This is a genomic window from Temperatibacter marinus, assembly GCF_031598375.1.
Taxonomy (GTDB): domain Bacteria; phylum Pseudomonadota; class Alphaproteobacteria; order Sphingomonadales; family Kordiimonadaceae; genus Temperatibacter; species Temperatibacter marinus.
On the sequence record NZ_CP123872.1, the window covers coordinates 1,378,892 to 1,492,696 of the forward strand.

At 44.7% G+C, this 113,805-nt stretch carries 112 protein-coding genes, 2 tRNA genes, 1 other RNA gene and 1 riboswitch (2 of these 116 only partly in view); of the genes, 64 read left to right on the forward strand and 51 right to left on the reverse strand.

Annotation, left to right across the window (positions count from 1 at the left end; translation table 11 throughout):
• Together QGN29_RS06155 and QGN29_RS06160 are read left to right on the forward strand one after the other, a co-directional pair.
• Positions 1-616, forward strand: partial view of a site-specific tyrosine recombinase XerD gene (locus QGN29_RS06155; RefSeq protein WP_310799820.1) — the 3' portion only. 299 nt of this gene lie to the left of the window's left edge; 616 of the gene's 915 nt are visible here — the last part of the coding sequence; its start codon lies beyond the left edge, outside the window; its stop codon occupies positions 614-616.
• Between the two features lie 128 nt (positions 617-744).
• Positions 745-1,695, forward strand: coding sequence for an acetyl-CoA carboxylase carboxyltransferase subunit alpha (locus tag QGN29_RS06160; protein WP_375164687.1), 951 nt, complete (start codon positions 745-747; stop codon positions 1,693-1,695).
• Positions 1,696-1,727: 32 nt separating this feature from the next.
• Here the strand turns inward: QGN29_RS06160 and QGN29_RS06165 are convergent, their stop codons facing one another.
• Positions 1,728-3,140, reverse strand: a complete 1,413-nt coding sequence (locus QGN29_RS06165) for an MATE family efflux transporter (protein WP_310799822.1) — start codon at positions 3,138-3,140, stop codon at positions 1,728-1,730.
• Between the two features lie 106 nt (positions 3,141-3,246).
• Between QGN29_RS06165 and QGN29_RS06170 the strand changes: the two genes are divergently transcribed.
• From QGN29_RS06170 to QGN29_RS06180, 3 genes are read left to right on the forward strand one after another with little or no spacing between them, the layout of a single operon-like run.
• Positions 3,247-4,998: an OPT family oligopeptide transporter gene (locus QGN29_RS06170; RefSeq protein ID WP_310799823.1), complete on the forward strand. Its 1,752-nt coding sequence runs from the start codon at positions 3,247-3,249 to the stop codon at positions 4,996-4,998.
• An 11-nt stretch (positions 4,999-5,009) separates the two neighbouring features.
• Positions 5,010-5,546 (forward strand): hypothetical protein, encoded by a 537-nt coding sequence (locus QGN29_RS06175; RefSeq protein ID WP_310799824.1) that lies wholly within the window; start codon positions 5,010-5,012, stop codon positions 5,544-5,546.
• A 3-nt stretch (positions 5,547-5,549) separates the two neighbouring features.
• Positions 5,550-6,815, forward strand: a complete 1,266-nt coding sequence (locus QGN29_RS06180; RefSeq protein ID WP_310799825.1) for a Xaa-Pro dipeptidase — start codon at positions 5,550-5,552, stop codon at positions 6,813-6,815.
• A 32-nt stretch (positions 6,816-6,847) separates the two neighbouring features.
• On the opposite strand, the gene QGN29_RS06185 is transcribed toward QGN29_RS06180, so the two are convergent.
• Positions 6,848-8,155 (reverse strand): NADH:flavin oxidoreductase/NADH oxidase family protein, encoded by a 1,308-nt coding sequence (locus QGN29_RS06185; protein WP_310799826.1) that lies wholly within the window; start codon positions 8,153-8,155, stop codon positions 6,848-6,850.
• 108 nt (positions 8,156-8,263) lie between these two features.
• Positions 8,264-9,772, reverse strand: a complete 1,509-nt coding sequence (locus QGN29_RS06190; protein ID WP_510805599.1) for an MFS transporter — start codon at positions 9,770-9,772, stop codon at positions 8,264-8,266.
• 13 nt (positions 9,773-9,785) lie between these two features.
• Between QGN29_RS06190 and QGN29_RS14525 the strand changes: the two genes are divergently transcribed.
• On the forward strand, positions 9,786-9,848 hold the full coding sequence (locus QGN29_RS14525) for a hypothetical protein (protein WP_510805600.1): 63 nt from the start codon (positions 9,786-9,788) through the stop codon (positions 9,846-9,848).
• Between the two features lie 47 nt (positions 9,849-9,895).
• On the opposite strand, the gene nhaC is transcribed toward QGN29_RS14525, so the two are convergent.
• The 3 genes from nhaC to fsa form a co-directional block, all read right to left on the reverse strand.
• Positions 9,896-11,389, reverse strand: a complete 1,494-nt coding sequence (gene nhaC / locus QGN29_RS06195) for a Na+/H+ antiporter NhaC (protein WP_310799828.1) — start codon at positions 11,387-11,389, stop codon at positions 9,896-9,898.
• Between the two features lie 80 nt (positions 11,390-11,469).
• Positions 11,470-11,856 (reverse strand): nuclear transport factor 2 family protein, encoded by a 387-nt coding sequence (locus QGN29_RS06200; protein WP_310799829.1) that lies wholly within the window; start codon positions 11,854-11,856, stop codon positions 11,470-11,472.
• Between the two features lie 154 nt (positions 11,857-12,010).
• A complete protein-coding gene (gene fsa, locus QGN29_RS06205; RefSeq protein WP_310799830.1) occupies positions 12,011-12,664 on the reverse strand; it encodes a fructose-6-phosphate aldolase in 654 nt (217 codons plus the stop codon).
• A gap of 157 nt (positions 12,665-12,821) precedes the next feature.
• On the opposite strand from fsa, the gene QGN29_RS06210 reads away from it, so the two are divergent.
• Positions 12,822-15,050, forward strand: a complete 2,229-nt coding sequence (locus QGN29_RS06210; RefSeq protein WP_310799831.1) for a primosomal protein N' — start codon at positions 12,822-12,824, stop codon at positions 15,048-15,050.
• On the opposite strand, the gene QGN29_RS06215 is transcribed toward QGN29_RS06210, so the two are convergent.
• Both QGN29_RS06215 and QGN29_RS06220 read right to left on the reverse strand, forming a co-directional pair.
• The gene (locus tag QGN29_RS06215; protein ID WP_310799832.1) at positions 15,051-15,536 is read right to left on the reverse strand and encodes a PAS domain-containing protein; all 486 of its coding nucleotides are present in this window, start codon (positions 15,534-15,536) and stop codon (positions 15,051-15,053) included. It abuts the gene before it with no gap.
• A gap of 170 nt (positions 15,537-15,706) precedes the next feature.
• Positions 15,707-16,642 (reverse strand): class I SAM-dependent methyltransferase, encoded by a 936-nt coding sequence (locus tag QGN29_RS06220; RefSeq protein ID WP_310799833.1) that lies wholly within the window; start codon positions 16,640-16,642, stop codon positions 15,707-15,709.
• Between the two features lie 98 nt (positions 16,643-16,740).
• Between QGN29_RS06220 and map the strand changes: the two genes are divergently transcribed.
• Genes map through QGN29_RS06240 form a run of 4 tightly spaced genes read left to right on the forward strand, consistent with a single transcriptional unit; the run spans position 16,741 to position 20,959 of the window.
• Positions 16,741-17,481 (forward strand): type I methionyl aminopeptidase, encoded by a 741-nt coding sequence (gene map, locus QGN29_RS06225; RefSeq protein WP_310799834.1) that lies wholly within the window; start codon positions 16,741-16,743, stop codon positions 17,479-17,481.
• Positions 17,482-17,508: 27 nt separating this feature from the next.
• Entirely contained in the window at positions 17,509-18,390 is an 882-nt protein-coding gene (locus QGN29_RS06230) for a glycine--tRNA ligase subunit alpha (protein ID WP_375164649.1), read from the forward strand.
• Positions 18,390-20,420, forward strand: a complete 2,031-nt coding sequence (glyS, locus tag QGN29_RS06235; protein ID WP_310799835.1) for a glycine--tRNA ligase subunit beta — start codon at positions 18,390-18,392, stop codon at positions 20,418-20,420. The genes QGN29_RS06230 and glyS overlap by 1 nt, the downstream gene beginning before the upstream one ends.
• Positions 20,420-20,959 carry a nucleoside/nucleotide kinase family protein gene (locus tag QGN29_RS06240; protein ID WP_310799836.1) on the forward strand — a complete coding sequence of 180 codons (540 nt, stop codon included), beginning with the start codon at positions 20,420-20,422 and terminating at the stop codon, positions 20,957-20,959. The genes glyS and QGN29_RS06240 overlap by 1 nt, the downstream gene beginning before the upstream one ends.
• On the opposite strand, the gene QGN29_RS06245 is transcribed toward QGN29_RS06240, so the two are convergent.
• The 4 genes from QGN29_RS06245 to ftsE are packed head-to-tail and all read right to left on the reverse strand — an operon-like array spanning position 20,956 to position 24,174.
• Positions 20,956-21,960 carry a DUF2125 domain-containing protein gene (locus QGN29_RS06245; protein ID WP_310799837.1) on the reverse strand — a complete coding sequence of 335 codons (1,005 nt, stop codon included), beginning with the start codon at positions 21,958-21,960 and terminating at the stop codon, positions 20,956-20,958. The two genes, QGN29_RS06240 and QGN29_RS06245, sit on opposite strands and share 4 nt — an antisense overlap.
• Positions 21,961-21,972: 12 nt before the next feature.
• Positions 21,973-22,575 carry a YdcF family protein gene (locus QGN29_RS06250; protein ID WP_310799838.1) on the reverse strand — a complete coding sequence of 201 codons (603 nt, stop codon included), beginning with the start codon at positions 22,573-22,575 and terminating at the stop codon, positions 21,973-21,975.
• Positions 22,576-22,583: 8 nt separating this feature from the next.
• Positions 22,584-23,462 (reverse strand): cell division protein FtsX, encoded by an 879-nt coding sequence (locus QGN29_RS06255; RefSeq protein ID WP_310799839.1) that lies wholly within the window; start codon positions 23,460-23,462, stop codon positions 22,584-22,586.
• A gap of 1 nt (position 23,463) precedes the next feature.
• The gene (ftsE, locus tag QGN29_RS06260; protein WP_310799840.1) at positions 23,464-24,174 is read right to left on the reverse strand and encodes a cell division ATP-binding protein FtsE; all 711 of its coding nucleotides are present in this window, start codon (positions 24,172-24,174) and stop codon (positions 23,464-23,466) included.
• Between the two features lie 238 nt (positions 24,175-24,412).
• Here ftsE and QGN29_RS06265 point away from each other — a divergent pair, with 238 nt between their 5' ends.
• A complete protein-coding gene (locus tag QGN29_RS06265) occupies positions 24,413-25,579 on the forward strand; it encodes a zinc-ribbon domain-containing protein (protein WP_310799841.1) in 1,167 nt (388 codons plus the stop codon).
• A 4-nt stretch (positions 25,580-25,583) separates the two neighbouring features.
• The gene (locus tag QGN29_RS06270) at positions 25,584-26,144 is read left to right on the forward strand and encodes a phosphoribosyltransferase (RefSeq protein WP_310799842.1); all 561 of its coding nucleotides are present in this window, start codon (positions 25,584-25,586) and stop codon (positions 26,142-26,144) included.
• A gap of 31 nt (positions 26,145-26,175) precedes the next feature.
• Here QGN29_RS06270 and QGN29_RS06275 read toward each other — a convergent pair whose 3' ends face one another.
• The 9 genes from QGN29_RS06275 to QGN29_RS06315 form a co-directional block, all read right to left on the reverse strand.
• Positions 26,176-27,714: a PQQ-dependent sugar dehydrogenase gene (locus QGN29_RS06275; RefSeq protein ID WP_310799843.1), complete on the reverse strand. Its 1,539-nt coding sequence runs from the start codon at positions 27,712-27,714 to the stop codon at positions 26,176-26,178.
• Between the two features lie 41 nt (positions 27,715-27,755).
• Positions 27,756-28,487, reverse strand: coding sequence for an ABC transporter ATP-binding protein (locus tag QGN29_RS06280; protein ID WP_310799844.1), 732 nt, complete (start codon positions 28,485-28,487; stop codon positions 27,756-27,758).
• Positions 28,487-29,470 carry a FecCD family ABC transporter permease gene (locus QGN29_RS06285; RefSeq protein WP_310799845.1) on the reverse strand — a complete coding sequence of 328 codons (984 nt, stop codon included), beginning with the start codon at positions 29,468-29,470 and terminating at the stop codon, positions 28,487-28,489. Before QGN29_RS06285 ends, QGN29_RS06280 begins: the two co-directional genes overlap by 1 nt.
• Positions 29,467-30,348, reverse strand: coding sequence for an ABC transporter substrate-binding protein (locus QGN29_RS06290; protein WP_310799846.1), 882 nt, complete (start codon positions 30,346-30,348; stop codon positions 29,467-29,469). The genes QGN29_RS06285 and QGN29_RS06290 overlap by 4 nt, the downstream gene beginning before the upstream one ends.
• Positions 30,336-31,256 (reverse strand): ABC transporter substrate-binding protein, encoded by a 921-nt coding sequence (locus QGN29_RS06295; RefSeq protein WP_310799847.1) that lies wholly within the window; start codon positions 31,254-31,256, stop codon positions 30,336-30,338. The genes QGN29_RS06290 and QGN29_RS06295 overlap by 13 nt, the downstream gene beginning before the upstream one ends.
• Positions 31,257-31,284: 28 nt before the next feature.
• Entirely contained in the window at positions 31,285-33,159 is a 1,875-nt protein-coding gene (locus QGN29_RS06300; RefSeq protein WP_310799848.1) for a TonB-dependent receptor plug domain-containing protein, read from the reverse strand.
• Between the two features lie 113 nt (positions 33,160-33,272).
• A riboswitch (cobalamin riboswitch) is annotated at positions 33,273-33,456 on the reverse strand.
• Between the two features lie 10 nt (positions 33,457-33,466).
• Positions 33,467-34,858 (reverse strand): serine hydrolase domain-containing protein, encoded by a 1,392-nt coding sequence (locus QGN29_RS06305; RefSeq protein ID WP_310799849.1) that lies wholly within the window; start codon positions 34,856-34,858, stop codon positions 33,467-33,469.
• Positions 34,859-34,881: 23 nt separating this feature from the next.
• Positions 34,882-35,736: an S-formylglutathione hydrolase gene (fghA, locus tag QGN29_RS06310; protein ID WP_310799850.1), complete on the reverse strand. Its 855-nt coding sequence runs from the start codon at positions 35,734-35,736 to the stop codon at positions 34,882-34,884.
• Between the two features lie 11 nt (positions 35,737-35,747).
• Positions 35,748-36,851 (reverse strand): S-(hydroxymethyl)glutathione dehydrogenase/class III alcohol dehydrogenase, encoded by a 1,104-nt coding sequence (locus QGN29_RS06315; protein WP_310799851.1) that lies wholly within the window; start codon positions 36,849-36,851, stop codon positions 35,748-35,750.
• A gap of 144 nt (positions 36,852-36,995) precedes the next feature.
• Between QGN29_RS06315 and QGN29_RS06320 the strand changes: the two genes are divergently transcribed.
• Complete coding sequence (locus QGN29_RS06320) at positions 36,996-37,301, forward strand: metalloregulator ArsR/SmtB family transcription factor (RefSeq protein ID WP_310799852.1); 306 nt, start codon at positions 36,996-36,998, stop codon at positions 37,299-37,301.
• On the forward strand, positions 37,291-37,968 hold the full coding sequence (locus tag QGN29_RS06325) for an SdpI family protein (protein ID WP_310799853.1): 678 nt from the start codon (positions 37,291-37,293) through the stop codon (positions 37,966-37,968). Before QGN29_RS06320 ends, QGN29_RS06325 begins: the two co-directional genes overlap by 11 nt.
• 71 nt (positions 37,969-38,039) lie before the next feature.
• Here the strand turns inward: QGN29_RS06325 and QGN29_RS06330 are convergent, their stop codons facing one another.
• Positions 38,040-38,666 (reverse strand): HNH endonuclease, encoded by a 627-nt coding sequence (locus QGN29_RS06330; RefSeq protein WP_310799854.1) that lies wholly within the window; start codon positions 38,664-38,666, stop codon positions 38,040-38,042.
• 177 nt (positions 38,667-38,843) lie between these two features.
• On the opposite strand from QGN29_RS06330, the gene gluQRS reads away from it, so the two are divergent.
• The gene (gluQRS, locus tag QGN29_RS06335) at positions 38,844-39,668 is read left to right on the forward strand and encodes a tRNA glutamyl-Q(34) synthetase GluQRS (RefSeq protein ID WP_310799855.1); all 825 of its coding nucleotides are present in this window, start codon (positions 38,844-38,846) and stop codon (positions 39,666-39,668) included.
• Here the strand turns inward: gluQRS and QGN29_RS06340 are convergent.
• Positions 39,665-40,732: a hypothetical protein gene (locus QGN29_RS06340; protein ID WP_310799856.1), complete on the reverse strand. Its 1,068-nt coding sequence runs from the start codon at positions 40,730-40,732 to the stop codon at positions 39,665-39,667. The genes gluQRS and QGN29_RS06340 overlap by 4 nt on opposite strands.
• 191 nt (positions 40,733-40,923) lie before the next feature.
• Here QGN29_RS06340 and QGN29_RS06345 point away from each other — a divergent pair, with 191 nt between their 5' ends.
• From QGN29_RS06345 to QGN29_RS06370, 6 genes are all read left to right on the forward strand, one after another.
• A complete protein-coding gene (locus QGN29_RS06345; RefSeq protein ID WP_310799857.1) occupies positions 40,924-41,121 on the forward strand; it encodes an HIG1 domain-containing protein in 198 nt (65 codons plus the stop codon).
• Positions 41,121-41,705, forward strand: coding sequence for a cob(I)yrinic acid a,c-diamide adenosyltransferase (locus QGN29_RS06350; RefSeq protein ID WP_310799858.1), 585 nt, complete (start codon positions 41,121-41,123; stop codon positions 41,703-41,705). The genes QGN29_RS06345 and QGN29_RS06350 overlap by 1 nt, the downstream gene beginning before the upstream one ends.
• A 176-nt stretch (positions 41,706-41,881) precedes the next feature.
• The gene (locus QGN29_RS06355; protein WP_310799859.1) at positions 41,882-42,628 is read left to right on the forward strand and encodes an electron transfer flavoprotein subunit beta/FixA family protein; all 747 of its coding nucleotides are present in this window, start codon (positions 41,882-41,884) and stop codon (positions 42,626-42,628) included.
• Positions 42,628-43,554: an electron transfer flavoprotein subunit alpha/FixB family protein gene (locus QGN29_RS06360; RefSeq protein ID WP_310799860.1), complete on the forward strand. Its 927-nt coding sequence runs from the start codon at positions 42,628-42,630 to the stop codon at positions 43,552-43,554. Before QGN29_RS06355 ends, QGN29_RS06360 begins: the two co-directional genes overlap by 1 nt.
• Before the next feature lie 88 nt (positions 43,555-43,642).
• Positions 43,643-44,515 (forward strand): 3-hydroxybutyryl-CoA dehydrogenase, encoded by an 873-nt coding sequence (locus tag QGN29_RS06365; protein ID WP_310799861.1) that lies wholly within the window; start codon positions 43,643-43,645, stop codon positions 44,513-44,515.
• A gap of 192 nt (positions 44,516-44,707) precedes the next feature.
• The gene (locus QGN29_RS06370) at positions 44,708-45,394 is read left to right on the forward strand and encodes a glutathione S-transferase (protein WP_310799862.1); all 687 of its coding nucleotides are present in this window, start codon (positions 44,708-44,710) and stop codon (positions 45,392-45,394) included.
• Positions 45,395-45,418: 24 nt separating this feature from the next.
• Here QGN29_RS06370 and QGN29_RS06375 read toward each other — a convergent pair whose 3' ends face one another.
• Positions 45,419-46,003, reverse strand: a complete 585-nt coding sequence (locus QGN29_RS06375; RefSeq protein WP_310799863.1) for a TlpA family protein disulfide reductase — start codon at positions 46,001-46,003, stop codon at positions 45,419-45,421.
• Positions 46,004-46,030: 27 nt separating this feature from the next.
• Here QGN29_RS06375 and argH point away from each other — a divergent pair, with 27 nt between their 5' ends.
• From argH to QGN29_RS06390, 4 genes are all read left to right on the forward strand, one after another.
• Positions 46,031-47,470 (forward strand): argininosuccinate lyase, encoded by a 1,440-nt coding sequence (argH, locus tag QGN29_RS06380; RefSeq protein WP_310799864.1) that lies wholly within the window; start codon positions 46,031-46,033, stop codon positions 47,468-47,470.
• Positions 47,471-47,514: 44 nt separating this feature from the next.
• On the forward strand, positions 47,515-47,631 hold the full coding sequence (gene lptM, locus QGN29_RS14480; protein WP_375164652.1) for an LPS translocon maturation chaperone LptM: 117 nt from the start codon (positions 47,515-47,517) through the stop codon (positions 47,629-47,631).
• Positions 47,632-47,643: 12 nt separating this feature from the next.
• The gene (gene lysA, locus QGN29_RS06385) at positions 47,644-48,918 is read left to right on the forward strand and encodes a diaminopimelate decarboxylase (RefSeq protein WP_310799865.1); all 1,275 of its coding nucleotides are present in this window, start codon (positions 47,644-47,646) and stop codon (positions 48,916-48,918) included.
• A gap of 85 nt (positions 48,919-49,003) precedes the next feature.
• Positions 49,004-50,167 carry a GGDEF domain-containing protein gene (locus tag QGN29_RS06390; protein WP_310799866.1) on the forward strand — a complete coding sequence of 388 codons (1,164 nt, stop codon included), beginning with the start codon at positions 49,004-49,006 and terminating at the stop codon, positions 50,165-50,167.
• 28 nt (positions 50,168-50,195) lie between these two features.
• Here QGN29_RS06390 and yghU read toward each other — a convergent pair whose 3' ends face one another.
• Together yghU and rimO are read right to left on the reverse strand one after the other, a co-directional pair.
• Complete coding sequence (gene yghU, locus QGN29_RS06395) at positions 50,196-51,071, reverse strand: glutathione-dependent disulfide-bond oxidoreductase (RefSeq protein ID WP_310799867.1); 876 nt, start codon at positions 51,069-51,071, stop codon at positions 50,196-50,198.
• Positions 51,072-51,206: 135 nt separating this feature from the next.
• Complete coding sequence (rimO, locus tag QGN29_RS06400) at positions 51,207-52,577, reverse strand: 30S ribosomal protein S12 methylthiotransferase RimO (RefSeq protein WP_310799868.1); 1,371 nt, start codon at positions 52,575-52,577, stop codon at positions 51,207-51,209.
• Between the two features lie 345 nt (positions 52,578-52,922).
• Between rimO and QGN29_RS06405 the strand changes: the two genes are divergently transcribed.
• The 4 genes from QGN29_RS06405 (at position 52,923) to QGN29_RS06420 (ending at position 56,268) form a co-directional block, all read left to right on the forward strand.
• On the forward strand, positions 52,923-53,795 hold the full coding sequence (locus QGN29_RS06405) for an AraC family transcriptional regulator (RefSeq protein ID WP_310799869.1): 873 nt from the start codon (positions 52,923-52,925) through the stop codon (positions 53,793-53,795).
• Between the two features lie 188 nt (positions 53,796-53,983).
• Positions 53,984-55,156 (forward strand): MerR family transcriptional regulator, encoded by a 1,173-nt coding sequence (locus QGN29_RS06410; RefSeq protein WP_310799870.1) that lies wholly within the window; start codon positions 53,984-53,986, stop codon positions 55,154-55,156.
• Between the two features lie 72 nt (positions 55,157-55,228).
• Positions 55,229-55,768: a RidA family protein gene (locus QGN29_RS06415; protein WP_310799871.1), complete on the forward strand. Its 540-nt coding sequence runs from the start codon at positions 55,229-55,231 to the stop codon at positions 55,766-55,768.
• Between the two features lie 14 nt (positions 55,769-55,782).
• A complete protein-coding gene (locus QGN29_RS06420) occupies positions 55,783-56,268 on the forward strand; it encodes a GNAT family N-acetyltransferase (protein ID WP_310799872.1) in 486 nt (161 codons plus the stop codon).
• Positions 56,269-56,277: 9 nt separating this feature from the next.
• Here QGN29_RS06420 and QGN29_RS06425 read toward each other — a convergent pair whose 3' ends face one another.
• The 5 genes from QGN29_RS06425 to tkt form a co-directional block, all read right to left on the reverse strand.
• Positions 56,278-57,573: a M24 family metallopeptidase gene (locus QGN29_RS06425; protein WP_310799873.1), complete on the reverse strand. Its 1,296-nt coding sequence runs from the start codon at positions 57,571-57,573 to the stop codon at positions 56,278-56,280.
• A 95-nt stretch (positions 57,574-57,668) separates the two neighbouring features.
• Entirely contained in the window at positions 57,669-58,832 is a 1,164-nt protein-coding gene (locus QGN29_RS06430; RefSeq protein ID WP_310799874.1) for a phosphoglycerate kinase, read from the reverse strand.
• Positions 58,833-58,842: 10 nt separating this feature from the next.
• Positions 58,843-60,165, reverse strand: coding sequence for a methyl-accepting chemotaxis protein (locus QGN29_RS06435; RefSeq protein ID WP_310799875.1), 1,323 nt, complete (start codon positions 60,163-60,165; stop codon positions 58,843-58,845).
• 145 nt (positions 60,166-60,310) lie between these two features.
• Positions 60,311-61,318 (reverse strand): type I glyceraldehyde-3-phosphate dehydrogenase, encoded by a 1,008-nt coding sequence (gene gap / locus QGN29_RS06440; protein WP_310799876.1) that lies wholly within the window; start codon positions 61,316-61,318, stop codon positions 60,311-60,313.
• 96 nt (positions 61,319-61,414) lie between these two features.
• Entirely contained in the window at positions 61,415-63,415 is a 2,001-nt protein-coding gene (gene tkt / locus QGN29_RS06445) for a transketolase (protein WP_310799877.1), read from the reverse strand.
• Between the two features lie 246 nt (positions 63,416-63,661).
• Here tkt and QGN29_RS06450 point away from each other — a divergent pair, with 246 nt between their 5' ends.
• Both QGN29_RS06450 and QGN29_RS06455 read left to right on the forward strand, forming a co-directional pair.
• A complete protein-coding gene (locus QGN29_RS06450) occupies positions 63,662-63,991 on the forward strand; it encodes a hypothetical protein (protein WP_310799878.1) in 330 nt (109 codons plus the stop codon).
• 30 nt (positions 63,992-64,021) lie between these two features.
• Positions 64,022-64,330: a cell division protein ZapA gene (locus QGN29_RS06455; RefSeq protein ID WP_310799879.1), complete on the forward strand. Its 309-nt coding sequence runs from the start codon at positions 64,022-64,024 to the stop codon at positions 64,328-64,330.
• A gap of 84 nt (positions 64,331-64,414) precedes the next feature.
• On the opposite strand, the gene QGN29_RS06460 is transcribed toward QGN29_RS06455, so the two are convergent.
• The gene (locus QGN29_RS06460; protein WP_310799880.1) at positions 64,415-64,741 is read right to left on the reverse strand and encodes a hypothetical protein; all 327 of its coding nucleotides are present in this window, start codon (positions 64,739-64,741) and stop codon (positions 64,415-64,417) included.
• 193 nt (positions 64,742-64,934) lie between these two features.
• Between QGN29_RS06460 and ssrS the strand changes: the two genes are divergently transcribed.
• From ssrS to QGN29_RS06470, 3 genes are all read left to right on the forward strand, one after another.
• A non-coding RNA gene (ssrS, locus tag QGN29_RS14520) (6S RNA) lies at positions 64,935-65,098 on the forward strand.
• A 20-nt stretch (positions 65,099-65,118) separates the two neighbouring features.
• Positions 65,119-65,685, forward strand: a complete 567-nt coding sequence (locus tag QGN29_RS06465) for a 5-formyltetrahydrofolate cyclo-ligase (protein WP_310799881.1) — start codon at positions 65,119-65,121, stop codon at positions 65,683-65,685.
• Between the two features lie 59 nt (positions 65,686-65,744).
• Positions 65,745-66,557 carry a TIGR00282 family metallophosphoesterase gene (locus QGN29_RS06470; RefSeq protein ID WP_310799882.1) on the forward strand — a complete coding sequence of 271 codons (813 nt, stop codon included), beginning with the start codon at positions 65,745-65,747 and terminating at the stop codon, positions 66,555-66,557.
• A gap of 7 nt (positions 66,558-66,564) precedes the next feature.
• Here QGN29_RS06470 and QGN29_RS06475 read toward each other — a convergent pair whose 3' ends face one another.
• The 5 genes from QGN29_RS06475 to metX all read right to left on the reverse strand — a co-directional run bounded on the left by QGN29_RS06475 (position 66,565) and on the right by metX (position 72,767).
• On the reverse strand, positions 66,565-67,941 hold the full coding sequence (locus QGN29_RS06475) for a pyridoxal phosphate-dependent decarboxylase family protein (RefSeq protein WP_310799883.1): 1,377 nt from the start codon (positions 67,939-67,941) through the stop codon (positions 66,565-66,567).
• Positions 67,942-67,989: 48 nt separating this feature from the next.
• Positions 67,990-69,906, reverse strand: a complete 1,917-nt coding sequence (locus QGN29_RS06480) for an ATP-binding protein (RefSeq protein WP_310799884.1) — start codon at positions 69,904-69,906, stop codon at positions 67,990-67,992.
• Complete coding sequence (locus QGN29_RS06485; RefSeq protein WP_310799885.1) at positions 69,906-70,883, reverse strand: ABC transporter substrate-binding protein; 978 nt, start codon at positions 70,881-70,883, stop codon at positions 69,906-69,908. The genes QGN29_RS06480 and QGN29_RS06485 overlap by 1 nt, the downstream gene beginning before the upstream one ends.
• A gap of 119 nt (positions 70,884-71,002) precedes the next feature.
• Complete coding sequence (metW, locus tag QGN29_RS06490; protein WP_310799886.1) at positions 71,003-71,617, reverse strand: methionine biosynthesis protein MetW; 615 nt, start codon at positions 71,615-71,617, stop codon at positions 71,003-71,005.
• The gene (gene metX, locus QGN29_RS06495) at positions 71,607-72,767 is read right to left on the reverse strand and encodes a homoserine O-acetyltransferase MetX (RefSeq protein WP_310799887.1); all 1,161 of its coding nucleotides are present in this window, start codon (positions 72,765-72,767) and stop codon (positions 71,607-71,609) included. Before metX ends, metW begins: the two co-directional genes overlap by 11 nt.
• A 111-nt stretch (positions 72,768-72,878) precedes the next feature.
• On the opposite strand from metX, the gene hisC reads away from it, so the two are divergent.
• Both hisC and QGN29_RS06505 read left to right on the forward strand, forming a co-directional pair.
• A complete protein-coding gene (hisC, locus tag QGN29_RS06500; protein ID WP_375164654.1) occupies positions 72,879-73,976 on the forward strand; it encodes a histidinol-phosphate transaminase in 1,098 nt (365 codons plus the stop codon).
• The gene (locus tag QGN29_RS06505; protein ID WP_310799889.1) at positions 73,969-74,913 is read left to right on the forward strand and encodes a prephenate/arogenate dehydrogenase family protein; all 945 of its coding nucleotides are present in this window, start codon (positions 73,969-73,971) and stop codon (positions 74,911-74,913) included. The genes hisC and QGN29_RS06505 overlap by 8 nt, the downstream gene beginning before the upstream one ends.
• A gap of 54 nt (positions 74,914-74,967) precedes the next feature.
• Here QGN29_RS06505 and QGN29_RS06510 read toward each other — a convergent pair whose 3' ends face one another.
• On the reverse strand, positions 74,968-75,492 hold the full coding sequence (locus QGN29_RS06510; RefSeq protein WP_310799890.1) for a hypothetical protein: 525 nt from the start codon (positions 75,490-75,492) through the stop codon (positions 74,968-74,970).
• A gap of 45 nt (positions 75,493-75,537) precedes the next feature.
• On the reverse strand, positions 75,538-76,026 hold the full coding sequence (locus QGN29_RS06515) for a hypothetical protein (protein WP_310799891.1): 489 nt from the start codon (positions 76,024-76,026) through the stop codon (positions 75,538-75,540).
• A gap of 259 nt (positions 76,027-76,285) precedes the next feature.
• Between QGN29_RS06515 and QGN29_RS06520 the strand changes: the two genes are divergently transcribed.
• Positions 76,286-78,625: a DUF305 domain-containing protein gene (locus QGN29_RS06520; RefSeq protein ID WP_375164688.1), complete on the forward strand. Its 2,340-nt coding sequence runs from the start codon at positions 76,286-76,288 to the stop codon at positions 78,623-78,625.
• Between the two features lie 91 nt (positions 78,626-78,716).
• Here QGN29_RS06520 and ggt read toward each other — a convergent pair whose 3' ends face one another.
• Positions 78,717-80,441, reverse strand: a complete 1,725-nt coding sequence (gene ggt / locus QGN29_RS06525; protein ID WP_375164689.1) for a gamma-glutamyltransferase — start codon at positions 80,439-80,441, stop codon at positions 78,717-78,719.
• A gap of 374 nt (positions 80,442-80,815) precedes the next feature.
• Between ggt and QGN29_RS06530 the strand changes: the two genes are divergently transcribed.
• Complete coding sequence (locus QGN29_RS06530; RefSeq protein WP_310799894.1) at positions 80,816-81,358, forward strand: lysozyme; 543 nt, start codon at positions 80,816-80,818, stop codon at positions 81,356-81,358.
• Positions 81,359-81,501: 143 nt separating this feature from the next.
• Positions 81,502-83,133 carry an amidase family protein gene (locus QGN29_RS06535; protein WP_310799895.1) on the forward strand — a complete coding sequence of 544 codons (1,632 nt, stop codon included), beginning with the start codon at positions 81,502-81,504 and terminating at the stop codon, positions 83,131-83,133.
• 61 nt (positions 83,134-83,194) lie between these two features.
• On the opposite strand, the gene QGN29_RS06540 is transcribed toward QGN29_RS06535, so the two are convergent.
• The gene (locus tag QGN29_RS06540) at positions 83,195-84,001 is read right to left on the reverse strand and encodes a CPBP family intramembrane glutamic endopeptidase (RefSeq protein ID WP_310799896.1); all 807 of its coding nucleotides are present in this window, start codon (positions 83,999-84,001) and stop codon (positions 83,195-83,197) included.
• 204 nt (positions 84,002-84,205) lie between these two features.
• Between QGN29_RS06540 and QGN29_RS06545 the strand changes: the two genes are divergently transcribed.
• Positions 84,206-84,814, forward strand: a complete 609-nt coding sequence (locus QGN29_RS06545; protein WP_310799897.1) for a TetR/AcrR family transcriptional regulator — start codon at positions 84,206-84,208, stop codon at positions 84,812-84,814.
• Positions 84,815-85,046: 232 nt separating this feature from the next.
• On the opposite strand, the gene QGN29_RS06550 is transcribed toward QGN29_RS06545, so the two are convergent.
• Positions 85,047-85,121: transfer RNA gene (locus tag QGN29_RS06550), tRNA-Thr, on the reverse strand.
• A gap of 194 nt (positions 85,122-85,315) precedes the next feature.
• Here QGN29_RS06550 and QGN29_RS06555 point away from each other — a divergent pair.
• Complete coding sequence (locus tag QGN29_RS06555; RefSeq protein ID WP_310799898.1) at positions 85,316-85,462, forward strand: hypothetical protein; 147 nt, start codon at positions 85,316-85,318, stop codon at positions 85,460-85,462.
• Positions 85,463-85,487: 25 nt separating this feature from the next.
• Here the strand turns inward: QGN29_RS06555 and QGN29_RS06560 are convergent, their stop codons facing one another.
• Positions 85,488-86,684 carry an acyltransferase family protein gene (locus QGN29_RS06560; protein ID WP_310799899.1) on the reverse strand — a complete coding sequence of 399 codons (1,197 nt, stop codon included), beginning with the start codon at positions 86,682-86,684 and terminating at the stop codon, positions 85,488-85,490.
• 174 nt (positions 86,685-86,858) lie between these two features.
• On the opposite strand from QGN29_RS06560, the gene dcd reads away from it, so the two are divergent.
• The 13 genes from dcd to QGN29_RS06625 all read left to right on the forward strand — a co-directional run bounded on the left by dcd (position 86,859) and on the right by QGN29_RS06625 (position 95,933).
• A complete protein-coding gene (dcd, locus tag QGN29_RS06565) occupies positions 86,859-87,410 on the forward strand; it encodes a dCTP deaminase (protein ID WP_310799900.1) in 552 nt (183 codons plus the stop codon).
• A gap of 117 nt (positions 87,411-87,527) precedes the next feature.
• On the forward strand, positions 87,528-88,808 hold the full coding sequence (gene murA, locus QGN29_RS06570) for a UDP-N-acetylglucosamine 1-carboxyvinyltransferase (protein ID WP_310799901.1): 1,281 nt from the start codon (positions 87,528-87,530) through the stop codon (positions 88,806-88,808).
• Positions 88,809-88,892: 84 nt separating this feature from the next.
• The gene (locus tag QGN29_RS06575; RefSeq protein WP_310799902.1) at positions 88,893-89,357 is read left to right on the forward strand and encodes a DUF2948 family protein; all 465 of its coding nucleotides are present in this window, start codon (positions 88,893-88,895) and stop codon (positions 89,355-89,357) included.
• Positions 89,358-89,362: 5 nt separating this feature from the next.
• Complete coding sequence (hisG, locus tag QGN29_RS06580) at positions 89,363-90,058, forward strand: ATP phosphoribosyltransferase (protein ID WP_310799903.1); 696 nt, start codon at positions 89,363-89,365, stop codon at positions 90,056-90,058.
• 1 nt (position 90,059) lies between these two features.
• Positions 90,060-91,364, forward strand: a complete 1,305-nt coding sequence (hisD, locus tag QGN29_RS06585; protein WP_310799904.1) for a histidinol dehydrogenase — start codon at positions 90,060-90,062, stop codon at positions 91,362-91,364.
• Positions 91,365-91,426: 62 nt separating this feature from the next.
• Positions 91,427-91,861: a UPF0262 family protein gene (locus QGN29_RS06590; protein WP_375164690.1), complete on the forward strand. Its 435-nt coding sequence runs from the start codon at positions 91,427-91,429 to the stop codon at positions 91,859-91,861.
• 7 nt (positions 91,862-91,868) lie between these two features.
• Positions 91,869-92,294, forward strand: coding sequence for an arsenate-mycothiol transferase ArsC (locus tag QGN29_RS06595; protein ID WP_310799906.1), 426 nt, complete (start codon positions 91,869-91,871; stop codon positions 92,292-92,294).
• Between the two features lie 170 nt (positions 92,295-92,464).
• A complete protein-coding gene (infA, locus tag QGN29_RS06600; RefSeq protein WP_310799907.1) occupies positions 92,465-92,683 on the forward strand; it encodes a translation initiation factor IF-1 in 219 nt (72 codons plus the stop codon).
• Between the two features lie 10 nt (positions 92,684-92,693).
• Positions 92,694-93,272, forward strand: coding sequence for a Maf family protein (locus QGN29_RS06605; protein ID WP_310799908.1), 579 nt, complete (start codon positions 92,694-92,696; stop codon positions 93,270-93,272).
• Positions 93,265-94,662, forward strand: coding sequence for a ribonuclease E/G (locus tag QGN29_RS06610; protein WP_310799909.1), 1,398 nt, complete (start codon positions 93,265-93,267; stop codon positions 94,660-94,662). The genes QGN29_RS06605 and QGN29_RS06610 overlap by 8 nt, the downstream gene beginning before the upstream one ends.
• Positions 94,663-94,687: 25 nt before the next feature.
• On the forward strand, positions 94,688-94,897 hold the full coding sequence (locus QGN29_RS06615; RefSeq protein ID WP_310799910.1) for a DNA gyrase inhibitor YacG: 210 nt from the start codon (positions 94,688-94,690) through the stop codon (positions 94,895-94,897).
• Positions 94,898-94,906: 9 nt separating this feature from the next.
• The gene (locus QGN29_RS06620; protein ID WP_310799911.1) at positions 94,907-95,746 is read left to right on the forward strand and encodes a CvfB family protein; all 840 of its coding nucleotides are present in this window, start codon (positions 94,907-94,909) and stop codon (positions 95,744-95,746) included.
• A 112-nt stretch (positions 95,747-95,858) separates the two neighbouring features.
• Positions 95,859-95,933 (forward strand) — tRNA-Phe (locus QGN29_RS06625).
• Between the two features lie 225 nt (positions 95,934-96,158).
• Here the strand turns inward: QGN29_RS06625 and QGN29_RS06630 are convergent.
• Both QGN29_RS06630 and QGN29_RS06635 read right to left on the reverse strand, forming a co-directional pair.
• Positions 96,159-96,764, reverse strand: a complete 606-nt coding sequence (locus tag QGN29_RS06630; RefSeq protein ID WP_310799912.1) for a hypothetical protein — start codon at positions 96,762-96,764, stop codon at positions 96,159-96,161.
• A complete protein-coding gene (locus tag QGN29_RS06635; RefSeq protein WP_310799913.1) occupies positions 96,761-97,111 on the reverse strand; it encodes a PadR family transcriptional regulator in 351 nt (116 codons plus the stop codon). The genes QGN29_RS06630 and QGN29_RS06635 overlap by 4 nt, the downstream gene beginning before the upstream one ends.
• Positions 97,112-97,263: 152 nt before the next feature.
• On the opposite strand from QGN29_RS06635, the gene QGN29_RS06640 reads away from it, so the two are divergent.
• A complete protein-coding gene (locus tag QGN29_RS06640) occupies positions 97,264-98,682 on the forward strand; it encodes an alpha/beta hydrolase family protein (RefSeq protein WP_310799914.1) in 1,419 nt (472 codons plus the stop codon).
• 217 nt (positions 98,683-98,899) lie between these two features.
• Here QGN29_RS06640 and QGN29_RS06645 read toward each other — a convergent pair whose 3' ends face one another.
• Entirely contained in the window at positions 98,900-100,042 is a 1,143-nt protein-coding gene (locus QGN29_RS06645; protein WP_310799915.1) for an aspartyl/asparaginyl beta-hydroxylase domain-containing protein, read from the reverse strand.
• 319 nt (positions 100,043-100,361) lie between these two features.
• Between QGN29_RS06645 and QGN29_RS06650 the strand changes: the two genes are divergently transcribed.
• The 3 genes from QGN29_RS06650 to QGN29_RS06660 all read left to right on the forward strand — a co-directional run bounded on the left by QGN29_RS06650 (position 100,362) and on the right by QGN29_RS06660 (position 102,492).
• A complete protein-coding gene (locus tag QGN29_RS06650; protein WP_310799916.1) occupies positions 100,362-100,913 on the forward strand; it encodes a PadR family transcriptional regulator in 552 nt (183 codons plus the stop codon).
• 16 nt (positions 100,914-100,929) lie between these two features.
• Positions 100,930-101,880, forward strand: a complete 951-nt coding sequence (locus QGN29_RS06655; protein ID WP_310799917.1) for a hypothetical protein — start codon at positions 100,930-100,932, stop codon at positions 101,878-101,880.
• Positions 101,881-102,039: 159 nt separating this feature from the next.
• Positions 102,040-102,492, forward strand: coding sequence for a PAS domain-containing protein (locus QGN29_RS06660; protein ID WP_310799918.1), 453 nt, complete (start codon positions 102,040-102,042; stop codon positions 102,490-102,492).
• A 22-nt stretch (positions 102,493-102,514) separates the two neighbouring features.
• Here the strand turns inward: QGN29_RS06660 and QGN29_RS06665 are convergent, their stop codons facing one another.
• The 3 genes from QGN29_RS06665 to QGN29_RS06675 form a co-directional block, all read right to left on the reverse strand.
• A complete protein-coding gene (locus tag QGN29_RS06665) occupies positions 102,515-102,883 on the reverse strand; it encodes a YbaN family protein (RefSeq protein WP_310799919.1) in 369 nt (122 codons plus the stop codon).
• A gap of 49 nt (positions 102,884-102,932) precedes the next feature.
• Positions 102,933-104,669, reverse strand: coding sequence for an ATP-binding protein (locus tag QGN29_RS06670; protein WP_310799920.1), 1,737 nt, complete (start codon positions 104,667-104,669; stop codon positions 102,933-102,935).
• A 116-nt stretch (positions 104,670-104,785) separates the two neighbouring features.
• Positions 104,786-105,931: a sensor histidine kinase gene (locus QGN29_RS06675; RefSeq protein ID WP_310799921.1), complete on the reverse strand. Its 1,146-nt coding sequence runs from the start codon at positions 105,929-105,931 to the stop codon at positions 104,786-104,788.
• 384 nt (positions 105,932-106,315) lie between these two features.
• Here QGN29_RS06675 and QGN29_RS06680 point away from each other — a divergent pair, with 384 nt between their 5' ends.
• From QGN29_RS06680 to QGN29_RS06690, 3 genes are all read left to right on the forward strand, one after another.
• Positions 106,316-107,425, forward strand: a complete 1,110-nt coding sequence (locus tag QGN29_RS06680; RefSeq protein ID WP_445800655.1) for a Gfo/Idh/MocA family protein — start codon at positions 106,316-106,318, stop codon at positions 107,423-107,425.
• Between the two features lie 10 nt (positions 107,426-107,435).
• Positions 107,436-108,488 (forward strand): sugar phosphate isomerase/epimerase family protein, encoded by a 1,053-nt coding sequence (locus tag QGN29_RS06685; RefSeq protein ID WP_310799923.1) that lies wholly within the window; start codon positions 107,436-107,438, stop codon positions 108,486-108,488.
• A gap of 85 nt (positions 108,489-108,573) precedes the next feature.
• Positions 108,574-109,683, forward strand: a complete 1,110-nt coding sequence (locus QGN29_RS06690) for a DUF5700 domain-containing putative Zn-dependent protease (protein WP_310799924.1) — start codon at positions 108,574-108,576, stop codon at positions 109,681-109,683.
• Here QGN29_RS06690 and QGN29_RS06695 read toward each other — a convergent pair.
• Positions 109,680-110,714 (reverse strand): serine hydrolase domain-containing protein, encoded by a 1,035-nt coding sequence (locus QGN29_RS06695; RefSeq protein ID WP_310799925.1) that lies wholly within the window; start codon positions 110,712-110,714, stop codon positions 109,680-109,682. The two genes, QGN29_RS06690 and QGN29_RS06695, sit on opposite strands and share 4 nt — an antisense overlap.
• 155 nt (positions 110,715-110,869) lie before the next feature.
• Here QGN29_RS06695 and QGN29_RS06700 point away from each other — a divergent pair, with 155 nt between their 5' ends.
• A complete protein-coding gene (locus tag QGN29_RS06700) occupies positions 110,870-111,676 on the forward strand; it encodes a CPBP family intramembrane glutamic endopeptidase (protein ID WP_310799926.1) in 807 nt (268 codons plus the stop codon).
• 4 nt (positions 111,677-111,680) lie between these two features.
• Here the strand turns inward: QGN29_RS06700 and QGN29_RS06705 are convergent, their stop codons facing one another.
• A complete protein-coding gene (locus QGN29_RS06705; RefSeq protein ID WP_310799927.1) occupies positions 111,681-112,916 on the reverse strand; it encodes a hypothetical protein in 1,236 nt (411 codons plus the stop codon).
• Positions 112,917-113,267: 351 nt separating this feature from the next.
• Between QGN29_RS06705 and QGN29_RS06710 the strand changes: the two genes are divergently transcribed.
• Positions 113,268-113,805, forward strand: partial view of a hypothetical protein gene (locus QGN29_RS06710; protein ID WP_310799928.1) — the 5' portion only. Its footprint extends 17 nt past the window's final position; the window shows 538 of its 555 coding nt (coding positions 1-538); it begins with the start codon at positions 113,268-113,270; its stop codon lies off the right edge, out of view.

Here is a 113,805-nt window from a genome sequence, read left to right on the forward strand (position 1 = left end):
AATAGCGCGGCCTTTACCCAAGGTTCTTGGTGAAATCGATGTCCAAAAAATTTTAGAGGCAGCGCATCATCAGGCTGCTACCGGAGATCTAAAAACCCTCCGCAACCTTGCCCTGATTGAAACGCTCTATGCTACAGGACTTAGAATTCAGGAATTGGTTAGTTTACCGCGGGCCATATTTGGACCTGATACGGTTGTTTTTACTGTAACAGGCAAAGGGAATAAAGATCGAATGGTCCCTCTTGGCGGGCCTGCTCGTAAAGCCTTGAGAACTTATTGTCTGGCCCGAGATGCTTCTTCAGAAAAAGAGAGTGTTTACTTGTTCCCCTCACGAGGAAAAGAAGGTCACATTACACGACGGCGCGTTGGCCAAATGATGAAGGACCTTGCCATTGAAGCAGGTATGATGCCATCGAAAGTGAGCCCGCATAAATTGCGCCATGCTTTTGCCACTCACTTATTGGCGCATGGAGCCGACCTTAGAAGCGTTCAAAAGCTCTTAGGACACGCAGACATATCCACGACGCAGATCTATACACATGTGCTTGATGAGCGTTTGAAAAAACTTGTGCAGGAAAAGCATCCGCTTGCTCAAAAAAAGGGTGCCAAAAAATGAGAAACGAGGCGCTCTAAATCTTGACATTTGTAAAGAGGTGTGAGCATGGTGCGCCAAATTTGATTTTGTCCTCTCTCTCTCTTATACTGAGAACTCTGGGCATAGAAAACAAAGGTGAGTATCGAATGATGACTTTTCTTGAGTTTGAAAAACCGATAGCAGAACTAGAAGGTAAAATTCGTGAGCTGCGAGGTTTGACAACGAGTGACGTTGATGTAACTGCGGAAGTTGGACAATTAGAGAGTAAATTAGATAAACTCTTAAAAGATACTTATACTCAGCTCAGTCCCTGGCAAAAAATGCAGGTAGCAAGACACCCGGAGCGTCCTCACTTTAAAGATATTATCGCCCATATGTTTGAGGATTTCACCCCTCTTGCTGGAGATCGTTATTTTGGCGAAGATGATGCGATCCCCTCTGGCCTTGCGCGTTTTCGGGGCGAAGCTTGTGTTGTGATGGGTCATGAAAAAGGGTGGGATACGCAGTCTCGCATTAAACATAATTTTGGCATGGGCCGTCCTGAAGGATACCGTAAGGCTGTAAGGCTTATGGATATGGCAGAGCGTTTTGGCCTGCCTGTGATCACTCTTGTTGATACATCAGGCGCCTATCCAGGTCTCGGCGCTGAAGAACGGGGTCAGGCAGAGGCCATCGCACGGTCAACAGAAGCATGCCTTAATATGAGAGCGCCTCTTGTCTCTTGTGTGATCGGTGAAGGTGGTTCTGGCGGCGCGATCGCCCTCGCGGCAGGCAATCAAGTTTTGATGTTAGAACATGCTATCTATAGTGTGATCAGTCCTGAAGGGTGTGCTTCTATTTTGTGGCGCACTGGGGACCGCGCAAAAGATGCAGCAGATGCTCTCAGAATTACCGCACAAGATCTGAAAAAACTTGCTATTGTTGATAGTATTATAAGCGAGCCTCTTGGCGGAGCTCACAGAAACCCTGAGCAAGCTATGAATCTTCTTGGGAATGGTATAGAACAGTCTCTAAGAGATATGGCGGGCATGAGTGGTGAGAAGTTGAGAGAAGCGCGCCGGACAAAATTCCTAGCTATGGGCGAGCATGGTCTCGCTTAATTCATTCTACTAAGACCATTTAAAAACCCACTTTACGAAGTGGGTTTTTTTGTGAGTTGTATAAATCGCAGAAGTTGAATGACCATTGAGACTACAACGCCCATCAGTGTGCCAAGAAACAACCCTTTTAGACCCATCTCGAAAGTAAAAGCCAGTATGTAGCAGGCAGGCAGCATGACGCCAATGAAACTGGTGCTTTGGATGACTGTCGGGATCCATGTTTCTTTCACGCCGCGTAAAAAATTAGAAACTAACATTTGTGCGGCATCAAAGAACATCATTAAAACGAAGAGTAATGCCAAGGAAACAAGAGCGTCTTGAACAGCAGTATCGTTACTAAAAATACCAATTAAAGGGGCTGGCATTAACAGGATACTGACACCCAGTCCTCCTACAATAAGGACGTTTAAGATAAGTGCGCTGATGCCCGCCAAAATCGTATCAAGACGATCTCGACGGGAAAAAGCAATTCCAACGCGCACTGCAGCGGCACCGCCAATGCCTAGGGATATCATTAAGGGAAGACCGTTGACTTGGCTTACAACACCATGAGCAGCAAGAGGAATGGTGCCAAGCCACCCCGCAAAGATGACCAAAGCACTAAAAGCAATGACTTCAGCAGCGAGGGAAACGCCTGAGGCATAGCCTAATTGCCTTTGATCAGCCCAGTCAGACCATCGCTGTCCGTGAGGGTCTCTTACACCAAAGCGTCTCAGACTCGGGGCATGCCAAATGTAAAGCATCATACCAAGTCCCATTATCCAGCGGACGACAGTGGTTGTCCAGGCCGACCCTTCTGCCCCTAGAGAGGGGATGAATCCTGTATAGGGCATTAGGGCAGAGTCACTATTCACCCCATAGATCAAAAGTATATTTAGGCCGATGTTAACAATGTTGGCGATAACCATGATCTTTAATCCTACATCAGGGCGCTTAACGCCTTCAAGGAACATAAAACAGCAAATAAATAAAATCTGCCCCGGCATCCCGATCCCTAAAATTTGAATGATCTTACCACTCTCTTGTGTAATCTCTGGCGCTTGACCCAGTGCTTCTAAAATGAAAGGGGCGGGAATAGATAACAAGAGGACAAAAAGACTGATGAAGCCAGTAAAAGGCAGGCTGCGCCGCCAAACCCGGCCACACTCTTGATAATCTTTGGCCCCATAAGCATTGGATGTATAGACCATGACACCCATTAAAATCCCGAGCGCAATCACATTGGTAAACATGATTATAGACTGGTTCGCAAGATTGAGCCAAGCTAAGTGAGCAGTGGCAAAATGTCCGACCATAGCCATATCTACAAGATTAAGGGTTAACATCCCAACGCGCATACCCATGGTTGGGACAGCAAGCCTGACAAGCTCACTGAACTGACGCTTAAAGCGTCCAAACATCCATCCCGCAGGATGCGGTGTTTCTCTATCCCATTTTATGCTCACAAGAGATCCTTGATAAAAACCTTGATTAATCCAGCAACCATTTGCACAATAGCGCCCAAACTACAAACATAAAGTTGAAATAACCTTATCTTGGGAGGGGAAGGCTATGTCAGAACTCACAAAACTAAATGAAGGGGCACCAGGTCCTATTACCACGGGTGCTTATCCAGAGCTTACACCCTATGCAATAGGGGTTGGCTATTTTCTTGGTGTCATTATTGCCATAGCCATTGGTTATGCTTCTTTGAAGCTTGGTTTCTCAATAGAAGGATCAGAACTTGCTGCTATTCTTGGATTTGGTATTCTAAGGGGTATTTTGCGGCGCCGATCGATCGTAGAAAATAATGTAACACAAACGGTGGCATCCGCTGTCAACGGGGCCTCAAGTGGTTTGATGTTCTCTGTGCCGGCTATCTTTATTCTAGGCTATGGGCAAGAATTGAACCCAATGATTGTAACATTCGGTGCAATTGCCGGTGCTTTTCTAGGTATTGCTTTTATCATTCCGCTTCGGAAACAAATGATTGATTTTGAACGGCTTACCTATCCAGGCGGCGTAGCAGTGGCCAGTATTCTGAAGTCTCCGGGGGCGGGCATTGAAAAGGCCAAGCTTTTAATGGGAGCGCTGTTATTTTCAGGGGTTCTTCATTTCCTATCAATTCAATTTGATATTCATGATTTACATGTGGGGGATTGGCTTGGTGTCTCTGAAGAAAACGCCTATCTCAATCTTATGTTCTACGCCTCTCTTATGACTGTTGGTGTTGGCTTTATTGCCGGACGCGGGGGTGTTGCTTTTATCATTGGTGGATTTGTTTGTTACTTCTTTCTTGCGCCAATGCTTGATCTAACAGGGAATCTGCCGGTTGATGCAGCTGGGGCGGTTATAACAGATGCCAATGCATTGCGGGTTGGCTTGTTTAGGCCAACTGGGATTGGGATGCTAATCGGGGGAGCGATCATCGGGGTACTCTTTGCCTTACCGCTTATTAAATCTGCAGTAAAATCGATGCAGAATAGTGCGAAAGTAGAAAGCGCGATGAGTCGGGATGAAATGCCAATTAAGCTCTTGTATTTTGCTATTGTCGGCGCAGCAATTTTACTGATGGTGATGGCTTGGACATCGGCTGAAAATGTTGGAATTGGTCGCGGGATTGCCATGGGTTTGCTAGGGACACTCTGGATTTGGATGGCGGGTATTATCCTGTCTGAGGCCATCGGTCGGACCAATTGGTCCCCGCTTTCCGGCATGACACTGGTTGCGGTGACAATCCTTATCATGCTCACAAACGGCATGGAAACTTCTCAGGCTATCGTTGCTGCAGTGACTGTCGGCGCTGCCACTTGTGTGGCTATGAGCCAGGCAACCGACTTAATGTTGGATATGAAAACTGGCTATCTTGTTGGCGCGACACCGCGGCAGCAGCAGATGGGTCAATTTTTTGGTGCTTGGCTTGGACCCATTGTGATCATCATCTTAATCTATGTTCTTCATCAAGCCTTTGGCTTAGGGTCTGACGAATTGCCTGCGCCTCAGGGTCAAGCCCTTGCTTCGATGGTTAGCGGGATTACAGGTGGTGACGTACCTATGGAGAAATATGCGGCAGGCGCATTATTGGGTGGCTTACTATCCGCCATGATGACCGGTCTTGGGATTACGGTAGGTCTTGGATTTTATCTCCCCTTTAATATTGTACTGACTTATTCAGTTGGGACATTGCTTCGTGAAATTACGGACCGGAAGATGGGCACCCATTGGTCAGACAACAAAGGCATTCCTATTGCGGCAGGCTTGATTGTTGGTGAAGCCTTGGTTGGGGTTGGTAATGCTGTTTATAAAATTGCGACAGCGATGTAAGGAGAAAAGAAATGCTTACTATTGCGAAACTTATTATCATTGCAGCTTTTCTTACAGGGGCTTTCTTAGCAAGCCTCGATGAAGATGCTGTCAATTGGACCTATTTTATTCCTGTCATTTTTGGGGGTATTATTGGCATCACTCTCTTAAAGGTCGGTGAAAAAGCGGCGGCTCAAGACGATAGTCTGCTGGCAGCGGATAAAGAGATGTTAGAGGTTAGTCTTCAGAATATCTTGAAAAACCTAAGAGATTTAGACGGCCGGAAAGAAAAAATACCAACCTATGAAATGAGATTTGAGATCGATAAAATTTTCAGGACTGATTTGAATAATTTTGCTGACAGTCGAGAGAGTATGAAACATTTATTTGGCCTGATGGCATATGCGGATATCATGTCTTCTTTCGCTGCAGGCGAGCGCTATTTGAACCGGGTTTGGTCCGCTTCTACAGATGGCTATGTGGATGAAGTCTTGGCTTATGTCTCTAAATCCCATTCACAATTTGAGCATGCCTTAGAAGAATGGCAACGCTACGAAAGTAAAGGATAAGTTATGAAAAAAATTCTACACAACAGCTCAGCGATTCTCGCAGCTTTATGGATGAGTTCAGCGGCCCTTGCTGAAGATATAATTCTGAAACCTAAACAGGTTCTGGATGTGGTGAGCGGAAAAATGCTGAAAGGCGCAGCGGTTCATGTAAAAGACGGTAAAATCGTGGCTGTCGGCAACGTGAGTGTTGATGGGGCTAAGGTGATTGACCTTAAAGAGAAGACACTCTTACCTGGGTTGATGGATATGCATGTTCACCTTACGGGCGATCCAACGGAAGGCTTTTTTGCAGATGTTTCTTATTCCCAGCCTCGGTATGCAGTGCGTGCGGTTAGATTGGCAAAAAGAACCCTAATGGCAGGCTTTACAACTGTGCGTAATCTTGGTGCTGGTGGATATAGTGTGATTGCTGTTCGCGACGGTATCAATGCCGGGGAGATTATGGGGCCGCGTATATGGGCGGCAGGCAATAGTATTGGTATTGTGGGCGGACACTGTGACAATAATTGGTCACCCCCAGAGGCGAATGCTCAGTCAGGCGGCGCCGCGAATGGTCCATGGGCCGTGCGCGCAAAGGTACGCGAGAATATTAAATACGGTGCGAATACCATCAAGATTTGCGCAACTGGGGGCGTTTTTTCTAAAGGGACAAGTGTCGGTGCTCAGCAGATGGTTTTAGAAGAAATGAAAGCCGCGGTGGATGAAGCTCATCTAAGGGGCCGCATCATTGCGGCTCATGCGCACGGCACAAGTGGTATTAAAGATGCCATCAGAGCTGGTGTAGATAGTATCGAACATTGTTCTTTCCTTGATCAGGAAGGCATTGATCTGGCCTTGAAACATGGCACGTATCTCTCTTGTGATATTTATAATACAGAATATACCTTGGCTTTTGGTGAAGCGAACGGCGTGCCTGAAGAAAACATCAATAAAGAGAAGATGGTTTCAAAAGCCCAGCGGGAGAGCTTTAGAAAGGCCCACGAGGCTGGTGTGAAACTTGTCTTTGGATCTGATGCTGCCATTTACCCACACGGAGATAATGCGAAACAGTTTTCTGTTATGGTGAAGTTTGGAATGACTCCGCTTGAGTCTATTCAAGCAGCAACAATTACTTCTGCGGCTTTGCTAAAACAGGAGAAATCCTTAGGCCAGATTAAAGCTGGATTTTTAGCAGATATCATTGCTGTAGACGGAGATCCGACACAGAATGTCAAAGTCTTAGAGAATGTAAGCTTTGTTATGAAAGACGGTAAAGTCTATAAAAAATAAATTGACGATTGAAAATTTAACAAGCCTGAAGTTTAGCGCTTCAGGCTTTTTTTATAGGCCTTTGCTAACTTGTTGTCCTTAGTGAAATTACTGAAAATTGCCTTGAAAAGGCCCTGCGTTAAGGTTGGCATCGTGCCGGCTCCCATCTCCCGTAATTTTTCATAATACCATCCCATAACTCCTAAACCATGTGCCAGCTTTAGAATGTTAAACGGGCTTGTTGGCTTGAGCCACCAGCTGGTTGGAATGAAATGATCCTCGCTGGGAAGCTTTGCGATTGAACCATTTAACAGGTCTTTGGTGCAAAGCGGAAAAGGGACCATTGGGCGAGCCAAACCAATGAGGTCAGATTCGCCGTTTGATAAGGCTTCGTTCATGACATCTTTACTGCGGAAACCTCCCGTAATCATGAGAGGCATATCAGCGATCTTTTGTATGGCAGTTGCATAGTGAAGAAAAAAAGCTTCGCGAACTTTTGTGCTCGATTTCATCTGTGTTTCATCTTCAAAAACAGGTTCCAAAGCGCCGTCTAAACCGACCATTTTTGGTTGCTCATATGTGCCCCCAGAGATTTCAAGAAAATCTATGTTCAGGGCATTCAGCCATTTTACCACCTTCAAGCAATCCTCAAAGGAAAAGCCACCCTTTTGAAAATCGGCACTATTGAGTTTCACCGCAACACCAAAGCCGTCCCCTGTGACTTTTTGAACTTCTGAAACGACTTCAATGAGCAGGCGTGCTCGATTTTCAAGATTGCCGCCCCATCGATCTGATCGTTTGTTAGATTTTGGAGAAAGAAATTGGCTGAGAAGATAGCCGTGAGCGCCGTGAATTTGAACGCCTTTAAATCCAGCTTCTTCACATGCTTTTGCGGCAAGTGAGAATTTGCCTATAAGGGCTTCTAATTCTGCTTCAGTAAGGCTCACGGGTTTTCCGTATTGACCGCCAGGGAGGGACAGTTGGACATCACTGGCTGATTTGGGTTTTTTATTTATATTAATAGGTGTTTGTCGACCACTATGAGACAATTGGACAAAACAGGCTGTCTCATATTGCTGAGACGCAAAAGCGAATTTTTTAAGCGCGTCCATGCGCTCATCGCTCTGAGGTCCATCAATGACAATGTTACCAGCTCGTTCCAAGTGAAAACGATCAACCATTACATTGCCCGTGATTAATAATCCTGTGTCAGATTTCGCCCATAGATCATAGAGACGACAGTGGTCCATAGTGGCCAGGCCATTCTCATCAGCAAGGCCTTCTGTCATGGCAGCTTTTGCAAGGCGGTTTTTTAGATTAAGCCCGCAGGGAAGAATGTAACTGTCTTGAATTTGCGGCATGAAAGCTCCCATATGTTTGGAGTGATTGTAGGGTCTTTTTCGTGCTTTTCAATAGAGGACAAAAAAAACGCCGCCAAGGGCAGCGTTTTCTCTCTTCACTTTAAGACTTTAGCTTTTGGCTGCTTCCGTTTCTAGCTGCATGGCAAAACGATAGGTCCATTTACCATAAACATATAGGCCGAATGTGGTGATCAGCCCAACAGCCCCCATCACATACCAAACTGTGCCAATATTATTTGCAGCATACATGCTAGCAGTTAACACATCAGGATTTTGGCCTGTAACTTCAACAAGTTTTTGAAAAGCTTCACCAATTGGGACAGCTTTTTCACTGGCATCGACACCTTGTGTATTTAGCATCTCTCGAGCGATGGTATCCTTATCAGAATATGCGCCGTAAAGTGTCGGGCCAACTTTACTCTCTAGAACCCAACCAAAGCCTATGGGGAATTGACTAAAACCAAGATACATAGCTTTTTTGTCGTGGGGAGCAATATTGCCTAGATATTCACTGCATTTCGGTGATGATAACATTTCCCCGAAAGAAAAGCAGACAATTGCAGCAACGATGACCCATGCCGCATTTGCGCCCGCGAATAAGAGAAGGGCCGCTGAAGCTAGAAATGTTCCAAGGGCCATGCTTGAAACGGCTTTCAGTTTGGCACTCCATCCAGCCACTAAGAAACAGATGGATAAAATTAAGAAGGCGTTTAAATTCACCAAACCTTCTGGGCTGATGGTTTTGCCGTCTTGAGACATGCCCATGGCGAATATGGCCACAGGATTGCTGGTCCCTTCTGCGCCAAATAGATCATTCACTAATACTTTTGTATCTACCCAATCACGGAAGTAGAGTGGCGCGATATCCCAAAAGGCCATCAACATAAACCAAAAACCAGAGAAGAGTAGAATATACCATAAGAGCACGGGGTTTTTCAGCTCTACTAAACTTGCTTTCCAAAGGGATGCTTCTTTTTCGCCACTTTCCTTAAGTTTAGCTCTACGGGCTAGGCGCGCTTCTTTGTCTGGCTCTTTATAAGTTAAAAGGAGAAGGAAGTTCAGACTGATGATAGCGGCGCATGCATAAAAAATATTTTCCCAGGCCAGTTGACGCAGTTGTGCAGAAATAAGGGGGCCGATAAAGGCCCCTATATTTACTGTTTGATAGAAGACCCCCCATGCTATGGAGCTATTTGTTCTATCAGTTGATTTGACGATTGTCCCTTGCAAGCCGGGTTTGAAAATCCCCGTACCAAAGGCCAAGACAACAGCACCGGCTGAAAAACCCATAGGGGTTGGGAACCACGCCATAAGCAGATAGCCTAAGATTTTGAAAACTGTTGAGGCGAAGATGGTTTCCTTATAGCCATAGCGATCTGAGAGCCCCCCTGTGAGGACAGGGACAAAAGTTTGTACTAAAGCCCAGATAACAAAGATATTGGCAAGGTCAGCAGGACGCAGGCCAAGGCCCCCATTTGCTGCGCTGTCAGTCACATAAAGGCTTGAAAGAGACCTAACTCCGTAATAAGCAAGGCGCTCGACAATCTCCATGCCACCGCAAATCCAAAAGACATAAGACAGGCTTGCAATTGCTGCAAAGGTACCCAGCTGTTCCACATCTTTTATACTCGTGGTTTGTTTCGTTTCGGTTATTTTATTCTCACTCATGACCATCCCTCCCAAGGAACACTAATGATTAATAATAGAAAAAGGCCCCCAAAAGGGAGCCTTGGCTGTATTTTATTCTGCTGCTTCTGATTTTGGTGAAGGTTTGACAAAAATCACTTTGAAAAGGAACCATGCACTGACAAGAGCGACAATTGGACTAAAGATATTGAAGAAAGCATAAGGTAGATAGTCAATTGTTGCCACCCCTAGAGCTCCGGCCATAAAGGCACCACAAGTGTTCCATGGAATAAGAGCAGATGTTACGGTTCCTGCATCTTCAATCGCGCGAGATAGATTGCGTGAATCTAAATTTCGCTTTTCAAATTCTGCCTTATACATTCGGCCTGGCATCACGATAGACATATACTGATCAGAGGCGATAAGGTTGGTGCCAAAGGCAGTTGCAAGAGTACTGGCAAGCAGTCCACGCACAGTCGAGACTCGGGCCAAAATTGATTGAACCAGTTTATTCACTAAACCGGCCTTTTCCATCATACCACCGAATGCCATTGCTGAGATGATTAACCAGACGGTATTATTCATCGACGCCATACCGCCTTTATTGATGAGGCTATCTACTTGAGAAACGCCTGTTTCAATGTTCAATCCGCCAAAAAGAACACTCCAAATACCTTTCAGTTGAACAAAAAATCCATTCATAAATTCTAAAGCCGTACCAGTTGAGATAGAGCTCGTATTGGCCATTTTTAAGACAGCGTCTTGCTGGAAAAGGAGAGAAAAAATCACGCCAACTAAAGACCCTACGATGACAGAAGGAAGAGCAGGAATTTTTCTGTTGGCCATCACAAGAAGTACAACCATAGGGAAGAGCATATACCACGCGATATGGAATTCACTAGAAAGAGTTGCTTTTATTGTATCAATAGTAGGATCCGTAATAACGCCTTCTGCACCAAATCCTAGAAATGAGAAAAGGATCATGGCGATAATGAAAGCCGGAACTGTGGTCCATAACATATGTTTAATATGTGCAAAAAGTTCAGTGCCTGCTACTGCCGGCGCTAAATTTGTTGTATCAGAAAGAGGGGATAATTTATCTCCCATATAGGCCCCAGAGATAACAGCACCAGCAGTGATTGCAGGATCTAACTGCAGAGCAGAGGCAATGCCGATAAAAGCGACACCCACCGTCCCTGCTGTTGACCAGCTGGATCCAATCGAAATGGCAACAATTGCAGATATCAAGCATGCTGCAGGGTAAAATAGGGAGGGGTTTAACAATTCAATGCCGTAAATGATCATTGTGGGAACTGTGCCTGAAAGCATCCAACTGCCAATCAGCATTCCTACACAAAATAATATGAGGATAGCGCCCATGGCCATTTGTATACCTGCCGTAAGCCCTTCTTGTAAGGCGTCCCATTTCAAGCCGTTTTTGTAAGCAATGAGGCCAGCGATAGCTGCTGACATGACGAGAGCAATCTGGTTTGGACCATAGGAACTATCTTCCCCATAGAGATAGACTGATGCTGCAAGTGATAAAATTAGAAATAGAACTGGAATGAGCGCATCCAGCATGGATGGCTGTTTAATATTCTCAGACATTACGACTCCCTACCCAATGTATTATGTGTGCATAACCTGTCATAGAATGGTGTAGATCGCAAGACTGGAAAGAAAAAGTCTTAGCTCATATCAGAGAGAGAAATGATTTTATCATCTTTAAGTGTAAAAAAACTCGCGCCGCGTAAAATTGTAGCTTCTCCGGCTTTCATGCCATTAGGTAAGTCCACTAAGGGGACGCCTGCAAACTCTACTTGGAGTGCAACTTTGTCGCCTTCAACAACAGCCATGAGGACAGTTTGTTTTCTGCTGGCAAAAGCTGCAGCACTACTTTCGGCAAGCGCTCTGATAGAATCATGCCCTTTCCAGTTCATTGCTGCAAAATAATTTGAAATATTTTCAAATTCTGCTTCTCGGTGAAGACAGGACATCATCGCATCCACATCTTTTTCATTATAAGATGTGATAAATTTTCGAATAACTTCCGGTAAATTTTCGTGTGTACTCATTGCCCAATTCCAACCCTTGTTCATATCCCAAATGGAATCCTACATTGTTTGCAAGTATTTGGCAAATTGGATGGGCATCGACTGGCATCATAGCGAACCACAAAAAAACGCCTGCAAAATTGCAGACGTTTTTAGAAGGGTATTTAAAGGGTCTTTAAAGAATAGAAAACCCTGTTGCAGCCCAATCTTTATCGAAGCCCTTTAGACCACTATCAGTAAGTGGGTGATTAAAGAGTTTGCGCATTGCTCCCCAAGGCATTGTGGCAACATCTGCACCAATGCGCGCGCTTTCAAGTACATGCGCAGGGTGACGAACTGAAGCAACAAGAATTTGAGTGTCGAAGCCATAGTTATCATAAACTAAGCGAATGTCTTCAATCAGTTCCATGCCATTAAAGCCAACATCATCATGACGTCCTACAAATGGAGAAATGAAAGTTGCGCCTGCTTTCGCAGCAAGCAGCGCCTGATTGGCTGAAAAGCAAAGGGTAACATTCACCATAATGTCACGCTCTCTCAGGGCTTTACATGTTTTTAGCCCATCAACAGTGAGAGGTACTTTAACGGCAATATTGCTAGCGATCTCAGCACATTTAAGACCTTCCTTCATCATTGTTTCATGATCATGAGCTGTAGTTTCAGCAGAGACAGGGCCATCTACTTCCGCTGCGATTTCTGCAATAACTTCGAAAAAGTCGCGGCCGGCTTGCTTGATGAGAGAGGGGTTGGTCGTTACTCCGTCAAGTAGGCCTGTTGCATTTGCTTCGCGGATGTCGTTGATGTCGGCTGTGTCCAAAAAGAACTTCATGGTTGGCTCCTTAGTAGGGTGTATTGTCAAAGGTTATTCTCTAAGACCCTTAAGATTTATGCTTTTGGTCCTACTCTGAAAATGAAATTTTTGCAAGGATAGTCTTGAGAGTTTTCTTGTCTCGTGGCATCAAAAGAAAAAAGGAATGATATTCAACATGACGTCTCAGGAAAATTTATTTGGATCCAGCATTCAGCGCCTTTCAATATTACTGCCTCTGCCTTTCTCTGATCCCTATGATTATCTTTGCCCTGAAACTTGCAAAATTGAACTCGGCAGTTATGTTGAAGTGCCTCTTGGATCGCGACGTCTTGTCGGTGTGGTATGGGCACTAGAAGGCAGTGACAATCATCTTCCAGATGACAAATTAAAATCTATTCTGCGTGTGTTAGATTCACCGCCTATGGAAGAAAGCCTTAGAAGGCTAGTCGACTTCACAGCAACATATACAATTTCTCCAAAGGGCAATGTGATGAAGATGTGTCTGGGGCTTTTCGGCGGCAAAGACGGCGTGGAAAGGTTTGATCATCGCCCCATGCTACAGCATGTTTCACTGCTTCATGATTTATCTGCTCATCGTTTAACTGAAAAAAGAAGGGCAGTTGTAGACGCCTTAAATGGCTTGCCGCCAATGCCAATCTCAGCGGCTTCTGAGCAAGCGGGTGTTTCACAGTCGATCATCAGAGCAATGATAAAGCAAGGTCTTTTGGATAGTATAGACTTGCCTCTCGATTCCCCCTTCGAGACTGCCCAACTAAGGGGAGGTGAGCACCCTAAACTATCAGAAGAACAACAGACGGCCTCAGATGCTATCATCAAAACATTGCGGCAGAAGACATATGAGTGCTTTTTGCTGGAAGGGGTTACAGGATCTGGAAAAACAGAAGTATATTTTGAGGCAATAACAGATGTTCTTGAGCAGGATCAGTCAGCTCAAATTCTGGTCCTTCTTCCTGAAATTGCTCTGACCAGTCAATGGCTTGGTCGATTTGAAGATCGATTTGGTGTGAAACCTGCTGAGTGGCACAGTGATGTTGGCGCAGCAGAGAAAAGGCGTGTTTGGCGCGCGGCAGGTAAGGGAAATGTTCAAGTTATTGTTGGGGCGCGTTCCAGTCTCTATCTTCCTTTTAAGAATTTATCCCTCATCATTGTTGATGAGGAGCATGATCCTAGCTTTAAGCAAGAAGAGGGAGTTATGTACCATGCACGGGATATGGCTGTGACCCGGGCTTTCCTACAAAACTGTCCTGTTGTTCTTGCTTCCGCGACACCTTCATTGGAAAGTTTAATCAATGTTAAGAATGAGCGCTACCACCATTTAACTCTCTTAGAGCGTCATGGATCTGCAACTCTGCCGGATATTCAGGCGATTGATATGCGTATTGATGCACCGCCTGCGGGGCAATGGCTCTCCCCAAAATTAATGGAAAAGATTACAGAGAATTTGGTCAAAGGTGATCAGACGGCACTCTTTCTAAACCGACGTGGTTATGCCCCGCTGACTTTATGTCGTACGTGCGGACACCGTGTTGAATGTCCTCACTGTAGTGCTTGGCTTGTGGAGCATCGGGGTCGACAACGGCTTCAGTGTCATCACTGTGGGTTTGACATGCCTACTCTTGAAGCATGTCCAGACTGTGAAACGGAAGATAGTCTGGTTGCGTGTGGGCCTGGGGTTGAACGCTTGGGTGAAGAAGTTGTGACGCTCTTTCCTGAGGCACAAGTCGCAGTCCTGGCTTCTGATACAATGACCAGCGTCAGTAAAATGGCAGCTGTTGTCGCTCAAATCGAAGCGGGCGAGATCGATATTATCATTGGCACCCAGATGATTACCAAGGGATATCATTTCCCCAAGTTAACTCTAGTCGGGGTTATTGATGCTGATCTAGGTTTGCGGGGCGGTGATATGCGTGCTGGAGAGAGAACGTATCAGCAATTGGTGCAAGTCTCAGGGCGGGCTGGTCGGGCAGAACGTAAGGGGCGCGTTTATCTCCAGAGTTTCGAGCCGGAACACCCCGTTGTTCAAGCTCTGCTGACGGGGGACGGTGCGACCTACATGGCGGCAGAAATTGAGGCACGCCGTACGTATGCGATGCCTCCTTTTGGTAAGCTTGTCGCGCTTATCTTATCAGGGGAAGATGTTAAAAAAGTAATAGATGTTGGACGACAATTGGCAGCTAAAGCACCGCATTCAGATCAGGTAAAAGTGATGGGTCCAGCGCCAGCACCTATGACAAAAATACGAGGCCATTTTCGGTACAGATTGCTTTTGCATGCCTCTAAGAAGACAGCCGTTCAGCCATTGGTAAAAGAATGGATTGCAGCGATAGGCACAGTTAAAGGCGTGAAGATTAAGATAGATATTGATCCTTACAGCTTCTTCTAACTAATATTTGAATTGTAAGACTGACATGATCATTGTCGGTTTCTCTTGGCTGTCACCGAGAGGAAGGTGGAGGATATCGAATTTTTTGTAATTGAGCTCTGACCAATAAAGAGGATGGTCAAAGATTACAGCAGGGGCACCGCTTTTTACAATAGAACTTAACCGTTCAATGACCTTTTCCTGATTAGGGATCACCTTGAGATTTAGTCCAGTAGCATCGGATCCATAATTTTCACTGACCTTGGTGCCGACTAGCCTTACTGTAAAGTCCATAATATCAGGTGCCACATCTAGAATGTATATATTGGGTAAACAGGCAGCGAACTTAAAAGGACTGAATTGATCACGAGAGGGATATGGATTACTTTCTCGGGCTTTGTGCCACCAATCAAAAAGTTCTAATCCATCTTCAAATTTTGAAAGATCTTTCCGAGAAAAATCAAAGATTTCTGGCTTATGGGATAAACTGATATTCATAAGGCTCATACTCGTCTTTCTGACAGGGACCACTTATTAAAATAGTTCTGAAGGGAAAGGTGTAAATAGACGAATTAAAACGGTAAATTTAAAGGAAGCATTTCATTTTGAAAAGAAGCAGCCTCAATCAAGACTTTTGACAGACCCTTTCATGCTCTTTTTCTGCGACCTTTGCGGGGTCAAGATTGTATAGTCGCGTGCAAAGCAGTGAGAAGAAGGGGGGCAGCACGGGATTCAAAAAGAGGATCGATGAGAGTCATTTCTATGGATGAGTGGGCAACGGATCCTGCTGCAATCAAGTTTGTTTCGTCATAGATCACGAGAAGACGGCCAAGCTTTTCTTCAAAATCGATGTTTTTGTGACAACGAGTTGCAAGGGCCTGAAGTTTGAAGAGGTCTGAGCGATGAGCTGCTTGGATCAACAGGCTACTGTCTTGGTCTTTGTGAAGTACCCATGTCGCCCAATTTGCTTCTATGCCAAAATCATTTTTCAGAGCGAATTTTTTGACAATTTTGCGCATGGGATAGCCATAGTTGCGTCCCCAGTGCCAGTCATCTCCAGTAATTTTTGCAGTCGGCCAGTGCTCATAACAGCCTTCTAGGTCTTCTGGCTGTTTCGCACCGTCAATATAGACCAGGTCAGGGACAAAGCCTGTATCTGCGATGCCCTTGAGGGCATCAGGGGAATAACCTTGGACGGGAATAAAACGATCCTGATAAGCTTGGATGTTCGCGAGGCCTGTCTCTTTCGGGCCTTGATTTCGGATATCTTCAACAAATCGAGTCTGATCTTCTGCGTGCGGATACAGTCGGTTTAATAATGGTCTGTCCACATATTTTTTGACTTGTTCTTTCAATGACTCTGGCCAAGGGTCTACGCCTACGATATGGAGGGTATCAAATTTTGCCAGCCAACGACGGGTTGAGGCACACATGAAGCAGCCAATTTCTACCATAAAAATAGGCTCAGTTCCGTGTTTTGTCCGTCTAATTTTTTCGATTTCCCGCTCAATCACTTCTCGTCCACCACCGCCCAGAGTAAAGTTATGCGCAGACAGGCCAGAAACATCTGGCCAAGGGTGCAGTTGTTGCAATTGTTTAAACGAATCTATCATGGGGTTCTTATAAGCAAGCCTAAGCTTTGCCTCAAGCATTCCTTGACCTTTTTCGGCCTGTACCCTATGAACGAAGCACGAAATATAGGGATATAATTATGATTATTGAAAATGATGATCAGCTTGAAAAGTTATTTGTAATTGGCCATCTCTGCAGAGATATTTTGCATCGGATGCTGGATGCCGTGCGCCCAGGGATCACCCCGCTTGAACTTGATGCGATTGCCGCAAAAATGTTTGAAGAAGCTGGCGGTGTTTCTGCCCCGATCTTGGCATATGATTTTCCAGGTCAGACATGCATTTCCGTAGGAACCGCTGTTGCTCATGGAATCCCAGATGAGAGACCTCTGGTTGAAGGAGAGATGATCAATATTGATGTTTCTGGCATGAAGGATGGGTATTTCGGCGATTTAGGAGCCAGTCGCGTTGTCGGTCAAGCTTCAGAGGAGCAGGCAAAACTTTTAGCCGCAACGAAAGAAGCGCAGTTTAAAGGGATGATGGCTGCTAAAGCTGGGCAACCGATCAATGCGGTAGGCAAGGCTGTGGAAAAAGTCGCAAGCAAAGGTGGGTATAAAATCATTGAAGGTCTAACGGGACACGGTGTTGGGGGCTTTATTCATGAAGAACCAACAATTCCCAATGTCTATAAGAGGGGCCTTAGAAAGAAACTCCAAAAAGGCCAAGTCATCACAGTAGAGCCTTTTTTGACAACGCATAGTCGTGATTATGTGGAAGATTTAGACGGCTGGACCCTTCATTTGGATAAAGGTGGGCTTGGGGCTCAGTTTGAACATACTTTTGTAGTGACAGATGGTGCGCCAATCATTATTACAAAATAAATCATTTAAAGAATTAAAGAGAGACAGATGTCTACGTATAAGAAAAGCGATATGCCATTTCAGAAATTGATCCTCACGCTTCAAAACTATTGGGCAGAGTATGGCTGTAATATCTTGCAACCTTATGATATGGAAATGGGCGCTGGAACTTTTCATCCTGCCACAACTTTGCGGGCCTTAGGGCCTGATGATTGGAATGCAGCCTATGTACAGCCTAGCCGCCGTCCTACCGATGGGCGATACGGCGAAAATCCTATGCGGTTGCAGCATTATTATCAGTTTCAGGTCATTTTAAAACCAAGCCCAAAAGACATTCAAGATCTATACTTGGGCTCTTTGAAAGCCATTGGCATCGATCCGCTTGTTCATGATATTCGATTTGTAGAAGATGACTGGGAAAGTCCTACCCTTGGGGCTTGGGGACTTGGATGGGAAGTATGGTGTGACGGGATGGAAGTCTCGCAATTTACTTACTTCCAGCAAGTTGGAGGCTTTGACTGCAAACCTGTATCTGGAGAACTTACCTATGGATTAGAGCGCCTATGCATGTTTGTACAAGGTGTGGATAATGTCTATGATCTAGATTATAACGGTTCCGGAACTACATACGGAGATATTTATCTCGCGAACGAGCAACAGCAGTCCGCCTATAATTTTGATCATGCGAATACTGACTTTTTATTTGCCGCTTTTAAAAATGCCCAAGAAGAATGTTCTAAGTTGATTGAGGCCGATCTGCCGCTGCCAGCTTATGAGCAGTGTATTAAAGCCTCGCATACTTTTAACTTGTTGGATGCACGGGGTGTCATTTCTGTGACGGAGCGTCAAGCCTATATCGGGCGTGTCAGAGATTTAGCAAAAGGCTGCTGTGCTGCCTATCTGAAAAAGAATGGATGGGGAGAAGAATAATGACACAAGAATTACTCATAGAACTCTTTTCTGAAGAAATTCCAGCGCGTATGCAACAGAAAGCTGGAGAAGACTTTAGACGTCTTATGGCAGATGAATTGAAAGCAGCAGGCCTCACTTTTGGAGCTATGGATGCCTTTACAACCCCCCGTCGTCTAACTTTGGTGGTTAGAGACTTACCGGCGCAAACACCGGATACTCGTGAAGAGAGAAAAGGCCCAGCGACAGCAGCCCCGGAAAAAGCTGTTGAAGGCTTCTTGCGCGGTGCGGGTGTTACTCGCGACGATTGTGAAATCCGCGAGGTCAAAGGCCGTGAATTTCTTTTTGCCATTATTGAGAAAAAAGGTGTGCAAACCACAGAAGTTATTGCAGCGGCCTTGACAAAAATAATCAGGAATTTTCCTTGGCCTAAGTCACAGCGATGGGGTGCCGGAAACTTGCGCTGGGTTAGGCCGTTACAAAATATTCTCTGTTTATACGGAGGGACAGCTGTTGAACTTTCGCTTGACGAGCTAACGTCATCGACCAAAACTTTCGGCCACCGCTTCCTTGCGCCTGAATGGTTTGACGTTGCCGACTTTGCTGACTATGAAGCTAAATTACTGGCTCATAAAGTGATGCTGCGCCCATCGGATCGTGCCGCGATGATTGCAGAGGCCGCAGAAAGCCTTGCAAGCGACACGGGACTGACATGGGTAGAAGACAAAGGCCTCTTACAAGAAGTCTCAGGTCTGGTAGAATGGCCTGTGCCTTTGATGGGTAGTTTTGATCCCGCCTTTTTGGACGTGCCTGAAGAAGTTTTGATCTTAACCATGAAAAAAGATCAAAAATACTTTGTTCTTAGAGATATGAAGGGTCAACTTGCCCCGCATTTTATCACCATTTCTAACTTAGAAGCGACAGACGGGGGCACTGCTATTGCAGAGGGCAATGCTCGTGTCATTGCCGCCCGTCTTGCAGACGCAAAATTCTTCTGGGAGCAAGACTTGAAAGGGCGTTTAGACGATTTACTTCCCGCCTTGAAAGAAATTATTTTTCATATTGACCTTGGCACTGTGCATGAGCGTGTGGAGCGGATGAAAGCTGTCGCAAGCTCACTCGCTGAGAGGTGCGGTGCAGACGCATCAGACGCTGTCCGGGCCGCAGAACTTTCTAAAGCGGATCTGACCTCAAATATGGTTTACGAATTTCCAGAAGTGCAGGGGGTCATGGGACGATATTATGCTCAGAAACAAGGAGAAAGTGAAGCCGTTGCAGATGCACTGCGCGATCATTATGCACCAGCAGGTCCAAGCGATGACTGCCCTAGTGCTCCGGTTTCTATTGCGGTCGCTTTGGCAGAGAAGCTTGATACACTTGTCGGATTCTTTGGCATAGAACAAAAGCCAACAGGGTCGAAAGATCCTTATGCCCTCCGCCGTGCTGCTCTTGGGGTTATTCGGTTGATTACAGAGAATGATATTCGTTTAAATCTCGCGCCTAGTTTTGAAGCCGTGAAATGTGAGTTTTCTTGTGATCTTGCACCGCTTGATGATCTTCTGGCCTTTTTCATGGATCGTCTTAAAGTTCAGCAGAAAGAAAAGGGCGTTCGCTTTGATGTCATCGATGCTGTTGCTGCTCTCGGGGGCGATGATCTTGTGGACATTCTGAATCGTGTGAATGCGTTGCAATCATTTTTAGCTACCGAAGACGGCTCTAATTTGGTGGCCGGATATAAAAGGGCGAATAATATCCTGAAAAAAGCTGCAGCAGAAAACGGCCTTGCAGGTCAAGGCACAACTGAGGCTGAAGCCGCGCTTTATGACGCTTTGGAAGCGGCAGCAACGCCGGTGGCATCCTCTTTAGACTCTGAAGACTATGCAGCTGTTATGTCGGCCTTAGCATCGCTTCGCGGTCCGATTGATCAATTCTTTGAAGATGTCATGGTCAATAGTGAGGTAGATTCTGAGCGGCAGAATAGGCTGGCATTGCTTGCTTCCTTTGTCGCAAATGTGAATAAGGTTGCCGACTTTACTCAACTTGAAGGCTAATGATTGATAGGAACACCATTCTCCAAAACCAGAGTGCCCCCTATGTGATCGGGGTCAATGGATTGGACTGTGCTGGGAAAACCACTTATGCCTTAAAGCTCCAGCAAATATTGATAGAAACAGGGAAGAGCGTCAACCTTCTTCATATTGACGACTTCAACAATTTAGCGCAGCAAAAAATAGTCTATGACGCTTATGCAAAGGGTGCCTTTTCCGAAAGCCTTTTTGAAGCTTACTATGACAATAGTATTCACTATAATAAAGTGGCAGATGCCCTTGAAGCGTCTAAAGACTGTTTCACCATAACCATCATTGAAGGTGTCTTTTTGTATAAACAATCGCTCGTTGATCTCATTGATTATAAGATATTTTTAAGGGTGGATCAGACACTGGCTCGTGAGCGGTACGCCGACCGTAAAATAGCAGTTGATGACTCGCGTCCTCTCACAGTATTTGAGGATATATGGGTGCGTGCCTATGACCGATATTGTGCCGAATATCAGCCCGAGACGTTGGCAGACTTTATCGACGTTTCTTAGTCAAACAAACGATCTGTCAGGGCCACTTGCCTGTTCGCTATCAAGACCGCTCCGCCTTGCATCATGATGCCAATTTCAGTTTTTTCAGGCAAACTTTGGATGTGTGCCAGACTGCCTCTACGAGGGAATAGGTTTGAACTCTCAAATATCTTTGACCAGTAACTCATATTTTGAGCTTTTACAGAAAAAGTTCCAAGAAGGTTTGTTTGGGCATCTACAGAAAGCGTGCCACTTGTGCCTAGGGCAGCTTGATTGGGTCCCTTTCGGCCCACTAAAATATTAAAAGTTTTTACATCGATTAGGCCACCGTTGCTGGACCATTGGACGGCTTGTTTTTCTTGCCAGCGGGTTAGACCTTCGCCCGTAAGACTGCCCGTTATCTCTAACCCAGCAATATATTCGTGGGGTGCTTTGCCGTCACCAATTTCACCACCTGCAACTTGAAGTCTAAAGTCAGCAATTGTTGCTTCGTATAGGTTGTCACTAGCTTGTCTTTTCGCCGGTAAAACAGTAGAGAATACCCAATTTTCCGCTGTCATTGATTGAGTGAGGCCAGGGGCCCTCTTAAGAATAAAATCGCCAGCTTCTTGACTGTCGGCAACGATAACCGTACGTCCATCATCGTATACTTTATGGCTGATAGCCACAAAATCATCCGAAAGTGAGATTCCCCGGTCCAGCAGGTCCAAGCTCAGACCCTTGACGTTGAGCAGCCAATGATTGGGTGTCCAGATATGAGAGATTAGCACAATTTCATCAGCAGTGCCCTCTATAGTATTAGATGTGTCCGTGAGCGAGACATCAGTAAATGTTAACGCAATTCTATAGGGGAAGCCTCCTTGTTCTAATTTGTCGAAGCGAAATGTATACCCTTGGTCCTCAAGAGAACGAACAGCAGTTCTTAGGCTTCTCTCTGCATTGGTGATGACGGTAGAACGAACGCCTGTATAAATAATAGCCATCGCGAGAATGATGAGAATGATAGGTGAAAAACGTTTCATAGAAAGCTTCTTTTATATACGCTGATCACTGATCTTTTTTGAAAGATCAGAAGGGTGGGTTGACGCAAGTGTACTACTATTTTGGAGAAGTGTGATCAGATATTTATTATATTCTCTAACAAAATAACCAAGGGGCGCGTCTGATTCTGCGGGATAGGGTTTATATGCTCCGCTTGGATCGATTTTTTTCATCAGCAGCATTGCTCGGGGTAAATGGTAATCAGAAGTGACCAAATACAGGGTGCTAAAATTATTTTTTTCTCGCCATTTTTTTGTCTCAAGTGCATTTCCGAGAGTATTCTCAGCTTCAAACCCAAGATCAATACAACATTCAAACAAGGCTGGGTCAGCCTCAGTAAGGCTAATCAAGGTTTGTGGGGTTACGGCCGTGTTCACACCTGAGAAAAGGAGGCGGTTTCCTTGTTTAGCCGTCAGTAAGGCAACCCCCGTTTTTAATCGATTTGAATCACCCGTGAACACCACGATAGCGTCTGCGGGCTGGGAAGAAGATTGATCGCTATCGAAAGGAATATTTAAGACATAAAGTCCAAAGCCAAGCGCCCATATGACACAGGCGTAACAAGGCATTTTAAGTAGGGCAAGGAAGAGTTTCATGGGAAAACCTACATCATTTTCTTTAACGCACTGCGGACGGTACTTCCAGCAGTAACCATGGTAATGATGCTGGAGACAAGGGGTAGTATTAATAAAATATAGTAATCACTATCACTCGGAGCGATACTATTCATAAGTCCTTCTCCTAAACGGCTGGCTAAGACGCTTAAGCCATAGAGCCCCAGTGACGCGAAAGCAACACCGATCAAGCCCCCTAGAAAACCATGGCGCCAATATTTGCGTTCAAATGTCCGTGCAATGATATGATCTTCAGCCCCTATCATATGCATGATTTCAATATTTTTTTTATGAGTAGCGAGCCCTGTTCGGCACCCAAAGATGACAATGGCAATGGTACATAAAATAACAAGAGCAGCAGTTGAAGATAAGAGCAATCGTGCCAAATCAGCCAGATCAAGTATGCGGCCCATCCATTCCTGGTGATCATCAACTCGTGCGGATGTTACGCCAGCCTGCAGTTTATCTTTTATGCTAGCAATGACTGCTGTGTCTGTAGACTGTAGTTTAATGTCAATCATTGTCGGGATCGGTAGGTCTGCTTCGGCAGGAATGTCACCTAGCCATGGTTTAATAAGGGCCATTGTTTCACTCTCTGCCAAAACATCAGCGGAGATCACCCCAGGGGTTGCACGAACAATCCGCAGGGCTTCGTCTGTATCGCGGGCTCGGATACGTTGATCGGCCTCCACAATTTGAACGGACATATGCGTTGCTAGATTGCTGGACCATCCTTCCAGGCCTCGTCCGATGGCAACACCGAGCACAAGGCAGAGTGCGCAGAGAAAAATCATCACGGCAATTACCCATGGCAATAGGCCTTCGCCGCGGTGCTTGTTTGGTAAGAAATCATAAGCAGGCCCAAACATATTATGTCCTCTTCCATGCTGGTTGGCTGGTCTTAATGTAAGGCCCTTTGGTGCCTGGTAATATGGTGAGATTACCGTCATCAAGACGCAGCGTTGGAGCACCTATTTCTTTAACGATTCCCATATCATGGGTGGCGATGACAATGGTCGTTCCAAGCTTATTTAACTCCTCAAAAAGATGCATGAGCCGCATGGCCATCTCGGGATCCACATTACCCGTCGGTTCGTCTGCCAACAATAGATCTGGCTTATTAATGACAGCGCGTGCAATGGCAACCCGCTGCTTTTCACCACCAGAGAGCGTTGCCGGTTTTGCGTGCATGCGGTCCTGTAGACCAACCCAGTTAAGAAGTTCTCCTACATAGTCGGCCACTTGAGATTTCTTGGCGCCTTTGATTTGTAGGGGAAGAGCAACATTATCAAAGGCTGATAAATGATCAAACAGGCGAAAATCTTGAAATACGACACCAATGCGTCGTCTCATGCGAGGCAGTTCAGACCGGTCAAGAGCAGAGAGGTCTTTACCAAGGATTGAAATCAATCCTCGAGATTGACGCTTGGCCAGATAGAGGAGTTTTAACAAAGAGGTTTTTCCTGCGCCGCTGGGTCCCGTCAAGAAATGAAGAGACCCTGGCTTGAGCGTGAAACTCACATCTTTTAGGACCTCTTTCCCCATTCCGTATCTCAGGCCAACATTTTCAAAGCTTATCACGCTGAGTTCCCCTATAAAAAAGCTAAAATCATAAGGTAGAAATATTTATTTCAGTGTTTATGACTGCTTAAACCGTAATTGCTTGTCAGCATAAACAGCTTCCACACAAAAATAAAGCAGGATTAGCTTGCACATTTGTGCTATCATAACTTAGTATTAAGTTATTGATGTGTTTAGTTAATGATCTTTACTAGGATATGAATTGAGAAAAATATTTTAGAGTAATGGGGTGACTTTTATGATTTTGGCATGTCCGTCATGCAAGACCAGTTTTAAAGTACCCGAGGGTGCTATTACTGCCGAGGGTCGAAAAGTTCGATGCGCTAGTTGTGCTCACGTGTGGCATGCGACGCTTAAAGATATTAAGCCTGCTACGCCGCCACGCCAAGCGCAGCGTCCTGCTATGCCTCAGAGCCCTCCTCAGCCCAGACCAGCTCAGCCTTCAGAATTGGATCATCCTCAAGCTGCTTTACAACGGACAGCGCGCCCAGCGTCAAATCCCATGCCGCCTGCCATGCCTGCTGATCAGGCACGTGCACAAACAGAAGCCATTCGGCAGGCGATGCTGGCTGAAGCTGGTGTTGAAGACACTGTAGAAGATCCTCCTTACTCAGAAGCTGTCACCGAACAATCAAGCAACGATCAACAAAGTGATTTGGGTGCTCTTCTTGAAGGGGCGAACGAACATACAGAAGATGCGAACGCTGAATTTGATGTCAGTGTTCTAGACGAGGCGTCGGGTGAAGAAGGGCCTAGCTTATCGACTGATGAACTTATGGAGAAATATCTTGGCGGTGAGGATGATGATCCAATTATGCAGCATCGTATGCGCCAAAAGAAAGAATATGAACGAAAAGTCGCACGCCGCAAATCAATCGTAAAAAATTTCTTCATATGGACTATGCTTCTGGCGTGGGTTGTCGGCGTCGCAGGCTTTTTCTTTGTGCCGCGTGAGACGATTATGGCTTGGTGGCCAGCCTCTAAAGTGATTTATGATAAAATGGATTCTGGCGGGGATACCACAGCTCTTGAAGAGCAGTTAAAAGATGAATTGGCAAAGGACGGTTTGACCCTGTCGCCGAAACCCTCAGATGTTCAACAAGGTTTATTCGTTGAAGATCCCCAAACTGAATATGTAGAGCGAGACGGTCAAAGCTTTCTAAAGATCACAGGCCGCATTCAGAACAATGGGGACTATGCTATCACTGTCCCTGCCTTCGAAGCGCAAGTCAGAGACTTGAATAGAGTGGTGATAAAATCATGGCGTTTTGAAGTGAAAGGCGAAGGGAGAATTCTATCCCGTGGTGGACGGATGGAGTATGAGACTATTTCGCCGTGGCCAGTGCCTGATAATGCGAATAGTTTGGCTGTAAAACCTTTGTTCGGTGATCAAGGAGGATCATAAGAGGATGGATCCATTCTTTGATTGGGGGCGGGCGAAAAATGCCCATGAAGGTGTAGAGCCTTTATTTACAGCAGGTGAAATTGTTGAGCGCGTTGAAGAATTGGCAACGCTTCTCTCTAAATGGATGGACGATGATGAAGAGCCTTTGGCTCAAGTTATTATGAATGGGGCCGTTATGTTCGGTGCCGATCTTGTTCGGGCTTTGTCCAGTCGGGGTGTTGTGTTGGAAATGGATTTCATACATATGCAACGAAACTCGCAGGCGGGGACTGTCGATTTAATCGCCGCTAGTAACCGTCCTGTAACCGGGCGTCATGTTTTGATCATTGACGATATCTTTGATACAGGGCGTACTCTACAAAAAGCAAAAGACCATTTTTACCGTCTTGGGGCTGATCAAGTGACATCTGTTGTCCTGCTAGATAAATCTAACGGCAAAGAAACTGCTACTCGACCAGAGTATATTGGTTTTGAATGTCCGAATGTTTTTGTTATTGGCTATGGTATGGACATTGGTTTCCGCTACCGGGAGCTTCCTTTCGTCGGAAAGCTCGGGACTGCCTAAGCGGCTTGCATGTTCTTCATAAGAAATTCGCTTACTCCCCTTCCCCTGAAATTGAGAGAAGATAGATTGCCAGGTCCCGTCGCCCTGCAGCATCTACATTAGGGGGAGGCATAGGGCTTGGTGGATTTTTCAAGAAAAATGAAAGCATGTCGATCGAGTATTTTTTCTTCAAATCTTTTAAAGGCTTATATTGACCTGCTGCTGCCGCTGATTGAACATGACAAGCTGCACAATTATTCGCAATGAATGTAATCATCCCTGCCTGCTGTGCTCTCGAGAGTTCTTCAGGCGCTATATCTTTGAGAGGATCATTACTATCGGGGAGGGCTTGTGGTTGCGCTGCGGCAGACTTTTTATCGGCTACAGGCGATGTTTTAGGCGTCAGGTCTCCCCAGCTCACACTGTATACTTTTCCCGCAAAGTCGTCTGAGATGTATATTCGGCCCTCAGCGTCTTGGATAATTTCTACAGGGCGCCCTATGACAGTGTCATCCCTGTTTAAGAAGCCAGTCATGAAATCTCGCTCTTCAAGATCCCCCTGATCATTGATATGCAAGCTCACCACCTTATAGCCGACTAATTTACTGCTATTCCAAGAGCCATGCAATGCAACAAGGGCAACATCTTTATAATCCTCTCGTGTGGTATTCGCGTCTAGAAACCTTATGCCGAGTGGGGCTCTATGAGCGCCAAAGCCATGGTAAGGATGAATGGAATTTGCAGCTTTTTCTTGATAATTGGCACCTCCATCAGGATCAGGGACCCCATTGTCATAGGCATAAGGCCAGCCATAATCTAAACCCTCTTGAACGATGTTTAATTCACAGTTAGGTGTTTGATCACCAAGGAGGTCGCGACCATTATCTGTGGCAAAAAGACGATCAAATCCAAATCCTTGCTTTTTCCAATCAAACCCTACTGAATTTCTAAGACCGGTCGCAAAAATTTTTACATCCTTGCCGACGGCATCCGTAGAGAGAATGGTGGCTCTAAAAGGATTTTCTTCCTCACAGACATTGCAGCTTGATCCAATTGAGATATATAATCTGCCATCGGGTCCAAAATCTATCGTCCTGGTTCTGTGATTACCACCTTCTGGAAGACCTTTGAGGATAAGTTGAGGATCCCCAGTGATTTTACGCTGTGTAGCATCAAAGGGGAACCGCCGGATTTGGGTAACTTCTGAAACATAAAGCCAGTTATCTTTTAGGGTAATACCATGCGGTGTATCAAGACCAGAGAGTAATGTTTCTCGGCCATCACTTTGACCGTCATTATTGCTGTCCTTATGGAGAAGCGTAATGGTACCTTCTCGCGTAGAGCTTACCAGCATGTCCCCCCGAGTGGTAATCCGCATAACGCGCGCATAGGGGATGGCACTCGCAAAGACATGGACTTTCATTCCTTCTGGGACTTTTAAACTGCGCGTCGCTTCTTCGTTAGACACTGGATCGCCGCCAAAGCCAAGCACATGAAGAATTCCAGGCCCTTTAATGGTCGGCGCAAAGACAAGTCCTGCTCCTACTAATAGAAGAAGAACGACGGATAAACCTATGAGAAATTTTTTCATGCACCACTCCCTTAACTAATAGAATGATGGAGCAGGGAACCTTAGCTGTCAACAGCTTCAAAACCATCAGTGCCTTCAATTAAACCATAAACTTGTTTTAAATTATGAGCAGATAAAGCTTTAGAAGCTGGTCCGCTTGAAATAAGCCGCCCTTGATCAAGAAGAATTAAACGATCAGCAAATCTTTGTGCAAGGTGTAAATCATGTAAGATAACGATGATGGTCTTACCTTGATCGGTTAGTCTGCGAAAAACAGCCATAACATCCAACTGGTGTCGTGGATCTAAGCTGGCAGTAGGTTCATCAATTAACAAGCAGTCGGCTTTTGTCGCCAAAGTGCGCGCCAGCAGAGTGAGGGCTCTTTCCCCTCCAGAAAGGGTTGTGACAATTCTGTCTTTCAGAGCTGTGATGCCTACTGTTTCGAGGGCATCTGTTATAATAGATTTATCTTTTTGTTCAGTCATTCCATGGGGGTATCGACCCAAGGCCACAATATTTTCCACTGTCATAGGCCAGTGTATTGTTGTGCCCTGAGGCATATAGGCTATTTTTTTTGCTCTGTGCTCTGGATCAACGGCGTCCAAAGGCACGGAATTTATCTTGATGGTACCCTCAAAGTCATGAAGTCCAATCAATGTTTTCATAAGAGATGTTTTACCAGCACCGTTAGGACCAACTAAAGCGATGAGTTTGCCAGCAGGGATCTCCAATGAAATATTTTTCAGCAAGACTGTATTGTTTACAGAAACTGACAAGTTTTGAACAGTAATCATCAGCGCATCTCCCGCCTTGTCTTAAAGATAACCCACAAAAAGAAGGGGGCTCCAATGAAGGCTGTAACTACGCCAATCCGTAGCTCAGAATAAAAGCCAGGCAGCCTGACAAGAATATCTGCAAAGCCAAGAAGTAAAGCTCCAATAAGGGCGCTGGGGATCAGAGTTTTGCCTGGATCGTGCTGCACAAAGGGCCTCGCAATATGCGGGGTGATTAGTCCAATAAACCCAATAATACCGGATACGGCCACTCCTGCTCCTACAATTAAGGCGCTTCCCAAAATGATCATCAAAGCTGTTTTTTCTGTATCAACGCCCATTGATTTAGCAACATCTTCTCCGAGAGTTAAACTGGTGAGAGGTCTGCGTTGCCAGAAGATCATTATCATCCCGATGAGTATGAAAGGACCTGCTAGATAAACATCTGTAAGGGAGCGGTTTTCTAGTGATCCAAGCATCCACATCACCATCTCTTGCATACTTACAGGCGAAGGAGCAAAGCTAATAAGTAAAGAGGTCATCGCGCCGCAAAGGCTAGAGATAGCGACCCCGAGTAAGATGATTGTTAAATGACTGGCTTCTCTTCGAGTGATAAAGAATAAAGCAGCGGTCGCCAAAAAACCGGAGAGCATAGCTGCAAGAGGCAACGCATAAGAAAACAGGCTTGTTAGGCCGTAATGGATGGCCAAGACCGCCCCCATGCTGCTAGCAGCAGATATGCCAAGAACACCAGGGTCAGCCAAGGGGTTTCTCAGCAACCCCTGTAGAGCGGCTCCTGAAATACCGAGCCCTGCACCTACAAAGAGTGCCAGCAAAAGACGCGGAATTCTAAGCTCAAATATGATCAGGGCAGTCGTCTCTTCTGCCTTTCCTGTGAGAGCCGAAGCAAGGTCTACAAACGAAAGGTCAACGGCGCCAAATTGAAGCGAAAAAAGTGCCATGATGAGCAAGAGTAAACCACTAATAATATGCAGGCGGGTCATTGATCTTCCTTTTGGTTATACTGATCACGAAGGTATTTGGCTGCGGGTATGGCAAAGAGACCACTGCAAGATAAATAACTGCCAGGAATGTCAATTCTTGTCACGGCATTGAGTTTCTTTTCAAAAAAATCATGCCGGGCAATGCCCCAATTGAAATTTACTGCAGAAGCCACATCGTAAAATCCAGTGATCATAATGTCGGGGGCCTTTTCAACCATGCGTTCTAAAGGAATTGGTTGCCACCCTGTATATCCCAGCTGGGACATATAGTTTTGAAAACCAGCAAGCTTAATAATCTCATTCATCAATGTCTTATCGCCAGTAGAAAAGGCGCCAGGTGTTAAATAAAGGGCTTGGCCTTTTACTGGTTTAAAGGCTTTCAACGCTTTAAAGTCGTTTTCAATATTTGTGAGCAATTGAGCGGCTTTTTCATGATGGCCGAACCGACCAGCTATCATGGATATTTTTTGTTTGGAAATATCATAGATGGTCTTTTTCTGTGAAGCTTGATCTTCCGACATAGAGATTTCAAGAAGAGGGACATTCAACTTGGCGAGGCTGATCGATAGGTTGCGGTCACCAGCCCAGCTTTTCACCACTAGATCAGGATTGAGAGATAGAATGAGGTCCGTTGAGGGCCTGATTTGACGGATCGACTCGACTTTATCCTTATAATAAGAGTGCGAGAGTGAGGCTTCCATAGAGACAGCAGCAATTTGAGAGCGCTCTGCAAGGCCGAGCACATATTGGTCGGCACAATAATCAAGAGATACAATCCGTGTTGGTTTCACGCCTTTTGGCTTCACGTCTTCTGGCATCGCGAGGCTGGAAAGAGTAGCGAACAGAGTCGGAATGATGGTCTTACTTATTTTTGCCATGGTAACTGCCCTACAGGAATATCAACCCCTCGCGGTAGAGTGAAAGGGTGCCTTTTTGGGAAAAGAGAATGCGCCAATAATTCAAGGCTGTCTACAAGGCGCAAACTGGCCCTTGAGAATAATTGATTGCCATCAAAAAGATGAATTTTCGTGCCGTTGGAATTTAAAATATCCAACTGGAAATATACATTTGATGTTAGAATTTCATTCAGAGTTCGCTTCATATCGAATCCGCAGCAAGCGATTGCGAGATGATCTGGCTTTGCTTGAATGAGAGCATCCCAATCACAGGAGAAAGATGGTTTTTCATTAAGATCAAAACAACTGTCAGCGCCCGCAAATTGTATGAGATCTCTCATCCAGTGCCCGCTGATAAAAGGGGGGTCGACCCAATCTAATAGAACCATAGAGGGTCGCGCGCCGTGTTGACGCTCTCTCACCTTTTGGATACGAGCCTGGCAGTCCTCATATAAATTTTTCGCCAAATCCTCACGAGCGGTCGCCTCGCCCAGTATGAGCAAAGTATTTAAGACATCATCAAGCGTGAAAGGTTCAAAATTGATGAGCTGGACATGCTCAGGTAAATTACTCAGTGCTTTTTCTACATCGCGCCCATCAACAGCACAGACGTCGCACAGGGCTTGAGAGATGATAAGGTCCGGATTGAGAGACCTTATCTGGTCGATGTCTAGGATATAGAGAGCATTTTGATTTTGTAATTCTGATCGAACAAAATGATCAATTTCGATAGAAGAGGCGTCTTTTGGAACATTGCAGGAGGTAACGCGAGGTAAGTGTTTTATCTCTGCAGGATAGTCACAGGCATGCGAAATTCCAACCAGACTGTCTGCCAGTCCCAAATCAGCAATCATTTCTGTTGCACTAGGTAGGAGAGAAATTATTCGCACGCCTGCATCCTTTCTTAAGGCCAACGATTTAGAAAGTGATTTTCACACCCCCGTAGGCAGCAAAGCCAGGCGTAGAAAATCCATAGATATCTTCATACTCTGCATCTAGAGCATTCTCCAAACGGCCGAATAAAGCAATTGAATCGTTCAATTGATAGGTACTAGCCACCCGTAAAAGAAGATAGTCGCCGACAGAGACACGTTCGCTAGGATTAGGCCACGGCGGGAAGAAGAGATCTGTTGCTTTGCCAGTATAGACACCAGATATTGTCAGGTCGAGATGATCCATCGGGGATGTTGTCAGCCCAAATGTCGCTGTATGTTTTGGCCGTCTTAACTCTTGAGAACGAGTGCCAAAACTATCTGTTTCAGTTGCGTCAGTATAGGTATAGCTTCCTGTAAAGGAGGTAGTTTCAGAGAGCTGCCAGTCAAGAGTAAATTCAAATCCCTTGCGTTTACTTTCTTCATCTTTATTGACGGCGGTATATAAGAAAGAGGTTGTATCGAAAGCGAAGCCATTAATTTCATTTTTCAAATCTGATGTATAAGCTGTAACAGACGCTGAAACTGCCTCAGTAAATGCGTGCTCAATGCCAGCCTCAAAAGTAATAGACTCTTCAGGAGATAAGGTTGGATTCCCGATAAATTGATCTGGGAAAAAACCAAATCTCTCTAGAAAGGTGGGTGCTTTTTGACCGCGCGAGATGCTTGAAAAGAAACGAGTTTGATTTGATAAACTATAACTCAGACCAGCACGCCAACTAGTAAAATCATCAAAATCTGAGTGCCAATCTTTTCGCAAAGACAGGGCAAGTGTGAAGGCGTCAGTCGGGGTCAGGAGAGTGTCTGCTGTTAAGCCTGTTACCTTTACGGATTGATCTTGATTTGGATCCCCCCACGGGCTTGCATCCCCTGTCTGCGTGAAGTCAGTTTTTTCATGATCTAGAGCAAGGGTTAATACTTGCCAATCGCTGACTTGATAGCGTGTGTCAAAGCTTACAGAAAAACGATTTGAGCCTGTTGTCCCATTGTCTGAGCCTGCCGAATAATTGTCAATCTGTGTATCGCTATAGCCCAGCTTAGCTGTGATGAATAGGTCATCATTCATTTGATGATCAACTTTTGCTGAAAAATATGTTTTTGCCGATTCAGTAATAAGATCGCCGTCCGCAGGAAACCCAGTAAGGAAATCAGTGCCGTCAAAGGCATTTTCACTGGATGAATGACGAAGAGAGGTGATGAGCGTTGTTGCTTCAGCAAGCTGCACAGTTGCTTTTAAAGAGGCTGTAAAATCTTCATAGCCATCTGTTTCACCGCCTTGACGAGACACATTGATCCCCTCTGATTTTTTATAGGAAAGTGACCCTTGAACAGAGATACGCTCAGAAGATTGCGTCAGGGAGGCCCGTAAAGCTTTGGTGTCAAAGCTACCATATTCTGCGGCAAGGCTAATCCCAGATTGCTCGCCTGACGTTGTGATAATATTCACCACACCAGCGAGCGCATCACTGCCCCAGCTGGCACTGACGGGGCTTTTAATGATTTCGATGCGTTCAATTGAGAGGGCTGAAAATAATTCCCATTGGACCTCATCGCCTGCAGCCGGGTCATTCATTTCTACACCATCAATCATGACAAGAAGATGATTGGCTTCCGCGCCTCTAGGTCGAATTTGTGTTTGTCCGCCAACAGATCCAGCGCGTGAAACAGAAAGGCCTGCCACTGATTTTAGAATATCAGCGACAGTTTGATACTGAGCCTTTTCAATATCAGCTTTTGTAATAACGGTGACTTTTGAGGTGGATTTACTCAACTCAATAGGTGTGCGTAGGGCGGTAACAGTGATTTCCTCAGCAGCATCGTCTTGAATGAGCGAGGATAAAATGAAAAGTGTTTCAATCATGATAGATATCTCCAATACAAAACTGTGGGTTGGAGATCTATGTCCAACCGCACAACGATAAAAATAGTCGTCGTTACGGTTGTACCGCCCATTGTTGCGCTATTCCCGGCACTCAGGATCGACGTGCGATGGCAGGTTTCCTGACTTGTGGTTCTTCATTTTATACCGCCTTCCCAAATAAATTCAGTGGCATTGGATATAAAACTCATCACTTACAGTTGCGGGGACAGCACTGGATTTGCACCAGTTTCCCTATTATCTCGGTATTAGCCGAGCACCATCTGATCGCCTTTTCGCAAATTGATTGTTATTTGTCCAGCGCTTTTAGAATATCTTTTGCAAAGGTTGCCATATCAAAACGGCCACCAGTTGCGCTATCATAGCCACGGCGCACAATCAGGAGGTTATGCTGAGGAAGCATCAGCATAATTTGGCCTCTGTTGCCTCGCGAGGCATACCCAAGGCCAGGATAGAGCCAGAATTGGGCACCGTAGCCAATGTCACGACCTTCAGGTTGTGCGGGTGCAGGGTGCGCCACATAAGAGGCCCAGCCCTTTGGTAAGATTTGCTCATCTCCCCATTGTCCGTCTTGTAAATAGAGAATACCAAGCCGGGCGAGATCTCTGGAGGTTGTCCAGACCTGAGAAGACATAATAAAATTACCGCCCCAGTCGCTTTCAGGAACTGTGTGATACATGCCTATTTTATCAAACAGATTTAGATAAGGATAGGCGAGATGTTTTTCCACATGATCTCCTTGTGCAGCCCTTAAGGCTCTCGTTAGAAGCATGGTGTCATTATTCGCATATTTCCAGCGTTTCCCAGGGGTGGTTTCAAGGGGCTGATGCACAGCAGTGTCTGTCACTCTATTGCCGCCCCAATATACCTTGTCAGTGCGATTGCCTGCTCTTGTGCTGAATAGGCCGCTGCCCATGTGGATAAGATTCTCAAGGGTAATGGCTCTACGAGGATCACCGGGTGATTGCCATTCAGGGATTTGGACGGGCTCTTTAAGGTCTATAAGCCCGTCTTTGACAGCAATCCCGATGACAGAGGCTGCGATAGACTTGGCTGTTGACCATGTACGTTGAGAGGTCCACGGTGTATAATCAGATCTATAGGTTTCGGCGATCAGCTTAGTGGGTGTAGAAATTAAAATAGCAGTTGTCTTCTGTCCCGGTTTATTTGTGTTATATTTGGATCCATTAAAGGCTGCTTTAATCACAGTGTTTAAGGCTTTGTTTGACGAAGTTTGAATGTCTTTAGGGTCGCCGTTCGGCCAAGATGTTCCCCGATTTGATAAAGGGGGTAGTGTAATCGTCGGCATGTATTTTATGTCATTAACTGTTGTACCGACAGGCATTTGGACACAGCCTAGCCTGCCTCTATACCACCATAGTCGAGGGGGTAACTTTTCATCATATTTGATTGCCACCGTCTTATTTGTATAGTCTATGACCGCCTCAGGGAGGCTGTTTACAATCTCTTGTAATTCAGGGCGAATACCCGTGAGCTCATCTGCTTTGATTTTATCGAGGGATTTGCCTCCATTAAAGACACCACCGCATGTGAATACACCTTTATAGCCCGCAGCGATGGCTCTTTTATACAGAGGCCAGTCATAATCATGTGCGTACGTAGGAATAGAAACTACTGAGAGGAGAGCAGCAGAAAGAAGTGATTTAGTAATGCTGTTCATAGAGTGTCCTTGATTTAGAAGGGTTATAAATTGGCCAGCGCTTGTGCGTGATGGCGTAAATGATCTTCAATGAAAGTGGCGATAAAATAATAGCTGTGGTCATAATCCATTTGGCGTCTCAAGAGCAGATCTTGTCCAACCATTCCGCAGGCAAGTTCTAATTGATCAGGTTTTAACTGCTCTTCTATGAACTGATCCCCCATCCCTTGATCTACAAGGATTTGAACGCCCTCAATCGGCCCATGATTTAATAAGAGGGCGCAGGCATCATGATTTGACCATTCACCAACATCTGTCCCTAAATAATTATTGAGGGCCTTTTGCCCCCAAGGGGCATCGATGGGATGACAGATGGGAGAGAAAGCAGAAACAGACTTATATAGCTCCGGATTTTTGCGCCATAATGTTAAAGCGCCGTGCCCGCCCATGCTGTGTCCCATGATTGCTTGTCGACCCAAATCAACAGGGAAATGTTCTGCCACAAGAGCGGGCAGTTCTTGAGTAATGTAGCTATACATCTGATAATGAGAGGACCAGGGTTCTTCTGTGGCATCAAGATAGAATCCGGCGCCTAACCCTAGATCATACGCCCCTTCTGGATCATCAGGGACCGTCTCTCCTCGCGGGCTTGTGTCTGGGCAAATAATCACTAAGCCAAGCTCAGATGCTGTTCGTTGAAATCCAGCCTTCGTAGTAGCATTGTCCTGAGTGCACGTCAGACCGGACAAATACCAAACCACCGGGGCCATCTCTAATGCGGCTGAAGATGGGACATAGACCGAAAATTCCATTTCGCAGTTCGTCACATCAGACGCATGCTTATAAACACCCTGGATTCCCTCAAAGGCATAGATTTCACTGACAGTGGTCAGAGTCATAGGCAGTCTCTCTAATATTTAATCACACTTCTAATGCTCTCTCCCTTATGCATAAGGTCGAAGGCTTTATTGATGTCATCAAGCGGCATTGTGTGCGTGATGAGGCTATCAATGTCTATTTTCCCGTCCATATACCAATCCACGATTCTTGGCACATCTGTTCGCCCTCTAGCGCCTCCAAAAGCGGACCCACGCCAAACTCGACCAGTCACTAGCTGGAAAGGTCGGGTTGAGATTTCTTGGCCTGCACCAGCAACGCCGATGATGATGCTCTCGCCCCATCCTTTATGACAACACTCTAGCGCTTGTCTCATAGTGGTTACATTACCAATACATTCAAAGCTATAATCTGCGCCGCCATTCGTCAGGTCCATAATGGCTTCCATAACATCACAGTCTTTGGGGTTCAGAAAATCAGTCATGCCAAAGTGTCTGCCCATAGCTTCACGGTCGTTGTTAATGTCTATGCCAATGATTTTATTGGCGCCGACCATGCGAGCCCCTTGGATCACATTAAGGCCAATACCACCGAGTCCAAAGACGACCACATTGCTACCGGGCTCAACTTTAGCATCGAATACCACAGCGCCGACACCTGTTGTCACTCCGCAGCCGATGTAGCAGATCTTTTCAAAATCAGCGTCTTTCCGTACTTTCGCCAACGCTATTTCAGGTAAGACAGTATGGTTAGAGAATGTAGAGCATCCCATGTAGTGAAGGATAGGTGTACCATCGATACTGAAGCGGCTAGTACCATCAGGCATCAAGCCTTGACCCTGTGTTTCACGAATAGATTGACACAGATTGGTTTTTGGGTGGAGACAGTAATCGCATTCACGGCATTCAGGGGTGTAAAGCGGGATAACATGATCGCCGGGCTTTAAGCTGGTTACGCCAGCACCTACCTCTAGGACTATGCCTGCACCCTCATGGCCTAAAATTGCAGGAAATGCACCTTCAGGGTCATCGCCTGATAACGTAAAAGCATCCGTATGGCAAACGCCCGTGGCTTTAATTTCAACCAAGACTTCGCCTGCACGTGGGCCTTCAAGGTCTACTGTTTCAACCGCTAGAGGTGTTCCTGCTTTATAGGCTATCGCTGCACGCGTTTTCATCTTGTTCCTTCTCCCATCACTCATACAAATTATAGAGAGTATCATATGTCTTTTTCTCAAGGGATCAACTTTTCTTGACAGGTTTCTTTTATTTTGGTATTTACCTAAATAACAAATAAAAACCGAGTCACGACAGGAATCACTATGCCAGATGTATACAAAGCACTATCAAGCCCGGTAAGGCGAGACATTTTAGCCTTGTTGCAAAATGAAGATATGACAGCCGGAGATGTGTCCGCAGCTTTAGAAAAAGCAGGGACGATTATTAGCAAGCCAACCCTTTCTGGCCATTTCAATATCTTAAAGTCAGCAGGATTAATCGTTGCAGATAAGAAGGCAACAACCATTACCTATAGCATCAACACCTCTGTCGTAGAGGATATGATGCGACAAATGATGACACTATTTGGTGGACCAAAAAAAGAAGGGGAGTCCTCACATGTTGAGTAAAAATTATCATCTTACATTTACTTTATTTGCCTTAATGATTGCCTTAACCATTTATGCGTTAGGACAATTGCCAGCAGGGACAGAGCTTCCTGTTCATTACAATATTCAGGGGGAGGCAGATCGATATGCTCCTGCTTCTAGCGCTTTATGGTTTGTGATTGGCATGGCTGCTTTTACCGCTTTATTAATAAATTTCTTACCGGCGTTAGATCCAAGAATGAAAAATGTTGAGAATACCCGACCTGCCATTCGTGGCATGGTTAATGGCTTTGTCCTTTTTTCAGCGATCTTGCATGGTGGCATGGTCGGACAAGCCCTTGGATATCCTTTTGAAATCATGCAGTCTCTTTTAGTTGCAATGAGTTTGATGTTTTTAATAATGGGTAATTATATCTCTAAAACACGCTCAAATTTTTTCATCGGTATTCGCACGCCTTGGACATTAACCAGTGAAACTGTTTGGGTTAAAACGCACCGTCTTGCAGCGCGCTTAATGGTACCGGTTTCTATGGTTGTACTTATTTTGGCGCTCTTAGGATATTATAAAACTCTGTTCCCCTATTTGTTGTTTGGTATGATTGCAACCATGTTAATCCCTGTCATTTACAGTTGGTTTGCCTATAGAGCAGAGAGAGTTCGTGATCTAGAAAGTTCTGGAGATTCTTAACAGTCTCAAGAAGAGATGTTCTAATTGATAAAGAATAGGACTCTTAGTTTATTTCCTAAGGGTCCTTTATTTTAGCTTTCTAGTTCAACATCCCAATAGAGGAAATCTCGCCAGCTCTCATGACAGAAGTTCGGTGGGAAGTGCCTGCCTTGTCCTTGAAGCTCAAAAGTCGTTGGTTGTTTAGGCGGGTAAGGTAAATTCATGCCAGCCTCTGCTGGGGTGCGGCCGCCTTTTCTGCGATTACAAGGGCCACAGCTTGCTACAATATTTTCCCAGCTTGTAATGCCGCCGTATGTGCGGGGAATAACATGATCAAAAGTGAGATCCTCTCCTCGGTGTGGGGTGGCGCAGTACTGGCAGGAAAATTTATCTCTCAGAAATAAATTAAATCGAGTGAAAGCAGGGTAGGCGGGTTGTTTGATATATTCTCTGAGAGCAATAACACTTGGAAGTTTTAGAGAGGTTGAGGGGGAGTGAACTTCATGGTCATATTCGGCGATAGTTTGAACTTTTTCTAGAAACACAGCTTTTAAAGCCGTCTGCCAGTCCCATAAACTGAGAGGGAAATAACTTAAAGGCCTGAAGTCTGCATTCAGGACAAGTGCTGGACATCCGCCTTTGAGGTTTGGCGCTTCTCGCCTGACATATGCCTTTGAATGATGTGGATGAAATTCAGTTGATTTAAAGTCCAAGCCCATGACGACCTCTCCCAGTCCGACCATCCCCATGGCCGTTCAAAGTCCGTTCCGTCCCTGACTGCTATCTTATTTGAAAAGATAGTCTTTCTATAGTCTCACTAATGGAAATTAGTGACATTTATAAGAAAGTTACACTATATTTTAAAGAAACTCAAATATCTCTGCCGAGTAGACCTTATGACAAACACTATACGTACTAGATTTGCACCAAGCCCGACGGGATATCTACACCGCGGTCATGCTTTATCGGCGCTTTATGCTTTCGATTTTGCACAAAAGCATGGGGGAGAATTTCTTCTAAGAATTGAAGATATTGATACTGTTCGATGCCGGGAGGATTATATACAGCCGATGTTAGATGACTTGACGTGGCTTGGTTTATCATGGCCAGAGCCTGTTCGTCGTCAAAGTCAGCATTTCGAGGACTATCAGAATGCGCTCTCTAAACTTGATGCCTTAGGAGTGTTATATCCTTGTACTTGCACGCGGAAACAAATCCAAGCCGCGCATCCTGTAATGGGGAAAGAAGGGCCGCTGTATCCAGGTCTCTGTAAAGGGAAAGCTCTTACCTTATCTGAAGAATATGTTATTCGATTGGATCTTGAAAAGGCCGAAAATTACTTGCGTGATCAGGGCCGTTATCCGACCCAGTGGCTTGATCTAGAAAAAGGAATGCAACAGAGTTGTCCTTTAGCGCTGGGGGATGTGGTTCTATCCCGAAAAGATACCCCAACAAGTTATCATTTGTCTGTTGTTGTTGATGATGCTCTTCAGGGGATTACGCATGTGATTAGAGGAATGGATTTATTTTACTCGACCCATATCCATGCCATTTTACAGGCGTTGCTCGAGTTCGAACAACCAACTTATATACATCATCAACTTATGGTGGACGCTGAGGGCAAGAAGTTTTCTAAACGGGATAAATCAGAAACGCTACAGTCTATTCGAGAACAAAACGCTTGTGCGGCAGTATTTATTGAAAACCTGCCCCTCCGTTAGCGCGACTGCTCACTCATCATTTTTTTAAGCATCGTATATGCGCGGTCTGTGGCTGGCCAGTAAGGGAGTTCTGGATGAGGGCCAAAACCAAACTCTTCTCTGCTCTTAATGAGGATGTTATCCTCTGGAACCCATCTTTTGAAAAAACCAACCAAAACATTGCCAGAGGCTGTTGGATAATCCAAACTTTTATGGATTCCTAGTAAATAAGACCCAGCTTCTCGATCTGTGATGATAAGATTATTCGTCATAGAGAATTTATTTTTTTTATGACGGACACCTTCGACACCCCAGCTTAAAAGTTCATAATTTACAGACCCAGGACCTTCGATCAGCATATTGTCGCGTATGATCACTTCTCCCCCGTTAGGGACATCAATTAAACGACTATCGTCGCCGTCAAGAGATGCGACTATAGAGTTTTGAATAATAGTAACAGCAGCACGAGATTTAATTTCGTGAGCTTGATCTTTCGCACTAATGAAAACAGAACGTCGAATGGCTAATTTGTCGCCGTTCATATAGATTGCATGAGCCCGCCCTTTTTTACCGATCCGTTCAAATCGAGAATTCACAACTTCTAAAGTGCCAACTTTACCTGAGGTTAAAATACCAGATTGACTATCATGAAAATAGACATTCATGACCTTCAGGTTCTTCCCTTCGGCTCGGATGCAACTTCCATTGTTATGTTCAGCTTTTGCCCCAGAACATTCAATGTTTTTAATGATTGTATTACTGCCCTTTATCACAAAAGTCGCCTTACCTTTGGTGATCGTGTCAACAAAATGCGTTCCTTTGCTGCCAGAAATAATAACACCATTGCGCTTAAGCTCTCCGGCTTGTCGGTAGATGCCAGGGCCAATTTTAATAAAGCCGTTATCTGTCACCATATTGAAGGCCACCTGGATGTCTCTTACAACTCTATTGTTAACAAGGATTTCACCTTCCTCTAGCATCTCTGCCTTGATGAAATCTTGAGCATAGCTAGGCGACATTGCTGAGAAGGAAAAGATAGCAAGGACGGTTAGGTGAAACTTTTGCAATCGGCTTAGGCAGTTCATGATAGAGCGATCCTCAATCCTGTGTGTTAATCTGACAAGAGTATGGGGGATGCAGTAGGGGCGAGTCAAAATATTTCTTAGGAGAGAATTGCTTGATTTGCCCTTGCCTGAAGGCGGAAAGAGATTATACTTTAGCTCAACTCTGTTGTTTACTGCAGCAACGCAGGTAAACCAGTCTACGGGAAATCATCATGACTCAGTTTTTTTTCATCATAGCGATCTTATTCGCACTCGCAACTCTCGGATTTTTACTCTTTGGTGTGGGCCGAATGTCCCAACAGGGCGTCGAAAATGCCAAAAAGTCTAATAAATTAATGCGCTATAGAATTTTGTTTCAAGGATTAGCCGTTTTGGCCCTCTTTTTACTCGCGATGGCGGCGTCAAGCTAATGGTAAAGTTAAATAAAATTTATACACGCACAGGTGACTCTGGTGAAACAGGGCTGGTAGATGGCAGTCGGTTGAGTAAAGCCGATTCTCGCGTCATCGCTTATGGTACTGTCGATGAAGCAAATAGTACGATTGGATTGGTGAGGTTACATACCAAAGACATAGCTGATGCAGATCAGAAGTTACAAGCCATTCAAAACGACTTATTTGATCTGGGTGCTGATCTAGCAACACCGAAAGCAGATGGGGAACATGGTTTTGAGCCCAGTGAAATGGTGCTGAGAATAGTTGCTGAGCAAGTGGCGCGCCTGGAAAAAGAAATCGACCAGATGAATGAAAAACTTGATCCATTGACAAGCTTTATCCTGCCGGGCGGTTCTGCGATCAGTGCCCATCTTCACCTCTCAAGGACTGTTGTAAGGCGGGCTGAGAGAGATACAGTTGTTGCGGCGCAGCGTACAGATATCAATCCTCTTGCAATCCAGTATCTCAACAGATTGTCTGACCACCTTTTTGTAATGGGAAGGCTTCTAAATGAAGGTGGGAAAGCAGATTTCCTTTGGATTCCTGGTGGAAATCGATAGGGAAATTTTGAAAGAAATGCTTCGTCATTTTAAGAAGTAAAATATATTAGACGCTGCAGTGCAATAATTCCGTTTGACTCTTGCTTGCTCAAATGGTTTAAAACAGTGTAATTGTCTATTGGGCAAATTAATGATGGTCTTTAAAGACTGAGGAAGTGTAAACAGGAGAATAATTCATGAAGGTTCTGGTCCCTGTAAAACGCGTTGTTGATTATAATGTCAAAGTACGTGTGAAGTCAGATAATACTGGCGTAGAACTAGCTAATGTTAAAATGTCGATGAACCCCTTTGATGAAATTGCTGTGGAAGAAGCAATTCGTTTAAAAGAAGCGGGTATTGTTTCTGAAATTGTTGTGGTCTCTATTGGTCCCAAAGCGGCTAGCGAAACTATTCGCACAGGCCTAGCGATGGGCGGTGATCGTGGTATTCTCGTTACTGAAGATAGTGATGTCGAACCCCTTGCTGTTGCTAAAATCCTAAAAGGAATTGTTGAAGAAGAAAGCCCTGAAATGGTTATTCTTGGGAAGCAGGCAATTGACGGCGATAATAATCAGACGGGTCAAATGCTAGCGCAGCTTCTTGGCTGGCCGCAGGGTACATTTGCTTCAAAAGTTGTGGTTGCTGACGGTGCCGCTGACGTTACCCGTGAGATTGATGGGGGTCTTGAAACTGTAAAACTTCAATTGCCAGCGGTTGTGACCACAGATCTAAGATTGAATGAGCCACGGTATGCTTCTCTGCCCAATATTATGAAGGCAAAACGTAAGCCAATCGCTGATAAAACAGCGGCAGATTACGGCGTTGATGTATCTCCACGTGTGACAGTGCTTAAGGTAGAAGAGCCAGCATCACGTGAAGCAGGGATCATGGTTGACTCTGTTGAAGAGCTAGTGGCGAAACTTAAAGAAAAAGGAGCCCTCTAATGACTGCTCTTGTAATTGTAGAACATGATAATTGTGAAGTTAAAGATGCGACATTAGCGACAGTGACCGCCGCCAAAAATTTTGGGGATGTGCACTTACTTGTTGCTGGGTCGGAGTGTGGCTCTGTTGCTGAGGCTGCGGCGACCATAGACGGTGTTTCAAAAGTTCTGGTTGCTGATGATGCAGCTTATGCGCATTCTCTGGCATCTGAACTTGCCAATATTACCCTCTCAGTCGCAGGAGAGTATGACGCTATTCTTGCTCCGGCAACCACGACGGGTAAAAACTTTTTACCGCGTGTCGCTGCTTCTCTCGACGTGGCTCAAATTTCTGACATTGTTTCTGTTGAAAGCACAGATACTTTTAAACGTCCGATTTATGCTGGTAATGCGATTGCTACAGTGCAGTCATCAGACACGAAGAAAGTCATTACAGTACGTGCCACTGCTTTTGATAAAGCGGCTGCAACAGGCGGGTCTGCGGAAGTGGTATCAGTAGATGCAACTGAAGGATCTGGAAAATCAAGCTATGTGGGTAGCGAACTTTCTGAAAGTGATCGTCCAGAATTAACCTCTGCTAAGGTGATTATCTCCGGCGGTCGTGGCATGGGTTCTGGAGAAAATTTCTCTATCATTGAAGCTGTGGCAGACAAATTAGGCGCTGCTGTAGGAGCTTCTCGAGCGGCTGTAGACGCAGGCTTTGTCCCGAATGATTATCAGGTTGGCCAAACAGGGAAGATTGTTGCCCCAGAGCTGTATATTGCTGTGGGCATTTCCGGTGCAATTCAACATTTAGCAGGCATGAAAGACAGTAAAATTATTGTCGCCATCAATAAAGACGAAGAAGCACCAATTTTTCAGGTTGCTGATTATGGTCTTGTTGCGGACTTGTTTGAAGCTGTTCCTGAGCTTGAAAAAGCCCTTTAAGAAACACCAAGAAAAGGCACCACTTGATGGCGCCTTTTTTTCTTTGGAAAATTAAGAGGCGACCATAAAAGGCCTTAGGGATTTGGAAATGATAAAAAACATAGGAATTATCGGCGCAGGACAGATGGGTAATGGTATTGCCCATGTTTGCGCACAGTCAGGCTATAGTGTCATTCTACAAGATGTTTCTCTAGACCGTGCTGAATCGGGCCTGGCTGTGATTGATAAAAATATGCAGCGTCAGCTGTTAAAGGGTAAAATTTCTGAGACAGATTTGTCCGAGGCGCTTGCTCGCATAACGCCTTCTGGAACGCCAGTAGATTTGGCTGATTGCGACATTGTTATTGAAGCTGCTACAGAGAATGAGCACGTAAAAGTGGCTATATTTGAAGAGCTTTGCAAGCATTTGAAGCCGGAAGCTTTGATCGCCTCAAATACGTCGTCAATTTCAATTACGCGCCTTGCCTCTGGGACTGATCGTCCTGGTCAGTTTATGGGGGTTCATTTTATGAATCCAGTGCCGGTTATGAAACTGGTGGAGCTTATTCCAGGCATTGCCACAGATGAGGCGGCCTCGCAAACATTTAGAACCTTTGTCGATAGCCTTGGAAAGACAACGTCAGAATCTGAAGATTTTCCTGCTTTTATCGTGAATCGCATTTTGATCCCAATGATTAATGAAGCCATCTATACTCTCTATGAGGGGGTCGGGAGTGTAGAAGGCATTGATAGTGCCATGCGCCTTGGGGCAAACCATCCAATGGGGCCACTTCAATTGGCAGATTTTATCGGCCTTGATACGTGTTTATCGATCATGCAAGTCCTGCATGAAGGACTGTCAGATACAAAATATCGTCCATGCCCCTTATTAGTAAAATATGTTGAAGCAGGATGGTTAGGACGAAAGACTGGGCGAGGATTTTATGATTATACTTCGGATGTGCCAACGCCTACACGGTAAAGACATCTCCGAAGAAGAAGATTATAGCCTCCACATTTGGAGGCTATTTTTTTATCCTATAGTGTTAGATTGGCCTAAGGTAGGGCGGGTTTACGATAAGAAAAACTAACCCTGATTCATAAGATAAAATGGCGGGCATTTTCTCAGATACTTGCTATGATGCCTGCTATCCGTAAGATAAGGGAATTAAATATGACACCGTTTAAAATAGTGATAGGTAATAAAAACTATTCAAGCTGGAGTTTCCGTGGTTGGCTCGCGCTTGAAGTATTAGAGGTTGAATTTGAAGAGATATTACTTCCTCTCGATACACCTGAGTTTTTTGAGAAAATTAAAGGCCTTAACCCTTCCGGGACTGTTCCAGCTGTCTGGCATGGAGATACGCTTGTATGGGATAGTCTTGCGATTATTGATTATCTTGACAAAGTGTTCCCCGACTACGGCTATTGGCCAACGTCGCCTGAAGCCTATGCATGGGCGCGGGGCATGAGCGCAGAAATGCATTCCGGTTTATTTGGCTTAAGAGCGCACTGCCCAATGAATATGCGGGAGCATTTTAAAGGACTATCTCTTGCAGATCACGTGCAGAAAAATGTTGACCGCATTGAATATTTATGGACGCAAGCCTTAGAAAAATTTTCTGGCGCGGGTCCCTATCTCTTTGGGAACAAACTTACTGGCGCGGATATTATGTTTGCCCCTGTCGTGAGCCGTTTCCGTACCTACGATATAAAGCTGAATGAGCGCTGCGAGGCATACCGAAAAGCCATAGAATCTTCTGACGCCTATAGTAAATGGTATAAAGCCGGCATTCAAGAAAGCTGGATTGTAGATCAAGATGAAATTGATCGGGCAGTAAAAATTCTAGGCGCAGAATGAAATTTTTAGGCGCAGAATAAAATTTTAGGCATTGATCAATTTTGTGAACAGCAAGAGTGCATCTGCACTGGCCCAGTCTAGGGGGCCGATGTATTCAGCGATTATCATACCTGTTTTATCCACCACATAGCTGGTTGGCAATTTTCCTTCGGCCATTTTTGTGGCTGTGTTCATTCGCTTGTCAGCATAGAGAGAAAGGCCGTTCACTTTCCATTCTTTGAGAGTGCGGTCTGCCCTTTTCAGCCCCCCAATGTCTTGATTGATTGCGACAACTTCAAAGCGATCTCCGCCTAATTTTTGTTGAAGGAGGGCGACATCATGCATTTCATATTTGCACGGGGCGCACCAGCTGGCCCATAGATTGATGAAAAGCACTTTACCTTTCAGGGAAGAAAGTTTAGCTGGGGTACCATCTTCGAGTTCAATAATGTGGTCAGGCAGAGGTTTCGGTACCTCATAAAATGTCAATTTTTTCATCTCTCCTGAAACAAAAGCCTCAAATTCACTTTTTGTATAAGAAGTGTTTGAGCTTGTGCCCAGCAGGTTATATGCTGCACCAAGAATGATAATAAGGATAAGTGACATAACAATAAGAGATTGACGTGTCATGGGGCCCCCTCTAACGGACTGAGTAACATGAGTGAAAATAAAAATAGCGTAGCCCAAGAAGAAAGCAAGGCATCTTCTGAAGATAAGCAATCAAATAGCATGTGGGGCGGTCGTTTTAAAGATGGCCCGAGTGCGATTATGCAGGCCATCAACGCCTCAATTGATTTCGATAAACGGTTGTATGCCCAAGATATTCGGGGCTCTTTGGCCCATGCGGCTATGCTTGAATCGGTTGGTATCATTTCCGCAGAAGATCTTGCCGCTATCCAACAAGGGCTGGCTGAGATCAAGCAAGAAATTGAAGAGGAGCGCTTTGAGTTTTCCGCCGAGCTTGAGGATATTCACATGAATATTGAAGCTCGCTTAAAAAGTAAGATTGGTGATGCTGGGGCTCGCCTTCATACAGCACGGTCTAGAAATGACCAAGTGGCAACAGACTTTAAACTTTGGTGCAGAGATTCGATTGATCGCATGATTGTCGATGTTGCGAGCCTTCAGTCAGCGCTTGTTGATCAGGCTGAAAATTATGCTGATGCGGTCATGCCTGGATTCACACATTTACAAACAGCGCAGCCTGTCACACTTGGACATCACTTGATGGCGTATTTTGAAATGTTGGAACGCGATAAAGGGCGTTTGAAAGATTGCCGAATAAGGCTGAATGAAAACCCTTTAGGCTCGGCAGCTTTGGCAGGGACTCCTTTCCCCATAGACCGTGAACAAACTTCCTCTGCCTTAGGTTTTGATCGGCCAACACGAAATTCTTTGGACGCTGTTTCTGATCGTGATTTCGCCTTGGAACTTCTGTCTGTTCTGTCTCTGTCAGCGGTACATCTCTCAAGGCTGGCGGATGAAATTGTCTTATGGGCCTCAGCGCAGTTTAAATTCATTGAGCTTTCAGATCGTTTCTCGACAGGGTCGAGCATCATGCCACAGAAGAGAAACCCAGACGCAGCAGAGCTCGTACGATCAAAAGTCGGTCGGATCACTGGGCAGCACACAACACTGACACTGGTGATGAAAGGATTACCCCTAGCCTATAGTAAGGATATGCAAGAAGATAAAGTTCCTGTATTCACCGCCGTTGAAGATTACGAGCTGTGCATCGCTGCGATGACAGGGATGATTAGAGATCTGAAAGCCAACAAAGGGGAGATGGCAAAAGCTGCAGCACTCGGCTTCTCCACGGCAACGGACCTTGCGGATTGGTGCGTGCGAGAATTGAATATGCCTTTCAGAAATGCTCACCATGTCACAGGAGCGATTGTCGCTTTAGCAGAAAAACAGAATAAAGAATTAAAAGACTTATCCCTAGAAGAGATGCAATCAGTTGAACCGGAAATTCATACAGGTATATTTGATGTACTTTCCATTGAAGCGTCGGTTGGATCGCGGCAGGCTTTTGGCGGGACTTCCCCGCAAAATGTGAAGGCCGCAGTTGCTTATGCACGAAATCACCTGTTATAACGAATTTGGATAAGATCATTAATGGATCACTAAAGGATTAATCAATGAAGAAAATGTTGACTCTCTCTTGTGTTGTTTTGCTTGCTTTAACTGTGGTGGCTTGTGGCAAGAAAGGCGATTTAGAGGCACCAGAGAGAACATCGTCTTTTTCACAAGAATAAAAGTATCGCCCTATGGATTATTTCTTTCACAAAGACGGCAGCATGTTTGCCGAAGATGTTGACTTGCACGAAATTGCGCGCGAGGTTGGCACACCTTTTTACGTGTATAGTCAATCGACCCTTGAACGTCATTTACGCGTTTTTGACGATGCAATGACAGGACTAGATCGATTGATTTGTTTTGCTGTCAAAGCCAATAGCAATGTGGCTGTCTTAAAACTATTGGCTAAGCAAGGGGCAGGGGCAGATGTTGTCTCTGGAGGTGAGCTAAAACGAGCTCTCAAAGCGGGTATACCTGGAGAGCGGATCGTTTTTTCTGGGGTCGGTAAAAAGCCTTATGAAATGGATGCTGCCCTGAAAGTTGGTATCAAACAATTTAACGTGGAAAGCGAACCAGAGCTTGAGGTATTGAATGCGCGAGCGATTAAATTAGGAAAAGTCGCTCCTGTAGCCCTCAGAATTAATCCCGATGTTGACGCCAAAACCCACGAAAAAATTTCCACAGGCAAAGCAGAGAACAAGTTTGGAATTTCTTGGCTAAAGGCCAGGGATGTCTATGAAAAAATGAAAGAGATGGATGGCATTGCCCCTGTTGGTGTTGACGTTCATATTGGGTCACAATTGACAGATTTAGAGCCCTTCCGTTTGGCCTTTACAAAAGTGATAGAAATGGTCAAAGACTTACGGGAAGCCGGTCATGATATCACTCAGATCGATCTGGGGGGAGGATTGGGGATCCCTTATGGCGATTCAGCCGAAGCGCCTCCGCTCCCGAGTGTCTACGGGCAGATGGTTCAAGATGTCGTCAAAGAGATGATGGCAGAAGTTGATTTGGAGTTTATTTTTGAGCCGGGCCGACTGATAGCCGGAAACGCAGGGATTATGGTGAGCGAGGTCATTTATGTCAAAGAAGGTGACGGCCGTAAGTTTGTCATTCTTGATGCAGCGATGAACGACCTTGCACGCCCTGCAATGTATGATGCCTACCATAATATTGATCCCGTGAATTTGTCTGAGGAAGCGGAAGAAGAGCTTGTTGATTTTGTGGGTCCTGTTTGTGAATCTGGGGACACATTTGCAAAAGGCCGTCTTATTCAACCCTTAGAAGCGGGTGACTTAGTTGCTATAAAATCTGCAGGTGCTTACGGTGCCGTAATGTCGAATAGTTATAACACTAGGGCATTGGTACCTGAGGTTCTGGTGAGAGGGGATCAATTCTCAATCATCCGCCACAGGATAGAAGTTGATGAGCTGATTGGACAAGATCAAATCCCAAATTGGGTTTGATACCTTCCTTTGTAAGAGAAAAGATTGCATGAAGGGTTAATATCTGATTAAATTTTCGAATGAAAAACATTGAGGATAACCGTTCGTGATTGAACAAAATGCAAACTATGTCAGCATGGCAATCATTTTGCTTATTTTAGCAGGCTGCACTTATATTAGCGAACGGGAAAAGGCAAAATTTGGCACCCTCAGATTATTGCGCATAACCTATGTTCTGATGGCGATAGGGTGGCTAATTTCCCTTCGATTATCCAGCGATGGCATTTTCATCGCCTCAACTGTTTTAGGGGCTTTATTTGTCCCCTATTTTGCAGCCTATCCCTTTTTAAGATCTGGCAAACCAGTGCCTTTAATCTTTGTTTTACTCATCTTTACCCTGTCGACAGTTTCCTACAGTTTGATTATCCTGAATAGTCTACCTATGAATTATTTTTATTGGACCTCTGCTTTCTATGTGACGGTTGGCCTAGGTTTTGGCCTTTATTATACGCTGCAGAGTTCAATGGGGGAATTAAAAGCACATGCAGCCTTAATTACCATGCTTCTCCTAACAATTTTGATTGTGGATGCACGAGCAATTATCCACTACATCGCGGAACGAGGGTTTACAGAATATAAACCTGCTTATGACTATATTTGGGGGCCTGTATATGTGGGGTTAGCCTTGAGTGTTTTAGGTGGTTTCCTAGAAGAGTCGATTAAAACCAATAGACGCTTGATGACAGTAGATAAAGTGACAGGCTTGTTGAATCGCGAAGGCTTTGCTGCGAAAATTCAAAAGGACATTCAAGGTATTCAAGTCAATGGTATGTCGGTTATCCGCCTTCAAATTGGAAATTATCACCGCCTTGCAGATAAGGTAGGCTATTTCCCCATCAACAAAGAGTTACGTCTTTTCAAGAATAATTTAAAAGTGTCTATGCCCCATAATGCGATAATGGCGCGCTTGGGGGGCGGTGACTTTATTGTCTTATTGCCCAACATTGATCTCTATTTTTCTAAGCCTGCAACAGATGAATTTCTTCGGCTGATGAAGAGGGCGCAAAAAGACACTGGCGGTGCTTTACAATCAGATGATGACATCGCCTTTGCCGAAAACAACACCATAGAGCCTCCCTATGTGATTGGCGGTATAACACTTTGCAATAATGCAGAGGAGATTGACGCTGCTGTTGTTCGTGCGGAAGGCTACCTGGAAGAGGCAAAACTAACAGGTAGCAATCTTATTTTAACCGACAAAATGATATAATCAGATCAGACTTTAGTCTTTGGTGTTTCTAATCTTGAACAGCTTTGTCTTGTGTTTTCAAAGAAAAATCGCTTGCATTATGGCGTTCAAGGAGCTGCTCGCTTGGATCTCCCCATGCACGATTGACCATCCGACCACGTTTTACGGCCGGGCGGTTTCCGATCTGCTCGCTCCATCGTTTCACATGGGTATATTCGTGTACTGAGAGAAATTCTGCAGCCTCATAGAGGCCTCCATCCACAAGAACGCCGTACCAAGGCCAGATCGCCATGTCGGCAATAGAATAGTCTTCGCCTGCGATATAGCTGTTGTTAGCCAACTGTTTATCAAGAACGTCTAACTGGCGTTTTACTTCCATAGAAAAGCGATTAATCGGATATTCAAATTTTTCTGGCGCGTAGGCATAAAAATGACCAAACCCGCCACCCAAATAAGGAGCGCTGCCCATTTGCCACATGACCCAATTTATTGTTTCAGCACGCTTTTCTGAATCTTTAGGTAAAAATTCACCAAACTTTTCAGCAAGATATAGCAGGATTGAAGCACTCTCAAAAACCCGTACAGGTCCTTTCTGTGAAACACTATGATCCATTAAGGCAGGAATTTTGGAATTCGGGTTTGCAGCCACAAACCCACTGCCAAATTGATCGCCCTCACCAATATTTACTATCCATGCGTCATAGTCTGCGCTTGAATGACCTTTCTCTAAGAGTTCTTCAAGCATGACAGTCACTTTCACACCATTAGGCGTGGCGAGCGAGTAGAGCTGCAAGGGATGTTTGCCAATGGGTAAATCTTTTTCGTGGGTTGATCCCGAGATGGGACGATTAATATTTGCAAACTTTCCGCCGCTTTCGCTGTCCCATGTCCAAACGCTAGGGGGTGTATAGGGGGTATCACTCATTCTACTTCTCCACATTATCATTCATTTCATAAAGTAAGGTCTGAGCGTGCGTATGCAAGCCCCAAAGTTATCAACAAACTGTGAGCAACCGTATTTTTACCATAGGGATGGGGGGCGGAGAAGGACTGTTGTTTTTTACCAATCCCACTCATCTTCTTCAGAAGTCTCAGAATCCATGACCAATTGGCCAATGAGATCATACTCTTGGGCTTCGGTAATCAGACAGAAAACCATGTCACCAACAGAAAGGAAGCTGCCGTCAGGAATGATAACATTTCCATCAATTTCAGGGGCGTCAGCATAAGTGCGGCCGATAGCGCCATCTTCGGTAACTTCATCAATGATGACCGCCATTTCTAAGCCAATACGATCTTGTAATTTCTCGCGGCTGATTTCCTGGGCCACAGCCATAAAGCGATTCCATCGTTCTTCTTTTATGTCTTCTGGCACTTGATCAGGGAGCTCGTTGGCTGTAGCGCCTTCAACTGGCTCATATTTAAAGCAGCCCACATGATCGAGGCGTGCTTCCTTCAACCAGTCTAAGAGATACTGGAAATCTTCTTCGGTTTCCCCAGGGAAGCCCACAATAAAAGTTGACCGTATTACGAGTTCTGGTACTTGTTCCCGCCATTTGTGGATCCGGGACAAGACTTTCTGTTCATTTGCTGGTCGGCGCATAGACTTGAGCACTTTGGGACTGGCATGCTGAAAGGGAATATCCAAATAGGGCAATATCTTCCCTTCGGCCATCAAAGGAATGACCTCATCCACATGAGGGTAAGGATAGACATAATGCAGCCTAACCCAGACACCGAGTTCTCCAAGTGCCGCTGCAAGAGCGGTCATATGGGCGCGCACTGTTCGGGTGCCGCCTTCTTTATAAGTCCAGGTTTCTTCTGCATGCTTCAGGTCGATGCCGTATGCGCTGGTATCCTGAGAGATGATCAGTAATTCCTGACATCCTGCTTCGACCAGCTTCTCAGCTTCGCGCAAAACGGCCCGGACAGGCCGACTTTTATGCTTCCCGCGAAAGCTTGGAATGATGCAGAATTTACAACTGTGATTACATCCTTCAGAAATTTTCACATAGCTGAAATGTCTGGGGGTTAGACGGACCCCTTGCGGCGGCACAAGGTCCATATAGGGGTCGTGTGGGCGCGGCGCTGCTTCATGAACTTGATTGACCACCGTTTCATATTGATGGGGCCCAGAAATGGCCAAGACATCAGGGGCGACTTCGCGGATGGCATCTTCTTCCACACCGAGACAGCCTGTGACAATCACGCGGCCATTTTCAGTCATGGCTTCTTTAATCGCAGATAAGCTTTCTTCCTTAGCGCTATCAATAAAGCCGCAAGTATTCACAACCACAACATCTGCACCGTTGTAATCAGCAGCAATTTCATAGCCCTCGCTTCTGAGTTTCGTCAAAATGCGTTCACTATCCACAAGCGCTTTAGGGCACCCAAGGCTTACAAAGCCAACTTTCGATGTTTGATGTGTCATATGTCATCACCTGTAAAATCACGTTGGGCGGGATATAGCGGATATTGGCCCAAAAAGAAAGCTTTGTATGATGCTGTTGCCCTGTGTGCATTATATTATGTTCACCGCCTGCTCTGGGAATGACAATGGCCTAAAAATAGAGAAAGGCTGAAAAGTAACAGCGAAAAATGTAAAACCTACTCAAGTGAATGAACATTTCTGATCTATAGAGAACTATAACCACATTGGCAGAGCAAGGAGGAACCTGATCCCCTTTGTAGTTTTGTTTTTTTTCAACTATAGCAATATGGAACAAGTAATTGTTGTCTCATGCTTTTATAAGAAGTGTGCCTGAGATGAAAAGGGATGTTTATGAACTGGGTGAGAAAGCAACAATATCAACAACGAATGAACAGGGTGGTGGCTTATATAGAGCGTAATCTTGACAGCTCGTTTGTCCTTGAGGATCTTTGTACCGTTGCGAACTTCTCCAAATATCACTTTCATCGGCAGTTTTCTGACTATGCCGGAATGACAGTATTTAGATTGATCTCTAGGAAGCGAATGAAACGAGCGGCTTATCAACTTTTATTTCGAAAGCATCTGCCTATTACAGTTATTGCCTTTGACGCGGGTTTTGGAAGTGTTGAGGCTTTTTCAAAAGCATTTAAGCGCGAAATCGGCATGTCCCCATCCCTGTTCAGAAAAGATAAAAGTCAGGTGGCAAACCTTGATCAACTCCAGCCTTATCTTCAAGAAAGTGAGACAGAAATGAATGTTGAAATAGTCGATTTCCCAGAAATGAGGTTGGCAGTATTAGAGCATAAAGGGCCTCCAAAGATGGTGATGAATTCGGTTCAGAGATTTATCGAGTGGCGCAAGGGTAACCACCTACCACCAAGTAAAAGTAGAACCTTCAATTTGATGTATGATGATCCTGAGATTACAACACCAGAGAAGTACCGCATGGATATTTGTGCAGAATTAACAGGCATTCTAAAGCCAAATGACCACGGGATTGTAGAAAAGAAAATCCCTGCTTGCCAGTGTGCGCGACTTAGACATGTAGGTCCGTGGGAGAGTTTAGATGAAAGTGTTCGATACTTGTTTAGAGAATGGCTTCCAAAGCACAACAAGGATCTCATGGATTTTCCACTTTTTTTAGAAAGGGTAAATCTTTATCCTGAAGCACCCCAAAATGAATTGATTACAGATATATACTTGCCTCTTAAATCCTGATGGTTTTAGCCAGATCCTAACCAGCTCTCCTTTCCGCTCTTGCTTCACAAGATTCTGAAAAGCATGCATTGCCCTTCAGGCATTGGGTTCTATCCTTTTCCATGCTGAACGTTATCTGATAAAAGAAACTTGACCTGTCTATAGCTTTATAGTGTAGGCATTTATCAGCAGAGGAGAACATAGGCCTTATGTATCAAATATCTGATTTAGCGACGGCAGTAGGATTGTCCCGAACGGCTTTACTTTATTATGAGAAGATCGGTCTTCTTTCCTCTGCGCGGCTTGATAATGGATATCGAGTTTACGGAGAGAAAGAAGTCCAGCGGGTTCGATTGCTACAGCAACTTCAGGCAGGTGGTCTGACATTAAAAGAGTGCAAACTTTGTTTGGATGCTAAAATTGATAAAGATCTTTTGGAAAAACGTCTCAAGCTGTTGGACGAGGAAATTGAGCATAAACAACGCTCGCGCAGTTTACTGGCAGCCCTGTTAGGGCAGGGTGATTTGAGTGCTTGGCATGAAAGCTTAGATCAAGTGGCTCCAGACGCTCATTTAGATTGGTTAATGAAGCAAGGTTTTAGTGAAAAAGAAGCCTTGCAATTGAAATGGTTGTCAAAAGATATGAATGAACATGATGCTTATATGAAAGATTTTATGATGGTTTATGGACCGCTGGAGAGGTGGGCCCCAGGCAGCGAGGCAGATACCAGTATGGCGCTTTCCAAGGTGAGGCCAGCACCGAAAGCCATCTTGGAAATTGGCTGCGGAAAGGGACTGTCGACCACAGTTCTAGCCGCAGAAAGTCAAGCAGAAATTACGGCTGTAGATAATGAGCAAGAGGCGCTGAATGCGTTGAAAGCGCGTATGGAAAAGTTTGGATATGGTCACCGTTTAAAGACTCTCTGTGCCAGTATGACAGAGTTGCCTGTAGATCAGCACGCTTATGATCTTATTTGGTCAGAGGGAAGTGCCTATATTATGGGGGTGGAAAAGGCTTTATCTGTTTGGAAGCCTTTCCTGAAGGATCAAGGATATCTTATGCTTAGTGATCTGGTGTGGAAAACTGCATCCCCCAGCGAACCGACAGTTGAATTTTGGCAAAAAGACTACCCTGATATCCAGCAAATTGAAACCCGCCTTCATCAGATTGAAAAAGCAGGGTTTCACTGTATAGATCATTTTCCGCAGAGCCATGATGCTTGGCTCAATTATTATGCACCTCTGCAAAAACGGTTGACCGACCTTGCGCCAGACATGCCGAATTCTGTGGCTTTAAAAGACATACAACTCGAAGTCCGTCTGTGTATGAAATATGAGTCAGAATTTGGCTATCACATGTTTCTTCTGCAGAAAACCGCCTAGGCTTTTCAACGAGGAGGTTGCCTACAACAGAAGAGATGATATGCTGCTTGCATTCATTTTATGGAGGCTCTTATGAAATTTGTCATAGTCATTATATTCCTGACGATCAGTTCAGTCACGGCCCAGTCTGCAGAGAGCAAGAAGATTGAGAGTCTCTCGCCAGAAGAACGGATAGAACAAGCAGGCTTTATACTGCCAAAAGCTTCAACGCCTGTGGCTAATTATGTCACGTGGCGACGGTCAGGCTCCACCCTTTATCTTTCAGGCCATGTGGACTGTTACAAAGAGAAGCGTTTATACGGTAAAGTTGGCGCGGATCTCACTGTTGAGCAGGGTTATGACAGTGCACAGCGTATTGGTTTATGTATGCTGGCTACCATCAAGACAGCCGTGGGCGAGCTCTCACAAGTGAACCAGGTTTTAAAGATTACCGGCATGGTGAATTCAGCACCTGATTTTGGCGGGCAACCGCAAGTGATTAATGGATTTTCTGATTTGTTCGTTACTGCTTTTGGTGCAGCAGGAAAAGGCGCTCGTGCCGCCGTTGGAATGGGTAGTCTGCCTGCCAAACTTGCCGTTGAAATTAGCGCAATTGTTGAATTAAAAGAGTAAGAACTGGCTGAACAATGACCATTGAAATACGCATTCTAGACTATAAAAATAGCGATGAGACACAGCATTTGATTGATCTGCTGGATCATTATGCCAGAGATGAGATGGGAGGCGGTGTCCCTCTTTCTGAAAAAGTTAGAAAGAATTTAGCAAGTGAGCTTTCTGCATTACCCCATGCTTTTAGTATCATCGCTTATGTGGATGATAAACCAGCAGGCCTTGCCAACTGCTTTGAGGTCTTTTCCACCTTTCAATGTAAGCCAATCATCAATATCCATGATGTCATTGTGAAAGCCGACTTTAGGGGCTTAAAACTTAGTACAAAAATACTTGAAAAAGTTCAGTCTATCGCTGTTAAGCGAGGGTGCTGTAAAATCACCCTTGAAGTCCTTGAAGGCAATTATATTGCTCAGAATGCTTACAAGAAATTTGGGTTTAGTGGATATGAACTCGATCCCAAAGTTGGTCGGGCTCTTTTTTGGGAAAAAGCCCTCCCTTAAATTAGGCTGCTAGTCAGATGGGATTAAAATTATGTCTTGTTGAGGCGGAATAAGATATTCTGCGCCCTTCTCTTTGATGACGACCATTTCCTCCACAGAAATTGTTTTATATGTCCCATCTTTGCGTTTCCAGCTATGAAAACCATCAAAGGCGAAGACCATCCCAACTTTTAATTTTTTATGTGCGGCAGGGCGGACACTTTTCGTGCGGGACCCGCCTAGATTAGGTCCTGTATCGTGCGCGACATAACCCACGGGATGACCGGTAGACCAGGGGACATAGCCAGAGCCAGCTTTTTTCATCATGACAGATTGAGCTGCATCGACTTCAATACCCTTCACGCCTGGTTTCATCGCTTTGAAGGCAGCAAACCCTCCATTCCTGCCGCTTTCCCATGCATATTGGATATGATTTGGTGCTTTCGTTTCTCCCGGTTGAAGGACATAGGCAAACCTTTGGATGTCAGTGACCCAACGATCATGCACCCGAATGCCAAAATCTGTTTGGATTACATCGCCTGGCATGATGACTTTATTTGTTGAGTGCGAATGCCCCCGGTCTGGACCAGAGTTTACATTAGGATTTTGATCCGGGGCCCATGCGTCAGTTACGCCCAATTCTCGCATGCGCTTCTTTAAAAAGGCAGCCACATCAGCATCGGTCGTCTTGCCAGGGATGACATGCTTGTAGGCTTCAATTTGCAGAGCTGCTGTCAGAACGGCTGCTTTTCGCATAATTTCGACTTCTGCAGGTAATTTTATAGAAAGCCATTCATAGACAACCTGTTCAGAAGAAACCAGACGGCCTTTAAAGTCAGTCCCAAGATAGCCTTCTAACGTTTTGCGTTGTGTATAACTCAGTCCATCTGCCTGGGCGTTTGTATCAGAGGAATTAATTGCAAGAGTTTTAAAACCTTTTTCCTTAATAAAGGTAGCAGCTTCAGCCATTGTTGATTTCGATCTATCAACAGAAATAACAGTATCGTGGATATCCAATTCATCTAGGGCTGTGGATTCACTTGAAGGCGAAAAAGCTAAAGAGTGAAAACCAGTTTTGTCATGATAAAAAAGGAAGGATGCTGTTCCACCAGCATTTTCGCAGCCCACATGGTCCGCTAGAGGGTCATTATTATTTTCACGACAAATGACAAGCCACGCATCGACACCGGTAGTTTTTAAAGCAGCAGGCAAGAGTGTTTTAATGCGCTCAATTCTGATGGCAGGCCACGGTGAGGGGTCTTGTGCAAGGACACTTATCAGGGGGTTTATGAGTAAAATAAGGAACAGAATAAGTGATTTATGCATGAAAAGGTCCTTCATTGAGAATTTCCTGAAATCATAAAGAAAAGGCTGGAGAAATCCAGCCTAATCCGTCAATCTGGTCCTTCTCTTTGCAGAGGCTATCCTAAAGCTTTTACACCTGGCAGGTCTTTGCCTTCCATCCATTCAAGGAAAGCTCCTCCTGCAGTAGAAATATGGGTCATTTGATCTTTCACGCCAGCATGGGCCATAGCCGCGACGGTGTCACCGCCTCCCGCAACAGACAGAAGGTCACCTGCTTCAGTGGCGGCGCCTGCGGCTTTTGCTAACGCCACTGTCGCCCTGTCAAAGGGTTCCATCTCGAAAGCGCCCATGGGACCATTCCAGAGCAGAGTGTTGCTCTCAGCTATAACCTTTGTCAGGACCTCTACGGTTTCAATGCCAGCATCTAGAATCATTTCCCCGTCATCGACATCTGTATTAGGGATGGTGCGATTGTCGGCATGAGCTTTGAATTCATGCGCGACGACAACATCATTGGGTAAATGAATTTTACAGCCTTTGTCTCTGGCCTTTGAAAGAATGAGTTGTGCTGTTTCAGCCAAATCATTTTCGCACAGGCTTGCACCCACTTCTATTCCTTGGGCAAAGAGGAATGTATTGGCCATGCCGCCACCGATGATCAAGTGATCCACTTTTTCAACGAGATTTTCAAGGACGGCTAGTTTGCTGGATACTTTCGCGCCGCCGACAACAGCACAGACTGGTTTTTTCGGTGCGCCAAGTGCGTTTACGAGAGCGGTCAGTTCTCGTTCCATGGTTTTTCCCGCAGCAGAAGGTAACAGCTGAGCAATTGCCTCGGTAGAGGCATGAGCGCGGTGTGAGCAGGAGAAGGCATCGTTAATGTAAACATCGCCCAGAGCCGCAAATTGAGCAGCAAGGCCGGGATCATTCTTTTCTTCACCCGGATGGAAGCGCGTATTCTCTATGAGAATAACATCCGTATCTGGCAGGGCATCAGATAGGGTTGCAAAGCCGACAGGGGTTTCAAGAACTTCTGAGAGCGCAGGTATGACCTGCTTAAGGCTCATATCTTCAATCACTTGGCCTTTTGGGCGACCGAAGTGGGCGAGCAGGACGCAGCGCCCGCCAGAAGCCTTCACAGCATCAACTGTTGGCTTTACCGCGAAAAGACGGGTTTTGTCCGAGACTTGGCCGTTTTGCATAGGGACGTTAATATCAACACGGATAACAGCTGTCTTACCGGCTAGGGAGCCGAAATCTTCAATCGTTTTAAAACTCATCCTATTTTCCTTAGAATTTACTGATAATTTGGTCGAGAAGGATCATGACTTGCTTGGATGCATCGTCGGCTTTTTGAATAGCAGCTATAGCGGCACTTATATCACCGCTGGCATAGGCTTTTGACGCCTCAATACCGGCTTGGTGCACTTGCTTGTGTGGGGCTTCGAGCTGACGCCATTCCGGCAAGCTTGTGAGAGCTGGATTTGTCTGGGTGTCATACCATTTTCCGAGGCGACACTGATGATGATCAGAAAGTTCATTGGCCTTCAATACGATTGAGCCAGCAAGCATTTGAGAAAGCTTGCGCATCCAGATCATATGGTCAGATTTTGCAGCATAGAGTGTGGCTGAGAGGCCACTTTTTTCAACGAAATAATTAATACTCTCGGCAATGGGTGTTTCTGTTTCATTCAGCTGATCGATCACTTGTTTTATGCTGTCACTATTTTGCTGACTGCGTTCTACAATAATGGCAGCACCATTCGAAACTTCTGACGTAGCAGAGACTTGTTGTTCAAGAATGGTATTGATCTCAGACATATGAGCATTCACACTATCAACTTGCCTCGAAATGCCATGCATTTCTGCAGTAGATTGTTCGATAACAGTCCGACCTTCTGACACTTTTGTTTCACCGTCTTCCATGGTGCCTACAATGGCTGACATCTCTGTACGGAGGGCTTCAATTCGGCTGCGAATTGTATCGGTGGCTGATGCTGTTTGATTAGCCAAGTTTTTTACTTCACTGGCAACGACAGCAAATCCCTTTCCTGCATCCCCTGCTCGTGCTGCTTCTATGGTGGCATTCAAGGCAAGAAGATTTGTTTGCTTGGCAATATCTTCGATGTCTTTGACGATTTTACCGATTTCTTCAGAAGTTTTCGACAGTTCTGTCACACGCTCACCCGCTGTGTGCACAGCACCAGCAATCTCTTCCATACTTTTCTGAGCATTATCAGCAGCAATGATACCTGTAGCTGCGCTTGTAGCAACTTGATCTACCTCCATCGAGGCTTGCTCTGCGCTGCTTGAGATTGACTTGACAGAGGAAGACAATTCTTCAATTGCAGAGGCAATCGACTGAGACTGACCATTCACATCTGTAATATACCGGCTCATCCGAGCAATGGATGCCATCCCCTTATTGGCGATTATTGAATAGTCTACAGTGCGCTTTAAATTTTCTTCAGATCGACTGACACTTTTATCGGCAAGAATATTTACTTTAGCAAGAAGGGGCGAGTCCCCACTACAGTCCCCTTCAGAAGCCGTGAAGTTTCCATTGATGAGGTTGTCTAGGGCCGCTTCAACTTTCGCGAGGTCTTCGGTCATGAGCTTACTCCTCTGTAATTATAACTTTATGGTCTTAATTTCAGGTCATAATTTCAGGCCTTTATTTGGTAGGGCTCTGAAATGAATATGGCCGCCCAAAGGTGATGAGGCGGCCATAAGAAAGTCTTGAATATAGAAAATTCACTTAGCCAAGTTTTGCCATCAAGACCGCTGTATCTGACATACGGTTTGAGAAGCCCCACTCGTTATCATACCATGATAGTACGCGAACAAAGTTGCCTTCCATGACTTTGGTTTGGCTTGCATCGAAGCTTGAGCTGTGAGGATCATGGTTGAAGTCAATTGATACACATGGCATCTCTTCATACCCGAGAACGCCCTTAAGATTACCTTCAGCCGCTTCTTTAATCGCACTGTTGATTTCTTCCGCTGTCACATCACGCTTTGCTACAAACTTCAGATCAATCATAGAAACATTTGGTGTTGGAACGCGGATCGCTGATCCGTCCAATTTTCCTGCAAGTTCTGGAAGAACAAGGCCAACAGCTTTCGCAGCCCCAGTAGACGTAGGAATCATGCTCAGTGCTGCTGCGCGAGCACGGCGCGGATCTGAATGTAGGGTATCTAACACAGGTTGATCCCCTGTATAAGCATGCACAGTTGTCATATACCCATGTTCGATGCCGCACAGATCGTTCAGAACTTTTGCAACAGGGGATAGGCAGTTTGTCGTACAAGAAGCATTGGAGACAATTGTGTCAGAGGCTTTTAACGTATCATGGTTCACCCCGTAAACGATTGTCGCGTCAGCATTGGTGCCTGGGGCAGAAATAAGAACTTTTTTTGCACCTGCAGTAATGTGCTTTTCAGCCGCTTCACGTTTAGTAAAAATACCCGTACATTCCATAGCGACATCAACATTCTCAACACCCCAAGGTAGCTCTTCTGGGTTGCGAATGGCTGTCACGCGAATGCGGTCGCCGTTCACGACAATGGCATCGCCGTCTACTGTCACTGTGCCAGGGAAACGACCATGAACACTGTCACGGCTTAAAAGATATGCATTCATATCTACATCGCCCAAGTCGTTAATTGCGACTACTTTGATATCTGTGCGACCACTTTCGTAGATTGCACGAAGAACATTACGGCCAATTCGGCCAAAACCATTAATGGATACACGAACAGTCATCGTTCACTCCAATTCATATATGTTAAATTTGTGGGACCTTATTAATACTATGGCTTATCTTTTACCTCCGGACAAACCATAATAATTAATTCTTTCTTAAAGCTTTTCTTTCACGGCTGCAACTAATGCATCGCTCGTTATGCCAAAATATTTATACAAATCACTCGCAGGGGCAGAAGCGCCAAAGCTGTCTAAGCCTATGTTTATACCGTCAAGGCCTGTATATTTACACCATCCATAAGTGCTGGCGGCTTCAATAGACGCTTTCACAGTACCTTCAGGAAGAACAGAGGCTCTATATTCAGCGGACTGACGATCAAAGAGATCAGTGCTGGGCATTGAAACAACGCGTGTTGGTGTGCCTTCAGCTTCTAGAGCTTGTTGGGCAGCCGCTGCAATTTCAACCTCTGTGCCAGAGGCCATAATGACAACTTTTGGGTTGCCGCTTGAAGCTTCGTGTAAGATATAGCCACCTTTTCCGCAGAGGTTTTCAGTGTTGTGCGTCGTTCTTTGCTGAATTACGCCTTGCCGCGATAGTGAGAGAATTGACGGTGTTTCAGTTGCATGAAGCGCAAGCTGCCAACATTCAGCTGTTTCTATGGCATCACAGGGTCTGAAAACATTCACATTTGGCATTGCACGAAGGCTGGCTAAATGTTCAACCGGTTGGTGAGTTGGACCATCTTCCCCGAGACCAATGCTATCGTGAGTCATCACGTAAATAGCTTGTTGTTTCATTAAGGCTGCAAGACGGATAGCAGGACGCGCATAGTCTGTGAAAACCATGAAAGTTCCACCATATGGCTTGAACCCCCCGTGAAGTGCTAGACCATTCATTGCGGCGCACATGCCAAATTCTCGAATTCCATAATACATATATGACCCTGAGAAATCATCAGCTGTTACAGCTTTCATACCACTAGTGAGGGTCAAGTTTGATCCTGTAAGATCGGCAGACCCACCAACGGTTTCTGTGAGTTCTGCATTTACAACCTCAAGGGCCATCTGAGACGCTTTCCTAGTTGCTACTTTCACAGGTTCAGCTGCAATTTTCGCTTTATAAGCGCCCATTGCGTCATCGAATGTCGCTGTAAGATCTCCAGAGAGTCTGCGGTCGTAGTCAGCTTTAACATCGCTTGAGAGCGCATTATATTTTTCTTTCCAAGCCGCAGAAAGTGTCGCGCCATTTTGGCCAGCTTCTCTCCATGCCTCTTGAACATCGTCTGGAATTACAAAAGGCTCAGCTTCCCAACCTAAGGCTTCTCTGGTGAGGGCAATCTCTTCCTCTCCTAAAGGTGCTCCGTGTGTTGAGGATGTCCCTTGTTTATTTGGTGCGCCGTATCCAATGGTTGTTTTACAGGCGATTAGGCTTGGTTGGTCTGCTTCCTTTGCCAATTTTATGGCAACTTCGATGGCTTCAGGGTCATGACCATCAATGGCTTGAACATGCCACCCAGCAGCCTCAAATCGACCGCGCATGTCTTCTGATGTTGTCATGCCTGTATCACCGTCAATACAGATACTGTTGTCATCCCAAAGAAGAACCATTTTTGACAATTTAAGGTGACCGGCCATAGAGATGGCTTCTTGTGATACACCTTCCATTAAACAACCATCGCCCGCAATAATATAGGTATGGTGATCTGAGATATCAGAACCAGTTCGTGCAGCTTCTAGACGTTCACCGAGCGCCATTCCTACTGATGTTGCCAGTCCTTGGCCTAGGGGGCCTGTTGTCATTTCTATGCCTGGCGCTTCGCCGAATTCTGGGTGGCCAGCTGTTGGGCTATGCAATTGACGAAAGTTTTTAATGTCTTCCATTGTCATGCCATCATAACCCGTTAAATGGAGTAAGCTATAAATCAACATAGAACCGTGCCCTGCGCTTAGCACGAATCTATCGCGGTTTGGCCATTCAGGCCATTGTGGATCAAAACGCATGAATTTAGAAAAAAGAACTGTAGCAACATCAGCCATGCCCATGGGCATACCAGGGTGACCAGAGTTGGATTTTTGGATGGCATCCATGCTTAAAGCTCGGATTGCGTTGGCCATTTTATTGTGCATTTCATTTTCAAGAAGTTCTGTATCAGACATAATGATTCCATCGATAAAAAAGTTAAGCAGCAGCCTTCTATTTCAGGACCAGCATAGAAGACGAAATTTTTCGACAAAATGGCCTTTTGCGTTGAAAAGGTCAAGAATATAGGTGCGAAGAGAGCATATTTATGTCATTTTTCTTGGATTAGTGAATGATAATTGACCTGATCATAGAAAGTCCGTTAGTCTAGTCATTCGAACTTTGGAAAACGCAGCAATTTTGACCTGCCTTAGGAGAAGCTCATGCCATCAGATTTTGGCGATTCGCTATCAAATGCTCAAGAGAGACTTGGCGAGGCCTTGACTGTCATGCGCCGTAAAATGGAGACGCAGCAGCATCAACTTAACGGCCTCACTGATGAGAATGCTCATTTGAGAAACCTTCTGGAAACTCGGGTAGAACAGGTCAGTCCGTCGGATAATAGTGACCATGAGGCAGAGTTGGAGCGCCTCAATCAGGAAATTGCTGAACTGAGAGAGCAAAAACTCACGATTAAAAAGCGGTTGGATAGTGCGATTTCTGGGATTGAAACAGCGCTTGAAGAAGAAGCAGCACGTCTTGCCGGTGAGTAAGAGGGTGAGTGATTTTAAGGGGAATGAACCATGGCTCAAGTAACTGTATCCGTCAGTGATAGAAGCTACACACTTGCCTGTGCAAGTGGTGAGGAAGCTCGACTAAAAGAATTAGCAGATTATGTCGATAGTAAAGTAGCCTATCTGAAAGAAAAATTAGGTCATTTGAGCGAAGGCCGCGCGCTTTTGATGGCAGCTATAATGATTACAGATGAGCTGCAAGACGTGAAAGCAGGGCATGGCGATACTATGCCGCTTTCTACCGGCTTATCTGAAGAAACAGTAGCCGGCTTGATGAATGATGTTGCTGCAGAGTTAGAGACAATAGCAGCCGAATAAAGCAAACCCGGCATTATAAATAAACAAGGCCTGCCCCCAATAAGATGAGGGCAGGCCTTTATAGATTATAGTTGATGAAAAAGTTTATGTATCAGTTTTCTCTTTTGCTTTTTTCTTCATCTTCATTTTTTCTTTTTTCATTTTCTTGCTTTTTTCTTTCCACTTCATCTTCATTTCTTTCATGCATTTGCCTAAAGCTTCTTTTTCCGTCATGCCTTTGGCTTTGCACTTTTCTTTCCATTTCATTTTCATTTTTTTATATTTGGCATCCATTTTTTTCTTTTTATCGCCGTGATGGTCTACAGCAAGTGCACTTGGCTCAAGAGTGGATGGTGTGGAAAGGGCGGTCGCTGCGCTAACGCCTAATGTTGTGGATACTAAAAATGAAACGAGTACTGCTTTTCTAATCATGGTCATTCTCCCTTATACCATAAAGTCGTGATGCCCCCATCAGGTTTTGGTACTCCTTACGTGGGATAACTTTCAGATACCCACCTCAAAAAGTAAAGCATATAATGAAATTTAAACTAAAGTGTATTGAATGCTGAGTAGATTGCAAAGCTCATCCTTGCAATGCGGCACATATTTGATTATATGAGCAACGCGGGTTCTGAGCTGTGCGCAGTAGGTACGCAATACTTCCCGGGGCTATAATCACCTCCAGGGAGCTGTCCCTGACTTAGACCGTGGTCTTCGATATACGGCGCCCACCTGTTTTTTACAGGTTCCGGAGAATATAAACGCTGACACGGCAGACTTGGTTCCCGCACCTTTCAAAAGGATTAACTGTGACCTCAAAAAAATCTCAATTACGCGCCCACGCAAAGCATATTCGCTCTGGCCTCAAAGAAATGGGGGGACTTGATGCGATTGAACAGGCAACCTTTCATGCAAAGCAACTTTTGAAGGGCATTGATTCCGCTGTTACTGTCGGCCTTTATCATCCAATAGGCGATGAGATGGAAACGCGTTACCTTGCACAGAGTTTACAGACCATGGGCCGTCAAACTGCATTGCCCTGTGTTAAAGATAAGCATGCAGCGCTGATATTTCGCCTTTGGGAAAGCGGGGATCCTCTTGTTAAGGGGGCCTATGGCACCCGGGAACCAGAACCTGAAGCGCCGGAGATTGTGCCAGGTGTAGTGTTATGTCCCCTTCTTGCCTATGATAAGAATTGTTACCGCCTTGGCTACGGCGGCGGATTTTATGATAGAACGCTGATGAAATATCCCGTGATGAAAGCTTTTGGCCTTGCCTACGGTGGACAAATCGTCGACAATCTAATAGTAGAAGATCATGATGTACCTATGCACGGGATCATTACAGAGAGCGGGTTGATTTTACCGCAAAAATAACATCCTGCTTACAGGGCCAATGCCTAATGAATGGCACTAGGTGGAAAGTTTAATGAATTATGCGAATTTTATTTCTTGGTGATCTCATGGGGCGCAGTGGTCGTGATGCAGCGATAGCAAAATTACCAGATCTGAAACGCCAACTGAAACTTGATTTTATTATTGTGAATGCAGAAAATGCGGCTTCTGGATTTGGAATGACCAGCAAGATATGCAATCAGGTCTTTGACACGGGCGCTCATGTGATTACCGGTGGAAATCATAGTTTTGACCAAAAAGAAGTCTTGAGTATTCTTGATAGCGATAAACGCATCCTAAGGCCTGCAAATTATCCTCAACAAACACCGGGGCGTGGGTATCATGTTTACGAAGTCGCCATGCGTAAAATCTTAGTTATTAATTTGATGGGACGTGTTTTTATGCATCCAGTTCTTGATTGTCCTTTCGAGACCGTGGATACCATTCTTTCTAAATATCGTCTGGGAAAAACTGTGGACGCGATTGTTGTCGATTTCCATGGTGAAGCGACCTCTGAAAAAATGGCGATGGGTCACTATCTTGATGGCCGCGTTTCCATGGTGGTGGGAACACATAGTCATGTGCCCACAGCCGATACGATGATTTTAAACAAAGGGACCGCTTATCAAACGGATGCAGGCATGTGCGGGGATTATGATAGTGTTATTGGCATGACGAAAGAAGAGCCAGTTAGCCGGTTCGTGACCAAAATGAATAGGGAGCGCTTTAGCCCTGCTCAAGGTGAAGCAACCCTATGCGGCACCTATGTGGAGCTTGATCGCAAAGGAATTGCTCACCGCATTGAACCGGTTCGCATTGGCCCGCGATTATTACCCCATATCCCAAAAGTCTAAGACTACATCATCTCAAGTCTAGCAGGTGTGACCAGCTGTCCGCAACATCTTGCCACTGACAGTCAGTTTGTCCTATGGACCAGCGGATGACAGATTTCTTGTTGATAACTGAACGTGTGAGGTATGTATATCCCGCATCATTGACCGCTTGCAGCAAGGCATCAGTTTTCTCACAGCCGTCTTTATGCTTGAAGGTGAATAGGGAGAACCTTGGTTCCGTCACAATCTCAAAGTCGGGATGATCTGATACGAGAGCGGCTAGCTTTTCTGTCCAAAGAATATGGTTTCTAATTCTTTCTTGGATTGCATCCACGCCTTGACCTCTGAGGACAAACCACACTTTAAGGGCCCTCATTCGCCTGCCTAATTGAATTCCCCAATCGCGGTAGTCGGTCACACCCTCATTGGATTTGAGATATTCAGGCAGTATGGTTAAGGTTTGGATCAAGCGGTCTTTATCTTTCACAAAATGGGCTGAGCAATCAAACTGTATACCCATCCATTTGTGGGGGTTGAAAACATAGCTGTCAGCAAGGTCAATACCATCCATAAAGGCATGAAATTCCGGACAGACCATCGCACTTCCTGCCCATGCTGCATCCACATGCAGGTAAATGTCATGGGCTTTGGCAATTTCACCAATGCGACGCAGTGGATCAATTGCTCCCATTCCGGTAGCCCCTATACAGGCAATGATTCCGGCCGGGATGTGCCCAGCAGCTAGATCCCGCTCAATGGCAGTTTCTAAGGCGATATGATCCATACTGTGATCACGACGTGTGGCTACAAAGTGAATATTACTACTTCCGAGTCCCGCCATCTTCATGGCTTTTTCAATGCTGGAATGGGCCTCGTGGGTAACATAATATTTCAATTTTTTTTCACTGTAGAGGCCCTGAGTATTACTTCTGTCATCAGTGGCTTTCTCTCGGGCGCAAAGGAGTGCACAAAAAGTTGCGCTGCTTGCCGTGTCTTGAATAACGCCGGACCAATCTTTGGGGATCGCAATTAGCTGACCTAGCCACTGCATCATTTTTTCCTCAAGCTCTGTCGCAGCAGGTGATGTTTCCCATAGCATGCCGTTGACACCCACTGCAGAAATAAGCATTTCAGCAAGCTGACTCTCTGGCGTTGAATTGGAAGGGAAATAGGCAAAGAAACGAGGGTGCTGCCAGTGGGTTATGCCCGGCATGATGATAGACTTAAAGTCTTCAAAAATAGTCTCGAAATTTTCTGCTTGTTGAGGGGCTTCATCTTCAATTTGAGCCGCGATGTCCCCAGGCTCACACTGTGATCGAACAGGATAGTCACGAACATTTTCCATATAGTCCGCTACCCAATCCACAAGCTCATGGGCATGTTTTCGAAAGTTATTTGTCTTCATAGTGGTCTCATTTTTGAAAAGAAAAAGGCGATAAAATTCAAATAAAGGTTACAGATTAGTATATTTCCCGAAGGCAAAATACAATTTATCCACATCGATTGGCTTACTAATGTAATCAGTTAAACCGGCGGCTATATATTCTTCGCGGTCGCCTTTGATGGCGTTCGCAGTCAGTGCGATAATGGGCAGTGTATCATAGGCGGGGCACTCAGTACGCAAGACTTGTTGAGTCTCGACACCATTCAGGCCAGGCATGTTGATATCCATGAGTACAAGATCTGGGACAACAGAGTCCTCAGCCTTTGCATAATCAATGATGTCTTCACCGCATTCAAAAAGCAGCGCTTTGGCACCCCATTTCTCGATAAATTGAGTGACCAGCATTCTGTTAATCGCATTGTCGTCTACAGCGGCAATGACTAAACTTTTTTGACTAGGGCCTGGATCAAACGCTGGGGTCGTCGCTAGTTTTTGGTGTTGTTTTGCAATGGCAGCATCGAAAGTTAAAGTAAAAGCGGACCCCTCTCCAAGAGAGGAAGTGACACTTAAATGCCCCTCAATTATTTCTGCGATCTGTGCACAAATGGCAAGACCAAGGCCTGTGCCTTGAGCATAGATTTGCGATGTATCATGGACCCGTTCAAACCGATTGAATAAACGCGCTTGCCCTTCTGAAGAAATCCCAACGCCTGTATCTATAATCTCGATTTTATACTCTGCTTTGCCATTTTCGTCCGGGGTCGCATCCATAATGATACGCACGCTGCCTTTGTCTGTGAATTTGATCGCGTTGCCGACGAGATTCACGATGCATTGGCGAAGTAATTTTTGATCATGGTTTATAAAAGAGTGCTGCTCAGGGAGCAAATTAGATACAACTTTTACTGACTTGCTTAAGGTCTGAGGTTCTAAGGCAGCTTGAATATCTTGAACCAGTTTGTTGAGGTCAAAGCTGGCTTTGCTCACTTCAACTTGTCCAGCTTCAAGGCGAGAGAAGTCTAGTAAGTCATTGATAAGTTCAAGGAGTGTATGAGCAGAAAGGTTAGCGGTTTTAATATAATGCTCAATACTGGGGTCTTTATTCTCTTCTTCAAGTAAATCAAGAAATCCAATAATGCCTGTAAGGGGGGTGCGAAACTCGTGGCTCATATTGGTCAAAAATTCTGATTTTGCAGCACTGGCAGATTCCGCAGTGGTCTTTGCGTCTTCCAAGGCTTTTGCTTGTGACGATAATTCTGCTGTCATGCTATTGAAGCTGCGACTGAGCGACGCAAATTCATCGCGGCCTTTTATAGGGACCTGGACATTCTTAATTCCTTGTTGAAGCTCTTTTGTTGCATTCATCAAAGGGATAAATTGGACATTAAACTTTTTGCGGATTAACCAATTGGCAGCGACACTGAAAAAGACCAAGGCTCCAAAAATAAGCATGGCCGGGAAGAGAGCAAGACGGACAATATTCACCTGTAAACTTGAATAATCTTTGACAACAAGCAAAGTATACAGCTCTCTCTGGTCCGCAGAGTTAATGATCAACCCTGCATATCCAAGGGCTGCTTGGCGTGTCTGACTAAGTTCGACGATTGAATCGCCGGTCTTCATGACGGATGTGATAATTTCTGGAGAAAAGTCATAGTCGATTTCCGAAATATTCTTACCTTCAAAAATGCCTCGATGAGAGAAGAGAATTGTGTTGGAGTCGTCGAGTAAGAATACAGCTTTCATTTTAGGATCAAGCTGAGTGTAGAAAATGTCTTGGCGTACCATCAGTTCATCTCGACCCAAAATAGCATTAATCCGCCCTTGCAGAAGACTGAGATGATTTTCAAACTCACTTTTCGCGAATTCATTACTAGAGGAGTGAATTGAAGGGAGGAGAAAAACTAAGAAAAATAGGACCAATACAATGGAGATTTCCATAATAATCAGAGGGAAGAGGTTTCTAAAGGCAATATTTTTAAACATTATTGCCCTTCTCTTAGAATCGGTAGAACAAAATCATCAGCTATTTTTAAATGTGCGCCGACCACGGCTCTTTTATCTTCTGGCAATTGCGCCAACAGCAGTTGCTTAATTTTTGCGCCGTTATTTTTTAGATAGTCAATATTGTCTTTAATGGACATGAATTTAATATCTTTAACCTCAATTGCAAAATCATCGGGCTTAATTAAGCTAGGTTTATAGGCTGACTCATTGCCCATCGCGTTCAAGTAATTTTGAGTTTGTATCCATCCCTTGATGAGGGCTCTTACTTTATCAGGGCGCGAATTGAGCAGGTCTGTACGAACACAAAGGACATCGATGATTTCCCCCGGGATATTGCGGCTAGAAAATATGGGTACACCGCCGCCAGCAAGAGCTTTAAACCGTGAATCACCAAAGGTTACTATGGCATCTACCTCGCCATTTAGGAACATCTCAACATTATTTTGATAACTGCCGTAAACCGCTGTGACATCAGACTTACTGAGATTATGAATTGTCAAAGCCCGGGTTAAAAGATAATCAACTACAGCATTCCGAGACGTTGCGATCTTTTTCCCTTTTAAGTCAGCAACGCTTTTGATCGATGGATGCGCTATAAGGACATCGCCGCCGTTAGAGCTGTCCATGACAAGCACAACAGAAAGATTTATGCCTTGCATAGACCAAGCCGCAATTCTATTCAAAGAGGTCGCAATCCCGTCTAAGGATTTATTGCGCAAGGCTTGATATAAAGTGAGCGAAAAAGGTGTTTCAATGAGTTTAACATCGCTGGAGCGATAAAATCTTAATTTTTCAGTTAGATAGAGATGTTCAAAACCAACCCATGTATTACTCCCTACAATCAAAGGGTTGAGAGGTTTACTTTCCAAACAGCCAGAGAGCAGAATGAAAAAAGGAAGCATGATGAAACATCGTAGCTTCATTCTTATAGCACTTAAAACTGCGTTTAAAGCCATACATCTATCCTGTTATCATTTGAATCTCATTTGAATCTCATTTGCAGGTAAATAGTTTACATATTTAGGGCAGGGGCGCAAAGTAAATTGGAAAGATATTGGTTTTTAACTGATTTTGGCTAGTCGCTAATGACGAATAGAGCCTGATGTGCTCCCCAATTTGCCCTACTGAGGGACTGATCGAGCTGATCGCCTTTTGCATCGAAGGGTACGAAGGCATCAAGGGTTAACCCTTCAGATTCTATAAGATCCAGCATGTCTTTGACAGTGCAAAAGTGGATATTAGGTGTATTATACCAAGTGTAATCAAGATGTCGGGTAACAGGCATTTTCCCATTCATCAATAGTTGCAGCCTTATTTTCCAGTGGCCAAAATTAGGGATGGTGACAATAGCTTTTTCACCGATCCGGAGCAGTTCTAGCAACACTTCCCGTGGCTGTCTAACTGCCTGCAAAGTTCTTGATAAAACGGCATAGTCAAAGCTTTTATCAGGATAGTCTTTGAGATCTACGTCGGCATCCCCTTGCACCACATAAAGTCCTTTTGACACGCATGTATTCACGCCAGCTTGCCCAAGTTCCATACCGCGACCATCAACCCTCTTGTTGTGAACAAGCCACTGGAGTAGGTCACCATTTGCGCAGCCGACTTCGAGAACCCTGCTCTCGGGAGCGATAAGGTTTGCGATTAGCTGTAAATCGGGTCTTAGGTCTTTGCTCTGACTATCCGTCATCCCGTTGGTCCTTCATAAGCCTAGCCTCTGCTGATTGGATAAAGCCTGTCATCATCTTATCCATTTCAGGGATGTCGAGCAGAAAGCTATCATGCCCTCTATCACTGGTGATGGAAGCATAAGAGACAGGCACACCAGCAGCGTTAAGGGCATGCGCGATGCGTTTGTTTTCTTCTGGCGGGTAGAGCCAATCACTGGTGAAGGTAATCACAAGACAAGGCACGTCGGAAGCCTTTTTAAAGGCGTCCGCAAGTTTTCCCTCATAGCGGGCAGCAATATCAAAATAATCCATGGCCCTTGTGATATATAAATAGCTGTTCGCATCGAAGCGATCCACAAAGCTACTGCCCTGATGTCTTAAGTAGCTTTCGATTTGAAAGTCCGCCTCAAAACCGTACGTCGGCGCATCGCGGTCTTGCAGGTTACGTCCAAATTTATCCATCAAGCCGTCCTCGGATAAATAAGTAACATGGGCAGTCATTCTTGCTACTGACAACCCTTTTCTTGGGAAAGTGTCATGCTCTTGATATTTGCCGTCGCGCCATTCTGGATCCGCCATCACGGCTTGTCGGCCAATTTCATGGAAAGCAATATTTTGTGCACTATGCTGAGCTGCGGTCGCTAGCAACATCATACTGCCAACCCGATCTGGATAATCCACAAGCCATTCAAGTGCCTGCATGCCGCCCATAGACCCCCCTATCACCATGAAGAGTTTTTGAATTCCAAGGGTGTCAGTCAGGCCAACTTGTACTTTGACCATGTCATTAATGGTAATAACAGGGAAATCAATACCATATATTTGACCAGTTTCTGGGTTGATTTCTTTCGGTCCTGTTGTGCCAAGGCAACTGCCTAAGACATTTGAACAGATGACAAAATATTTGTTGGTATCAATTAATTTGTTGGGGCCGATAATTCTTTCCCACCAGCCAGACTTTCCGGTGAGAGGGTGAGTACTAGCCACATATTGATCTCCAGTTAAAGCATGACAAATCATGATGGCATTGCTTTTATCAGAGTTGAGTGTGCCGTATGTTTCATAGGCCACTTGCACAGGTGAAAGGGTCACCCCACTGTCTAAAATCAGGGGGGAGGTTTCAAAGAGCGTGGCAACTTGACTTGCTATTTTATGTGCTTGCTTGACCATAAATGATTTATACCTTTTGCTTTCCCTAACAAAATGGGGGGGCTGTGGCAATATTCCTTTGCTTTTGAAGGATGATTTTTCTATGTCTAAGGCAGGAAATAGAAAAGGATTATGACAATGCAACCGAAAGCACACAGCTGGATAGAAGGGTTAGCCCCTTATAAAGCTGGGAAAGCAAAAGTTGATGGGGTTGAAAACCCTGTTAAGCTGTCTGCCAATGAAAGCACCTATGGCCCCAGTCCAAAAGCCTTGGAAGCTTACCAAAAGGAAGCTGTGTCCTTGCATCGATATCCTGACCCGGCAAGCTCAGAATTGTCTTATGCCATTGCCCGGGTTCATAATTTAGACGCGCGAAGAATATTGTGTGGGGCTGGCTCTGATGAAATTTTAACCCTTCTTATTCATAGTTTCGCAGGACCAGAAGATGAGATTATTCACAGTCAATATGGTTTTGCAGTTTATCCAATTCAGGCACAGGCTGTTGGGGCGCGCTCTATTGCTGTGCCCAATAAGGACTGGGCAGCAGATGTGGACGGCATTTTAGCTGCCGTTACAGCCCGTACAAAGCTTGTGTTCATCGATAATCCTAATAATCCAACGGGCGCTTATGTCCCATGGGCAGAGATTAAACGATTGCACGCAGGCCTGCCCGCTCATGTGATTTTAGTCCTTGATGCGGCTTACGGAGAGTGTGCAGATGCAGAGGATTATCAAGCAGGAGAGGCCTTGGTGGAAGCTTTTGATAATGTGATTATGACACGCACTTTTTCTAAGCTATATGCTCTGGCTGCCCTCCGTGTTGGTTGGGCTTATGGGTCGGAAGCAATTTTGGACCCACTGCATAGAGTAAGAATGCCTTTTAATGTGAATACAGCGGCTCAAGCAGCGGCTTTAGCAGCAGTCGATGATCAAGAGCACCTAAAGAAGGCTGTGTTTTATAATAAAAAATGGCGTGAAATTCTCACAGCAGAGCTTGTGGCTATGGGATTAAATGTTGTCCCAAGCCAGACAAATTTTTTATTGGTTGAATTTCCTGAGGGGACAGCTGAAAATGTCTACGAGTATTTGATGAAGAATGGCTATATTTTGAGGTATTTACCAGGACAAGGGCTGCCCAATCATATTCGATTGACAATTGGCAGCGAGCAAGAAAATAACAGTGTTATTGCTTTAATAAAAGAATGTATGAATGGGTCTGGTTATGAGTGAAACCGCTATATTTGAAAAACTTGCCATCATAGGTGCAGGGATGATTGGCTCTTCTGTTGCACAAGCTGCACGGCTCACGGGGGCTGTGAACAGGATTGTCATGACGGACCGATGTGACTCAGTCCTAAGGGAAGCAAATGCATTGTCCTTGGCAGATGACTATACTCAGGATGCTGCAGAAGCCGTTGTTGGGGCTGATCTTGTGATGTTGGCTGTGCCTGTGGGGGCAATGGGAGTCGCTGCAGAGACTATTCTCCCCTTCATGCGTTCAGGGGCTATATTGAGTGACGTAGGGTCTGTTAAGGGCGATGTCCTTTCAACATTAGATCCGTTAGTCCCTGGAGATATACATTTGATTCCAGGTCACCCTGTCGCAGGAACTGAAAAGTCTGGCCCCTCAGCCGGAATTCAAGATTTATTTGATGGGCGTTGGTGTATTTTAACTCCCCCTCCTGGGGCAGATCAATCCGCTGTAGAGAAATTATCCGCCTTTTGGGAACGACTGGGGAGTAAGGTAGAAACGATGGATGCAGCGCACCATGATCGTGTTCTTGCCATAACCAGTCACCTGCCGCATTTAATCGCGTATAATATTGTCGGAACGGCAAGTGACCTAGAAGAGGTGACTCGCAGTGAAGTGATTAAATATTCTGCAGGCGGGTTCAGAGATTTTACAAGAATTGCAGCCAGTGATCCAGTGATGTGGCGAGATGTTTTCTTAACCAATAAAGAAGCTGTGTTAGAAATGCTGGGTCGCTTTACAGAAGATTTGACAGCCTTACAACGCGCCATTCGATGGGGCGAAGGCGAGAGCTTAGAAAAGTTATTTTCTCGCACTCGGGATATTCGAACACGTATTATTGATGCGGGGCAGGATGAAGATGTTGTCGACTTTGGACGTCATCACACTGACTCTGAAGGGAAAGAGATAGAATAACGTTTGTTTTCAATCTAGAAGGTGCTCGACGGATCATACAGTTTAAGTATTTTGCTAGATCTCATTACGGAGGCTTTCTGTTTGAGCTTGTAAAACATAGGATTTGGCAAGGTTTTTTGCCCCCAAATAGGCGAAATAAGCTGCACCAAAAAGCACACCCAATTCAAGCCAATTATAGGATCCTAAATATCCGACAGGCCAGATAACCGCAGAAATGAAGTTTTGAAATTGATCTATAAAAAAAGCGATAATACTGTGAATGCCAAAGTTTTTGAAATAGGCGATCATGCCATCAAGATCAGAGATGAATCCAAAAAACTGTGTCAGTTCGATTTGAGCAAATTTCATAAAAGCGACCGTGCCATAAAAACCACCACCAAATCCTAGCCATTTATCAATGACAGTATTTCCTGTTTGTCGCTCTTTCTTTGATCGTTTCTCTCCTGTTTCCTCATTTTTCTTTGAAGGACGTTGAATACGACCATTCACTTCTTCAACCCCTTTTCTGTAAGCCCAGAAATGAAGCCCAAAACTTGTCAAAGCAACCAATATGGCAGTAGATATAATTTCCCAAACCATGGATGATATCTTTCTCTTTCTCTTTCTCTAGGCCTCTTTCGGTTCCTAAGAGGATGCCCTCTGCCTCAGGATTTTCACTTGTAAGCCAAAGCCGATTAAATAAATAATAAGGAAAAGACCATAGAAGCTTTTTAAGAGAGGATCCTCAATATCTGTAACGATGGGGCTTCCGACTGGTAGACGCATCAAGCCATCTGTAATTGCGGGAATCATGTGGAATAAGAGTGTCGCTGAATAGGCCATCGCCTGAAAATAGGGTGACAGTTTCCCAAGAAGTTGTGTCTTCTCGACGACAACGCCGCTGATAAGAGCCAGCAATGTGAGAATGGCTAGAATATGAGCTGGTCCGAAAAACCCATGAGCAAAAATCATTAATGCTGTCGCAGCTGCATAGAGCGTGCAGGCTAAATAAATTTTGCCAGACTTAATTTCTAGTGAGATGAATTTATTTTTAGCAAGAGTAGAAATCCCCGCAAATATACCGATGATGGCAATGATTGTATGTGTCCACCCAAGAATTGAAATTTCTGGCATCGTTTTCCCATTTCCTTCTGTTATTCCCTGAAGCTAGTTTAAGCAGCCTAGGAAGGCCTGTCTATGATTTAAAGTAGATTTTTATCCATTTGGCTATAACGGAAAGATATCTCTCTGTCTTGATTTATAGTTGAGAGATTATTTGACACAAGGATAGAGAGAACTACTATTTGTGTGGGCGATTTTATAGGGAAGAGGAAAATATACTATGACTGTAAAAAAATATGTCAGATCATCAACCGTGTTAACCACTGTATTTATGACAGGACTGCTGTGGGGACAAATGGGCCATGTAGCGGCTCAGGATGTGCCTCTCGTTCAACCTGGCAATGTAGGCGAAAAAGTAAAAATCATTAAACCAAAGAGCGCCATTGAGATAGCGGTCAATAGCTACACACCAGAAGATGTGTCCTTCATGCAAAATATGATCCCACATCATCATCAAGCTACCCTCATGTCTGCATTGGTTAAGGGCCGGACCAATAGACAAGAGCTTCTTGATATTGCCGGTAAGATTGATGCCTCTCAAAAAGATGAAATCAGTTTTATGCTGGACTGGCTTAAAGCGCGCGGTGAACGTCAACCTGATCCGGCAGCTCATTCGAAAATGGATATGTCTCATGTGATGGCTGGAATGGCCTCGCCAGCTCAAATGAAAAAACTCGCGAGCCTAGAAGGTGTTGCTTTTGATAAGTTGTTTCTTGAGTTAATGATTTTTCATCATGCAGGGGCCATTACGATGGTCAAGGATTTACTCTCCAAGCGCGGCTCAGCGTATGATCCAGTGCTCTATGAATTTGTCAGCGATGTTCAAACTGATCAACAGTCAGAGATTAGTCGGATGAATGTCTTGCTTGCCTCTCTGTCAAGCGATCCGCGGGTCGGTCTGAAGGCAGGCTTTTCTGATGCAGGAGAGGCTGCGCTGAATATGAAACTCTTGCGGAATTTACCGCGCCCTGCGGGCTTCTTTGATCCAGAAAATCCCCTGGGCTTAGCAGCGGAAACAGATAAAGAAAAAGATGGAAAGAAAGTGCGCGCTAAGCGGGGCGGACTGATGAGTTTCGCCAATACGGATATGGCATTCGATGGCGATAAATTGGTTGTAGGCAATTATCATGGGTTCAATACCTATAAGCTAGACGCGGCGGGCATGCCGGCCTTGATGGCTTCTGTGGTTTGTCCAGGTGGCCAGGGCGATGTATCTGTGATCGGCGATCTGCTCATTATGTCTGTTGAAGAAACCCGCGGTCGAACAGACTGTGGTATTCAAGGGATTAGTGAGGATGTGAGTGCTGATAGATTCCGCGGCATTCGAATTTTTAATATCAGCGACTATCAACGGCCGGTTCAAGTGGGGCAAGTACAGACTTGCCGCGGTTCTCATACCCATTCTATCGTTTCTGGAGATGGTAAAGAAGGCACTGTGGTTATCTATAATTCTGGGACTTCTAGCGTAAGGGATGAGAAAGAACTTGAGAGCTGTATTGGAAACTTTACTGGGGACAAAAATACAGCGTTATTCCGTATCGATGTGATCGAAATTCCTGTTGATGACCCCTCAAAGGCCCGCATCGTAGATAGCCCTGCGGTTTTTGCAGATGAACAAACCGGCGCTCTCGCAGGCTTGTGGCGTGGTGGAAATCATGGGCCTAATACACAAAGAACTTATGTCACCAATCAATGTCACGACATCACAGTTTTCCCGAAGGCAAAACTGGCAGCTGGGGCTTGTTCTGGTAATGGGATCATCCTGGATATTAGTAACCCTTTAAAACCTAAACGTATTGATGCAGTTGTGGATCCCGGTTTTGCTTATTGGCATTCAGCCACATTTAATAATGATGGAACGAAAGTTCTTTTCACCGACGAATGGGGCGGGGGAGGACGTCCGCGCTGTATGGCAGGGGATCCAAAAGGCTGGGGCGCGAATGCTATCTACGATATTGAGAACGGAAAACTTGAATTTAAAGGCAAGTATAAATTACCTGCGCCGCAAACGAAAATGGAAAATTGTGTAGCGCATAATGGATCTATTGTACCTGTTCCTGGACGGGATATCTTTGTTCAGGCTTGGTATCAAGGGGGCATCTCTGTCATCGATTTCTCAGAGTCCACCGATCCAAAAGAAATTGCCTTCTTTGACCGTGGACCTCTTGATGAGAATGATTATGCCGTGGGCGGTTACTGGTCCTCATATTGGTATAATGGTAAAGTTTACGGTACAGGCATATATCGAGGCCTCGACGTTTTCGAATTGATCGAGAGTGATGTGCTCACCGCTAATGAGTTAGCAGCCGCCAAACTTGCTGATCAAGGTGAGAAGTTTAATCCACAACAACAATTTGAAGTCACCTGGCCGGATGCACCTGTTGTTGCCTTGGCGTATTTAGATCAGTTGGATCGAACGGGTGCCATTGCTCAAGGTTTATCGAAAGCCCTTCGTGAAGCTTTAACAGAGGCCCAGTCTGGAAAAGTTAATGCAAAGACGCTTAAACAGCTCGCGAAAAAGGTTAAAAAGAAGTCAGGCAAAGCAGCTGAGCAAAGACGCAAGAAGAAATTGGTTTCAACCATGAGAGCTATCGCTGCTGCAGCGCGTTAGTATACTGCGTTTATAACGAGAGAAAAGGCCCCATATCTTTGGGGCCTTTTTTTGAGAATGAGACACAAAGATCGGCCTCACAACTCTTGGGTTAGTATCCGATTGCGATACCATCTTTCCGCATTTCTGTGGCGCCATAATATACGCCTGTTACGGGGTCGCGCCATATGGCTTGATAACCGCCGAACATACCACTATTGCGGATCATGACCTTATGTCCCCTGCGTTGGAGTTCACGGACTACATCACCTGTAAAACCGCTCTCAAGATTGAGGATGCCCCCATCCGTCATTCGTTTGTCCCAGATTGGAGATGTGGACCCAGCATGATTAAAACGGGCAGCATCACCGGCCTGTTGAAGTCCCATGCCGAAATCAACAATATTCACAACAATTTGCGCATGTCCTTGTGGCTGCATCGCACCTCCCATCAGACCAAAAGCCATGAGAGGTTGGTCATTTTTCGTCATGAAGGCAGGAATGATGGTATGGAAAGGACGCTTAAAGGGTGCATAGGCATTGGGATGATTGGCATCCAAACTAAACTGCGCGCCGCGGTCCTGAAACATAAAACCAAGGCCGTCCGGCACAAGACCAGAGCCCATACCGCGGTAATTACTTTGAATTAAGCTCACCATCATGCCGTTTTTATCTGCGACGGTCATATATATCGTGTCCCCTTCCAACAGTTTAGCAGGGCCGTGATCTACCTTCGTCATCGCTGTATCCATCGCAATGTATTTTCTTCGCTCACTAGCATAATCTTTTGACAGTAAACCCTTGAGCGGGACATTATAAAAGTCAGGATCTGCATAAAACCGTGCCCGATCCTCAAAAGCTAATTTCTTGGCCTCAGCCATGACATGCAAATGATCGGCACTTCCAAATCCCATAGACTTTAGATCATAGGCTTCCAACACATTCAGCATTTGAAGGGCTGCAATCCCTTGCCCATTTGGTGGGAGTTCCCAAACATCATATCCTCTGTAATTCACTTTGGCCGGGGCAATCCAGTTGGCTGTATGGCTGGCGAAATCTTCTTTTCTAAGGGCGCCACCGATGCGCTTAAAATAGGCATCCATTGTGTCGGCAAGGGGGCCCTTATAAAAAGCGTCTGCGCCGCTTTTCGCAATCATCGTGAGTGTTCGTGCCAAATCTGGGTTTTTAAATATTTCCCCTTCTTTGTAAGCAAGGCCGCCTTTTGTATAAGTAGTAAGAAAATTCTCGATTTCCTCAATGCCTTCCTTTTCTTGGTTGGCAGGGAAAGCTTTTGCGCTGAGGTTTAGATAGTAGCCAATCACTTCGGTAACGGGAAATCCTTCAGTGGCATAAGTAATGGCGGGCTGGAGTGTCTCTGCCCAAGCCATTTTGCCAAATTTCTTGTGCATCAGGTCCCATCCACTCACTGCACCAGGAACAGTCACGGCTACGCTGCCCCAGTTCGGAATTTCTTTCACATCCCCAATTCTTGCTTTTAATTGCTCAAAGGTTTGGCCTTTTGGGGATCGACCTGAGGCGTTCACCCCGTATAATTTCTTTGTTTCTGGATCCCAGATTATAGCGAAAAGATCACCGCCTATGCCGTTACCCGTCGGTTCCATCAATCCAAGCGCTGCGTTGGCTGCAATGGCAGCGTCTACTGCATTGCCGCCCTTTTTTAGGATGTCTATCGCCACTTGTGAGGCTAGGGGATGGGATGTCGCCGCCATGCCGTTCATCCCAAGAACGCTTGACCGTGTTGCCCAAGGGGCAGCGTGGATCCGGTCCCCGCGCATGTCTTCGCGCATTGTCACTGATTGGCCGTTCTGTCCTGCCATCACCCTCCGTGGATCTTCCGATTCTGATGAGTTTTCCTCGGATGACTTCTGATCTGCGCTACAGGCAATGAGAAGCAAACCAAGAGATAGACTTAAGAGTATTTTTTTCATGAATTCCCCCTGTGAAAAGAAGTTTGAAAATATGATGTTTCCTAGAATATACGTCAGACTGGTTAAAAGGCAAAATCAGTGTCTAGGATCCTCGTTTGGGTTCAATCTATAATCACTTTTAAGAGTAAAATAAATCTCATTAATTGTATTTTTATGTAAAATGAGATATATATGCCTCTTCTCAGTCTCCCACTCCCCTCTTTGAAATAGCTCTCTCCTCGCATGAGGTGAAAGGGGCCATTATTTTGCGTTAGGAAATTTATATGAAAACATCTGTGAACTCATTCAATGGATTTTTACTCAGACCAATAGAGAAGCTTTTTCTCAGTATAAAGGGTGAAGATTTTATAAAAAACTGGGAAGGATTTGCGGCATTTCCTTATGAGGATATTGCAGGTCATTGTACAATTGGGTATGGAGAAAAACTCCATGATGGGCACTGTACTCTCAATGATACCAAAGAATATTTAGATGGCATATCACAATCAAAAGCATCCAAAAGATTAGCAATGAGTGTCGGCCGCAGTGTAACAAGCGTTGGTAAGTGGTTAAAAGGGGCTTGGATCACTCAATCAATGTTTGATGCCCTCGTAAGCCTGACTTTTAATACAGGGGGAAATCAAGGGAATTGGCAAGTCTATAAACGAACTGCATCAGGTCAATATCGTGATGCTGCTTTTCAATTCCTAGACATTAACCTTGCATACAATCCAGCAACGAAAAAGAAAGAAGCAAGTGCCGGGCTAACAAAACGAAGAATAGCCGAGAAAGAAATGTATTTATATGCCTCATATTCAAAGCCATAGAATTATTCCTTTGAGGCTCTGAGAATAAACTCAGGGCCATGATTGGCTTCCACTAGACAGTCTCTTATCGACATGTCATGACTAAGAGAGATTATAAATTAATATTGTTTAATCAATACGCATATGACTTGTGAGGAGGAACTATGAATAGTGTTGCAACAGAAAGAGTTTTATTGAAATTGAAGCGATTAGTTTTAGTCATGATTTTGGCTATGTTTGGACTATATAGTTTCCAAACTCATGCCAATGACCTGTCCCTAACAGCAGCGACCATTAAAGAGCTTAATAAAGCGATGGATGAGGGAAAGCTTAGTTCTGAAAAGTTGGTAAAACTCTTTCAGGCGCGTATTGCTGCCTTTGATAAAAAAGGGCCTGCGATTAATGCTATTTTGACGCTGAATGAGAAAGCTCTGAGCCAAGCTATAGCCTTAGACGAGGAAAGACGCACCAAAGGTCGACGGTCTCCTTTACATGGCATCCCTATTCTTCTTAAAGACAATTTAGATACTTTTGACATGCCTACAACGGCGGGGTCTTTTCTTCTTGAAGGATCCTATCCGCCTGATGATGCCTTTATTGTCAAAAAATTACGGGATGCAGGCGCTATTATTCTAGCGAAAGCTAATATGAGCGAATTGGCTTCAGGTGGCCCGATGAGTTCCTTAGGCGGATCAACCTATAACCCTCATGATATTAATCGATCTCCATCAGGGTCTTCCGGGGGATCTGGCGCCTCGGTCGCTGCGGCATTCGGCATGATGGCTCTTGGAACGGATACAGGCGGCTCGGTCCGCGGGCCATCCTCAGCGAATGGTATTGTTGGTTTAAAGACAACCCATGGTCTCTTAAGCCGTGACGGCGTTATTCCATTGGCTCTTTCTTTTGACACTGTAGGGCCAATGGCGCGGAGCGTCTATGATGTGGCCGTGTCTTTAGGTATTATGACGGGCGTTGATTCCGCTGATATCTCTACCGATAAAAGCAAAGATAAATTTCATACAGACTATACGCAATTTCTAGATGCCAATGCTCTAATAGGTGCAAAAATTGGTGTAGCACGTATATTTATGGGTAACGATTATGAGGTAGATTGGGTTATGGAATCCGCCTTGAAAAATATGAAAGATGCGGGCGCTGAGATTATCGATATTAAAATCCCCAGTTGGGTTATTGATGTTCGAGGGCGCCTCTATAGAGCAATACGATATCCAGAGTTTAAAGCGCAGATAAAAGAGTATCTTGCGACGACAGGGGAAGGATATCCGAAATCACTCGATGATCTCATTGCTCGACAAATGGGACTTATTTCCAGACGGGCAGACGGTGTGATTCCTAATCCGGGGCGCTGGGAACTTATGCTTTATGAGAATAAGAGTACTGATTTAACGGGCTATGAATATAATTCAGTGCTCACTCATGGTCTGCCACTCATTCGGTCTGTTTTGGACGGGCTAATGAAAGAAAATGGTCTCGATGCCATTGTTTATCCTACCAGTACAACCAGACCTGCAAAAGTTGACATGGATCCAACCTCTAGCTCTGGTCCAGGAGGCGGTCCGTCGCCTGTATCACTAGCAAATTTATCTGGTTTTCCCGATTTAATCGTACCCGCGGGTTTTACAGGGCGGGGCTTGCCTGTTTCTATTTCTTTCCTTGGAACAGCATTCAGTGAACCTCGTTTGCTTGGATTAGGCTATGCTTTTGAGCAGAGGACGAAGGCACTGCGTCTTCCCGCTCATACGCCGGTTCTTGAAGGGGAAGTGATCACTAATTAAGCCTGATGAGACGCGAAATAATACCTTAAGAAGTTAAGCTCATTGCATTTGAGGTGAATACTCACTCTCTTGCAGTCGTTGCCAGTTTTTGTTTGTCCCTTAAGCCGTTCTCGAATTGTGCTGCTTTCCATAGTAAAATACCGGCAACAATATCAACGACAATATGTAAGATAATCACTGGAATAAGACTATTGGTTACTAGGAATAGTATCGTAAAGACAATAGTAATAGGTATCGTGCGCATCATCCCCTTAAGGCCTTGATAACTATGGGATATAACAAATATACTGCCGGCAATAATGGTCGCTGCCCAAATAGGCATATAAAGAGAGAGTGCAGTTATAGCAAAAGCCCTGAATATGATTTCTTCCGTGATACCTGCTGTAACGGCCACGGCTTGAAAATGCCAGTAGCCAGTTTTACTTACAAACCTTAGTGACTGAAAATCACCACTCGTTTCAAATTGCTTGAGCAAGTCGCGTTTGTTTTCTTGTGATTTGTCAACCTGAAATATTTGCCAAATCATATAGCCACAAAATATGGTGACGATTGCGAATGCCATCATCGATTCTGTAGTGCCATTAAGGGTAAATCCTAGCTGTTGAAGCCCTCTATCGCTTTGGAACCAAGCAATCAGCGCAATTGCACACAAAGACCAAAGTAAAATGATTGTCTGTCTTAGTTCCTTGATCTTTTCCTTTTCTGTTAGAGAATCCTTACCTTGACGTCGGTAACTAATATTCTGACACACAAAATATCCAAGAATAATAACAATCAATAAGCCGCCAAAGATTAATGCAAAGTCACCCTCAGAAGATGCAGAGATAAAATCCTTAGAAGTCGTGACTGTGATGAAGGGGGCTGTCATTATTTTAATCCTTATTGTGAATGTGAATTCACATTTACATAATGAAATATGCATCCTATGTCAAGAGCCAGAAATAAACAGATGAATTAGGGGGGAGATCCCTAGATCAGTATTACTCTCAAAAAGTATCGATTTATTTCTAAGTCTTGATTGAAAAGATATAAGACCCTATAAGCGAATTAATATTCACATTAAGGGACTTTTATGACGAATGGTATAAAACCAGCCCAACAAAAGCGCAGCTTAGAAAAGCAAAAAAAAATCATTATTGCTTTAGAGACATTGCTGAAAGAAAAAGATTTTAGCCAAATTTCAGTCGCGGCTATTGCTGATAAAGCAGGTGTCGCAGTGGGCACCGTTTACAGACGCTTTGCAAATAAAGATGCTTTTTTACCTATTCTATTAGAAAGAATGAAGGAGAAAGCTAAAGAACAGCCTGTGGAATTGTCCGAAGTTTCAACCCTTGAGGACGCTATTACCCAATTGGTCTCGATTGCTCTGATGCAATTGAAAGAGGACCGCAACCTCTTCAGGGCAATTTATTTAAATGTACGTCTAAACCCACATCTTATCGCGGATGATTGGGAAGAAATGGAAAAACAAGCCTTATCTCAAGTTGAGAATCTATTAAGGCCTTTCATAACAGAAGATAAGCGAGTGCGCTTGGCGCCCTTTATCGCCTATGTCGCAGGTACAGTGTTTATAGAAAAAATTCTATTTAATGAAACGGCGCCGTACTGGGTACAAAAGTTAGATGAAAATGATATGGCCACTCATATAAAAACCATGCTTGTTGCTTTGCTACATTCTTAGAAAGAAATCTGAGAATCATATAGTATAACAGACACCTCAAACGCGGTTCAAAAAGCGAGGTTCTGAAGCGCCGTTAGGAGCTAGACAAAGAAGTCTTTCTGGGTTGGTTTTTAACTACCGCATACTGCTCTTTTAGTGACTAAGAAGTATAATTCTGAAAACCTTGAGTAGGACAAGCCCGAACCAAGACAAAACGGATAATAGAATAGTTTCTAGAAACTTTACGAGAGAATGGTGCCGCTAGAGAGAATTGAACTCTCGACCTCACCCTTACCAAGGGTGCGCTCTACCACTGAGCTATAGCGGCCTATATAGGCGGGGCGACTCTAGGGCCGTCCTATGCATGGGCTATTGCCACAGCTTGCGCTCTATTTCAAGGGGAAAGTCATGAAATTTATCCATAGAAAAATTTGACGGTACCAAAAATTCTGATACATAAGTTTCCAGAAGCATACCAGAAGTATACCGTAAGTATAAATGGCTTTAAAAGGACCCACTCCCATGGCAGAGCAAATAGGCGGCAGCAAAAAAGAGCAAAAGCAACGAGAAGCTGAGGAACGCCAAAAAAGACTTTCAGAAAACCTGCGCGCTAATCTTCGCCGTCGCAAAAGCCAGGCCCGAGTCAGAAAAGAAGATGACGCAGAGTAGAACCTCTTATAAAGCCGACCCCCTTTTAGTCTGGGGGATTAGAATTTCTTGATTTGAGGAGAGAAGGGTATGCGCGCCCGTTCAGTATTCTTCCTATTCTTCCGTTCCTTACAAAAAGATCATAGCTGATAAAACAAATCCCGGTGGAGAGACTTAGGACTACCAGCGCTTTCACCTCTGCAATCATCTCCCACCCAAAGAGCACCTGAGCGATCAGCGTGATAACGGGCAGATGAATAATATAGGCCCAGAAAGACATATCGGTGAGATAGCGAGACACTGGACTAAAGGTTGAAAAATACCTGAGAGCCATCCCTATAAACCCGAAGATATAGAATAGAATTGAGAGACTGTTTGCAGCGACCAAGAGGGCATGCTTTATGGTATAGCCTTCAGACCCCACTGTTCCTAATTGGGTGAATACCACCAGTCCCACAATAAGAAACACTGTCGCAAGTCCCATATTACGCCACGTGGGTTTTGAGAGTGACGCTAAGATGTCTCGGCAAAGGAAAAGCCACCAACCCAAAACGAAGTAGTAACTAAAATATATCAATGAGAGAGGCGATGTCACAAGATTTGTATCAATGGAAACACGCCCTGAAGGATTGGAATAGGCAAAAATCATGGTTATGAGAGAAAAGAAGATCATACCATGAATTGTTGGGAAAAAAGTTTTGAGCTTGTTAAGGAACTTTTCCTTTATGCGTGATGATATCTTTTGGATCAGCGGCATGAGAATAAGGGCAGCGCCAATATACAAAATTAAATAATAGAGAAACCAAAAATGCCATGTGGAGTGAAAGCCCTGATAGAGCGTTTCCACTTGATCTGGGTGCAAGCCCCAATAGCCATGAAAACGATAGGTATCCCAGTACCGCTGAAGAAGCACAAGCAGTGCGGCGGCCAGCGGCCAGAAGAGCAAAAAGGGCCCTAAGAGACGTCTCATGCGATTGCTGGCAAGCCCTTGACGCCCGAGTTTATAAAAAAGCAGAGCAGTGAAAAAACCAGAGAGGACAAAAAAGGTCGGCATACGGAACGTATTAATGAAAATCATAATCAAGTCCATACTTATGGACGTGGATGGGTCGATATATTTAGAATTAAAGAAGGGCAGAGTAATATAATATTGGACTGTATGAATAACCAGCCCAAGCATCATCATAAGACCTCTTAGAAAATCTAAGCCATGATAGCGTTTGGGTTCATGTGGTGAGGTCACAGGGGCACCTTTTAAAATATGAAAATGTTTCATATTTATAGCAGTCTCGGCTGAAAATGAAATAAGAATCCTCCTGAGATGTGGGTTTTTCTCCATTTTGCACCTTGTAAGCTTCAGCGCTATATCCTAGAAAGAATGACATAGATAATAGAGTTAACAGCAGGGAGAAGCTGCATGGCCATTATGTCTGATAAGTGGATTATCGAACAAGCCAAAGAAAACGGCATGATTGAACCTTTTATAGAAGGTCAAAATAGAGATGGAATCAGCTACGGTGTTTCAAGCTATGGCTATGATGCGCGAGTTGCCCCTGAATTTAAAATTTTTACCGATGTTGATAGTGTAATTGTCGATCCGAAAAATTTTAATGAGCAAAGTTTTGTGGACCGGACTGCTGATGAAATCATAATTCCCCCTAACAGTTTTGCACTGGCGCGAACTGTAGAATATTTCCGTATTCCTGAGGATGTCTTAGTGATTTGCCTTGGAAAGTCTACATATGCGCGCTGTGGCATCATCGTGAATGTAACACCGCTTGAGCCTGGTTGGGAAGGACATGTGACTCTTGAGTTTTCAAATACAACACCTCTTCCTGCTAAAATTTATGCCAATGAAGGGGCGTGCCAATTCCTTTTCTTTAAAGGTAACGAGCCCTGCTTGACGCCCTACAATGCTCGGGCTGGTAAATATCAAGGCCAAACGGGCGTGACATTACCTCGTATGTAATGCTCTTTTCTTGAGGAGAATTATAGGCGGTGCTGAGATTTATCCTTGGCATCGCCTTATCTTTGCCCTACTCAAGAGATCATAATCTGGAAAAGAAAAGCAATAGGATAAATTTCCATGGAAAAATTGGTCATAACAGGCGGTCAAAAACTGAATGGGTCTCTTCAAATAAGCGGCGCAAAAAATGCAGCGCTGCCTCTTATGTGTGCAAGCTTATTGACGGCAGAACCTCTAACGCTCTGTAATTTACCAAGGCTTGCTGATATCTCGACGCTCTCTGACCTGCTTAATCATATGGGCGTTGGTTTTGCCGTTGCAGGGGGAGCCAGCGGCGCGCGAATGGGCCGCAGAAAAACCTTAGATGGTTCTGATATTGTCACGACCACAGCACCCTATGATATGGTGCGTAAAATGCGGGCGTCTATTATCGTCTTGGGTCCTCTTGTCGCGCGATTTGGTCATGCGCGTGTCTCATTGCCTGGGGGCTGTGCCATAGGGAATAGGCCCATTGATTTGCATTTGAAAGCTCTAGAGGCTATTGGCGCAACAATAGACCTGAATGAGGGCTACGTTGAAGCAACAGCCAAAGACGGATTGACAGGTGGTCATTATGTCTTTCCCTTTGCAAGCGTCGGCGCTACAGAGAATGCAATGATGGCTGCGACCTTAGCCAAAGGCACTTCAATCTTGGAAAATGTTGCTAGAGAGCCAGAAATTATTGACCTGGCAAAATGCTTAAATGCGATGGGTGCTAAAATCTCAGGGGCAGGGACCTCGACCCTAACCATTCAGGGTGTAGATCACTTAAAGGGGACAACCCATGACGTTATGCCTGACCGCGTAGAAGCCATTTCTTACGCTGTGGCCGCGATGATAACCGGGGGTGAAATTCTACTTGAAGGCGCGAAAGTTGAAGATATGGCCTCAGCCCTTAAAGCTTTAACTGAGGCTGGTGGCGAGATTAGTACTGAAGAGGCAGGCGTCAGGGTGATAGGGCCGGATGTGATCAAACCTATCAATCTTGTGACTATGCCCTACCCGGGATTTCCTACTGACATGCAGGCCCAATTAATGGCAATGCTAACTCTAGCGGATGGGACGTCAATCATTGAGGAAACCATTTTTGAAAATAGATATATGCATGTACCTGAGCTCATACGTATGGGCGCTGATATTACAATTAAAGGCAACAGTGCGACCATTAAAGGCGTCTCTACTTTAAAAGCAGCGCCAGTAATGGCAACGGACTTAAGAGCATCGATGAGTCTGGCTATTGCAGCATTAGCTGCGGAGGGTACGAGCGAGATAAATCGTTTATATCATCTCGACAGAGGGTATGAGCGTATGGAAGAAAAGCTTCAAGCCGTTGGGGCTCAGATTGAAAGAGTGCCAGCATAAATCGTTTCAACAGAAACACTTTCTTTTTTAAGTTGAACTGCGTAAAGTCGGGCGCGCTAAAGAGTGAGTCTAGAAAGTTTACCTATGTCTGAACCATTAAAGTTAAAAGTAGAGACCCCCGAGGATCTGACCTTGTTGGCATCATTAGTACAGGATGCAGCGATTGTTGGTTCTGATATGCATTATGATCCAAAGGCGCATCAATTTATTTTGATGGCCAACCGCTATTGCTGGGAAAAGAAAAGGCCTTGGTGGCAGCGAGGGCTTTTCGCGATAAAACATCCTGGTGAACGCCAACGGTGCGCCCTCCATTTTAACACAGTGATGGATGTGAAATATAAAAGTCAAACTGCGCTAGACAAGGATGCTGTCTTTTCTCTTTTGGATGTTAAAATATCTGAGGAGGATTCAGAAAAGCTTGAACTCATTTTTGCGGGCCATATGTCTATAGCTCTGAAGATTGAATGTGTTGAAATTTTTTTAACGGATCAAGGCGAGACATTTGAAGCTCTTGCGAGGCCAGATCATACAAAAGACTATAGCGAGTAAATATCATGGAATTAACTGCCCCTCTTGTCCTTGCCTTGCCAAAAGGACGGATCCTAGACGAGGTTATGCCTCTTGTTCGCGCTGCGGGTATAGAACCTGAAGCGGCCTTTGATGACCCAAAGAGTCGCGCGTTAAAATTTGACACAAATATTCCAGGCCTCTCTATCATTCGGGTCAGGGCCTTTGACGCAGCAACCTTTGTGGCCTTTGGTGCTGCGCATCTTGGTGTGGTCGGCAATGATGTTTTGCGTGAATTTGACTATGACGATCTCTATTCCCCCCTTGATCTCGGCATTGGTTATTGCCGCTTGTCTGTTGCATTACCTAATGAGATGGCCCAAGAAATTAAAGCTGCAGGACGAACAGACTCTGATGGCTTGTCCCACGTCCGTGTCGCGACAAAATATCCAAATATCACCCGTCAGTTCTATGCAGAAAAAGGCGTTCAAGCTGAAGTCGTTAAATTAAATGGGGCCATGGAACTAGCACCAGCCCTTCAGTTGACTCCGCGCATTGTGGATTTAGTGTCAACAGGAGGTACGTTGAAAGCCAATGGATTACAGGAGGTGGACACATTGATGGAAATTACATCACGCCTGGTTGTAAACAGATCGGCCTTTAAAATTCGTCCAAAAGAGCTGAGCTATTGGACTGATAAATTCCGTGACGCGCTTGCGTCTCTATCGTCGAAGGGCGCGTAATATGGTTTTAAGACTGTCGTCATCTCAGCCAGATTTTGAGCAGCAGTTTGCTGCTGTCCTGACCATGAAACGGGAAAGCGCCGAAGATGTTTCTGAGAGTGTTCACTCTATAGTGGAGGCTGTTAAAGACAAGGGTGATAAAGCCTTATATGATTTTACTGCAAAATTTGACCGTTTCGATGTGGAGACCTACGGGTTACGTTTTTCTGAGAATGAAATAGAAACAGCCTACAACAGTTTGACTTCTGAACTTTTGGCTGCCTTGAAAAAGGCAGCTGATCGTATTGCTAGTTTTCATCAAAATCAGATGCCTCATTCTTTGGACTACACAGATGATGATGGCGTAAGGTTAGGTCAGCAGTGGCGCCCTGTCTCTTCAGCGGGTCTTTATGTCCCAGGCGGTACTGCAAATTACCCATCATCTGTTTTGATGAATGCAATGCCAGCTAAGGTGGCTGGCGTTGAGAATTTGGTGATGGTTGTTCCCACGCCGGACGGCGTGGTTAATCCAGCTGTGATTGCAGCTGCAAAATTAGCAGGTATCCACGAAATTTATAGAGTAGGTGGCGCTCAAGCTGTTGCAGCGCTTGCATACGGAACAGAGACCATTCCAAGTGTTGATAAAATTGTTGGACCCGGAAATGCTTTCGTTGCGGAAGCGAAACGGCAGGTATATGGTAAGGTTGGCATCGACGCTATTGCGGGGCCCTCCGAGATTTTAGTCGTAGCAGATAACACAAATGACCCACGCTGGATTGCCGCGGATTTACTGTCTCAAGCTGAACATGACCCCGTAGCGCAATCCATTCTTATTACCGATGACCCAGCTTTTGCACAAAGTGTGGAACTGGCGGTTCAAAATCATCTTAGAACTTTACCGCGGGCACAAATTGCCAGTGCGAGCTGGGAAAATTACGGGGTTATTATTGTTGTAGGGGATATCGACAATAGCTTACCTCTTGTGGATGCATTGGCCCCAGAACATTTAGAGCTCGCCATAGAGAATCCACATGAGTATCGCGAAAAGGTAACTCATGCTGGAGCTATCTTTGTTGGCCGCTACACACCTGAAGCGATTGGGGATTATGTGGCTGGACCAAACCATGTTTTACCGACTGCGCGCACAGCACGGTTTTCAAGCGGTCTGAGTGTATATGATTTCATGAAGCGCACAACCTTTGTTGAATGCACGCCAGAAAGTTTAGCTGCTATTGGCCCTGCTGCCATCACGTTGGCAGAAGAAGAAGGCTTGCAGGCTCACGGACTTTCTGTTTCTATAAGACTAGAAGATATAGATAAACAATAGGGTAAAGGCCTTCTGTGAGTAATTATCGTCTCAGTGATATTCAGCTTGATGAAAGCACCTTTATGCGTCGCTCCGCGGATGTCGACCATGAGCGACGTGTTGCAATTTTTGATCTGATTGAAGACAACTCTTTTGAAGTGATTAAAGCAACAGAGGCAGGATATCACGGGCCTTATAAATTGACCTTGGCGATTGAAGAAGGCCGGTTGGTTTTTGATTTAGTCACGAGTGAGGATCAAGCTGTGATGGTTTTTAAACTGGCAATGAGTCCTTTCCGGCGCACAATTAGAGAGTATCTCTCTGTTTGTGATCGATATTATGAAGCGATTAAATCCTCTTCTCCCTCACAAATTGAAGCCATTGATATGGGCAGGCGGGGATTACATAATGACGGGAGCGCGCTTTTGAGAGAACGCTTGGAAGATAAAATTATTCTCGACCATCAAACCGCAAGACGGCTTTTCACATTGATTTGTGTTTTGCATATGAAGGGGTAACTGAAGAATGAGCAAAAACCCTCGCAGTGTTCTTTTCGTCTGTAATCAAAATAGCGTTCGCTCGCCGCTTGCTTATGCATTAGCAGATCAATATGCCAAGCGCCGCATTTATATTGATTCTGCGGGCCTTGTGACCCGTGAATTGGATCCTTTTGTTGCTCAGGTTATGCATGAAATTGGCTATGATCTTACGGATCATAAGGCAAAAACTTTACAGGACCTGACGTTAGAGGATTTTGACTTGGTTATATCTTTAACAAGCCAGTCTTATGATAGGCTGTTATCAAAGCTAGCTGATAGCGATACAGAGGTAGAGTTTTGGCCTACTGAGGATCCCTGCATGATGGAAGGGAATAGAAGCCAGATTATGGAAGTTTACCGAAAAGTAAGAGATGAGTTGAGTGCGCGGATTGAAAAAAGACTTTCTTTTTAATAGTACCTTCCATTCCTTCAACCTGAGCCCCCCATTTCAGCGAACCAATTGGAGCTAATCTAGAGCGATTCTTGTAGATATCTTGGCTATTTCTGTAAAAGCCTTGATTTTTCTGTGATTTTAACGCATGTAAAGCGCGATGCAATGAATCAGCCAACCTAGGAGTTATAATGGCTAAAGAAGAAGTACTTGAAATGCGTGGGACGGTAACTGAGTTACTCCCAAATGCAATGTTCCGTGTAAAACTTGAAAATGACCATGAAATTCTAGGTCATACCGCTGGTAAAATGCGCAAAAATCGTATTCGTGTGTTGGCTGGTGATGAAGTTCTTGTGGAAATGACTCCCTATGACCTGACTAAAGGTCGTATTACCTACCGCTTTAAATAAGATTGACCTGATGTCTGCTCCATTGGTCCTTGCCTCTGCCTCACCTCGCAGAAAAGACTTACTGGCCCAGATTGGGATCTACCCAGACATTATCGACCCTGCAGATATCGATGAAACAGAAAAGGCCGGTGAATTGCCGCGCCTTTATGCTGCGCGAATGGCCCGTGAAAAAGCTGAGGCAGTCTTACCTCAACATTCTGACGCCTATATCCTTGCAGCAGATACAGTTGTCGCTCAAGGTCGGCGCATTTTGCCGAAAGCAGAAGATGCTCGCACTGCAAAAATGTGTCTAGAGATCATGAGTGGCAGAAGTCATAAAGTTTTGACAAGCCTCTCTTTGATTACTCCGTCCAAGCAACAGATTACAAAAACTGTGGTAACATCTGTTGCCTTTAAGCGGCTTTCAGTCTCTGAAATGAATAGATATGTTGAAAGTGGTGAATGGGACGGAAAGGCAGGGGGATATGGTATTCAAGGGTCAGCAGAAGCTTTTGTTCGTCAGATCAAAGGCTCTTATTCAGCAGTAGTTGGGCTTCCCTTATTTGAAACGCGCAACCTTCTGGTTGGAACAGGATATATCCATGACTAAATTATCATATACTCTTGAGGCTGGCCTTGCAGAATGGCGTGCAAGCCACATCGATGAAGAGGGGTTTGCTGAGCGCGTAGATTTCTATGCGGAAACCGGTTTATCGGCTGTAGACGTTATCTATGCAGCGCGTGTTAAAGATGTGAATACTAGCCTTGATATGGCATTTTTTGATCTTGGAAATGGTCAGAGTGGTTGTATGAGCTTGCGCCGTGCCAAACAATTGGTGAAGGGCAAAGTTGCGAGTATTTCTGATTGTCTGAAAGAAGGGCAACTTATAACAGCACAGGGCATCACGGATGCTTCTTCAATAGACGGTAAGGCTATTAACCTATCTGCTAAGCCAAGATTGGTGGGTCGCTATGTGGTTTTGGAACTCGCAAAGCCGCGCCTCTTCTTTTCGAAAGATTTACCCCCTCGGTCTCTAAAAGCGCTGTCCCCTCTCTTAACTGATTTGGCGAATGACTATTCTATTATTGTTAGAACAGCAGCCATGGATATAGCGCCTGAATCTGTACTTGCTGAGGCTCAGTGGCTGGCTTCTGCCTTCTCAGAAATAGGGACAATGAAAAAGCCGGCCGTTCTATTTTCAATGAGTCCTCTTGAACAAGCTTTATTGCATGCGCCTGAGGATGAGAGGCCCATTTACATTGAAAATGGCTCTGTCTTGACTGAGGCTCTTGCTCTTTGCGAAAAGCGCTGGCCGGATATGTCTGGGCGCCTCATGAACTGGCAGGGTGATCAATCGATCGCTGAAGAATTTGGCATTGAAGAGGCCATTGAAGAAGCTCTTGAAGATCGGATCCAATTACCTTCAGGGGGCTGGATTACGATCGAGCATACAACAGCGTTGACAGTTATAGACGTGAATGTTGGGAGTGCGCTTCAAGGTCGTCCGGCTTCAGAGGCTTTGCTAACAGTGAATATGGAAGCAGCCTTAGCAAGCCTCTATCACATGAAGTTTCAGGATATTGGCGGCCTAATCGTTATTGATTTCGTCGACATGTCAGCGAAGGGCAGTGCTGCCCAGCTGATTAATCTCATAGATGAAACCATGAAAAGTGATCCTGTCCCTATTAAACGATCAGGGTTGTCTCAGTTTGGTTTGATGGAATTTTCCCGGAAGCGAAAAGGCCTGAATTTGAAAGATCGTATGCTGCAAAAGCGTCAGGCTGTTTTGTCACCGCGTGCCCAGGCCATTCACTTAATTGAAGAGGCAGTGAAAGCCGGTCTTGGTAAAGAAGCTGGGGATATAATTTTGATGGTTCCCAATCAGACATTGAAATTTCTAGAGGATAATCCTTCTTTAACGAAGGCTTTAGCTGACAAATGTCACCGATCTGTTAAGTTGAAACAGAATGACAAGGCTTTTGTGAAAATTGGATCGTAGGAAATCACTATTAAGGATATAAGTCATGGCACACTGTCCAACATGTAAGAAAGAGACGGTTCAAAAATATCGCCCCTTCTGTTCTAAGCGCTGTGCGGATATTGATTTGGGGCAATGGATGTCTGGCGGGTACGCTTTGCCCTCAGAAGAGCCTCTTGGAGAGCATGAAGTGGAGCAGGTTATTCAGCATGCTCAAGAAACGCTCATTAACGATGGGAATGATACCCTTCATTAGAAAGGCCTTATGATGGCTGAAATCGGAAAAATTAATGCTCTGGAAATTGTCAAGCAAGTTGATTTTGGGCTCTACTTAGATGGAGGCGAAGAAGGGGAGATCCTTCTGCCGAAGCGCTATATCCCTGATGATTGGGAGATGAATGACATCATCGATGTGTTTATTTATCTGGATAGTGAAGATCGGATCATCGCGACTACAGAACTCCCATTTGCTGAGGTCGGTGATTGTGCAACCTTGCGAGCAACCAATACGACTAAATTTGGGACTTTTATGAATTGGGGTCTGATGAAGGATCTGTTCGTTCCTTTTAGTGAACAACGTATTCCTATGATAGCCGGTAAGGAATATACAGTTTACATATATATTGATAATTCAGGTCGTATCGCTGGGAGTAGCAAGTTAGAGCGCTATCTTTACGCAGAGGATGACGATGATTTTGAGCCAGGTGAAGAGGTAGATCTTTTAGTCTCTGGGCAGAGTGACCTTGGGTATAAGGCTGTCATTAATGGAACACATGTTGGATTGATTCATAAAAGTGCGATCTTCCAACGAATTTCGCAAGGCGATCGTTTTAAGGGCTATGTTCAGGACATTAGACCTGACGGTAAAATTAACCTGATGCTTAGAAAGCCAGGCCAGCATGAGCGAAAAGATTTAGCAGATATGATTCTTGATCATTTAGAATCGGCAGGTGGTATTTCAACGATTACAGATAAATCTAGCCCAGAATTGATCAAAGATGTGTTCGGCACAAGTAAAAGTCACTTTAAACGGGCGATTGGCTTGTTGTATAAAGCAAAAAAGATTAAATTAGAGCCTGGAAAAATCATCTTGAACGACGAATAATCTGAAAAAATTAAAAAAAATGACGACGGAGTTGATTCAGGGCTAGACAGGCTTAAGAATATTGCCTATAAGCCCCGTCAGCGCCTCAATGAGGCCCCCTATCATTACCCATGCCCGGGTAGCTCAGGGGTAGAGCAGCGGATTGAAAATCCGCGTGTCGGTGGTTCAAATCCGCCCCCGGGCACCATTAAAAACGCCGTCCTTTAAGGGCGGCTTTTTTTATGTTTCGATTATAGTATCTGCCCTTGCCGGTGCGGTGAAGGGATATGACATGGGTGGATATACCCCGAGGGTAAAGTCAACTGGGGCCTCCTCTCTTTAAGTGCTGTATTAGCCAGTATGTTGCCCGTTTCTTCCTTGCTGCAATTTCACGTAAAATAGTTATGGCATCAGTCGATGCTCTAATGACACACTAATAGGTCTTACTTTGCGTGCTCAGCGAAATGAAAAAGCGAAGAAGTCGATTTAAAAATAGATATCCGATCCCACTGAAGATGATCGCCGCGAGTGAAAAATAGGAAGCCAGAAATTGGGTGGCGTCTGGTTGTGCTGAGAAGGAAAAAGAGAGACTGCCGCTCTCATGCAACCAGATTCCAACGCCTGGATCAAAAAGATGAGCAATGGCCATTACGAAGAGCATGATGCAGGTGAAATATCCGAAACCTAAAATACAGGTCCCAAGGATATGAACGAGACCTTTTGAGGCTGTCTTTTTAAGGCTGCTTATGACGGCAAAAGGGTTACCTTTGGTTAGACTTGAATGTAGAAGAAGATCCTCAACTAAAGGCGTGAGAGTGTCATCAAGAGAGCCCAGTCTTTCAATAGCATTTAAATATCTCTCTTCTTCAAGATCTGCAGGATCATTTAAGGCGCTCTCGTAAAGATGGCTTAAGAGTTCCTGCGACACTTCTTCCTGCTCAGAGGGAGACAAGTCCTTGAGTTTATGATCTAGCTCTCGCTTGAAATTATCCCAAACCTTTTGAGCAAGCTTACTTTCTATTGGAAAATCTAACGTCATCCTGAATTCACCATCTTTAAAACTGAGCTGTGGGTTTCAGTCCAGTATGTCTTCATTTTTTCTAATGTCTCTCTGCCCATCGGTGTAATTTGATAATATTTCCGCGGGGGACCGCTTGCTTCTGTCTGCCATTCTGTTTCAACGAGCCCATCGCGTTTCAGCCTATTTAAGAGCGGATATAAAGTCCCCTCAGCCAAATTGATTGATGTCAGCTTTTTTATTTCGATTGCCATCTCGTATCCATAGAGAGGGTCATGCTGAAGTTTCATCAAAATAAGAAACTCGAGCAAGCCTTTTTTAAATTGGGGTATCCAGCGCTCGATCACTTGATCGGAAGTCGTTTCCATAGGGTCTTCCACGTCTTTGCAGGCTTCTTCTTTTAGAAGAAAAGATGAATAATTCATTACATGGTATTGCTATGTAGTCAAGCTTCAACTATATACATAGCATAACGATGTATATAGTATAACCTAATCCATAAGACACAAGGGTAGAACCAATGTTAAAACTACTTATAAAAAACCTTCTCATAGTATCTCTGATGCTCATGGCTTTAACTGGGATGGTTAAGGCAGGGGATAGCCTTGCCGCTTACAAAGGGGCTTGGTATGGGAAAATGCAAATTCCAAATGGCCCAGAATTAAGGATTGGTGTTGAGATATTTCAAAAGGCCGATCGAAGCTGGGGCGGTAATGTTGCAAGCTTAGATCAAGGAGCACGCTATATTCCGGTCAGTCATGTCACTTATGAATCTCGCGAAATAACGATTAAGCTTGCAGGGGTTCCGGTCTCGATAAAAGGGACAGGAAACGAAGACTATACAAAAATTACGGCAGAGTTCATTCAGGGCGGATCGGCCTTTGCGTTGACTTTGGATAAAGTAGAGGCTTTGCCCGATATCGAACGACCTCAAACACCCAAAAATCCTGTTTCATACACAGTACAGGAAGTCAGTATAGCGAATAAAAAGGACAATGTCTGGCTTGCTGGAACTTTGACACTCCCAGAAAAGAAAGGACCCTTTCCGGCTGTTCTTCTGATCCCTGGATCAGGCCCAAACCAGCGTGACTCGTATTTTAGCGGGCATCGAAGCTTCAAGGTCATAGCTGATTATTTATCTCTACAAGGCTTTGCCGTTCTGCGCATGGATAAACGAGGGGTTTTTAAATCCACCGGCGACTTTAGAACGGCAGACATAGAGGATTTTGTTGCCGATGGTCAGGCTGCCCTCGACTATTTGAAAACTCATCAGGATGTAAAGAAAGAGGCTCTGCATATCATTGGCCATAGTGAAGGCAGTTTGATCGCTGCAAAATTGGCCGCCACTTCAGGTCTTGTTTCCCTTGTCTCAATGGGCGGTCCGGGTATGTCGATATATGATATTTTAGTCCTACAAGATCAGACTGAACCCGCGGCTAAAGGGGCTCCAGCGCATGCACTTCCCTATTTGAAGGCTTTTAGTGAGAAATTTTACGACCTTGTTCTGACGACTCAGTCAGAAGAAGAAAGATTGAAACTATTGCTTAATTTATACAATTCCCTTGAAGGGGAAGAAAAGGCGGTCATTAACACATGGGTTAAGAGAACAGGAACACTAAATCCACAAAACGCAGCGCAAGAGACTTTCCGAAATTTTCTAAAAGGAAACCCGTTGTTAGATTGGGCAAAAGTTAAAAAGCCTGTTTTGATCATGAACGGATCCAAAGATTCACAGGTTCCTGCTAAGGAGAATGTGGAAGGGATTTATAAGGTGTTAGGCGGCGCAAAATACGGCGCTGTAAAGCGAATATTTCCAGACTTAAACCATATGTTCCAGACAGCAAAAACAGGCGATACCAATGAATACGGCGAGATTGACGAAACCATTAGCCCTCAAGTATTGATTGCTCTGTCCAGCTGGCTAACTCACCATCAATAAAGGCTGCTCTCGTCTTAATCTCTGAATGAGTTGTCGACAAACACCGAATGTTATAAAGGAAAGCGACCAAAGTCAGTCGCTTTCTTTGAGTTTGCGTGAATATAGAATGTATTTAAGGGATACTCTTCACGGGCGGTGGAAAAGATGGCGGCGCTCTAAAATGGAAGCTTTAGGCGACACGTCTACGTCTGGTAAGCAGTAGTTTGCTCTGCGACGATCAGGCTGTATCATTAAAGTTAGATATCGCCCCAAAGAGGATTGTTAAAGCTTCCCTGTCTTCTAAGGAAATTTCAGGACGCCAAATTTCAAAAAGCAAAATTGTACGATCAGCTGTGCCGCGATTCCATGCTTCATGCTCAATACTATCGTCAAAAAAGAACATTTTTCCAGTTTCCCAACTCCGGGTTTCAGCACCAACTCTTAGTGCACAGCCTTCTGGAACAATCAGAGGCAAGTGACAGATCAAGCGTGTATTCAGCGCCCCGTGGTGGGGCTTAATATGCGTGTCAGGCTTTAGCCGTGAGAAGAGTGCCATCGGTGCACGGTCTGTGATTAAGGGCATGTCCACAGCTTCCAGCGCCTTCATCGCACTTGGTACTTTGTCTGCAAGAGCATCCTGTCTTTCGCCGCTTTTCCATAAATATCCAGCCCCCCAACTTGGATCGTCGAGGAGAGGGTTATTGGGTGAGGGACGTCCAGGTTGCCCTTGAACATAGGGCTCAAAGCTATTTGCGTTTCCAATGATATCAGATAACTCATCAACGATGGCCTCCGTATAACTTTCTACTTCTTCTACCCAGTCAAATTCTTTGCGTTCAAACCAGGCTCTATGCGGAAGGCCAGGAAAGAAAAACATATTGGGTTGCTGAAGGAAAAGTTCGCTTTGGCCTGTTAAAAGAGTAAAGGCTTCCTGAACCTGGGGGCTTGTTTTTGCGAGGTCTATTCCTGATTTTGAGAGGTGATCCAAAACATGATTGCTGTAAACATCTTTGCCTTCTTTTAGATAGTCCTGTGCACGGCTTATCCAGTTGATAACAGCTTGAGGAGGATTAGGCATTTGAGCAACAGTACCAAGACCTAGCTGATAAAATGATTCTGCCGCGCGGCGGTCATCTTGTTTACGCTTGAGTTCAGCCAGTGCTGAGATGGCCCCGAGATCGCTCCTTTGCTCTTTTAAGCGGTGCATTAAAGCATCTTCTTCTTCGATATGATGGCCGCTACTATTACACAGTTTGGCTATAACCATCCAAGGAGGAGTTCCGCCAAATGCGGCAAGGTCCTTCGCAAGCGAAAGTGCTTCCCTTCCAGCTCCTTTGTTCAGACAATTTTGCAGTTCCTGTTGAATAGATTGGTGCGACACAAAAATCTTCTTTCTCTTTTAACCTGTTTTATAGCCTGACAGGCATCATCAATGGACCAGCCAGTCTTAATCAACAGAACTGCGAGTGTCTAGTCTAAAGACTGCCCTAATGTCATGAGACGGGGAGGTGGCTGCTTAAAATGAGCTGGTTAGGCGGCAGCGGTACCCAAGCTGAAATACAGCATCAATTTTGGGGTGTTTTAGAGAGAATACATTGGTGATTTAGGAGGTTCCGAAGGGCGTTGTGGAAGATAGTACTTGATTAATCGTGCCTCAGAAGGCATATTTAGTACGAAACGTACTAAATTGGAGTCAGGAAGTGAATGGACAGAAAATTTCAGATTTGGGGTATGGTATTCTGGGTCTGTTGGCGAATAATCCCATGTCTGGTTATGCGGTCAGGCAGCTATTCGCCACAACAGCGCTGAGTGTTTATTCCAGTAGTCCCGGTAGTATTTATCCGGCGTTAAATAAACTGCAACGCCTGGGCATGATCCATCAGGTGCCGCAACCTGATAGTGCTTCTAATAATAAGAAAATGTATGTTTTGACCGAAAAAGGAGAGCAGGCTCTCATGGATTGGTTTGCCTTTCCACAGCTTGAATCTCATGAAATTGGAAAATGTTTGCAAAGCCTCATGCTGAGATTTTCCATGATGGGACGCCATGTCACTCAAGCTCATTTGAAGGATTTCTTAAAAAAGATGATTGATCATTTGACGCACTGGCATGGTTTTCTTGAAACAAGTCATCAGGCTATGGGACCTGAGGTTCATTTTACAGGCCGATATGCATTAAAAGCAGGCGTTATGCAAGCCGCCAGTGACTTGGAGTGGGCGCGATCAACGCTTGCCGATTTATACAAACAATAAGAAAAGGAAATTGAAAATGACAGCAATAAAAATAGTAAAAATGTGTGGAGCCATCCTAGGGTTGACCGGTGTCCATATTATCGCCGTTAGTGTGAGTGGCTTGATCTTCGGGGTTGCTGATCCGTCGGCAGGCAGTGACGCCGCTTCGACGGACGCAGCAGACCAAGCCTCGGCAGTGGGTTTGTTGGCCCTGATGTGCCTGTTGAATGTCTTAATCTTGATTGGACTAGCAAAAGCTTCGATAGTACGGGGGCTAAAGCTGAGTGGGTGGCTCTTTATACTCTACTTTATGGTTGCGCCTGTTATGTCGCTCATGGAAGCCGTCTTTTTTGATATAGGCACTGATGCATCAACAGCTCTGACTCTGATATTGATGCAGGGGGTTAGCATTGCGGTTGTCGTTTCTTTTGTCCCCTTGTTAACCGGTCATCTCACTCATTCGGATGTTGATCCAAAGGCCTCGGTCCCACTTTATACAAGTACTCACTCTCTTTCTATGAAGGGCAGACTCCAATATTTTATGATGGGGTCGATACTCTATCTGGTTATATACTGGATGTTTGGATATTATGTGGCGTGGCAAAGTCCAGAGGTGCGAGCCTTTTACGGTGCTGACAGTCTTCTGCCTTTCTTTGATCATCTGGAGATGACCTTGCGGGAAGGGCCTGGTCTTCTTGCTTTCCAATTGTTACGAGGATTGGTTTGGATGGGCCTGGCTTTTTTGATTGTACGCAAGATAAATACACCGCGTCTTATGAGTTCTATCCTTGTGGGAGCAACGTTTGCGCTTTTGATGGGAACTGGCCTGATTATGCCAAACCCGTACATGCCTGAAGCAGTGAGAATGGTACATTTGGTAGAAGTTCTGAGCTCAAACTTCTTATACGGCTTCTTGGTCAGCTGGTTATGGCTTTCTAAAAGCGTGGTGAAAGAGGGCGCTACCCGGACTGAGGCTGTTTCCTCTTAAAATCATCAGTAGGGGGTTAGAGAGGGGAAACTCTCTAACTGCCTACGAGGGTTTAAAGCGTTGGACTTAAACACTCAATAGCTGTGAAGAAAAAGGGTCAATCTGGGAGAATTTAATTCCTATTGTTCCCAGAAGGCATTCGCTTTATGATAGGATATTATGAATCTAGATATACAACTTAATCCAGATCTAGCAGATATCCAATCTGAAGACTTAAAGGATTTTTATGAAAGATGGCTTGCGTTGAAAGATCAGTGCGGCGGTTATCCTCAGCGTGCAAATCTAGATCCTAACCTTTTTATATCTCACTTGCCTTGGGTCGCCCTGAATGCTTATGACCCTGAATTGGACCAATTCCGCGTCAGAATTTTTGGCACCGCTTATGTTGAAGCTGTGGGCAGGGATCCAACAGGGCAGATTGTTCAATCACCAGGGTTGATCAAAAAGTTTAAAGAAGTTGTCAGAACTGGATCGCCCTATTTATCACTGCACAATCAGCTTGTATGGGCAGACCGTGAATTTCGCTATTACAATGTACTCGGTGTTCCTTTCTTCACGGAAGACAAATGCGTCAGTCATATTTTCTTTCGGGTAGAATTTTCGGCGACATAAGTTTGAGCACTCATGACGCAACTTAGGCGTCATTTTTTGGCGGCGCATTTCTTGTTAAAATAAACAGAGATACGAGACTTAATGTCACTCCTTGTATGAGTAGGACATGAGAGGGTACATCCAGAAGTATGCTGATGATGAAGGTTGCAAAAATGGCAATCATTGCAGAGACTTTGCCATATAAACTGATGCTTTTATTTTCTCTCCAGTTTTGAATAATAGGCCCAAAAATTCTGTGGGCAAGCATCCAGTCATGTAATGGTTTTGAGGAACGGGCAAAGAGATAGGCGCTGAGGAGAAAAAAGGGCGTGGCAGGTAAGAGCGGTAAAAGAATGCCAGCTAAACCAAGGCCCAAAGAGAGCAATCCTAACGTGACAAAGAAAATTTTCATACTTTTCCCTATACGCTGTTTTATGATGTTTTGCTAGAGGTAGGTTTTCCTATAAACAAGCTAGGATATCGTCCATCGCTTGTTCCTTTTTGCTCGCCGGGGCAGAGGGAGCTAATTTGCTAGAATTTTCAGAGAGGCTGTCTGTAGTTGGCTTGTTGAAAGATGCCTTTTCTTGATCAGTAAGATGGCGATAAATTTCCATTAAGAGATCTTGCATCACGATTGGTTTAGAGGCGTAGCCGGTTAACCCGTTCTTAAGGTAATATTCGCGGTCCCCAGCCATTGCATTGGCTGTCAGGGCTATGATAGGAATGTTTGCTGCTTTTTCATCAGGTGACTGGCGAAGTTTCTGTGTGGCCTCTAAACCATCCATTTCAGGCATCTGAATATCCATTAATATGAGATCGTAAACATTGCCCTGCTCAAGTTTCTCAAGGACTTCAAGGCCGTTACCAGCCAGATCAATTTCTCGAATGTGATTTTCTAAAATTTTGCAGATCACAGTCTGATTGACCAAATTATCCTCGGCAATTAAAAGTGAGATATCCATAAAGGCCGGTAGATTTTCTAAGTGGTCTTCCCCTTGTAGGGTGATAATTTTATCTTTCTCACTGAGTGTATAGGGAATTTCAAAGCTAAACTCACTCCCTTGGCCTTCCTTGCTTTTGACATCAATGTGCCCGCCCATCAATTCTGTCAATTGATGGCAGATTGCCAGGCCCAGCCCTGTCCCGCCATATTGACGTGTGGTAGAGCTATCAGCTTGTGTAAATTTCTCAAAGAGCGACTCAAGTTTGTCTTTTGGGATTCCTATGCCCGTATCAGCGACAGAGAAAATAAGGTGACCGGCTTGGTTTCCAGCTCTTGCTTGAACAATATTAATTTTTATGGACCCGGAATGGGTAAATTTGCTGGCATTATTGATCAAATTTGTAAGCAATTGTCTGATGCGTGTCGGATCTGAGTGGATGAATTGTGGCACAGTCTGATCTATTGAAACTGAAAAATGCAGGCCCTTCATTTCGATTTTAGGACGCCAGAGCGTTTCCACTTGAGTTAGCAAATGATGGAGGTCAAACCCAATTAGCTCTAAATCCAAATGGCCAGCTTCAATTTTTGAGAGGTCTAAAATGTCATTGAGAAGTTCAAGCAGCATAGCGCCTGAATCAGCAATTGTGAGGATATTTTCTCTGAGATGCTTCTCTATTTTTGAATTTAAGAGCATAGACGTCATCCCCAAGATGCCATTCAAAGGGGTGCGAAGTTCATGACTCATCGTTGCAAGAAATTCAGACTTAGCTCGATTGGCTTCATTGGCCAAGTCCCTAGCATGACCAATTTCTTCACTAATTCTTGCAAGCTCTGCACCCTGTGCTTCTAAAGCATCTTGTGTGAACTGAAGGTCAGATACATAATTTTTAAATTCATCTAATTGGGTGTTGATAGACCTACAGTGAGCTTGGATTTTTTCAGCCGGTGTAAAGCATAAGATTGCCGTCTCCTCATTGCAAGAATAGGTTACAGAGACAGCCACTGCCTGACCATCTCGCCTTTTCAGGGCTTCTTGGCCAATAGGGCCAAAGAGAGAAGGCAGATCATCAAAAGAGTGAAAGCCATTTTTTTTAAACAAGAGGTTAGCGAGCGGGAGAGTCATCAAATACTCGACCTCTTCATAGCCCACTAAGTGACCCATAATTTGATTGGCATATAAAATTTGACCCGCAGTATTTATTTGGAGAACTGCAGTCGGTATAAGGTCTAGAGAAAGAGGTGCATCAGCTGCCATGTCCTCTGGTTCGCCTTCCTAATATTCCGCCCCCAAAGCGCATATTATGAGACCACATTCCACTAAGAAAATGTGCGTTTGTCAAATATTTTTTGCATAGACATTACAATGGGGTTTTAAAGAACTGAAGGGTTGTCTGACCCGGGGTCCCAGTCATAAGGATCATAGGGCAAAGGGATGATGACGGTGGCCTTGGTTCCTACGCCTTCCTCGCTCTGCAAAATGAAGTCTCCATCAAGGAGTTGGGTGAATTTATTCACGATGGATAAGCCGAGTCCTGATCCTTCCTGTGTGCGCGAATAGCTGCGTTCTATCTGGGTGAAAGGCTCCATTATTGATTTCATTTTATCTGCAGGGATACCGTAGCCTTCGTCTTCAATGATCAGTTCTAGATGGTTGTTTTTCTGAGAAAGGGAGATGCTAATTCTACGGCCTTCTTCGCAGAATTTTATTGAGTTTGATATGAGGTTCAATCCAATCTGCTTCAGGACGCGGTAATCTGAAATGATCAGAAAACCCTCATTGGCCACATGAATGTCTAAATTTTTATTCTTGATATGGATATGCTGAAATTGGATCAAATCCTCAACAAGATCGGCCGTATCAAAGCGATTGTAATCAATAATGACTTTACCGGCTTCAATTTTAGAGAGATCCAGAATGTCATTGATGAGATCAAGAAGGTGTTGGCCGCTATGGAGGATATATTGTTGATATTCGTCCTGCTTATCTAAATTATCTCTGGCATAATCTGTTCGCAGCATTTCTGCAAAACCAATAACGGCATTGAGTGGGGTGCGTAACTCATGGCTCATGGTCGATAGGAATTGTGATTTGGCATGATTAGCTTCTTCAGCCCTGACAGCGAGATGTTCGATTTCCTGTAATTTGTCGATGAGATCATTTTCAGCTGTCTTGCGGCGTTCTATTTCTTCACTGAGGTGTTTGATATCTGGCAACCATGTTGAAAGGCCGTAACCGATACTCAGAATGGCAGGCGCGTAAATGGCCACAAGCAGAATGTCATCAATGTTAAAGTGACCAACAGCAAGATCATTGAGAAAGGCACCGTATGTGGTTTCTTCAGCAAAATCTAGAAACCCTCCTAAAGCTAGGTATATAGAACCGATTTGCATGAAGCCATAGCCTGAATTTTCTTTCAGATCTTTGGCTCCGTTTTGATGCAGCATGATAGGCACCATAAGAAGCGCGATAAAAAGATAAAAGCTTGGAGCTGTAAATGTTTCAGATAGGAAAGCCACGATGCCTCACATGTCTTTAATTCTAACTTTGTAAATCATGCCACAGCTGACTTGTAATCCCAACTTATTGCGCTTAACTGGGCGCATTCTTAGCGAAATAGAAAGAGAGACAGCGAGCCAGAAGTAAAATTTATGGCCGTCTTCTTAAGGGGCTTTTCAAAGCAAAGGGAAATGTAGGGGCCGGATGATAATTATGAGCGCTGCCTATTGCACAATTTAGATGGGGTTATTATAAAGATGTTAAAAATATAATTAAGCTCTTTATTTCTAAAATGAAAGCGCTATCATGCAGGGTATGCCTACTTAGTAGGTGTTTTCAGAAAGTTTGAAGATTGGGAAAATCAGGAGGAAGTATTGGCTTTAGGGGATAATAAAAAAGTACGCATGGGGATGGTTGGCGGCGGCCAAGGCGCCTTCATTGGTGAAGTGCATCGTTTAGCTGCGGCTCTTGATGGGAAAATTGATCTCGTTTGTGGCGCTTTTAGTCGGGATATGGAAAATACCAAAGCCACAGGTGCTCTTCTCAATATTGACGACAATAGACTGTATGCCAGCTTTGACGAGATGATGACGGCAGAGGCAGCGATGCCAGCTGAGGAGCGCATGGAATTTGTTGCAATCGTCACGCCCAATCATATGCATTTCCCAGTGGCAGCGGCAGCGCTTAAAGCGGGTTTTGCTGTTCTCTGTGATAAACCTGCGACCTTGACACTCGCAGAAGCAGAAGAATTGGAAGTTATTATTGACGAGACCCATGGACTGTTCGGTCTCACCCATACATATCTGGGCTATCCTATGGTCTCACAAGCCAGAGATATGGTAGCAAAGGGTGAAATTGGGGCTGTTAGGAAAGTTTATGTTGAATATCATCAAGGATGGCTCGCTGGCGAGCAAGACAATAAGCAAGCGGCTTGGCGTACCAATCCAAAAACATCAGGCATCAGTGGCTGTATGGGCGATATTGGAACTCATGCACATAACCTAGCAGAATATATTACAGATAGCCTTGTGGTCGAACTAGCCTCAGAGTTAACAGCTTTTGTGGCGGGCCGGCAATTGGACGATGACGGTGCTGCTTTGCTCAGATTTGATAATGGGTCTACGGGGGTATTATCTGCAAGCCAAGTTTGTGTAGGGGAAGAAAATGGCCTCAGTATACGTGTTTATGGCGACAAGGGTGGAATGCAGTGGAGACAGCAAGAACCTAATAGTCTCCGCGTGACAAGAATTGATGCGCCTGAACAGCTTTATCGGGCTGGAACAGATCATCTTACTGACGCTGCCTCTAGACGTTGTAGAACGCCTGCAGGGCACCCTGAAGGCTATTTAGAAGCTTTTGCAAATCTTTACATTGATTTTGCTGCAGCGATTAAGGCAGGAGAAAAGAAAAAGGCTACAGGTGTCCCTGGCATCAAGGAAGGTGTGCGCGGTATGGCCTTTATCGAAGCAATTGTTGATAGTTCAAATAATAACAGTCGCTGGACAAAAATATAAGGAGAAGGCAATGACCAAAATAAAAGGACCTGCTTTATTCTTAGCTCAATTTATGAGCGATGAAGCTCCTTTCAATTCACTGAAGTCCATTTGCGAGTGGGCAGCGTCTCTTGGATATAAGGGCGTGCAAATTCCGACATGGGATGCACGGTGCATGGATTTGGAGCGTGCCGCCTCTGATCTCACTTACTGTAAAGAAATCGAATCTATTGTTCATGGTGCAGGCTTAGAAATCACAGAACTTTCTACTCATCTGCAAGGTCAGCTTGTGGCAGTTCATCCTGCCTACGATGCGGCCTTTGATGGCTTTGCACCAGACCATCTGCACGGTGACCCAGATGCCCGCACGAAGTGGGCAGTTGATCAGATGATGCTTGCTGCAAAAGCAAGTAAGAATTTTGGGCTTACAAATCATGTGACTTTCTCAGGTGCGTTAATGTGGCATATGGTCTATCCGTGGCCGCAGCGTCCAGCAGGTCTTGTTGAGCAAGGCTTTGAAGAGCTCGCCAATCGATGGCTGCCTATTCTTGATGCCTTTGATGCGGTCAATGTGAATGTTTGCTATGAAATTCATCCCGGTGAAGACCTTCATGACGGGGCTACGTTTGAATTGTTCTTAGACGCTGTTGATAATCACCCTCGGGCGAATATCCTTTATGATCCAAGCCACTTCTTATTACAGCAATTGGATTATCTTGCTTTCATTGATCGTTATCACGAGCGGATAAAAATGTTCCACGTCAAGGATGCTGAATTTGTGCCTGATGCCAGAACAGGGGTCTATGGGGGATATCAGTCATGGCAAGAACGCGCGGGCCGTTTTAGAAGTTTGGGGGACGGTCAAGTCGATTTCAAAGGTATTTTTACCCGTCTAGCAAAATATGGTTTTGAGGGCTGGGCTGTCGTTGAGTGGGAATGTTGCTTCAAGCACCCGGAAGATGGTGCGAAAGAAGGGGCTGTTTTTGTGAGCGATCATATGATCCGTATGACAGAAAAAGCATTTGATGATTTTGCTGGTGGCGAATTAGATCAGGAGCTCAACAAAAAAATATTAGGCCTGTAACCCTTGTAGACTCGTTTTGGTTTACCCTCAAAATGTCGAATATGGAGCAGGTCATAGGCGTTTTAGAAAAGAGAGGGACAGATTGATGCTGAAAGTTTCTAATCACCTAAGACAGGTGACTTTTCTGTTAAGCTTGGCTTGTCTTTCTAGTGTCGTGGGGAATAGCAGTGAGTTTGGAGCCGAACAGCCTGCTCCTCTTTCACTCTTATTAAAAACTGATCTGTCGCTTCAAATATTGTCTGAGGTCTGTACAGGAAAGCCAATCGACGAATTTGAAATTAGACGCTCAAAGCCGATTTTGGCTATGCTCACTCATTTTAGTCAATTCCGCGATTATTTTACTATGGATACTTATATCTTAGCACGGAAACAGGCAGCAAATTGTGAAAAATCAAGCAGAAATATCTATCGTTTTAATGAGGTGATAGATCATAAAGATAGTCTTTTGGATCAATTGAGATCCATTAAAGAGAACCAGCAGAGTTTGTCGATTAATATGACAAATATAGTGTCTCCCTATACTCCAGATGGCCTCTCTTATTCAGGAACAGCAACTGTCATGATTGGAACACCCTCTTGCGGGGGTTGGGCTAAGGGGCGAGATTTTTATTTGGATTTACCGTGTATCAAGGGAGATGAGCAAGGGATGCTCTATCTTATCGCTCACGAATCTTACCATGGCATACAGAATGAATTTTTTGCAGACCGTCCGAAGAAAGATGGCCCCGCTAAATTACTGGATGCTATTGTTCGTGAGGGCAGTGCCACAGCTATCGCAGATTTTTCTACCTTACCTGCAGGCGGTTATTACACAGACCTCAGTCAACGTATTTTGCAAAAAAATAGCCGCCGGGTGCAGTCGAATTTCGACTTGTTAGATTTGGCCATACTCTATTTAACCCGTAAAAATCAGGCGGGAGCCTATGAGAAGGTCAATTCAATAGGCCTGTCGGGCAGCTTTGATAGTCCTTTTTATTCTGTTGGCGTAACAATATTTAAAGCGGTGGATCAAAAACTGCCCCGCGCGAAGCTTCTATGTATACTTCATAGCGACCCAGCGGCTATTTTCAGTCTTTACGCATCTTTCCAGAAGCAAGATGACACATTACCACAATTGGGGCCTGCGCTGCTTGGTTATCTGTCGACTAGACCGCTGAAAATGACAGCCTGTGAGACCATAGAAAGTGACCCTTAGGAGTCATGTGCTCCTCGGTGGAAAATCTTTTTGAGCCGACTGAAAAGAATGTCACCTAGAAAAACTGTATCATCCCCGTTTGTGTTGATGAATTGTATCATGACCGTATCTGTTTCTTTGTCAAAGCGGGCAATGCTATAATATCCGAGAACCCAGCCTGTATGTTCATATTCATAAAGGGATGCATAAAGAGCTGTCTCTTCAGCCGAAAAAAATGTCCCTTCATTAAGAGCGCGAAGAAATATGCCAACATCCTCAGCTGTCGCTACGAACCCTTGATCTAGGTGTTTGAAATCTTCTTCGTAGCCAACATAATAGCCGCTCATAAGATCGTTATCGTTAACCTCATTGACGGAAAAATAGGTATTCTTTAATCCCAAGGGCGTTAGTATTTCACTCGTGATAAAGGCGTGATGACTATGTCCCAGAACATTAGACATTATGCGCGTCATTAGTAAATAATTGGTATTTGAATAGCTATAATCGGTACCGGGTTTGAAATTTCCAGGAAGGTCTAGAAATAACTTTGTAACCTCTTGATCTTTGCTGGCCCAATTAAAGTCTGGGTGATCTGTATAGTTTGGCAGACCGCTTCGATGTTGAACCATCATACGAAGGGTAATCTCATCTGCATAGTCAATCCGTGGTGCCATTTCTGGTAAATAGTCCGCAAGTGTTTTGTCTAAATTCAGTTTGCCAGAGGCAGCAAGTTTGGTAAGGGCAGATGCATTATATAGTTTTCCTATGCTCGCAATTTTGAAAAGTGCGTCAGGCCTCGCTGGAATTTTTTCGGCCCTATTATGCAAGCCGGCAGCATATTTTTCCGCGGCTTTATCCCCTTGTTGAACATAGAAGATTATACCTGCAACATTTTCTTGGGCTGCATCATCCAGTTCCTCTTGAATTGTATCGGGAAGAGGAGAGAGATATTGAAGAGCAAATTCCCACGGCGCAAAAATGTAAATGCTGCCTATTGTTACGAAGGCTGCCGCTACTCTAAGCCAAAAAACCAATATTTTATTCTTTTTCATGCTCTGTTTCATCCTCTGGATCATCCTCTGTTGCCCGACACAGTAGACGATGTTGAGTTCGTCTGTAAAGTCAGTGGTTTAAGTCGCGATTTACTCACTGGCTTGACCAGCCGCCCTATACCCTGTTAGCTTGTTTTTCTGTAGGGGAGAGCAGTATGACATCATCATCAATCAACATACCATTAACCATCATTAAAGCTTTTTCAATTTGGATCATATTCCAGATTGCATTTTATTGGGGCGGCGCAGTAGGGCCTCTCTTGCCACAGTCTATGAAAGCTATTGTTTTTGGGGGATCCCTAAGTCTATTCGTCTATTTTTTGACAAAAGTTTATTTACGGACCGATACCCTTACCATGGGGGATCTTGGGATGACATTGTCGCCAGGCTCATGGATGCGGTTTTCACTGAGTTTAGTCGTAGGTATGGCTTTCTTTGGGGCATTTTTTGTGGCTTATCTACTTTTTACACCGGTAAAAATAGTGCCCATATTAGAACCAAATTACCTCAATACGATATTCGTTTCCTTACTTTCTTTTGTGATGTTAGGTGTCATGGAAGAACTCGTCTTTAGAGGGTATTTCATGAAGAAACTTGAAACAGCGATTGGCATTCGAGGGGCGATATATTTGACTTCTATTGCTTTTGGCCTCTATCACGGGATTACTATTGATAGTATTACGGGACCAGCTATTTGGGGGTTACTCTATGCGGTATTAGCCTATTGGTCAAAAGGGCTGGCTATACCTATTGGTTTCCATATAGGAGCTAATTATATTCAGGCCCTATTTAGTCAGAAAGAGAAATGGGTTTCTGGCCTTTGGAACTTTGATGTGACTCAGCAATCTACTCTTTTTACAATCGAGCAAGTTACTCTTATGAATCAGCTAGCCCTTTTAACTTTGGCTATTTTCCTTGTGGAATATTACTTACGGAAGGTCCGGCCAAAACAAGAACAGTAAGGGACTACTCGTCGATAGACTCAATTCTGACAGAGGGTTTGCCAATCAATACAGCTTTTAGAGTGTTGTGGATGCACACGGGTAAAAAATAGACCTTTGGCAATCTACGAGGACGCAGTTCAGCGCGCGCCCTGGGAGGGATTGTATCCCGAAAAATTGTTTTTTGAATTCTGGTGCTCACCTGGGGTGCGATTACGCTGCCATCAGCTTCAACATCGAAGACTCTTGCGCTGGCATATTTTGCACTATCATCAACACTGCCGCTCTCACAAAATTGGCGGAGGCTCTCCATGTTTTCACGCTGTACAGAGATTTGCATCATCACTTTGTTGCCAATCTGTAAGTAGTCTCTATTGAGCTCTGGATTCTCTGCTAACCTATTCATCGCCTTTCTGAGTTGTGAATCTTGTTCTGTGTATTTTTTATGGGCAACATTCTTACTATACCGTCCAGATACGCCTGCTTGCACATTTTGATAATCAGCTGTTTCTAATAGCTGGATTTTTGTCAGTGCAATCAGAATTTTTTCTCTTAAAAAAGGATCTTTCAGGGATGTGCCCGCGATAGCATTTAAGGCCCTCTCAAGATATTTCTCAGCCTTATACCAATCGTTTTTATAGTTGTATTCATTCCGGTAATTTCTCATGTCGCCAGCATCCGTGAGCCCCCCATCCGTAGTGAATAGTCCTGATGATATGGAAGCTGTGGTCGCATAATTACCTGTTAAATTGTCGTAAATCATCATGTCAATGGCAACATATAAATTCGCCTTTGCGAAGAGCTCTGTCTTGTCTTTATTGTTTTGCTTCAAAACTTTGATCGCTAAATCATAATATTTCTTTGAGGGCTTCATATCTCGCTCAGCCAGTGAATAGGCTCGCGCTAATTGGAAGTAAGGCTCAAACAGCTGTAGGTGGTGTTTACCATTTTTTTTGAGTATTTTTTTTACATTAGAGTGAAACAGAGCAATCGCTTCGGTATATTTTTTATCTTCAAAATATCTCTGCCCTAATTTGCGCCTAGTTTTGAGAGTGACGTCCGCATCCTGCCCCTGTGTTTTTTCAAGAAAAGAAACCAAAAGTTTCAAAGCAACATCATGATGCCCTGCTGACTTCGCTGCGTCATAGTGACGCAGGAAAATTCGTTTCTCCTCCTCCGGTATATCAGACTGCGCTTCACCGCTGTGAGACAGTGTCATCGTTGCGCAATAGAAACTTAAAAGCCAAAAAATTTTATTCATATCACAGTCATCCTCATCCTTATCCGGAATATACAGAATTTTCCAGTGGGTTCAAAGGCCAAATGACCCCATGAAGGGGCAAGAGTGCTCCTTTAAATAGAGTCGTATTTTGAAAGCTCAGTATCAGCATATCTACTAGGGAAAGAATTGAAACTAAAGGAATGATAGTCTGTATTCAGGCGTTTACTATTGATTTGAAATAGGTATCCTTTTAAGCATAAATACAGACAATGCCTTGGTTCACTCGGATTGATGATATAACGATGTCATCAGTATCGTGTTAGTGAAGGATTGCAGGAAGTTTACTCGCAACATTGCGTTGTGAAGATAAAAAGGGTGTGGAGGTGTTTGATGGAGCAGTTTGAATTATTGATACCATTTGTTGGTATCATTTACGCACTTAGTGCAACTGATTTACTCGTCAGTGCACACCGTATCATAATAGAACGAAAGCATGTTAAAGTAGACATTGTCCCAATTCTATGGGCTGTTATTGCTTTTCTTTTCATGATCAATGCATGGTGGCAATTCTTTGAGGTTAATGCCAATATTGAGTTAAAGAATGCTGGTCAGCTTTTTATACTGAGTCTGCTCCCTATGACGGTCTTTATGATTTCGGCCTTTTCGCTGCCCCATACCATTAAGAGCAATTTGTCGATGTGGGACTATTATGATTGTAATAAGTATCCCTTATTTTTGTCCCATATTGCATATCTTGTGGTAATTCCTTTGATCATGTGGACTTTTACAGACATGATTAATCTTGAGGTCATTATTAGAAATCTTGCCTTTATCGCTGTTTTTGTTTCTTTGATGTTGATTAAGAATTGGGCTTGGCATTTTGTGATTGCACTGGTCTTTATGGTTATCATTTTATATTCAACTTTCC

Excerpts from the sequence above, each read along its gene's own strand:
- QGN29_RS06160 (WP_375164687.1), top strand. The coding sequence starts at position 745 with ATGACTTTTCTTGAGTTTGAAAAACCGATAGCAGAACTAGAAGGTAAA.
- QGN29_RS06170 (WP_310799823.1), top strand. The coding sequence starts at position 3,247 with ATGTCAGAACTCACAAAACTAAATGAAGGGGCACCAGGTCCTATTACC.
- QGN29_RS06175 (WP_310799824.1), top strand. The coding sequence starts at position 5,010 with ATGCTTACTATTGCGAAACTTATTATCATTGCAGCTTTTCTTACAGGG.
- QGN29_RS06180 (WP_310799825.1), top strand. The coding sequence starts at position 5,550 with ATGAAAAAAATTCTACACAACAGCTCAGCGATTCTCGCAGCTTTATGG.
- QGN29_RS06185 (WP_310799826.1), bottom strand. The coding sequence starts at position 8,155 with ATGCCGCAAATTCAAGACAGTTACATTCTTCCCTGCGGGCTTAATCTA.
- nhaC (WP_310799828.1), bottom strand. The coding sequence starts at position 11,389 with ATGTCTGAGAATATTAAACAGCCATCCATGCTGGATGCGCTCATTCCA.
- QGN29_RS06200 (WP_310799829.1), bottom strand. The coding sequence starts at position 11,856 with ATGAGTACACACGAAAATTTACCGGAAGTTATTCGAAAATTTATCACA.
- fsa (WP_310799830.1), bottom strand. The coding sequence starts at position 12,664 with ATGAAGTTCTTTTTGGACACAGCCGACATCAACGACATCCGCGAAGCA.
- QGN29_RS06210 (WP_310799831.1), top strand. The coding sequence starts at position 12,822 with ATGACGTCTCAGGAAAATTTATTTGGATCCAGCATTCAGCGCCTTTCA.
- QGN29_RS06215 (WP_310799832.1), bottom strand. The coding sequence starts at position 15,536 with ATGAGCCTTATGAATATCAGTTTATCCCATAAGCCAGAAATCTTTGAT.
- QGN29_RS06220 (WP_310799833.1), bottom strand. The coding sequence starts at position 16,642 with ATGATAGATTCGTTTAAACAATTGCAACAACTGCACCCTTGGCCAGAT.
- map (WP_310799834.1), top strand. The coding sequence starts at position 16,741 with ATGATTATTGAAAATGATGATCAGCTTGAAAAGTTATTTGTAATTGGC.
- QGN29_RS06230 (WP_375164649.1), top strand. The coding sequence starts at position 17,509 with ATGTCTACGTATAAGAAAAGCGATATGCCATTTCAGAAATTGATCCTC.
- glyS (WP_310799835.1), top strand. The coding sequence starts at position 18,390 with ATGACACAAGAATTACTCATAGAACTCTTTTCTGAAGAAATTCCAGCG.
- QGN29_RS06240 (WP_310799836.1), top strand. The coding sequence starts at position 20,420 with ATGATTGATAGGAACACCATTCTCCAAAACCAGAGTGCCCCCTATGTG.
- QGN29_RS06245 (WP_310799837.1), bottom strand. The coding sequence starts at position 21,960 with ATGAAACGTTTTTCACCTATCATTCTCATCATTCTCGCGATGGCTATT.
- QGN29_RS06250 (WP_310799838.1), bottom strand. The coding sequence starts at position 22,575 with ATGAAACTCTTCCTTGCCCTACTTAAAATGCCTTGTTACGCCTGTGTC.
- QGN29_RS06255 (WP_310799839.1), bottom strand. The coding sequence starts at position 23,462 with ATGTTTGGGCCTGCTTATGATTTCTTACCAAACAAGCACCGCGGCGAA.
- QGN29_RS06265 (WP_310799841.1), top strand. The coding sequence starts at position 24,413 with ATGATTTTGGCATGTCCGTCATGCAAGACCAGTTTTAAAGTACCCGAG.
- QGN29_RS06270 (WP_310799842.1), top strand. The coding sequence starts at position 25,584 with ATGGATCCATTCTTTGATTGGGGGCGGGCGAAAAATGCCCATGAAGGT.
- QGN29_RS06275 (WP_310799843.1), bottom strand. The coding sequence starts at position 27,714 with ATGAAAAAATTTCTCATAGGTTTATCCGTCGTTCTTCTTCTATTAGTA.
- QGN29_RS06280 (WP_310799844.1), bottom strand. The coding sequence starts at position 28,487 with ATGATTACTGTTCAAAACTTGTCAGTTTCTGTAAACAATACAGTCTTG.
- QGN29_RS06285 (WP_310799845.1), bottom strand. The coding sequence starts at position 29,470 with ATGACCCGCCTGCATATTATTAGTGGTTTACTCTTGCTCATCATGGCA.
- QGN29_RS06290 (WP_310799846.1), bottom strand. The coding sequence starts at position 30,348 with ATGGCAAAAATAAGTAAGACCATCATTCCGACTCTGTTCGCTACTCTT.
- QGN29_RS06300 (WP_310799848.1), bottom strand. The coding sequence starts at position 33,159 with ATGATTGAAACACTTTTCATTTTATCCTCGCTCATTCAAGACGATGCT.
- QGN29_RS06305 (WP_310799849.1), bottom strand. The coding sequence starts at position 34,858 with ATGAACAGCATTACTAAATCACTTCTTTCTGCTGCTCTCCTCTCAGTA.
- fghA (WP_310799850.1), bottom strand. The coding sequence starts at position 35,736 with ATGACTCTGACCACTGTCAGTGAAATCTATGCCTTTGAGGGAATCCAG.
- QGN29_RS06315 (WP_310799851.1), bottom strand. The coding sequence starts at position 36,851 with ATGAAAACGCGTGCAGCGATAGCCTATAAAGCAGGAACACCTCTAGCG.
- QGN29_RS06320 (WP_310799852.1), top strand. The coding sequence starts at position 36,996 with ATGCCAGATGTATACAAAGCACTATCAAGCCCGGTAAGGCGAGACATT.
- QGN29_RS06325 (WP_310799853.1), top strand. The coding sequence starts at position 37,291 with ATGTTGAGTAAAAATTATCATCTTACATTTACTTTATTTGCCTTAATG.
- QGN29_RS06330 (WP_310799854.1), bottom strand. The coding sequence starts at position 38,666 with ATGGGCTTGGACTTTAAATCAACTGAATTTCATCCACATCATTCAAAG.
- gluQRS (WP_310799855.1), top strand. The coding sequence starts at position 38,844 with ATGACAAACACTATACGTACTAGATTTGCACCAAGCCCGACGGGATAT.
- QGN29_RS06340 (WP_310799856.1), bottom strand. The coding sequence starts at position 40,732 with ATGAACTGCCTAAGCCGATTGCAAAAGTTTCACCTAACCGTCCTTGCT.
- QGN29_RS06345 (WP_310799857.1), top strand. The coding sequence starts at position 40,924 with ATGACTCAGTTTTTTTTCATCATAGCGATCTTATTCGCACTCGCAACT.
- QGN29_RS06350 (WP_310799858.1), top strand. The coding sequence starts at position 41,121 with ATGGTAAAGTTAAATAAAATTTATACACGCACAGGTGACTCTGGTGAA.
- QGN29_RS06355 (WP_310799859.1), top strand. The coding sequence starts at position 41,882 with ATGAAGGTTCTGGTCCCTGTAAAACGCGTTGTTGATTATAATGTCAAA.
- QGN29_RS06360 (WP_310799860.1), top strand. The coding sequence starts at position 42,628 with ATGACTGCTCTTGTAATTGTAGAACATGATAATTGTGAAGTTAAAGAT.
- QGN29_RS06365 (WP_310799861.1), top strand. The coding sequence starts at position 43,643 with ATGATAAAAAACATAGGAATTATCGGCGCAGGACAGATGGGTAATGGT.
- QGN29_RS06370 (WP_310799862.1), top strand. The coding sequence starts at position 44,708 with ATGACACCGTTTAAAATAGTGATAGGTAATAAAAACTATTCAAGCTGG.
- QGN29_RS06375 (WP_310799863.1), bottom strand. The coding sequence starts at position 46,003 with ATGACACGTCAATCTCTTATTGTTATGTCACTTATCCTTATTATCATT.
- argH (WP_310799864.1), top strand. The coding sequence starts at position 46,031 with ATGAGTGAAAATAAAAATAGCGTAGCCCAAGAAGAAAGCAAGGCATCT.
- lptM (WP_375164652.1), top strand. The coding sequence starts at position 47,515 with ATGAAGAAAATGTTGACTCTCTCTTGTGTTGTTTTGCTTGCTTTAACT.
- lysA (WP_310799865.1), top strand. The coding sequence starts at position 47,644 with ATGGATTATTTCTTTCACAAAGACGGCAGCATGTTTGCCGAAGATGTT.
- yghU (WP_310799867.1), bottom strand. The coding sequence starts at position 51,071 with ATGAGTGATACCCCCTATACACCCCCTAGCGTTTGGACATGGGACAGC.
- rimO (WP_310799868.1), bottom strand. The coding sequence starts at position 52,577 with ATGACACATCAAACATCGAAAGTTGGCTTTGTAAGCCTTGGGTGCCCT.
- QGN29_RS06405 (WP_310799869.1), top strand. The coding sequence starts at position 52,923 with ATGTTTATGAACTGGGTGAGAAAGCAACAATATCAACAACGAATGAAC.
- QGN29_RS06410 (WP_310799870.1), top strand. The coding sequence starts at position 53,984 with ATGTATCAAATATCTGATTTAGCGACGGCAGTAGGATTGTCCCGAACG.
- QGN29_RS06415 (WP_310799871.1), top strand. The coding sequence starts at position 55,229 with ATGAAATTTGTCATAGTCATTATATTCCTGACGATCAGTTCAGTCACG.
- QGN29_RS06420 (WP_310799872.1), top strand. The coding sequence starts at position 55,783 with ATGACCATTGAAATACGCATTCTAGACTATAAAAATAGCGATGAGACA.
- QGN29_RS06425 (WP_310799873.1), bottom strand. The coding sequence starts at position 57,573 with ATGCATAAATCACTTATTCTGTTCCTTATTTTACTCATAAACCCCCTG.
- QGN29_RS06430 (WP_310799874.1), bottom strand. The coding sequence starts at position 58,832 with ATGAGTTTTAAAACGATTGAAGATTTCGGCTCCCTAGCCGGTAAGACA.
- QGN29_RS06435 (WP_310799875.1), bottom strand. The coding sequence starts at position 60,165 with ATGACCGAAGACCTCGCGAAAGTTGAAGCGGCCCTAGACAACCTCATC.
- gap (WP_310799876.1), bottom strand. The coding sequence starts at position 61,318 with ATGACTGTTCGTGTATCCATTAATGGTTTTGGCCGAATTGGCCGTAAT.
- tkt (WP_310799877.1), bottom strand. The coding sequence starts at position 63,415 with ATGTCTGATACAGAACTTCTTGAAAATGAAATGCACAATAAAATGGCC.
- QGN29_RS06450 (WP_310799878.1), top strand. The coding sequence starts at position 63,662 with ATGCCATCAGATTTTGGCGATTCGCTATCAAATGCTCAAGAGAGACTT.
- QGN29_RS06455 (WP_310799879.1), top strand. The coding sequence starts at position 64,022 with ATGGCTCAAGTAACTGTATCCGTCAGTGATAGAAGCTACACACTTGCC.
- QGN29_RS06460 (WP_310799880.1), bottom strand. The coding sequence starts at position 64,741 with ATGATTAGAAAAGCAGTACTCGTTTCATTTTTAGTATCCACAACATTA.
- QGN29_RS06470 (WP_310799882.1), top strand. The coding sequence starts at position 65,745 with ATGCGAATTTTATTTCTTGGTGATCTCATGGGGCGCAGTGGTCGTGAT.
- QGN29_RS06475 (WP_310799883.1), bottom strand. The coding sequence starts at position 67,941 with ATGAAGACAAATAACTTTCGAAAACATGCCCATGAGCTTGTGGATTGG.
- QGN29_RS06480 (WP_310799884.1), bottom strand. The coding sequence starts at position 69,906 with ATGTTTAAAAATATTGCCTTTAGAAACCTCTTCCCTCTGATTATTATG.
- QGN29_RS06485 (WP_310799885.1), bottom strand. The coding sequence starts at position 70,883 with ATGGCTTTAAACGCAGTTTTAAGTGCTATAAGAATGAAGCTACGATGT.
- metW (WP_310799886.1), bottom strand. The coding sequence starts at position 71,617 with ATGACGGATAGTCAGAGCAAAGACCTAAGACCCGATTTACAGCTAATC.
- metX (WP_310799887.1), bottom strand. The coding sequence starts at position 72,767 with ATGGTCAAGCAAGCACATAAAATAGCAAGTCAAGTTGCCACGCTCTTT.
- hisC (WP_375164654.1), top strand. The coding sequence starts at position 72,879 with ATGACAATGCAACCGAAAGCACACAGCTGGATAGAAGGGTTAGCCCCT.
- QGN29_RS06505 (WP_310799889.1), top strand. The coding sequence starts at position 73,969 with ATGAGTGAAACCGCTATATTTGAAAAACTTGCCATCATAGGTGCAGGG.
- QGN29_RS06510 (WP_310799890.1), bottom strand. The coding sequence starts at position 75,492 with ATGGTTTGGGAAATTATATCTACTGCCATATTGGTTGCTTTGACAAGT.
- QGN29_RS06515 (WP_310799891.1), bottom strand. The coding sequence starts at position 76,026 with ATGCCAGAAATTTCAATTCTTGGGTGGACACATACAATCATTGCCATC.
- QGN29_RS06520 (WP_375164688.1), top strand. The coding sequence starts at position 76,286 with ATGACAGGACTGCTGTGGGGACAAATGGGCCATGTAGCGGCTCAGGAT.
- ggt (WP_375164689.1), bottom strand. The coding sequence starts at position 80,441 with ATGGCAGGACAGAACGGCCAATCAGTGACAATGCGCGAAGACATGCGC.
- QGN29_RS06530 (WP_310799894.1), top strand. The coding sequence starts at position 80,816 with ATGAAAACATCTGTGAACTCATTCAATGGATTTTTACTCAGACCAATA.
- QGN29_RS06535 (WP_310799895.1), top strand. The coding sequence starts at position 81,502 with ATGAATAGTGTTGCAACAGAAAGAGTTTTATTGAAATTGAAGCGATTA.
- QGN29_RS06540 (WP_310799896.1), bottom strand. The coding sequence starts at position 84,001 with ATGACAGCCCCCTTCATCACAGTCACGACTTCTAAGGATTTTATCTCT.
- QGN29_RS06545 (WP_310799897.1), top strand. The coding sequence starts at position 84,206 with ATGACGAATGGTATAAAACCAGCCCAACAAAAGCGCAGCTTAGAAAAG.
- QGN29_RS06555 (WP_310799898.1), top strand. The coding sequence starts at position 85,316 with ATGGCAGAGCAAATAGGCGGCAGCAAAAAAGAGCAAAAGCAACGAGAA.
- dcd (WP_310799900.1), top strand. The coding sequence starts at position 86,859 with ATGGCCATTATGTCTGATAAGTGGATTATCGAACAAGCCAAAGAAAAC.
- murA (WP_310799901.1), top strand. The coding sequence starts at position 87,528 with ATGGAAAAATTGGTCATAACAGGCGGTCAAAAACTGAATGGGTCTCTT.
- QGN29_RS06575 (WP_310799902.1), top strand. The coding sequence starts at position 88,893 with ATGTCTGAACCATTAAAGTTAAAAGTAGAGACCCCCGAGGATCTGACC.
- hisG (WP_310799903.1), top strand. The coding sequence starts at position 89,363 with ATGGAATTAACTGCCCCTCTTGTCCTTGCCTTGCCAAAAGGACGGATC.
- hisD (WP_310799904.1), top strand. The coding sequence starts at position 90,060 with ATGGTTTTAAGACTGTCGTCATCTCAGCCAGATTTTGAGCAGCAGTTT.
- QGN29_RS06590 (WP_375164690.1), top strand. The coding sequence starts at position 91,427 with ATGCGTCGCTCCGCGGATGTCGACCATGAGCGACGTGTTGCAATTTTT.
- QGN29_RS06595 (WP_310799906.1), top strand. The coding sequence starts at position 91,869 with ATGAGCAAAAACCCTCGCAGTGTTCTTTTCGTCTGTAATCAAAATAGC.
- infA (WP_310799907.1), top strand. The coding sequence starts at position 92,465 with ATGGCTAAAGAAGAAGTACTTGAAATGCGTGGGACGGTAACTGAGTTA.
- QGN29_RS06605 (WP_310799908.1), top strand. The coding sequence starts at position 92,694 with ATGTCTGCTCCATTGGTCCTTGCCTCTGCCTCACCTCGCAGAAAAGAC.
- QGN29_RS06610 (WP_310799909.1), top strand. The coding sequence starts at position 93,265 with ATGACTAAATTATCATATACTCTTGAGGCTGGCCTTGCAGAATGGCGT.
- QGN29_RS06615 (WP_310799910.1), top strand. The coding sequence starts at position 94,688 with ATGGCACACTGTCCAACATGTAAGAAAGAGACGGTTCAAAAATATCGC.
- QGN29_RS06620 (WP_310799911.1), top strand. The coding sequence starts at position 94,907 with ATGATGGCTGAAATCGGAAAAATTAATGCTCTGGAAATTGTCAAGCAA.
- QGN29_RS06630 (WP_310799912.1), bottom strand. The coding sequence starts at position 96,764 with ATGACGTTAGATTTTCCAATAGAAAGTAAGCTTGCTCAAAAGGTTTGG.
- QGN29_RS06635 (WP_310799913.1), bottom strand. The coding sequence starts at position 97,111 with ATGGAAACGACTTCCGATCAAGTGATCGAGCGCTGGATACCCCAATTT.
- QGN29_RS06640 (WP_310799914.1), top strand. The coding sequence starts at position 97,264 with ATGTTAAAACTACTTATAAAAAACCTTCTCATAGTATCTCTGATGCTC.
- QGN29_RS06655 (WP_310799917.1), top strand. The coding sequence starts at position 100,930 with ATGACAGCAATAAAAATAGTAAAAATGTGTGGAGCCATCCTAGGGTTG.
- QGN29_RS06660 (WP_310799918.1), top strand. The coding sequence starts at position 102,040 with ATGAATCTAGATATACAACTTAATCCAGATCTAGCAGATATCCAATCT.
- QGN29_RS06665 (WP_310799919.1), bottom strand. The coding sequence starts at position 102,883 with ATGAAAATTTTCTTTGTCACGTTAGGATTGCTCTCTTTGGGCCTTGGT.
- QGN29_RS06670 (WP_310799920.1), bottom strand. The coding sequence starts at position 104,669 with ATGGCAGCTGATGCACCTCTTTCTCTAGACCTTATACCGACTGCAGTT.
- QGN29_RS06680 (WP_445800655.1), top strand. The coding sequence starts at position 106,316 with ATGGGGATGGTTGGCGGCGGCCAAGGCGCCTTCATTGGTGAAGTGCAT.
- QGN29_RS06685 (WP_310799923.1), top strand. The coding sequence starts at position 107,436 with ATGACCAAAATAAAAGGACCTGCTTTATTCTTAGCTCAATTTATGAGC.
- QGN29_RS06690 (WP_310799924.1), top strand. The coding sequence starts at position 108,574 with ATGCTGAAAGTTTCTAATCACCTAAGACAGGTGACTTTTCTGTTAAGC.
- QGN29_RS06695 (WP_310799925.1), bottom strand. The coding sequence starts at position 110,714 with ATGAAAAAGAATAAAATATTGGTTTTTTGGCTTAGAGTAGCGGCAGCC.
- QGN29_RS06700 (WP_310799926.1), top strand. The coding sequence starts at position 110,870 with ATGACATCATCATCAATCAACATACCATTAACCATCATTAAAGCTTTT.
- QGN29_RS06705 (WP_310799927.1), bottom strand. The coding sequence starts at position 112,916 with ATGAATAAAATTTTTTGGCTTTTAAGTTTCTATTGCGCAACGATGACA.